A 98,945-nucleotide genomic window follows, 5' to 3' on the forward strand; every position below is an offset into this window, starting at 1 on the left:
GTGCCGATCTCCTTGTAGCCGCGGGCGTGCAGGTTGTCGTGGCCGTGGCGCTTGTAGGTGAGCCGATGGATCAGCCACGGATACCCGTGATAGGCGAAAATGATCGGCTTGTCGGGTGTGAAAACGGCGTCGAAGGCGCTGTCACTCAGGCCGTGCGGGTGGTCATCCGCCGACTGCAGCCGCATCAGGTCGACGACGTTCACGACCCGCACGCAGAGATCTGGCAGGTTCTCACGCAGAATCTTGGCGGCGGCGAGCACCTCGAGCGTCGGCACATCACCGGCGGCGGCGAGCACGACATCGGGCTCCTGACCGGCGATTTCGGTTCCGGCCCAGTCAAAGATTCCGAGGCCCCGGGTGCAGTGTGCAACGGCCTCCTCCATGGTGAGTAGGTTCGGCGCCGGCTGCTTGCCGGCCACGACGACGTTGACATAGTTGACGCTGCGCAAGCAGTGGTCGTAGGTGGAGAGCAGCGTGTTCGTGTCGAAGGGCAGGTAAACCCGCACGACGTCGGCGCTCTTGTTGACGACGTGGTCGATGAATCCGGGATCCTGGTGGCTGAACCCGTTGTGATCCTGCCGCCAGACGTGCGAGCTCAGCAGGTAGTTCAGGCTCGCGATCGGCGCCCGCCACGGGATCTCGGCAGTCACTTTGAGCCACTTGGCGTGCTGGTTGAACATCGAATCGACGATGTGAATGAACGCCTCGTAGCAGTTGAACAGCCCGTGCCGCCCGGTCAACAAGTAGCCCTCAAGCCAGCCCTGGCACTGGTGTTCGCTCAGCATCTCCATGACGCGGCCGGCCCGGGCGAGGTTGGTGTCGCCGGGCCGAAGCTCGGCGTTCCACTGCTTGTCCGTCGCCGCGTAGACCGCCGGAGCTAGTCGGTTCGAGGCGGTTTCATCCGGCCCGAAGATGCGAAAGTTGTCCGGGTTTAAGCGGATGACCTCAGCCAGGTAGCCGCCCAGCACGCGCGTCGCCTCATTGAGCGTTGCGCCCGGCTCCGGCACGTCCACGGCGAAATCGCGAAAGTCGGGCAGGCGCAGATCCTTGCGGAGGAGTCCGCCGTTGGCGACCGGGTTGGCGCTCATGCGCAGGTCGCCTTGAGGGGCCAGGGCGCGAATCTGTTCCACGGGAGCACCGTTTTGGTCAAACAGTTCTGCGGGACGGTAGGACAGCATCCACTCTTCGAGCAGGGCCGTGTGCGCCGGGGTGTCGCGGGCGTTGGCCAGTGGAACCTGGTGCGCGCGCCAGGTGTTTTCGACCTGCACGCCATCGATGACGGCGGGGCAAGTCCAGCCCTTGGGGGTGCGGAGGATGATCATGGGCCAGCGCGGACGGGCGAAATCCTCGTTGTTTTGGTCGGCCTGAGCAGCTGCTGCCTTGATCTCGGCGATCTGGTTGAGCACCAGGTCGAGGGTCGCGGCCATGCGCGCGTGCACGAGCATCGGGTCTTCGCCGTCAAAGCCACCGGAGACGATGTAAGGAGTGTGACCGTAGCCGCGCATGAGGTCGAGAAGCTCGTCCTCGGGAATGCGGGCGAGCACGGTGGGGTTGGCGATCTTGTAACCGTTGAGGTGCAAAATAGGCAGCACGACGCCGTCCTGCAGCGGATCGAGGAACTTGTTGGAGTGCCAGCTGGTCGCGAGCGGGCCAGTTTCAGCCTCGCCGTCGCCGACCACCGCCGCCACGAGCAGATTGGGGTTGTCGAACGCGGCCCCGTAGGCGTGGCTGAGGGCGTAGCCGAGTTCACCGCCTTCGTGGATGGACCCGGGCAGCTCGGGCGAGGCGTGGCTGGGGATTCCGCCGGGAAAGGAGAACTGGCGAAACAGCTTCTGCACACCGGTGGCGTTCTGCTCGATGTCGGCGTAGACCTCGGTGTAGGTGCCGTCAAGATAGGCGTTGGCGACCATTCCGGGGCCACCGTGACCGGGGCCGGTGATGTAGATGGTGCTCTGGCTGCGCTCCTGGATGGCGCGGTTCAGGTGCGCGTAGAGAAAGTTGAGGCCGGGCGTTGTGCCCCAATGGCCAAGCAGGCGCGGCTTGACATGCTCGAGGGTGAGCGGCTCGGTGAGCAGGGCGTCGTCGAGCAGGTAGATCTGGCCGACGGTGAGGTAGTTCGCGGCCCGCCACCAGGCGTCGATACTGCTCAGCGCCTCAGCGCTGAGCAGTACAGGCGCGCGCGAGGGCCAGGTCATGGTGCCGGATTCGTTGATCATCGGTCCTCCGCATCGTGGCACGGCGACATAGCCGCGCTACTTCAATCCTATGGAGCCATAAAGGCAAAGCTCAGTGCCAAAGGTCCCGCTTTTTGCATGATCGGCCCAATGGGGGCCAAGAATTCATACGATCTGCGCGCGAAAGAGGTTGCCACGCAGGTACCGAAGCAACCGTTTACCCGCTTTCGCGGCCGTGTGGGCATAGAAAAGACTCCTCGCGCACCCGCCAGAGCCCGGTTACCCTTGCTACGTTTCCGTCCTGGGGGAATTGGCCGAGATGGCGCCACGCGAGGAGCCGACCCTTAGTTTAGGGCACGCGACGAGACTGCACCAACCGAAGGTGGCGGCAGCATCTGCTAGGAACAGGTAAGATTCTGTGGTGCCGTTGCTTTATTGAAACGGCGGCCAGGAGAATTCGCCTAGTGGCCTATGGCGCACGCTTGGAAAGCGTGTTGGGTGAAAGCCCTCGGGGGTTCGAATCCCCCATTCTCCGCAAGTACCAACGCAGCGTGTCGGGTGACGCACGACACCCATTCGCGGGGTTCGAATCCCCCATTCTCCGCCAAGGTTCCCTGATTCACGGGGCCGGCTTTCTCAGACAGCCAGCAAACGCTAACCGGCAGCGCGGTCGGCCAGGCCTCGCACGAAGGCGGCCTGGCCGGCGTGCTGCAGGTCGTCGGAGAGCACGCTCGCGAGGCGCACGCCGACGGTGACCGCGGGGGTCCAGGAATCGTCGATGACCCGGTCGAGATCGGCCTCGGCGAGGGTGCCCAGGTATGCCACGGTCGCGGTGTGCACGGCGTCGTAGTAGCCGCCGAGCAGCTCGGCGTCGGCGCGAACGGCCGCGACATCGGCCGAGGTGTGTCCATAGCCGGTGGCCGTCGGCCCGAACGGAAGGTCGAATCGTTCGACCCAGCCCTGGCCGGTGTACACCTGCGCGGTGCCCGCGAGGTCGGCGAGGTGGTCGTCCTGCACGCGGGACAGGTGCCAGGTGAGCCAGGCGATGGTGTTGGTGTCAGCATCCGCTCGAAAAGTCAGTGTGGCGACGGACGCACCCTTGAGGGTCTTGCGCACGGTGCCCTGGATGCGGGTGAATTCTTCGATCAGCAATTCAGACGGGGTCATAAATCTCCTTGGTCGGTTCTGCCACCGTACTCCCGCGCTACGCCGTGATGCTGTTGTAATAAGTATTTAGCCGACGGATACCGCCTGTCTTCCAGCTCGAAACACTGCGGGAATAAGCTGACATTTCACTAGTCATTTCCTCCCTGCAGGCCCTTGTTGGAGTTGGCTCCTGCTCAGTACTTCATGCCGGGCTTCGTACCGCCCTCCAACTCAAAACACGGCGAAAACGAGTCGATTTTCAGTTCGGTGCCGGGAGCCCAGATCGCCGCGCTGTAGGAGTCTCCCTGAGTGCCGGTCATATCCACACGCGGCGCCCCCTGCCTGGTCGTGAGCCTCTTCACGACAACACCGTCTTTCTGCTCCCAGGCAGAGGCGATGACTTCGATCAGGGCCTCCGCATCAACATCACCGGTCAGAGTGACCGTCGTTAGACCAGGCCACGACAACCGGCCATCCGCGCAGCCGAACAAATACGTCATCTGCAACTGGGACTGGTCGCCCACATTCTCGGGAGGAACGAGTGCAGCCGTCTCGTCCTCCATCGCCATCGCGATTCCCTTAGCTGTTTGTAGATCCATGGTCGTCTCACTTCCCTGATTCGGCGCACATGCTGCAAGCCCAACAGAGAGAGCGATCATTCCGATAAAAGCCGCCATTTTTCCCTGCGCAATCATTCGTAGATCAGCTCCTGAAGATCTCTGAGGACCTCTCGATTGTTCACGTCGTCGGTTGCGACGAGGTTGTGGTTATCCATCGGCACGCTCGGGTTCACTGTAAAGGTCCCGTTCCCATCCACCGAATACAAGGGCTTCGGTCCCTGATAGTAGGGCTCGGCGTGAAAGGCTTCACTCGAGCGAGGGTTGTTCCCGTCGCCGACGACACCAAGGTCTTGTGCCGACTGCAAAATATCCTGATACGAAAAATCGGTGTAAGTGGTCCTGGGGCTAGGCGTCCAGTCTTTGGGCATCCATGCTCCGGACAACGAGACAACCGAGTCGTAGTGGGCTCCGGCGACTTCTGCCGAGGTGATGTTGGCAAGCCCCCAGCTATGACCGATGGCTGTCGATGTGGCGTCAGCGAGCAAGTGGTCGAAGTTCAGACCCGTCTCGAAATCAGCAAGAATCGGGCCGGTCCGTTCGGTGAAAGCTGCGGAATTCGCATCCGCTATTCCCACCGGCGTCCGCAATGCCGACTCACCGAAGTAGCCGATTTTGCCTCCCAAGGGGCCGTCCGAGTCTCCTGGAAAAAGCCCGTCCTTGTAGACGAACGCGACGGTGTCAGGATGACTGACGACGAACCACTGAGACAGTCGTTGAACCGAGCCGTCGTAAAACATGCCCATATTGCTCATGGTACCGGGGACATAGGTGATGCGGTGGCGTGTCTCGAACGACGGCGTTCCCAGCATTTCCACGATCCGCGACCCGTCACGGTCGTAGAGGTACAGCTGGATCAGCCCGTGCTCCGCAGCCTGCAAGTACTCGCGCTCCAGCTCAAGTTCTTTCAGCTTGGCCATGGCCTCGAAATACCCCTCAACGGACTTCAGCGAGTTCAGGACCGTGGCGGATTCGGCGTCGATCTGGGCAATACGAGTACCGGCATTGAGCCGGTTGGCGGCAATACGGGCGAGCGCCGGCAGGCCGTTCAACGATCCAAGCAGCGCTGGAGCGCCGGCGATGAGGGCGAGCCGGGCCGGTTCGGCCAGCTGCTCCCAGCGTTCGGAAACGGTCTCGGGGGTGGTGCCCAGCATCCGCTTGAGCAGACCCGGATCTGTGGCGATCAACACGGCCAGATCGGTCGCCGACAAGGCATTCACTCGGGCGATCAGGTCGTCGACAGACGCCCGGGTCGCCGCGTTCGAGCCGAACCAGGCGGTCGCGCCGAGCACCTGCTCGGACCCGAGGTCGCTCACACAGGCGGCATCGGCGGCACTGCGCCGCGTCGACAACTCCTGCCACAACGAATCGATGGCGGCGATCCGCGCCGTGACCTTCTCGAACGCTTCCTCCCGGCGTGCATCTCGATCAGCAGTGGATATTGCGAAAAGGTTGCTCTGCATCGTGAAGTCGGTGCGCCTCCACTGCAGGTCGTAGAGGTCGCCGTCCGCGGTGGTCCGCTGCGCTTCGAGCAGGCGCTGGTCGCCCTGAATCTCGTCAACTGTGACGGAGTACGTCTCCAGGGCTGCTGCCTGCGCGTCCAGCCCGCGAATCAGTAGATCGATCTCGGGGACCAGGGCCTCGAGGCGCAAAACGAAGGCGTCGCGGGAGACCGCAGTCCACTCGGTGGATTGAGCCTGGGATTGCGCGCCGGTCAGCTGTATTTGCAGGGTGCGGAGGGCATCCGCTTTGCCGGAGCGCAGCCTGGCCTCGGACAGAATTTCGTTCGGCTCGCCCAACCCCGGATTGGCGGCGGTCCACATGGTCAGTTCAGCTTTCGGCCGAGGGTGGAATCGGTCGCGCGGAATTTTTCGGCCACGGTACTGGGAAATTCGCCGAGGGCGGTCAGGACCAGCCCGGCCAGGTCGGCTCGTTCGGTCTGTTGCGAGGTCGCATCGCGCAAGGCTGCCGCGACCGAATCGCTCTGCACTGCGCCCTCTGGCCAGCGAAAAGTCCAGTCAGAAAAACTTAGCTGTGCCGTCGCTCCGGACAGCGTTGCAGTCAGGCCCTCGAGCACGGAATCGGTCACCCGTAGTGCCGGCATCAGCATCCCCCTGCCCCCATCGACGTGCCCCGCATCCGAGCTTAGCGGCGGTAGGCGCTCACTTCGGTGGCTTTGACCGAAAGCCAAACGGTCGAGCCGAGCTGCAGCCCGAGGTCGGCGACCGCGGCGGGGGTGAGTTCGGCGATGACCTCGGGATCGCCGCTCGTGCGCAGGCGCACGCCGCCGCTGCCCGGCTCGATGCCGGTCACGCGGGCGGACCAGACGTTGCGTGGGCTCGCGTGTCGCGGGCGATCCATCTGCACGACAACGGATGCCGGTCGAAAGACGGCCGCGGCGGGCGCGTTCTGCGGACTCGGCGCCCGGGCGGCGGCTGAGGCCTGGGTGCCGAAGGTGGCAGTAGCTTGGATTGGGACGACCGGGGCTTCGGAGTCGAGACCGGCGGGGGCATCGACGGCCAGCGGTGTGGCGGGTGAAGCGGGCGTGGGGCCGACCGAGGCGAGGTCGCCGGCATCCGCTGGCCGCACCCAGAAGACGCGGCCGTCGGGGGCGACGACCGCCCCGTTCTGCGTGGTGCCGACGACAAGGTTGACGCCGGCGAGGGCTGCGACGAACGGGTTGCGCGGGGCGGCGAGCACCGCGGCGGTCGTGCCCTCGTCGATGAGAGCGCCGTCGTGCAGCACGGCGACGCGATTCGCGAGCACGACCGCGTCGACGATGTCGTGGGTGACGATGATGGCGCTCGTGCTGGTGTCGGCAAGCTGCTCGCGGATGAGTTGGCGCATGAGCGGCGCGGTTTCGGCGTCGAGGGTGGCCATCGGCTCATCGAGCAATAGCAGGCGTGGGCCGGCAGCGAGCGCGCGGGCGAGGGCCACGCGCTGCTGCTGCCCGCCGGAGAGGGAACCGGGTTTGCTCTCGCCGAAGCTGTGCAGACCGACGCGGTCGAGCCAGCGGTCGGCCTGTTTTCGGGACTCGGCGGCGTTCAGGTGCGCTTCGCCGACGCGCAGGGCGAAAGCAATATTGTTGCGAGCGCTGAGGTGCGGAAAGAGCAGAGGCTCCTGCCCGAGGAGCCCGATGGCCCTGTTTTCCGCCGTCACGAATCGGCCGGGCGCGGTGAGGACTGCACCGTCGATCGTGACGGTTCCGGAGTCGGGTGTGGCGAGGCCGGCGAGCAGTTCGAGTACGGTCGACTTGCCTGCGCCATTCGGGCCAAGCAGGGCGAGCACGTCGCCCGGTGCGAGGGCGAGCTGAACGTCGAGCGTGAACGAGCCGCGGGTGAGCTGAAGGTTGGCAGCGAGGAGGTCGTTGGCGGCGGATTTCCAGAGGGCGGGGGTCATGAGAGCGGGCTCCGGGTCGGGGCGTTGGCGAGGCCCGGTAGCCACGGGCAGGTGAACCCGCGCACGGAGTCCGCCGGTCTGCTCGCGGTAGAAGAGTGGATCGCGCTCTGCGGGACGGTGGCGTTGGCGCGACAGCGGGCATCCGTTTTTAGGATGGTCATGAGAGCACGCTCGCGCGGCGGGTGCCAACCAGCACAAGAATAATCACGGCGACCGCGATCAGCAGCAGCGACAGGGCGACGGCCTGGTCAGTCGTCACGCCCGAGCCGTTAAAGGCGGTGTAGATGGCGAGGGGCATGGTACGGGTGACTCCGGCCTGGTTGCCGGCGAACAGGGCCGTCGCGCCGAACTCGCCGAGCGCGCGGGCAAAGCTCAAAACGGTGCCTGCAAGCAGCCCGGGGCCCACGAGCGGCAGGGTGATGCGGGCGAAGACGGTGCCACGATGGGCGCCGAGGGTTGCAGCGACCCGTTCGAAGCGGGTGCCGGCGGTGCGCAACGCGCCCTCGACGGCGATCACGAGGAAAGGCAGGGCCACGAAGGTCTGCGCCAGGACGACGGCCGCGGTCGTGAACGGAATGCGCAGCCCGACCAGTTCGAGGGTGCTGCCGAGCACACCCCCACGTCCGAGCAGGGAAAGCAGCGCGATGCCGCCGACCAGCGGCGGCAGCACGAGCGGCACGGTCACAAGCGCGCGCAGCAGGCCCGCCACGCGCGGCTGCGATCGGGCGATGACGACGGCGAGCGGCACGCCGAACAGTAGACAAAGCAGCGTCGAAACGGATGCCGTCGCGAGCGACAGCCCCAGCGGCTGCAGCGCTTCCGGCGAGAGGAGCAGAGCCGGGAGGCCTGGCCAGTCGACCCTGAGCAGCAAGCCGGCGAGCGGCAGCACCAGCAGTCCGAGGCCGATGCTCGCGGGCAGGTAGAGAACGCGCGGGATCATGCCGACCGCCGCCTGTGCGCCGAGCACGGACACCGGTGCGTGACGTGTCGGAGCATTACTTTCCGGGCCCGGGCCCGGAAACTGGGCCCATGATCTGGCGTGGGCCTGGTTGCGTGGGGTTGGCTCGGGCCCGGTCGAAAGAGGAGGCTCACGGAGCGAGAAATCCGTGGGCGGCGAGCACAGACTGCCCCGCAGGCGAGAGCACAAGGTCGACGAAAGCCTGAGCCTCCTCGATGTGTGCGCTGCCTTCCACGACCGCGATCGGATAGCGCCCGATGACCGCATCGGCTCCGGCCGGGGTCAGGCCGTCGATGCGCCCGGGGTTGGCGGCGACATCCGTCGCGTAGACGAGGCCGGCATCCGCTTCGCCGCTGGCGATTTTGGTGACGACAGCCGTCACATTTTGCTCTTCGCTCGCGGGCGTGAGCGTGACTCCGGCGTTGGCGAGCAGGGCAGCGGATGCCGCGCCGCACGGCACCTGCGCCGCGCACAGCACGGTGATCACGCCGGAGCGGGCCAGATCTTCTAAAGTCTCGATCTGCAGCGGGTTGCCGGGGGCGACCGCAATGCGGAGGGTGTTGCCAGCGAACACGGTGGCCGCGCCGGTGAGCCCGGCGTCGGCGAGCGGCTGAAGGTTCTGCTGGTCGGCGCTCGCAAACACGTCGGCGGGGGCGCCGGCGGCAATTTGAGTGGCGAGAGTGGAAGACCCGTCGTAGGTGACGTGCACATCAACGAAGGAGTTCGCGTCTTCGAGCAGGGTGGCGATCTCGTCAAATGCGGGGCCCAGCGAGGCGGCCGCGTAGACGTTGAGGGGCAGCGGCACGGGCCCGGTGTCCGTGACACAGCCGGTGAGAGTGAGCACGGCGAGCGCGGCGAGGACCTGCGGGAGGCGGGTCACGGCATCCGTCCCGGAGTTTCAACAATCACATTGGTAGCCTTGATCACGGCGACACTGAGCGAGCCGACCTCGAGCGCCAGTTCGCGCACGGCCTCACTCGACATGAGCGAGACTATGCGGTGCGGGCCACACTGCAGCTCGACCTGGGCCATGACCGTATCCATGGTGATGGCGGTGACGATACCGACGAAGCGGTTGCGGGCGCTGCGGCCTACGCTTGACGGGTCTGCCGGGGTGCTTGCCTGGTCGACGGCGAAGGCGGCGAGCGCAGCTCCGTTGACCACGAGGCGACCGGATGCGTCGGCGTCGGCCGCGAGACGGCCACCGTCGACCCAACGGCGCACAGTGTCGTCGCTGACGCCGAGCAGCTCGGCGGCCTCACTGATCCGATATTGCGTCATGAATTGCACGATAGCACCGCATCTGCGGTTTTGACCCACTGCTTTGTTCTCTGTCATCGCGATCGGCCGTGGCCAATTCAGGAAATCCACGTCTCGTGGGTCGAAAACAGCCCGTTCTGGGTCCGATAGCCGACAATTTCCTGAATTAGCCACCGAGTGGCTGTGAGGCATGCGGCGTGCCTGGCGGTTTCGCAAGCCGGCTTGCGGCAAACCGGTGGCCGTGACGTCGCGCAGCGCCTAGCGTTAAGCCATGGCCATTCCTCCCCTCGTTGAGCCCGTTGACCGCCTCAGCGCATCCGAATCCGTGCGGACCGCTCGCCAGCGCCGCCTCCCCCAGCTGAGCGAACTCGGCCAGCGCCGCCTCGCCAACGCCCGGGTGCTCGTGCTCGGCGCCGGTGGACTCGGCTCCCCCGCGCTGCTCTACCTCGCGGCAGCGGGCGTCGGCACCATTGGCATCGTCGACGGCGACGACGTGGAACCGAGCAACCTCCAGCGCCAGATCGTCCACGGTCAAACGGATGTCGGCCGCCCCAAGGTGGACAGCGCCGCGGAACGCATCGCCGAGATCGCCCCGGAAACCACCGTCGTTCGGCACGCCCAGCGCCTGGTAACGGGTAACGCGGCCGAGATCATCGGCGGCTATGACGTGGTCATCGACGGCACCGACAACTTTCCGACCCGGTTCCTCGTGAACGACACCTGCGCGCGGCTCGGGCTGCCGCTGGTGTGGGCATCCGTTTTGCGATTCGATGCTCAGCTCTCGGTGTTCTGGGCCACGCCTCCGGCGGGCTCGGGCATCACCGGAGTGCACCTGCGCGACCTGTTTCCAACGCCGCCGGCCGACGGCGAGGTTCCCAACTGCGCCGATGCCGGAGTGCTCGGCGCTCTCTGTGGCCAGGTCGGATCGCTCATGGCGACCGAAACTATCAAGCTAATCACCGGAATCGGCTCCCCACTGATCGGCCGGGTGCTCGTGATCGATGCCCTGTCAGGCCGCTTCAGTGAGATTCCGCTGGTCGGAACCGGCATTGCCGCCGAACCGACCGCTGCCGAGCGCGCGACAGAGAATACCGCCCGCGTCGCCGCAGAGAACACCGCCGAGGTTTCCGGTGCCGAACTCGTCGAACGCCTCGAAGCCCAACGCGACGGAATCGACAACTTTCTCGTGCTGGACGTTCGCGAGCCGAACGAGAACGCCGAAAGTTCCATTCCGACGGCCCAGCTCCTGCCACTCGGCGAGCTCCTGACCGACGGAGTACTCTCCGACACCGGCCGGGCGGCCCTCCCGGAGGACACCCCGCTGATCGTGCACTGCCACGCCGGTGGGCGAGCCGCCCGCGCTGCTGCCGCGCTGCGCGAGGCCGGATTCACCGACGTCTCCGTGCTCACCGGTGGGATCGTGGCCTGGGACGACCTCGTCACGGCCGGACGCGCGACCGGCATCGGCAGCCGATGGCCGTCCCTCGAGCCGACTCCGACCGGGAGGCACGCGTCGGCCCGGGACGACACCGGCAGCGCGGGCCAGACCGACAGTCTCGCCTAGCCGATGACCGAGACGAATCTGCCTGACGGTTCCGCACGCGACGCATCGCCCTTGTCAGACGAACACGATGTGCTCGGCGGGGAACCGTCCGAGGTTCGATGTGCGCACGCCGGCGGCGCACACGAAGATGAACATGGGCATACGCATGATGCTCACCGCGACGACACCGCCGATGCGACCGTGAACGAAAATGGGCACAGGCACGACCACGTCCACGCGCATTCCGAAAGAACGGATGCCTGTGCGCCGGCCGCATCCGCTCGCACCGTTACCGATCAACTCGCGGTCATTCTGGCCGACGTGAAGCCGATGGTGCCGGTGCGCGTGTCGCTCGACGCCGCGCGCGGCCTGGTGCTCGCCGAAGACGTGCTTTCAGCGACCGATACTCCTCCCTTCGACAACTCCGCCATGGACGGCTACGCCGTGATCCGCGCGGATCTGCTCGGCGCCTCCGCGCAGAACCCGATTATGCTGCCCGTCGTCGCCGATTTGGCCGCCGGCACCGCCGAGAATCCGCGCCTGGTGCCCGGGCAGGTCGCGCGCATCATGACGGGCGCGCCCATTCCCGACGGAGCGGATGCCGTCGTCCCGATCGAAGACACCGATCAGGGCACCGATCTGGTCACTGTCGTGCGCGCCCCCGAAACCGCGGCGCACGTACGCCGCGCCGGCGAAGACGCCCACGCTGGGGACCGGGTTCTGAGCGCGGGCAGCGTGCTCTGGCCCACCCGGGTCGCCGCAGCGGCGAGCGCCGGAACCGGCTCGGTGCTGGTGCACCCGGCGCCGCGCGTCGCGGTCATTTCCACCGGCAGCGAACTCGTCACCCCCGGCAGCCCGACCCATCGCGGTCAAATTCCCGACTCCAACTCCTTTCTACTGGCGGCGGCCGTCACCGAAGCCGGCGGCGTTGCCATCCGGGTGGGCGCCGTGCCCGACAACAACGACACGTTGGGCGCGCTGCTCACCGACCTGGCTGGCACGGTCGACGTGATCGTGCTCTCCGGCGGTGTCAGCGTCGGAGCGTACGACGTGGTCAAAGCCGTGCTTCAGCCGCTCGGAACCGTGCACTTCGGACCGGTCAAGATGCAACCCGGCAAGCCACAAGGGTTCGGACGCTGGCCCGCCACAGGAAACGTGCCCGGACCGCTCATCTTCGCCCTGCCCGGCAACCCGGTCAGCGCCTTTGTGTCTTTTGAGGTGTTCGTGCGCCCCGCGCTGCGCCGCCTGCTCGGCCACCCGGAGCTGCACCGCCGCACCATCACGGCGACCGTCGCCGACGGTTGGAAGTCCCCGCCTGGACGCGCCCAGTACATGCCCGTCATCGTCACGCACCGTACCGATTCCGGCACCGCGACCGGTGCTGGCACCGGCACCGGCGGCACCCGAGACGGCGCCCAGATCGAGGTGCGCCCGGCCTCCCGCGGCGGGTCGGGTTCACACCTCGTCGCCGGCCTGGCGCAGGCAACTGGTCTTGCCGTCGTGTCCGAAGACACGACTCACGTTCGCGGAGGCGACCTCATCACTGTCATGCTGACATCATGACGCACACCACCGACATGCCCGACGCGGCAGTGCCCGCCCAGCCATTCACCCACCTCGACTCGGCCGGACAAGCCCGGATGGTCGACGTCACCAACAAGGTTCCGACCGTGCGCAGCGCCACCGCGGCGGGCTTCGTGCGCTGCAGTGCCAGGGTGATCGCGGCGCTCCGCGATGGCACTGCGCCCAAGGGCGATGTGCTCGCCGTGGCCCGCATCGCCGGAATCCAGGGCGCTAAAAAGACTGCCGACCTGCTACCCCTCGCACACGTGATCGGCGTGCACGGTGCCGTCGTCGATTTGACGGTCGAGGATGACGGCGTCAGCATCACCGCGACCGTGCGCACCGCCGACCGCACCGGCGTCGAGATGGAGGCGTTCACCGCCGTCTCTGTTGCCGCCCTCGCCGTCGTCGACATGGTCAAGGGCCTCGACAAATCCGTCACAATCGAGAACGTGCGCCTGCTCGCCAAGAGCGGCGGCAAGTCCGGCGACTGGCTGCGCCGCCAAGGCTAAGCGGATGCTCCCTCCCCTGACCGTGCCCGCTACGGATAGCCGCTACGCCGGTTACTGTCGTGCGCAGCCATATTGGACGCGCTCCTGCCAAGGGCACGCCTCATGAATCCACCTCCGTCACTCACCATTGACCTCATCGTGCTCGCGGGCGGGCGCGGCAGCCGTCTCGGTGGCGTGCTCAAACCCGCCGTCGAGGTGGCCGGGCGCACTCTGCTCTCCAGAGTGCTCGACGCCCGACCGGTCGCGCGGTACACCGTCGTCGTCGGCCCGCCCGCCGCACAGCCCGCCGCCGGCACACCTCCGTTCGCGGCACAGCCCGCCGCCGGCACACCTCCGTTCGCCGCGCACCCCGCACCCTCGACATCTGCACCCGCATCTGAACCCGTATCTGAACCCGCACCTGATCTCGGGTCGCCCGCGACCGTGGCTGCAGCGGCCGCACTGCCCGCCGCCGGCTCCGCCACACCCTCCGCGCTGATCTGGGCCCTCGAAGACCCACCCTTCGGCGGACCGGTAGCCGGAATCGCGGCCGGTCTCGCCGCGCTCGCGACCCATAGCGCGGCCCAAGGTGCGACACACGGCGATATGAATATCGAAGCGAACGGAGAGGCGAACGTTGACGAACCGGCCACCTGGCTGCTCGTGCTCGCCTGCGATCTGCCGTGGGGAGCGGATGCTGCGCGCCTGCTGGTCACCGCGGCATCCGCTCTCGAGAAAATCGGTGAACAAACCGACGGCGTGCATCTCACCGACTACACCGGCCACGCCCAGTGGCTCGCCGGAATCTACCGGGCGCCCGCCCTGCGCGCGGCCGTAGACCGCCTCGGCGATCGCGTCAACGGCGCCAGCATGCGCGACCTGCTGTCGGGGCTGAAGCTCATGGGGTTGATGGACGAATCCGAAACCGGGGTCGACGTCGACACGTGGCAGGATGTTGATAGCAGCACCGCGCGTTTGACCGGTGTACCCGAAGTACGACCCGAGGAGTGACACGAATGAGTTCAGCACCGCTGCCTCCCGAAGCGCTCGACGACTGGCTGACCGCCCTCGCCGACCGGCTCCAGCTCGACCCGGCCGACGTGCCCGTCGGCGACCTGCTCGACGTGGCCCGCGACGTGGCCCACAATGTGGCCCGGCCGGCTGCTCCGCTCAGCACTTTTCTGATCGGCCTCGCCGCCGCGAAAAATGGTGGTACCAGTGCCGCCATTGAGGCCGCCTGCGCCGCAGCGAGCAAACTCGCCCGCGACTGGGCTCCCGAGACACTGTGATGGCGAACCTGCGGTTCTTCGCCGGAGCGGCCGAAGCCGCCCAGACCGAAACGGCCACGCTCAATGCTGACACGATCGGCGAACTGCGCACTGAACTCGGCCAACGCTACGGCAGCGAGTTCGTGCGTGTGCTCGGTCTCTGCTCGCTGCTGGTGAACGGCGCCCGTGCCGCCGATGACACCGTCACACTCGCGCCGACCGACACCGTAGACGTACTCCCGCCCTTCGCCGGCGGCTAAACACCAGGGGCTCCGCGCACAGCTGCGGAGAATCACGTCAAGTGACCCGCACCGCAAGCAGCGATTTTCGCAGTTCTGAACGACGCCCGCGAAACAGCGCTGTCGGCGAGGCTATAAACCGACCCAGGAATGGGTTCCGTCGACCTCATACTGCTTCTTCCAGATCGGGACCTCGGCCTTCACTGCCTCGACGAGAGCCTCGCAGGCCGCGAATGCAACGCCCCGGTGTGCGCTCGCGACCGCAGCCACGAGGGCGAGGTCGCCGACCTCGAGGTGTCCGATGCGATGACTGACGGCCAAGACGACAAGCGGATGTTGCGCCCGTACCCTCGCGGCCACCTCGCCAATAACGCGCCCAGCGTCGGGATGCGCGCTGTAGTCGAGGCCTGTGACGCGCCCGACAGCATCGGGATCGTGGTCACGCACCTGTCCGATGAACGTCACCACGGCGCCGTGGGAAACGCCCGAAACGGCCAAAACGTGCTCGGTGACGTCGAGCAGCGCCTCGGTGACCCGAGCAAACCCGAGCGAAGAAGGCCTAAAATCCGGCAGCAATTCCTCGCCGTCGGCTGAAATACCCGCACCCATCAGTGGTCGCCGCCATCGAGCTGGTCGATGACGTGCCGCACCAGCGGCGCCAGAATTGCCACGCCGTCAAGCACCCCGCCCACCGAACCGGGCAGGTTCACGACCAGGGCGCCGTTATTGCCAACCGAATCGGCGATACCGGCGATACCGCGGGAGAGCGCAGCGGTGGGGATCGTCGCAACGCTGATCGCGCGCATCCGCTCGGAAATACCCGGCAGAATCGTGTGCAGCACCGTCGCAGTGCCCTCCGGCGTCAGGTCCCGCGCCGACACACCGGTGCCACCGGTCGTCACGACGAGGCGAGCGCCGTCACCGAGCGCGGCCGAAATGGCACCGGCCACACTCTCGATGCCGTCGGGTACCACGCGAGGCGGCCCGCACGGAATGCCGACTTCGCCGAGCGCATCGACGACGGCCGCGCCGGACCTGTCCTCGCGTTCGCCGCGCGAACAACGATCAGACACGGTTATCACGACGGCCCCGAGTTCGGCCCCAAGTTTGAGGTGAGTTTTCACCGTTCCACAGTACCGCCCTCCGCCCGAGAAGAAACGGATGCCGGCAGCCCCGGACACGGTTCCGACCGGGCCGCCGGCATCCGCTTCAGGACGAATCATTTTTCACGGCGTTTGTGCGATGCGTTGGCACAGGCAAACGAACAAGCTGGCTACTAAGCGAGCCTGCTGCCCGACCAACCAGCCGAGGAAACCATGTCAACCGTCTCACCACCACGCGTCACGTCCACGCTGAAGCCGGACCTCTCGAACTGGGATCCGGAAAACGAAGAGACCTGGGATTCACACCTCGCCTGGCGCACGCTGTGGATCACCACGTTCAGCATGACCCTCGGCTTCGCGGCCTGGTATCTGGTCAGCGCGATCGCTCCGCGGCTGAACGACATCGGTTTCGACCTGAGCACCAGCCAGCTCTACTGGCTCGTCGCGCTGCCCGGCCTGGCCGGTGGCCTGCTGCGCCTCATCTTCATGTTCTTGCCGCCGATTCTCGGCACCCGCATTCTCGTCGCCCTTTCCAGCGCGCTGCTGCTCCTGCCGATGATCGGCTGGACCTTGGTCGCCCGCGACACCTCGACGCCGTACTGGGTACTGCTCGCGCTGTCCTTCGCGGCCGGCATTGGTGGCGGCAGCTTCTCCGGCTTCATGGCTTCGACCAGCTACTTCTTTCCCAAGCGCCTTGCCGGGACAGCACTCGGGCTGCAGGCGGGGCTCGGTAACTTTGGCATCGGACTAATTCAGCTGCTCACCCCATGGGTCGTCGGCTTCGGCCTGCTCGGCACCGCTGTGCTCACCCCGGAGAGCGACTCGAACGGTGAACTGGTCTGGCTGCACAACGGTGGTCTCGTACTCATCCCCTGGGTGCTGCTCGCGGTCGCGCTGGCGCTGGCCTTTTTACGTAAAGTGCCGATCAAAGCCAACTTTCGGCAGCAGATGGACATTTTCAAGGTCAAGCACACCTGGATCATGACGCTCATCTACCTCATGAGTTTCGGCGCGTTCAGCGGGCTGGCCGCCCAAATGGGCCTCATCATCCTCAACGTCTACGGTGATTTTCCCGATGCGCCCAACCCGCTCGCCTTCGCCTTCATCGGCCCGGTCGTTGGCGCCCTGGTGCGTGCGGCCTCCGGTCCGCTCTGCGACCGGTTCGGCGGTGCGATCTTCACCTTCATCGGCGGCGCGGGCATGGCCGTGGGCACCCTGATCACAGTGTTTTTCCTCACCCCTACCAGCGTCGATGAGTTCAAGGGCTTTCTCACCGGCATGATCATCATCTTCTTTTTCTCCGGCCTGGCCAACGCCGGAACGTTCAAGCAGATGCCGATGATCTTCCCCAAGCGCCAGGCCGGCGGCGCGATCGGCTGGACAGCCGCGATCGCCGCCTTCGGCCCCTTCATCGTGGGAATGGCCCTCACAGCCATGAGCCCGACCACCTTCTTCATCGGCTGCACGGTATTCTGCGTGCTGTGCACGGGCCTGACCTGGTTCTACTACGCCCGCCCGGGTGCTCCCAACCCGAGCTGACGCTCATCTTCGCCCGAAGCCTCCTTCTCCTCCAGCGGGGGGCTTCGGGTTTTTTCCTGTCGCAGGTCATACTGAAACGATGACAACACACGACGAAACCGACGAATCAATCGGCGGCGACCCGGCCTGCTGGCTCGAACAGGTTTGCCCGGAGTGCGGCGCCTTCGTGCCGGGAGAGCTGCCCGCCCGCTGCTGGCGCTGCGATACCGTCGTCGCGCCGTCGTGACCGCTTGAGCGGGGCATCCACTCTGAAACGGATGCTGCCCCGCCGCCCGCGCAAACCGGCTCCCGTTCTCTCGGAACGGTGCCGCCGGCGGCGAAATCGTGCCAGCCGACATCGTTCTGCTGGCATCGTTCTGAGAGCATCGGCGCGGTTCCAAACGTCGAACTCGCCGAGAAGACCGGGCTCGCGGTCGACAATGGAATCCTGGTCACCGCGAGCCTGCAAACCAGCGATCCCCTACTTCAACACCGACCAGTTCGACCTCGGCATGGAGTGCTCCGGCTTCGGCCCGCTCACTCGCGGCGCCGACCTGATCTACCGGGGCGGCTGGGGCGACTGGGCGGCCGGTGAGTTCATCGTGTTCTGGCAGCAGGCAGGCCGCGTCGTAGCCGGCACGAACGTCAACGTCTGGGATGTCAGCGACGCCGTACAGGCTCTGATTCGTCGAGCTGAGCCGGTCGATCCTGCTCGCCTCTTGGATGAGTCGATCCCACTCAACCAGGTCTAACGCCCCGGCTCCCCCGCCCCCCGACGGTCGACGCACGGGGAACGAGCGATCGAGACCCGCCCAGGATCTCGATCGCTCGCAAGCTCGCGCCTCGACCAACAATCCGCGCCAACGAGCCGCGCCAGCGAGCTAGGCCCGCATGTCTGCCAGTTCGCTTGGCGCTGATTCCGCGGGGTCGTCCGTGAACGGCTGCGCTGTGCGCGGGGCGTTGTAAAGCTTCTCGTTCAACATGCCCTGGCGCTTGGCCACGATTGTCGGCACGAGGGCCTGACCAGCGACGTTGACGGCGGTGCGGCCCATATCGATGATCGGGTCGATGGCCAGCAGCAGGCCAACGCCGGCGAGCGGCAGCCCCAGGGTGGAGAGGGTCAGCGTCAGCATGACGACGGCGCCCGTGGTACCGGCGGTCGCTGCGCTACCCAGCACGGAGACGAGCACGATCAGCAGATACTGGGTGAGGTCCAGCTGGATACCGAAGAACTGGGCGACGAAAATTGCGGCAACGGCCGGATAGATGGCCGCGCAGCCATCCATTTTGGTGGTGGCGCCGAGCGGAACCGCGAAGGATGCATAGGCACGGGGCACACCGAGGTTGCGCTCGGTCACTCGCTGAGTCAGCGGCAGTGTGCCGATCGACGAGCGTGACACGAAGCCGAGCTGAACGGCCGGCCACACGCCGGAGTAGTACTGCTTCACGGACAGCCCGTGAGATTTGATCAGCACAGGATAGACCACGAACAAGACCAGGATGAGACCGATATAAATGGTGACCGCGAACTTACCCAGCGATCCCATGGTGTCCCACCCGTAGACCGCGACGGCGTTACCGATCAGGCCGATCGTGCCGAGCGGCGCGATCCGAATGATCCACCACAGCACCTTTTGAATGACTGCAAGAGCAGATGCGTTCAGATTGAGAAAAGGTTCGGCCGCCTTGCCCACTTTCAACGCCGCGATGCCCACGACAATGGCAATGACCAAAATCTGCAACACGTTGAAGCTGATGTTGGTGGTCGCGCTTGCGTCGACGACGCTCGTGCTTGCACCGAGACCGAGAAAGTTCTTCGGGAACAGCCCGGTCAGGAACGCCCACCAGTCACCGGTCTTTCCGGAGTATTCGGCATCCACTGCCATGCCGGTACCAGCTCCCGGCCGAATCAGCACGCCGAGGCCTATGCCGATCAGAACGGCGATCAGTGCCGTGATGGCGAACCAGAGCAGTGTGTTCCAGGCCAGCTTCGCAGCGTTGGACACCTGGCGGAGATTGGCAATAGAACTGACGACGGCCGTGAAGATGAGCGGGACGACAGCCGCCTGCAGCAGCGAGACATAGCTGGACCCGATGATCTTCAGTGTGACTCCGAGGCCATTCGGGTTTGCTTCTGTGCTACCGGTGTATTTTGCAAGCAGTCCGAGACCGAGGCCGATGATGAGCGCGGCGATGATTTGAACGCCGAAGGACTTGACCCACTTGGGGATTCTGCTGGTACTGACGCGAACTGTTGAAGTCACAAGTACGACACTTTCTGTTGTCATGCGGTGTACCGCGCACGCTCGGCCCCCCGGTGCCCCAGGAGCGGGCCGGACCTTGTCAAGAATGGTGTCCGCGTGCGAGCGGCTCTAGGTGCAAGCCAGACCAACGACGCGCTATTCCCCCCTCGCAAGTCGACGCGTGAGCCCCCGTTGGTCGGGGCACGAAGCACGAGCGATCGAAACCCGCCCAGGGATCTCGATCACTCGCCAGGTCGTGCTTCGATCAACGAGCCGGCTACTCCTCGAGGTACCCCGCGAGCACCCGGGCGTGGTTCACGTGCGAGTCCTTAGGCCCCGTAGATCAGGGTTGTGATTCAGGGTTGTGATTCAGGGTTGTGATTCAGGGTTGTGACCCCGCACGGCCACAGCCGATCGACCAACACCCGGCATCCGTCGTCAGTGGATGCCTCCTAGTACACCTGCTTAGTGCGCTTTATTTTCTCGAACGCTCCAGCGGGCGCTCGCTCTTCTCCCAACCGCGACGCGGCGGGCGGGCCCCGGCACCACGGGGGTCGTCGCGCGAACGGTAGACGACGTAGGGACGAACGAGGTAGCCGAGCGGCGCCGAGAACACATGCACCAGCCGGGTGAACGGCCAGAGTAGAAACAGTGCCGTCGCCGTGAGCACGTGCAGCTGAAAGAAGAACGGCACGTCGCTCATGAGCGAGGGATCAGGCTGAAAACTATAGAGCGAGCGGATCCACGGCGAAATCGACCCACGATAGTCGTAGCCGCCGCCGAAGATTTGGTACAGCACCGTCGCCGTTGTGCCGAACACGATCGTGCTTGCCAGGAACACATACATGACCTTGTCCATGACCGTCGTGACGAGCAGCACCCGCTTGGTCAGACGCCGGCGGTAGATCAAAATAGCCAGCCCGGCCACCGTGAGTGCCGCCGCGAAGGTTCCCAGCCAGGTCGCCCCGAGGTGGTATAGATGCTCGGTCACCCCGAAGTACTCGAGCCACGACTTCGGGATGAACAGGCCGACGACGTGCCCGCCGATGACCATGAGCATGCCGTAGTGAAACATCGGCGAACCCCAGCGCAGCAGCCGGTTCTCGTAGGTCTGGCTCGATCGCGAAGTCCAGCCGAACTGGTCGTAGCGGTAGCGCAGCAGGTGCCCGACTACAAACACGCCGGAAGCGGCGTAGGGAAAGGCGACCCAGAGCAGGTAATCCCAGGCGGTCATACTCTCAGTACCCATTTCTATCTGGCTTCATTTGCGTGCGCGGAGAACGGCTTCAAATTGCCGAGATAGGTCATGCCGACCGTCTCGGTCGGCGGCCCCTCGTTTACAAGGTCCAGGTAGCGTTCGCGGGTTTCGTCATCGATCTCGGGAAGCGACAGCGACACGGCCTTCACAAGGTGGGCGTAGGGGCTGTCGAACTTCTCCAGCGCCGTGCGCAACACCTCGATGCCGTCCCGGTGTGCGGCAAGCAGCTCCTGCGCGATCGGTGAATCCGACAGCGCCGAGAACTCGAGCACCATCGGCAAGTAGTCGGGCAGTTCGTCGGCATCAACCTGCCAGCCAGCCGCCCGGTACGCCTCGACGAAACGCACGAGCGCCATGCCGCGGCGACGAGTATCGCCGGCCGCGTAGTAGGTGAGGTAGGGGCAGCATTTGCGCTTCAGATCGAAGGTCGCGGTGAAATGGGTGGCGAGGTCCTGCTCGCTCCAGCCGTCGATCGCCGTGAAGAATGCGTCGAACGCCTTTTGCAGCGGGTCAGGCAGTTGAGTAACGGACGCCCGCACCAGCGAAAACTGCCGCTGCCGCTCCGGTGTGGGGTAGTCCAGCAGAATCGACGCCGCCATGTGTGCGATGACCCCTTGCTCCGGCATCAACGGCACGGCAGCAATCGCCCGCAGAGCCACCTTCGGCGCCCGAAAACCAAAATTCAGGCGAGGCGGGCGGATGCTCATGCCGGACTCCCGGCATCTGCTATCGGCGGGAACATGCCCTGAGGTACGCCGGAGCCGTTCCAGTTGAGCAGGTTGACCCGCCCGGGTGTGGTCGGCGCGGTGGCGCTCGACCGCCCGGTCATCTCGTTGTAGTTGTCGACCGTGGCACCGAGCGGCATGCCGACGGTATTGCCGTAGGGGCCGCTGTGCCCGGCCGAGGCGGGCCCGCCCATGCCGGGTCCGCCGTCGTTGTCGAGCGAGCAGCCGAGTTCTTCGAGCTCTCGCGCGGTCTCGACGTGGGCCTTGGGAATGACGTAGCGGTCTTCATACTTGGCGATCGCGAGCAGCCGGTACATGGCGGTGATGGTCTCGCCAGTCATTCCGACCGCGTTCGGGATGCGCTCATCGGGCTCGTTGCCGAGGTTGATGTCGCGCATGTAGGCGCGCATCGCGGCGAGCTTGCGCAGCGAGAGCTCGACCGGAACGACGTCGCCCGCCGAGAACAGTCCGGCGAGGTATTCCACCGGAATGCGCAGTTTGTCGATCGCGGTGAACAGGGTGCGTGCGTCTTCGCCGTCGCTGCCGGAGTTGCTGACCACGTCGACCACGGGCGAGAGCGGGGGGATGTACCAGACCATGGGCATGGTGCGGTATTCCGGGTGCAGCGGCAGTGCGACCTCGTACTCGGAGATGAGCTGGTAGATGGGGCTGTTCTGGGCGGCTTCGATCCAGTCGTCGGCCATGCCCTCCGCCTTGGCGGCGGCGATGACCTCGGGATCGAACGGGTCGAGAAAGCAAGCACGCTGGGCGTCGAGCAGGTCCTGATCGTTTTCGATCGAGGCTGCGGCGAGGACCGCATCGGCGTCGTAGAGCATGAGGCCAAGGTAACGCAGACGTCCGACACAGGTTTCGGAGCAGATGGTGGGCTTACCCTGCTCGATCAATGGGTAGCAGAGCGTGCACTTCTCGGCCTTGCCCGTTTTGTGGTTGAAGTAGACCTTCTTATAGGGGCAGGCGGAGACGCACATGCGCCAGCCACGGCATCCATCTTCATCGACGAGCACGATGCCGTCTTCTTCGCGCTTGTACATGGCGCCGGAGGGGCAGGCGGCCACGCAGGCGGGGTTCAGGCAGTGCTCGCAGATGCGCGGCAGGTAGAACATGAAGGTCTTTTCGAACTCCATTTTCACGTGCTCGCTCATCGTTGCGAGAATCGGGTCTTGCGCGGCGGTCTCCTGCGATCCGCCGAGGTCGTCGTCCCAGTTGCCCGACCACTTGATGTCGATGTCCTGGCCGGTCAAGAGCGATTTCGGGCGTGCGACCGGGCTTTGCGTGCCGGCCGGAGCGGTGGTCAGCATGTCGTAGTCGTAGGTCCACGGCTCGTAGTAGTCGTCGATCTGCGGCAGGTTGGGGTTGTTGAAGATCTGCGAGAGCTTCTTCAGTCGTCCGCCGGCCGCAAGCTGCAGGCGGCCGCGCTTGTTGCGCACCCAGCCGCCCTTCCACTTCTCTTGGTTTTCGTATTCCCGCGGGTAGCCCAGGCCTGGCCGCGTCTCAACGTTGTTGAACCAGGCGTATTCCACGCCGGTGCGGTTGGTCCACACCTGCTTGCAGGTGACCGAGCAGGTGTGACACCCGATGCACTTGTCGAGGTTCATGATCATCGACATCTGGGCCATGACACGCATTAGTAATCCACTTTCTGGCTGCGGCGACGAATCACGGTGACCTCGTCGCGTTGGTTCCCGGTCGGGCCGAGGTAGTTGAAGGCGAAGGACAGCTGGGCATAGCCGCCGATCAGATGGCTGGGTTTCAGCAAAATGCGGGTGAGCGAGTTGTTGGTGCCGCCGCGCATACCGCTGGTTTCGGCGACCGGCACGTTGATGGTGCGGTCCTTCGCGTGATACATGTACACCGTGCCCTCCGGCATGCGGTGCGACACGATCGCGCGGGCCACGACGACGCCGTTGCGGTTGTAGGACTCGATCCACTCGTTGTCGATCACGCCGATCTTGTCGGCGTCCTGCGGGCTCATCCAGATGGTCGGACCGCCGCGGGAGAGCGAGAGCATGAGCAGGTTGTCCTGGTATTCGGAGTGGATCGACCACTTTGAGTGCGGCGTCAGGTAGCGCACAGCCACCTCGGCGTGACCGGTCGGGGTCTTACTCGTGGCGCCGACGATCGAGTCGTCGAACAGGCGGTACATGTCCAGCGGCGGCCGAAAGATTGGCAGTTGCTCGCCCAGTTCGATCATCCAGTCGTGGTCGAGGTAGAAGTGTTGACGACCGGTGAGAGTGTGCCAGGGCTTCAAGTGCTCGACGTTGATGGTGAAGGCGCTGTAGCGGCGACCACCGTGCTCTGAACCAGACCATTCCGGGGAGGTGAGTACCGGGATCGGCGCACCCTGGACATCCGGATAGGAAAAACGTCGACCCTCGTTGTCGCTGGCCAGCTGGGCGAGCTTGACGCCGGTGCGTTCCTCGAGCTGCCGAAAACCCTGCGTGCCAAGGCGGCCGTTGGTCGTGCCCGAGAGCGCGAGCACCATTTCGCAAGCGTGAATAGCGGTCGACAGGCGCGGGCGGCCGGCGGCGGGACCGCCGGGAACGAGCCCGTTTTTCTTGCCGAGATAGGCGACCTCGACGTCGGGGTTGAATTTCACACCCTTGGTGACCATGCCGAGCTTCGCGGTGAGCGGCCCAAGCGCGCCGAGCTGCGCGGCGAAGGCCGGGTAGTCGCGTTCGACCACGACGAGCCTCGGCATGGTGACGCCAGGGATGAGCGGCTGGTCGTTCAACACGGTGCCGTGCGGGGTGGCCATGCCGTCGGGGGTGTCGTGTTGCAGCGGAGCGGCGACGATGTCCTTGCGCACCCCGAGGTGCGTGACCGACATTTCGGAAATCTTCGCGGCGAGCACGTGAAAGATGTCGAAGTCGGTCTTCGCCTGCCACGGCGGCGCGATCGCGGGGTTGAATGAGTGAATAAACGGATGCATATCCGTCGTCGAGAGGTCATTCTTCTCATACCAGGTGGCCGGCGGCAAGACTACGTCACTGTAAATGGTTGTCGAGGTCATGCGGAAGTCGCTCGTGACCATGAGGTCGAGCTTGCCTTCCGGGGCGCTCTCGTGCCATTTCATGGTCTTTGGGCGGCGAGCCGGCATGGATTCCACTCCGCGTACGGCGGAGTCGGCGCCGAGTAGGTGCTTGAGAAAATACTCGTTGCCCTTGCCTGAGGAGCCGAGAACGTTGGCCCGCCAGACCACGAGCACCCGCGGAAAGTTCTCGGGGGCATCGGGGTCTTCGCAGGCGAACTCGAGCGAGCCGTCCTTCAGGGAATCGACGACGTATTCGGCGGGTTCCTGCCCCACGGCAACCGCGTCGTCGACCAGGTCGAGCGAGTTGCGGTTGAAGGTCGGGTAGCTCGGCATCCAGCCGCGCTTGGCCGATTCGACCATGGTGTCCGCGGTGGTGCGTCCCTTGAATATCCCGGTACCGAGCGGGCTGGCGAGGGTGTCGGCGCTCAGGCCGTCGTAGCGCCACTGGTCGGTGGCGAGGTAGAAGAAGCCGGTGCCGATCATCTGGCGCGGCGGGCGCACCCAGTCCAGGCCGAAGGCGTACTGGCCATAGCCGGTGAGCGGACGCACCTTTTCCTGGCCGACGTAATGGGCCCAGCCGCCACCGTTCACGCCCTGGCAGCCGGTCATGGTGGTCAGTGCGAGAAAGGTGCGGTAGATGGTGTCGGAGTGGAACCAGTGGTTGGTACCGGCTCCCATCAGAATCATCGAGCGACCCTGCGAGTCTTCGGCGTTCTGCGCGAATTCCCGGCCGATGCGTGCGGCGGCCTGCCACGGAACCGAGGTGATCTCCTCTTGCCAGGCTGGAGTTCCGGGGGTGGAGGCGTCATCGTAGCCGGTGGGCCATTCGCCCGGCAGACCGTCGCGGCCGACGCCGTACTGGGCGAGCAGCAGGTCGAACACGGTCGTCACGAGCACTCCGGCAACCTCGCGTACGGGTACGCCGCGGCGCACGATGCCGGCGGCACCGGCGTGGCGCTCACCGACGCTGTCAGCACTCGGCGTGATGTCGAAGCGGGGCAGGTCGATCGCGACAGAGGCACCGTCGTAATCCGGGGCATCCGCGATAGAGAGGAGTGGGTCGCGACCCTCGAGGTCGAGGTTCCATTTGCCCTTGTCGGCCTCGCTGAACCGGTGCCCGATCGACCCGTTCGGCACGAAGGCCTCACCGTTCTCGTCGAGCATGACTGTCTTGAAGGCTGCACTTGAAACGGATGCGTCGATGCCAGGCAGCGCATCGGCCGTCAGAAACTTGCCGGGCACCCACGCATCCTGACGCGGGGTGAGCGCGATCAGGTAGGCCGAGTCGCTGAACTTCTTCATGTATTCGACGAAGCGCGGGGTACGGCGGTCGACCAGGAATTCCTTGAGCACGACGTGGCCCATGGCAAGGGCGAGGGCGGCGTCGGTGCCGGGGTGCACAGCAAGCCACTCGTCGGCGAACTTGGAGTTGTCGGCGTAGTCGGGCGCGACGGTGATGACCTTCTGGCCACGGTAGCGGGCCTCGACCATGAAGTGCGCGTCGGGGGTACGGGTGACGGGAACGTTCGAACCCCACATGATGAGGTAGCTGGAGTTCCACCAGTCGGCCGATTCTGGCACGTCGGTCTGGTCGCCGAACACCTGCGGGCTGGCGACCGGCAGGTCGGCATACCAATCGTAGAACGAGAGCATGGTGCCGCCGAGCAGCGAGATGAACCGGTTGCCGACGCCCTGCGACACGATCGACATGGCCGGAATCGGGCTAAAGCCGGCGATCCGGTCTGGGCCGTACTTCTTGATGGTGTGCACGTGGGCGGCGGCGACGATCTCGGCGGCTTCGTCCCAGGTCGCACGAACCAGGCCGCCCTGGCCACGGGCACTCTTGTACTGGCGGGAAGTTTCGGGATTGCCGGTAATCTCGGCCCAGGCCAGCACGGGGTCACCGAGGCGAGCCTTCGCTTCGCGGAAGAGGTTCAGCAGCACACCGCGCACGTAGGGGTACCGCACCCGGGTGGGCGAATAGGTGTACCAGCTGAACGCGGCGCCGCGGGGGCAGCCGCGGGGCTCGTATTCGGGGCTGTCCGGGCCGACACTGGGATAGTCGGTCTGCTGGGTTTCCCAGGTGATAATGCCGTCCTTGACGTACACCTTCCAGGAACAGCTGCCGGTACAGTTCACGCCGTGGGTGCTTCGCACCTCTTTGTCGTGGGTCCAGCGGTCACGGTAGAACGCGTCGGCGGCGCGGCCGCCGGTCTTGAACACGCTGCGCAGGTCCTCGCTGGTTTCGCCGCGGCGTAGAAAGCGGCCGAGCTTGAGCAGCGAATCGGCGACCGGACCGTCGGTGCCGGGCTTGCTGGTGGTGCTGGTCGTACCTGTGCGTGTTTTCACGGCTGCCCCTTGCGTGCCGGGGAATGCCGTAGTGGCACTCACCCTCAGAACGAGCTTCGCCGCTCACGTCGAGGCCTACAACCGCAAACCACCGTGAATAATGTTTTGCCCGGCCGGCGGCGCTTTCAGCGGACCAATCACAGGCTCTGGACAGTTGGGGGCGACGTACGAGACGACACAAACGACCCTCGGGGCTTCGCGATGGGGCGTTTCGAAGCATCTCAGGTGGACGCCCGCGGCGAATTCGGCACCCCGATCAGGTTAGGCACCAAGATCGGGGTTCCCGTTTTAGTTTCAGAAATTTACCGCAAAGTCACGATCGATCCGCTCGATTTCTCCAGCGCCGCAGCCTGTTCTTGTGTCGTCACCTTATTGGCCATGATCATTCCCCATGTTGCCGTTCTGATCGGTTCGATGACGAATCTTCGATCAAGTTCGGCGCAAATCCCGCGTATTCAGCGGCTTGGTGTCGCCGGTCGCCACCGCCGTTGCGACGACGTCGATCACGCACAGGTGCGGGGCGTTGATGATGTTCAGTCCAACCGCGCGCAGCGGGCCATCGGCCTGCTCCAGCACTCCTTGAATCAACCGGTAGTGCACACCACAGACCTCGGGGTGGTCCTTGACCATCTCCGAGTATGGGCAGTCGTGCAGGTTGACCTGTTCACCATTGGCGGCGACGCTCGCGTCGAAGCCGGCCTGATCCAGGTGGTCGTCGAGGGCGTCGAGCTGACGCCGGGCTGCGGGGCCGGTGCAGCCGGCCAGGGCGGGCTGGCCTGCGGAAAGAAGCGGCAGCATCCGTCTCAACTGCTCGGCACGCTCCTGCGCGGCCGCGATCTTGCGGGCGCGAATCGAACCGAGTTCGGCACTAACCCCGCTGGCAGCGCTGTAGAGCATCTTCGGCCGCCCCTTGCTGTCGCGCGGCTCGGGAGCACAGGTGACGAAACCGTCATTGATCAGGCGATCGAGATGTTCGCGGGCGGTATTGGGGTGCAGACCAGCGGCTTCGGCGAGGTCGTTGACCGTCATCGTTCCGCGACTTTGCAGCTGGTAGAGCAGGTTCATGCGGCTCAGACTGGCGAGCGTTTTGTAACTCGGGGGTTGGGCGGCCATAACTCCATTATGACCTCCCGCAATGGGCGGCAGCAGAATAAATTATATTTCAACCCTTCCACCGCAGATTCTCCCGCTGAACGGTTGGAAAGCAAATCATTGCTCGCAAAGTAATAGTCTTAATAGACGAAATACGCAGGAAGTGGGACCACATGGCGGCAAAAGCCCGCACGCGACCGAAAGCAGGAGTCGAGTCCACTGGCGGTGAACCCGCCGAAACCCTCCGTGACTATTATGAGCGGATGTCGCTGGTGCGGGCCTTCGAACTGCGCTCCAGCGAGATGTATGCCCGCGCCAAAATCGGCGGCTACTGCCACCTAAACCTCGGTGAAGAGGCCACCGTGGTCGGCCTGACGGCCGCGATCGAAACCCGCGACTACCTGTTCACCGGCTACCGCGACCACGGCTACGCCCTTCTGCGTGGCCTGTCGCCTGAACGCGTGATGGCCGAGCTGTTCGGCAAGGTCACCGGCGTCTCCGGCGGACGCGGCGGTTCGATGCACATGTTCGACTCCGAAGCGCGCCTGCTCGGCGGCTACGGCATCGTCGGCGGGCAGATTCCCCCGGCCACCGGCGCCGCCCTCGCTCTGAAAAATCAGGAAACGGCTGGCCCAGACGCGGCCGCCGTGATGTGTCTGCTCGGTGACGGCACCACCAACATCGGCGCTTTCCATGAATCGCTCAACCTGGCCGGTTTGTGGAAGCTTCCCATCGTCTATGTGATCGTCAACAACGGGCTCGGCATGGGCACGACTGTGGAGATGGCATCCGCTGAGCCCGATCTGTACAAGCGCGCCGCGTCGTACCGCATGCCCGGCGTGCGGGTTGACGGGGACGACGTTCTCGCCGTGCGCGACGCCGCCCGGGACGCCCTCAAGCAGGCCCGCGAGTCGCGTCAACCGGTGCTGCTCGAGGTTATGTGCTATCGACTGCGCGGCCACTCAGTGGTCGACCCGGCCCGCTACCGCTCACCCGAAGAGACCACGATCGCCCAGCAGTCCGATCCGGTGCCGAGCTTTCGCGCCGAACTGATCGCCTCCGGTGTGCTCAGTGAAGCGGATGCCGCCGCCATCGACGAGGCCGCCGACGTGCGCGTCTCTGAGGCGGTCGTGTTCGCCGAGGAGAGCCCGGAGCCCGCTCGAGAAGACCTGTTCAAGTATGTATACGCAACCCCGGTGGCGAATGCGCCATCCGCTTTGCCCGGAGAACCCGTTATGGACGCACTGTGATGACTACCGAAGTAGCAACAACCCGCACGATCACGTATCGCCAGGCACTCAATGAGACCCTGCGCGCCGAGCTCGAGCGCGACGAGAAGGTCTTTCTGATCGGCGAAGAGATCGGAGTGTTCGAGGGGTCATACAAGATCACCGCCGGACTACTCGAAGACTTCGGCCCAGAGCGGGTGCTCGACGCCCCAATCGCCGAGGAAGGTTTCGTGGGCGCAGCCCTCGGCGCCGCGATGCTCGGCATGCGGCCCGTGGTCGAGATCATGACGATCAACTTCAGCCTTATCGCGATCGACCAGATCGTGAACCACGCCGCCAAAATGCGGTCGATGTTCGCCGGTCAGGTCTCCATTCCGCTGGTCATTCGCATGCCCGGCGGCGGTGGCCAGCAGCTCGCCGCGACCCACTCGCAGAACCTCGAGGTGTGGTATGCGCACATTCCCGGGCTCAAGGTTGTCGCCCCGTCGACCCCGGCCGACGCGAAAGCGCTGCTGACCGCGGCGATTCGCGACGACGACCCGGTGATCTTTCTTGAGAACCTCTCGCTGTACAGCGCCAAGGGCGAGGTTCCCGACGGCGAACAGGTCGCCGAAATCGGCAAGGCCGCGGTTGTCAAGACCGGCACCGACCTCACCATCGTCAGCTATTCGCGCGGTACCACGACCGCCCTCGAGGTAGCCCATCAGCTCGAAGCCGAGGGTCTGTCAATCGAGGTCGTCGACTTGCGCAGCCTGCGTCCGCTCGACCGCGACACCATCTGCGCCTCGGTGAAGAAGACCGGCCACGCCGTTGTCTTCGAAGACGACTGGCTCAGCTACGGTATCGGCGCCGAGATTTCGGCGACCATCGGCGAGGGCGTGTTCGACTTTCTTGACGCCCCCGTGCGCCGCGTCGCCGCCGCCGAGGTGCCGCTGCCCTACGCCAAGGCCCTCGAGAAGGCTGCGCTGCCCAATGCCGCCGACCTCGCCAAGGTCGTGCGCGAAGTACTCAACATCTCAACTACCGCGAACGACAAGTAGGAGCCGGCCATGCCCGACGTCATCATGCCCCGCCTCTCCGACACCATGGAGGAGGGCGAACTCAGCCGCTGGATGAAGCAGGTCGGCGACGAGATCCACAAGGGCGATGTGCTCGCCGAGATCGAAACCGACAAGGCCACGATGGACCTCGAGGCCTTCGACAACGGCGTTCTCGAACAGCTGCTCGTCGTCGCCGGCGCGCTCGTACCGATCGGCGCGCCGGTCGCCCGCATCGGCGACGGCAGCAACATCGTCAAGGAGGACGCGCCCGCCACTCCTGCCGCCACTCCCAAAGCGGATGCCGCAGCTCCGGCAGCAGCACCCGCCGCGTCAGCTCCGACCGCCGTCACGGTGGCCCCGGCTGCGGCGCCTGCCGCATCAGCTCCAACCGCCGCCGCGGTCGCTCCGGCCGCTCCGGCCGCAGCGTCGACGCCGAGCGGCGAGCTCCGCACCTCGCCGCTGGCCCGCAAGATCGGCCGCGAGCACGGAATCGACCTGCACACGATCGCGGGCACCGGGCCGCAGGGCCGCATCACCCGCACCGACGTTGACACGGCGATCCTGGCTCAGGAATCCGCAGCATCCGCTTCGGTGCCGGTAGCAGCTCAGGCAGCCCCGGCCGCCGTTTCGACCGACTCGGTCTCCGTGCCGGTCAGTCGCATTCGGGCTGTCACAGCCCGCCGACTCACCGAGAGCCAGGCTGTGCCGCACTTCTTCCTCACCAGCGTCGTCAACGTCGAGCAACTCGTCTCGTTCCGTGCCAGCGTCAACGCTTCGCTCGAAACGGTCGGCAGCAAGGTCAGCCTGAACGACCTGTTCGTGCGCGCCTGCGCTGTCGTGCTGCGCGCCCACCCCGAGGTAAATGCTTCCTGGGGTGATGGCGTCATTCTGCGCCACAACCGAGTCAACGTCGGCGTGGCCGTCGCCACCGACGATGGACTGCTCGTTCCGGTGGTGGCCGACGCCGATCAGAAGTCGCTCGCCGCCATCGCCACCGAGACGCGCACCCTGGCCGGACTCGCCCGTACGGGCAGTCTGTCCCTGGCGCAGATGTCTGGTGGAACGTTCACCATCAGCAACCTCGGCATGTTCGGCATCGACTCGTTCACCGCCGTGCTCAACCCGCCGGAGGCCGGAATTCTGGCGATCGGCGCGGCCACCGAGGTTCCCCAGGTGCGCGACGGCGAGCTCGTGAGCGTGCCCATGGTCAAGATCACCCTGACCGTCGACCACCGAGTGCTCGACGGGGCAGTCGCGGCCGCGTTCCTGCACGACCTGACCCAGCTGCTCGAGGAGCCGCTGCGCATCGTTCTCTAACCCGGGATCCCCCGCCGCCGGCGCGGCTCGGGCGCCGGCGGCACCTCTTTCGCGGCCACGACGTCGACCATCGCGAGAGTCACCAGTCCGCGCTTGGTTTGCACCGAAACAAATGCCGCGCTGCGGCTGCGCAAAAAACCGAGCGCGTCCGTATAGCCACCGGGGATTCGCGTGCGCACGACAACCCGGGTGCCGAGCGGGGCATCCGCTAGAAAAGTGAAGGGACCGCTCATCGCATCAGGCTGTACTTTTCGACGCGCGCCGACTCCCCGGCGACAAGGATGATGTCGCCATCTTCGATCACCGTGTCGAGCGAGGTGGAGCTCCAGCCCACGCCGGGCCGGTGAAACGCCGTCACGGTCACGCCGTAGCGGGCACGCACCTTGGCTTCGCCGAGCGGAACGCCGATCAGTGCGCCCGGCGGCGCCGTCTTTACGAGCGCGAAGTTCTCGCCGATCTCGATGTAGTCCTGCATGGCACCGCGTACGAGGTGCGCGACCCGTTTACCCATGTCCTTCTCAGGGTAGATGACGTGGTTGACGCCGAGTTGGGTGAGAATCTCACCGTGCGGGTCACTGACGGCCTTGGCCCAGATGTTCGGAATACCGAGCTTGAGCAGCAGCGACGCGGTCAGGATGTTCGCCTGAATATCACCGCCGATAGCCACCACCACGCTTGAGAACTCGGGCACCGAGAGCTCGCGCAGCGTCGCTTCCTTGGTCGAGTCGGCGCGCACGACGTGCGTGAGTAGTCCGTTGTGGGCCTGCACGATCTCTTCGTCACCGTCGATGCCGAGTACCTCGGTGCCGCTCTTCATGAGTTCGAGGGCCAAGGAGCTGCCGAACCGGCCGAGGCCGATGACGACGACCGATTCGGCTTCGGCCAGGCGAGCCGGGTCACGATGCCCGAACAGCGAATATTTAGCCAATGATCGGCCTTTCCTTGGGGAGTTCATAGGTGGTGTGCCGTTCGCGCAGGGCGATAGCAGAGCCGATGGTGATCGGACCGAGGCGGCCGATAAACATGAGCAAGATGAGAATGATCTGGCCGCCCCAGGGCAGCCCCGCAGTGATTCCGGTCGACAGCCCCACGGTTGCGAAGGCGCTGATCGCCTCGAATAGCAGGGCGTCCATCGAGATTTCCGTCATGAGCATGAGGGCCGCCGTTGCGGCGATGATCACGGCCACCGCGAGCAGGGCAATCGTGATCGCCTCCCGGTGCACCGCCCGGGAGAGGCGCTTGCCAAAAACGTTGACGGCAACCGCACCGCGCAGCTCGGTCCAGAGGATGAAGAACAAGACGGCGAAGGTCGTGATCTTGATGCCACCAGCGGTTCCGGCCGGGCCGCCACCGATCAGCATGAGTACATCCATTCCGAGCAGGCTCGCCGAGTCCATTTGGCCGATATCGATGCTGTTGAAACCCGCGGTGCGGGTCTGCACCGACTGAAAGAAACCGGTCAGCAACTTTCCGGGCCAGTCCAGCGGCCCGAGCGTATTCGGATTCGACCATTCAACCGCGGTGATATATGCCGTTCCGAGAATGAGTAGTGCGATCGTGCCGGCCACGACGATGCGGGTATTCATGGTCCAGGTGCGAATCGACCAGCCGCGCCTTGGATTCCGCACCTGCGCTCGCAGCTGCCGTCGCAACTGCACGATCACCGGAAAGCCCAACCCGCCGAGGATCACGGCGGCACTGATCGGAAGGCAGATCCAGGCATCCGTTGCGAAACTCATCAAGTTGTCGCTGAACAGGGCGAAACCGGCGTTATTGAAGCTTGACACGGAGTGGAACACGCCGAGCCAGATAGCCCGGCCAACCGGCTCGCCGTAGCCGATCATGAACCGTAAGGCCAGCATGACAGCGATGGTCACCTCGATGGCGAGGGAGATGCGCACGACACCGAGCACGAGTCCCTTGACGTCTTCGAGGCCGACACTCTTGGTCTCGGCGACGGCCGTGACGCGCGAGCGCAGCGAGAGTTTGCGGGCGATCGCCAAACCGACCACCGAGGCGAACGACATGATGCCGAAGCCGCCGATCTGGATCAGCACCAGAATCACGATCTGGCCGAACGGCGTCCAGTAAACCGCCGTGTCGACGACGGTCAGCCCGGTGACGCAGACGGCGCTCGTGGCGGTGAACAGCGCTTCCAAGAAGGACGCCCCGCCGGGGCCGACGCGGGAGTTCGGCAGCATGAGCAGGGCGGTACCGACGAGGATGGTCAGGGCGAAGCCGGAGACCACGACTTGCGCTGGATGCAGGCGGTAGCGCTTCGTTGTGTTGCCGCGTTCGCGGACTGCCCGTGAGTGCACGGTCCAACTCTACGCTGGGAGCGCCCGCTGGCCCGGACGGGCAGGAATGTGGGGTACACCCGGCTCCTCGTTCCTGAGCGTGGGCGGACACAAACTCCCCGAGCCCGCCTTATGAACCTGGGCCCAGTTTATTGACTTGGCCCACGTTCCGGGCCCCATGCAAGCACGTGCTGGCCGGGTTTGTTCGGCAGTCATTTATAGTCGGTTCGACGAGCTTCGTCTAGCCCCTTTTTTCGGTACGCGGCGACCACAACAGGTACGCAATACTCGACATTGGGGGAAAATAATGATAAAGCGCGAAGGACTAGAACCGGTACGAATACGCGTGCTGCGGCCACAGGAACGGATCCTGTCGCACGCGATGATCGCGGCGCTCGCCCTGTTCATCCCGCTCTTTCTCGTGTTCTACTGGTTGTCTATTCCACGCCAGACCTGGCCGTTTGTGCTCGAAATTCAGTGTGGGGTTACCGCCCTCGGCGTGATCTTCGCGCTCGGAGTCAGCAAAATGACGCTGCGCGTCGCCCCCGATCGTCTGTCGGTACGGAGTCTGCTCGGCCGCAAAACGCGCGTCGCCACCGCCGATATCGACAGTCTCGTGCTGGTCGAGCTCTATCAGAGCGAATCTATCGATTGTCTGCCGTACCTGTACCTGCTTGATTCCGGCGGCGATGTGCTCGTGCGGTTGAACGGACACGTCTGGTCGCGGCAATCGCTTGAAACCGTGATCGACGAGCTCGGCGTTACCGTGCTGCGCCCACCCGATCCGTTCACGGCGGCCGAACTCGGCCGCCTGCGGCCCCAGCTGGTTGGCCGCTTGACGCGACACACCGCAAAACTGATCGGTTAGTGCCCGCGTCCCGACACCACATCGGCCACCCGCGCGAGCGGAGACGTCGTGTGGCGACCGGTCAACTCAGTGCGGTCGGCGAACGAATAAGCGCGATACAGCGCCGTGACCGCGAGCCAGCGGAGCGGTTCCGGCTCCCACGGGCGTACCCGATGGTTCACCCAAGGCAGTTCGGTGAGCGCACTATCGCGGCCGAGAATCAGGTCAGTCAGGGTGCGTCCGGCCAGGTTCGTGGTCGCCACCCCGGTGCCCACATAGCCGCCGGCCCAGGCCAGTCCGGTCTGCGGGTCAAGACCGACGGTCGCGGCCCAATCCCTGGGCACACCGAGCACGCCCGACCACGCATGATCGATATTGGCGTCCTTAGTCGCAGGAAAGAAGCGCACCAAAATCTCGCGCAGGGCGTCGATGGTGGTTTGCGGGGTCTCGCCGTCGGCATCCGTTTTCGAACCGAATCGGTAGGGAACCCCGCGCCCGCCGATAGCGATGCGGTCGTCGCACGTGCGCTGCGCGTACATATAGGCGTGCGCCATGTCCCCCAACGTTTCCCGACCCGACCAGCCAATCTTTTCCCAAATGGATGCATCGAGCGGCTCGGTCGCGATCAGCGACGAATTCATGGGAAGCCAGGTACGGTGCAACCCCTTGAGCGCGGCCGTGAACCCCTCGGTCGCGCGCACGACGAACGCGGCGTCGACGGTACCGTATTCGGTCACTGCCCGGTTGGCCGCGATCTCGCTCACCGGGGTGTTTTCGTAGAGCTCAACGCCGAGCGCTTCGATCGCGCGGGCCAGCCCGGCCACGAGCGCCGCCGGATTAATGCGCGCGCAGTGCGGATGCCACATGCCCCCGGTGGTTCCCGTCACGTTGATGCGGTTTTGCGCTTGGGCCCGCGAGAGCAACTCGACGTCGGTGTGCTCCCAGGACTGCTCGGCCCGCGCGGCATTTTCGAGTCGCCGCTGCTGCGGGGCATCGTAGGCGATGGTGAATTCGCCGCCCTTGACAATGCCGGCATCGATGCCCTCCGCTGCGGCCACCCGGATAACCTCGTCGACCGTGTTGTTCATCGCGGCTTGAAAGTTTTCGACCGCCGGTCGGCCGTGTTTTTTCAGATACTGGTCACGACCGCCGGTGATCGAGTTCGTGAGCCAGCCGCCGTTACGTCCGGAGGCGCCGAACCCGGCGAAGCGGGCTTCGAGCACCACGATACGCAGCTGCGGCGCCGCCTTCTTGAGGTAGTACGCGGTCCACAGGCCGGTATAGCCGGCGCCGACAATGACGACGTCGGCCCGGGTCGACCCGGGCAGGGCTGGCCGAGGTACTGGCTGCCCGAGCTGGTTCCACCAGAAGGAGACGTCGCCATTGCGCCGGGGGGTCACTCGAGTCACGATTGGGCTGCCTTCTTTCGGTCTCGTTCGAGCCGCAGCCGGGCAGCGAGTGCACGTTCGCCATCGAGCTTTGCCGCCACCGGAGCCCAAAGCACAACCGCAACTCCGGCACCGATCAGCAGCCCGCCGATGGTATCGGTCAACCAGTGCACGCCGAGGTAGGTGCGGCTGAGCAGCATGACAATCGTGTACGCGGCACCGGCCAGGGCAATCCATAGACGCGGAAAAATGATGGCGAAGCACACCGCCATGGTGGCCGCATTGGCGACGTGGCCAGACGGAAACGAGCCAAAATCGGAGGTGACCAGCATGTCTTCCGGCCGGGCCCGACCAAAGACCTGCTTCAGGACTTGCACAGCGCCAGCACTGACCACGGTAGCCGCGAGATAGTAGCCGGCCGCCCACGGACGTTTGATAAACACGATGACCAGGGTGATGACGATCGGCACGATCAGCACGCCAAACAGACCGCCACCGAAGGCGTTCATGAACAGCGACGGAATCTCCCAGATCGGAGAGCGGTGTTCGATCACCTCGCCCATCCACTCGGTGTCGACCTCGAGGACGAGTCCGTTGGCACGCACGACGACGACCAGACCAAGCAGGGCGGCCAGTGCGACGGCAGACATCCCGCTGATCACGGGCCAGCGGCGGGAGATGCGGCGCGCTGCGGGGTCGGCGGCGCGCTCCGGAGACTTCGGGTTCATCATCCCGCCATCGTAGAACAGCCGCTCCCGATTCGGCCATCGGCGGGCCGAACCCGCACCATCCGCTCCCCGGCGTTTGCACCGGGCCTAGGTCCGAAAACTGGGCCCATCGTAGATCATGGGCCACGACCCTTAGGTGCGCCCAGAGCTGCGAGCGGGCTTAGCGCTCGAGCGCCGGCACGGTGCGCGGCCGCACGATCAGCCAGAGCGAGAGGAGCGACACCACCGCGGTGACTCCCATAACGGATGCCATCGGTATCGACGTTCCTACTCCCAGCAGTCCCACAACCGGCGAGATCAGGCCGGCCACACCGAAGTTCGCCGCGCCGAGCAAGGACGCCGCGGTTCCGGCCTCATGCCCGTGCGCGTTCAGGGCGATGACCTGAACGCTCGGCAGAGTGAAGCCGCAGGCGGCGATGAAGAACCACAGCGGAACCAGCGTGCCCCACAGCCCCATGCCGGCAAAGTCCAGGAGCACGATCGCCCCGGCAGTGAGCAGCAGCACGATCGTGGAGACCGACAGAATCCACTGCGGGCCGATGTTGAATCGGTGCATCAGCCGCGAGCTCAACTGCACACCGGTGACGACACCGAGCGAGTTCACGGCAAAGAGCAGGCCGTATTCCTGCGGACTGAACCCGTAGACATCCTGAAAGAGAAACGGCGAGGCCGAGAGGTAAGAGAACAGCCCGGTGAACGTCATCGCGCCGATGATCGCGACGCCGACAAAGGTGCGGTCGCTCAGCACAGCTTTGTAGCGCTGCGCCAGGGTGTTGTGCCCCTTCACGTGGAGCTCGCTCTCGGGCAGGGTCTCCACGATCCAGAACGCAACGGCCAGAATCACGATGACGCCGTAGGCGGCGAGCACCCAGAAGATGCCGCGCCAGTTCATCACGAGCAGAAGCTGCGAACCGATTACCGGCGCAAGTACCGGCGCAAGGCCGCTGACCAGGGCCAGCCGGGAGAGCATACGCACGAGCGGCTTGCCGCCGAACAGGTCGCGCACCATGGCCATCGCCACGACCGCACCGGCCGCAGCGCCAAAGCCCTGCAGCACGCGAAACACCGCGAGCACAATAATGTCGTTCGACATCGCGGCACCGACGCAAGCGAGAATGTGCAGGCCGGCCGCCAGCATGATCGGCAGCCGTCGGCCCACCTTGTCGCTCCACGGACCTACGACGAGCTGCCCGAACCCGAAACCGATCATGGTTCCGGTCAGGGTGAGCTGAATGACCGACGGCAAGACACCGAATTCGCTCTCGAGTGTCGGGAAGGCGGGCAGGTAGAGGTCGATCGTGAACGGGCCCAGGGCGGTGAGGGCTCCGAGAATGAGAATGTAGACGATGCGCTGTCGCCGGCTCAGCTTGTCCCCGGGATGCACGGCAGTCGAGGAGAGTTGCTCGGCACTGATGACGGGGATGCTGGCGGTAATCACGTAGCGGATGTCCTTGGTTGGTTTAGCGAGGATGGCTGGCGGGCGACACGGCCGCCCTTGCGCCAAGCGCGGAGAGCGCGAAAGTATTCCCACGATCCAGCTGCGGGTCGAGCAGCAGCGCCTCGAAGGCCAGCTCGGCCGCCCCGATCAACAGCAGATTCGAGCCGAGTAGCGCTGGCGCGATCCGCACCCCGTCGAACGCGGTCCCCAGTGACAGAGCGGCGACCGCGCGGCTGAGCCGGTCGGGGTCGACGGCATGCAGCGCGGAGAGAAAGCCGCCGAGCACGATCACCTGCGGGTTGAGCACGTTGACCGCGCCAGCCAGGGCGACGGCCAGAAAATCGAGCTGCCGGGCGACCTCGGCGTGCACCACCGGGGAGTCGGAGGCGAGCAGCGCGCGTTCGAGGGTATCGGCATCCGTTTCGCTCGCGCGGAGGCCCAGCGCCTCGAGCAGGGCGTCGCGGGTCACCTCGGCTTCGAGGGTGCCCGCGATGCCAGCTGAGTCTTTCTGCCCACTCGCACTGACCCGGACGTGCCCGAATTCTCCGGCATAGCCCGCTCGGCCACCGGCCGCGACGCCCCCGACTACGAGGCCGCCGCCGATTCCGCTCGACCCTCCGTTGAGGTAGATCAGGTCGGTCATGCCTTGCCCGGCGCCAAAGTAGCGTTCAGCGGTGACGCCGAGGCTCGCGTCGTTCGCCGCAACGACGGGCAGGCCCGTTGCCGCCGCGAGCAGGTCACCGAGCGGCTCGTCCACCCAGCCGAGGTGTGGGGCGTGGCGCACCAGACCGTCGGACGCACGCACCAGGCCGGGCACGGCAACGCCTATTCCGATTATGGAATATTCGCTCAGCTCGGACCGAAGCTTGTCAACGATGCTCACAGTGATCGCCACGGCCTCGGCGGCCGTCGGCGACGATCTTGTTGCGAAGCGGATTCGGCGGTGCACGACGCCGCTCAGAGCGACCACTCCCACGGTGATCGCGTCGATCTCGGGGTTCAGCGCGAGGGCCACCACTCGGTCGCTCGCCGCGACGATCGGACTCGGCCGACCAGCCAACCGGGTCGGGTCGGGCATGCGCTCCTCAACCAACCCGCGCTCGACGAGTTCGGCAACCAATGCGCCAATCGTCGACCGATTCAGGCCGGTCAGTCGGGTGAGCTGCGCCCGCGACGCTGCCCCGCCCCGGTGCACCAGGCGCAGAATGATCGACAGGTTGCGGCGACGCAGATCGTCATGGTTGGTGCCCTGCATGGCGTGCACTGCTCTCGACTCTCACTCGTGGGTCAGAATTCAGGTTACCGCCCCGGATGGACTCCGTAGAGTGATACGTTGCCAGAGTCAACAAATCATCGACGGCGCTAACAGTCAAGAGGTGCCAGACAGGGACACCATGGAATTTCGTTATCTCGGCAACAGCGGATTAAAAGTTTCTGAAATCACCTACGGCAATTGGCTCACCCACGGTTCGCAGATTGCGAATGACACCGCGACGGCCTGCGTGCGCGCGGCGCTCGACGCGGGAATCAGCTCCTTCGACACCGCGGATGTGTACGCCAACACCGTGGCAGAGCAGGTACTCGGCAACGCACTCAAGGGCGAACGCCGCCAATCTCTTGAGATCTTCACCAAGGTTTTCGGCCCAACTGGCCCCAAAGGTCACAACGACACCGGGCTATCCCGTAAGCACATCCTCGAATCCATTGATGGCTCGCTCACTCGGCTGCAGACCGACTACGTCGACCTGTACCAGGCACACCGCTACGACGTGGAGACTCCGCTCGAAGAGACCATGCAGGCCTTCGCCGACGTTGTGCGCCAGGGTAAGGCCCTATATATCGGAGTGAGCGAGTGGAACGCCGAGCAGTTGCGGGCCGGCCACAAGTTCGCCGCCGACCTGGGTGTTCAGCTCATCTCCAACCAGCCGCAGTATTCGATGCTCTGGCGCGTGATCGAGTCCGAGGTGGTTCCGGCCGCCGAGGAACTCGGCGTCTCCCAGATCGTCTGGTCCCCGATTGCACAGGGCGTGCTTACCGGCAAGTATCTGCCGGGGCAGGCGCTCCTTGAAGGCAGCCGGGCAACGGATGCCAAGGGTGGCGCCAACACGATCCAGCGCTGGATGAGCACCGAGGTTCTCACGGCCGTGCAGAAGCTGCGCCCGATCGCCGACGACCTCGGGCTCACCATGGCGCAGCTTGCGCTCGCCTGGGTGCTCGCGAATAAGAACGTCGCCTCCGCCATCATGGGTGCCTCCCGCCCAGAGCAGGTCGCCGACAATGTGAAGGCTGCCGGAGTGCAGCTCGACGCCGACGTGCTCACGAGAATCGATGCCGCCGTGCGCGCCCTGGCCGAGTTTGACCCGCGCAAAACCGTCTCGCCGGAGCAGCGCGAAGCGTAAGCCAGCGGCATCCGCTTTATAAAATTTAGGAGTACGCAATGAGAATCGCCGTTACCGGTGGCAGTGGCAAGCTCGGACGCAGCGTCGTCGCGCGCCTGGCGGGCGAGGGCCACAAAGTCACCAACCTCGACCAGTCGGGAACTCGCGATTTCGGATTCACGAAAATCGACCTCACCGACTACGGCCAGGTGAGTGACGTGATGTTCGGCATCAACGACCGCACCGACGGGTTCGATGCCGTTGTGCATCTCGGAGCTATTCCGGCACCGGGAATCGCGCCAGACGTGGCTACCTTCCACAACAATATGCTCGCGACCTACAACGTGTTTCAGGCGGCGCGGCGGGCCGGCATCAAGACGATCGTCTACGCCTCAAGCGAGACGACCCTGGGCCTGCCGTTCGATATCGACCCGCCATACATTCCCGTTGACGAAGAGTACCCGGCACGGCCCGAGAGCACGTATTCGCTGGTCAAGCACCTCGAAGAGCAGATGGCCATTCAGCTGGTGCGCTGGGACCCGCTGCTCAGCATCACGGCGTTGCGCTTCTCCAACGTGATGAATCCGGACGACTACGCGGCCTTCCCCGGCTACGACGCTGACGCCACCCTGCGCAAGTGGAACCTCTGGGGCTACATCGACGGTCGCGACGGCGCCCAAGCCGTGCTCCGGGCGCTCGAGCAGGCACAGCCGGGCTTCGAGACGTTCATCATTGCGGCCGCCGACACCGTGATGAGCCGGTCGAGCGCGAGCTTGGCCGCCGAGGTCTTTCCAAACGTCACCGTCACTAAAGAGGTCGGCGAACACGAGACTCTGCTGTCGATCGACAAGGCGAAGCGGATGCTCGGCTTCGCCCCCGAGCACAGCTGGCGCGACCACGTGTAGTTCGCCACCGCAACCGCAGGCCTAACGACTGACGCGCTCGCTTGCCCCCAGGACGGCGAGCTCACTGCGGCGCGGCATGCCCTCCCAGTCCCCCGGAACCAGGCAGGCGTAGGCACCCACCGTGACGGCGGTGGTCAGCCGGGTGGCCACGTCGCGGCCCAGCAGGTATTCGGCGAGGTAGCCGGCCACGAAACCGTCCCCGGCGCCCACGGTGTCAAGCGGCGTGGTGGGAATGGCCGCCCGCTCGTATTCCAGGCTCTGAACGACGGCAACCGCACCACGCTCGCCGAGTTTCACAACGGCCTCGCCGGCCCCAGCCTCGATCAAATGATGCGCCAGCAGCAACGGCGTCGCCGCATCGCCGACCGCGATGGCCGCCTCGTCGTCGCCGGCGAAGACGACGTCAACGAACGGCAGGATGCGGCGGTACATGGCGCCGGCCTCAGCGGGCGACCAGAGCTTGCCTCGAAAATTGAGGTCGAATGACACGGTGACGTCGGCATCGCGAGCCACCCGGATTGCCTCGAATACGGCGTCAGCAGCGGTGTCAGAGAGAGCGGGCGTGATGCCCGTGAGGTGCAGCAGCGACGCAGTGCGAATGAGCTCGGGGTCAATGTCGCCTGGCGTCAGTCGCGACCCGGCATTGCCGCGACGGTAGTACCAGACGCGGGTATCCCGGCTCGTGCGACGCTCCTTGACCATGAGCCCCGTCGGTGCCTCCGAATCGCGGATTCCCACCACCCGCACGCCCTCCGCGCTGATTTCGCGCAGCACGAGGTCACCGAGGGAGTCCTCGCCCACCCGACCGATCCAGGTGACCGGCGTGCCAAGGCGTCGCAGCGCGATGGCTACGTTGCTCTCGGAACCGCCAATGCCCAGGGTCATGGCCCGGGTATGCTGCAGCGGCCCAAAGGTGTCTGCGCTCATCAGGGCCATCGTTTCGCCCAGGGTCACAACCGAGGGAGCGACGGATGCGGCGCTCATCGCTGCGCCAGGGCATCCGCTGCGAGGCTGGTCACTCGCTGCGCCCGTTCGGCGAGCGCCGCGAGCGACCCACCTTTCAGCGCGTCGCCCACGAGCGGGCCGCCGAGACTCACGGCGAGGGCACCGGCGTTCAGCCAGCGCGGAATGTCTTCGAGGCCGATCCCGCCGGAGGGAACGAACTCCAGGTCGGGAAACGGCCCGCGCAGGTGCGAACCGTACTGCGGCCCCACGGTTTCGGCCGGGAAAATCTTCACGGCGGTGGCACCGGCGGCCCAGGCGCCGTAGAGCTCAGTGGGCGTCAGCCCGCCCGGGAACACGGGAATGCCCTCGCGCACGGCGAGCGCGATCACATCGAGGTTTACGATCGGGGTCACGAGATAGTGCGCCCCGGCCGCGATGGCGAATTCGGCCTGCCGCACGGTCACGATGGTTCCAATCCCCACTTCGACGTCGTCGCCCACCCGCGTGAGCAGGGCGGGCAAATGCTCGAAGGTGCCGGATGTGCTGAGTGTGAGTTCGATCGAGCGCACGCCATTCTCGGCGAGCGCGTCGACCACGGGATCGTAGTCGGTCGCGGCGCTCGCGCGCAACACGGCGATGATCGGGTGCTGGCGCAGTCGAGCGGATGCCGGCACGCGGGCCGGCGAGGGGGCGAGGGTCACGGTGACTCCTGGGTTTGTTCTACACGGGGGTTGAAACTTGGGACGGCACTGGCCGTCGACCGACGAACGATGAGTCGGGTGGGGACACTGCCGGTCTGGTGCGTTTTGGGGTTGAGCACAGCGGCCGCAGCAAGGGCGCCAAGGACTCGGCTGGAGCTGTCGACGGTGGTCAGCGCTGGCCAGGCGAGCCCGTCTGGGAGGGAATCGTCACAGCCGATCACGCTGATTCGGCCCGGAACATCGATGCCGCGAGCGCGGAGCGCCGCGAGCACTCCGAGCGCGACCTGGTCGTTGAAGGCGAGCACGGCAGTGGCCCGGTCGGTGTCGAGGTCGGTGCCCGCCGCGAGCCCGGCCGCGAAGTCGGGCCGCTCGATCCCCACGATGGTTAGGTTCAACCCGAGTTCGCCGCAGACTCGGATAAGTGCGGCTCGTTTCTGGCGCGCCGACCAGGAACGGGCGGGTCCGTCGAGATAGGTGAGCCTGCGGTGGCCGAGCGCGTGCAGATGGGTGACGGCCGACGTGAAGCCAGCGTCCACGTCAATGACCACCTGGCTCAGCCGAGGTGGCACGTCCACGCCGACATCGAGCCGTCGGTTGGCGAGCACGACCGGCAGCCGGCCGGCCGCGGCCACGATCTGTTCGTCGGTCAGCCGGCTGGAGGTGAGCACGAGGCGATCAACCTGGGTGGACATCTGACGCACCAGGGCGTACTCGCGGTCGGGATTCTCATGGGAATCGCCGATCACAATGCCCATATCGTAAGCGCCAACGAGCGATTCGAGTTCGGCCAGGAACGAGGTATAGAAGGGGTTGGTGATGTCGGGAAAGATCACACCGATGTTGCCGGTCGTACCGGTCACGAGGCCGCGCGCCAGTCGGCTCGGGGTGTAGTCCAGTGCAGCGGCTACTCGCACGACGCGGTCTTTGGTCGCGGCTACAACGGCATCGGATCCGCTCAGCGCGCGCGACGCGGTAGCGATCGACACGCCGGCGGCCTCAGCAACCTGTCGAATCGTTGTCGCCACTTGACCCGCCCGCCGGAAAGAATGAGAATAGGGAATGAAATCGTTTACATTTATCCTATAACAGCCACAAGGATCCCGCCAGATGCCCACCAGAGTCTTGCTCCGCGACGTTGCCCTGCACTTGAACGACCGGGATGAGGTGGCCGTCGCGCTGCGTTCGCTACCCGCCGGCACCCTGATTGATCTCGGCATGGGAGGCGCGGAACTAACCCTCCCAGCCGATATCCCGCGCAGCCACAAGTTCGCCCTCGTCGCCATCGCCACGGGCGCACAGGTACACAAATATGGGCAGTCCATCGGTCGCGCGACCGCGGCGATCGCCGCCGGCGAGCACGTGCACAGCCAGAACCTCGGCATGGACGACACCGGGCGCACCCACGAGTTCGGCACCAGTCGCACCGACCTCGCGGTACCGAGCGAGCCCATGCCCACGTTTCTCGGCTACCCGCGCGCCGACGGTCGAGTGGGCACCCGCAACTATGTGGGCATTCTCACCTCGGTGAACTGCTCGGCCACGGCCGCCAACCTCATCGCCGAGGCCTTTCGCGGCTTCGCCCTCGACGAGTTCGAGAACGTCGACGGCGTGATGGCTCTCACGCACCAGAGTGGATGCGGCCTGATCCCCACCAGCGAAGGTGGCCAGGTTCTGCTGCGCACCCTCCGCGGCTACGCGGCGCACCCCAACTTCGGCGGCCTGCTCGTCGTGGGCCTTGGCTGCGAAATGGTCCCGGTCGAGTCGCTCGTGCAGGGCTACGATTTGCCGAGCGACACCCTCGTGTCTTCCATGAACATCCAGGGCGAGGGCGGCGTGCGCGCTACCGTCAAGGAGGGCATCGCCCGCATCCGCGCCATGCTGCCCGAGCTCAACGCGCGCTCGAGGGTTCCGGTTCCGGTATCCGAACTCGTGCTGGGCCTGAACTGCGGCGGCTCCGACGGCTTCTCCGGCATCACCGCGAACCCGGCCCTGGGTGTGGCGTCGGACTTGCTCGTGGCGTATGGGGCGACATCCGTTCTGGCAGAAACACCGGAGGTGTTCGGCGCTGAGCATTTGCTCACCAGCCGCGCAGTCTCGCCCGCGGTCGGGCAACGACTGCTCGACCGCATCGAGTGGTGGCAGGGCTACGCGCGGCAGGGCGGCGGTAGCCTCGATAACAACCCGTCCCCCGGCAACAAGGCCGGCGGGCTGACCACCATTCTGGAAAAGTCACTCGGCGCCGTCGCGAAGGCCGGGCAAGCGAACCTCTCCGCAGTATATGAGTACGCCGAGCGCATCACCGAACGCGGTCTCGTCTTCATGGACACCCCCGGCTACGATCCGGTGTCGGTGACCGGCATCATCGCCGGCGGCGCAACTGTCGTGTGCTTCACCACCGGTCGCGGCTCGGTGTTCGGCTCCAAGCCCACGCCGTCGATCAAGCTCGCCACCAACTCGGAGACTTTCAACCGGATGCCCGATGACATGGACCTCAACGCGGGCCGCATCGTCGACGGCACGGCCACCCTCGCCGAAGTCGGGGCAGAGATCTTCGCCCTCATCATTCGAGTGGCATCGGGCGAACAGACCGTGAGCGAAGAGCTCGGCGTTGGCCAGGAGGAGTTCATCCCCTGGCAGTTCGGCACCGTCACCTGAGCACCCCGGCCGCAAGTTCTCCGCGCATAACTCCTGCAAATCGAGACGACCGAGCCGGACTGCCGCGTGATTCCGGGGCCGACTTGTGGTCTGCCCCGGAATCTGCAGGAGTTACACGCCGGGGCCGGCGGACCGGTCCGCCGACACTCGGCGAGCGGATTCCTCTGGTTTACCAGTCGTGCATGGTCCCGTCGCGCTGCAGCCGGTTCACCGGCAGGTACGCCGGCGTGTAGTCGAAGGTAGCGGCGAGCGCCTCGTCGTACTCGACACCGAGGCCGGGGTTGTTGCCCGGGTGCAGCAGGCCGTCCTTAAAGGTGTAGCTCGTCTGAAACACCGACAGGGTGTCTTCGGAGTGCTTCATATACTCCTGGATGCCGAAGTTGTGAATGGCGAGGTCGAGGTGCAGGGCGGCTGCCTGGCCGACCGGCGAGATATCGGTTGGTCCGTGGAAACCAGACTTGATCTGGTAGATCGCCGCGAAGTCGATGATCTTTTTGAGCGCGCTGATGCCGCCGGTGTGGGTGACGGCACTGCGCACGTAATCGATGAGCTGCTCGGTGATCAGGGTCTGATAGTCGAAAACCGTGTTGAAGACCTCGCCGATGGCCAGTGGCGTCGTCGTCTGCGCGCGCACCCGGCGCAGGCTCTCCTGGTTTTCGCCGGGGGTGCAGTCCTCGAGCCAGAACAAGTCGTAGGGCTCGAGCGATTTACCGAGGATGGCAGCCTCGTTCGGCGTAAGCCGGTGATGGCCGTCATGCAGCAGCGGCAGGTCATAGCCGAATTCCTCGCGCACGGCCGCGAAGATCGTCGGGATGTGCCGGAGGTACGCGCGGCTGTCCCACTGCTCCTCGGTAGGAACCGAAGTGCGCTTGGCTGGTTCGTAGTCGTAGCGCTCGCCGGGCTTCTGGTTCGTGGCCACACCGTAGACCTGGCCGAGGCCGGGCACGCCCGTTTGCACGCGGATGGCCTTGAACCCCTGGTCGAGGTGGTTCTGAATGGAGTTGAACAGCGACGGCAGGTCCGATCCGGACGCGTGCCCGTAGGCGAGGGCCCCCGTGCGGGAGGCCCCACCGAGCAGTTGATACACCGGCTGGCCGGTAACCTTGCCCTTGATATCCCAAAGGGCAACGTCCACCGCTGCGATCGCCGCCATCGTGACGGGACCGCGACGCCAATATGCCCCGCGGTACAGGTACTGCCAGGTGTCTTCGATCGCCTGCGGGTCGCGGCCGATCAGCAACGGCACGATGTGCTCCTGCAGGTAGGCGACCACTGAAAGCTCACGCCCGTTGAGAGTCGCATCGCCGAGGCCCGTCACGCCGTCCGACGTGGTGATCTTCAGAGTGACGAAGTTCCGGCCGGGGCTCGTAACGAAGACTTCTGCATGTTCAATGACGCTCATAGTGCGGCTCCTTCTGGTGTTACAGAGACTGGTGCGATGCCAGCGGATGCGTCGTCGCGCCGCGCATATGCCGCCAGCGGCAGGGTGTAGGCGAGGTCGATGGCTGTCTCCGTCGCCTCGTCCAGGGTGAGTCGGTGTTCGGCCACGAGCTTGGAGAGGTAGCCGGCGTCGATGCGTCGGGCGAGGTCGTGTCTGGCCGGAATCGACGCGAACGCACGGGTGTCGTCGACGAAACCGCTCGTGTTGTAAAAGCCAGCGGTCTCGGTGACGAGCTCACGGAACCTCGCCATGCCTCCAGGCGAATCGAGGAACCACCAGGGTGCACCGAGCCGCACCGAGGGGTAGGCCCCCGCGATCGGGGCAAGTTCCCGCGAATACACGTTCTCGTCGGTCGTGAACAGGATGATGCGAAACCGCGGGTCAAGACCGAAGGCGTTGAGCAGCGGCTGCAGCCCGCGGGTGTAATCCACCTGGCGAGGAATGTCGAACCCGTTGTCCGGTCCGAAGGCGGCAAAGATCTGGTCGGAATGGTCGCGCTGCACTCCCGGGTGCAGCTGCATGACGAGCCCGTCTTCGACCGACATGCGAGCGCTCTCGAACAGCATGTTGGCTGCGAAGGCCGCGCCGGTGGCCGCATCGACCGGCCCGGCGAGCGCCTGGTCAAAGATGCGCTGGGCATCCGCTGCGGAAAGTGGGGTGGTATCGGCGGAGAGGTGGCCATGGTCGGTGGCCCGGGCGCCGGCCGCCACGAATGCGAGCCGTCGTTCCTGCACGGCCACCAGGAAACTCGCGTAGTCCGTGATCTCGGTGCCGTTGCGGGCGGCGAGCGCGCGCACGGAGGCCCGCCATGCTGCGCGATCGGGGTAAAAAATTCCGTCGGGCCGGAAGGTGGGAACGACGCGCTCGCCCCAGCCGTCTGCGGCGAGCGCTGCATGGTCGGCCAGGTCGGAATCCGGCGCATCCGTCGTGCTGAGAATCTCGATATTGAAACGATCAAAGAGTGAGCGGATGCGCCACGACGGCGCGGCCAGTGCGGCTGACAGCTGGTCGTAAATCGCATCAGCCGTGGCTGCGGAGGGTTCTTCGGCAATGCCGAAGACCTCTACCAGCTCGTGTTCCATCCAGTACCGGGTGGGGGTTCCCCGAAACAGCTTCCACATGGAGCAGAAGCGCCGCCAGACGAGGCGGTGGTCGGTCTCGTACGCGTCGCCGTTCAGGGGCCGAACGCCGAGATCTTGTTGACGGTAGCCCTGGGACACGAGCATTCGCACGAGGTAGTGGTCTGGAATGATGAACAGTTCGGCCGGGTCGCCGAAGGCATCGTTGCGCCGGATGGCCCCGGCATCAATGTGCCCGTGCATCGAGACGATCGGCAGTGCGGCGACGCTCTGGTAGAGCTCACGGGCGATCGAGCGCTGGGTCGGTTCGGCCGGGAGCGCCCGGTCAGGGTGAAGTTTCCATGGCGTCTTGGCCATTTTCTGCCTCCTCGTTGAAACAAAATGAGTGTTGTTGCAGTCGGTCGAGCCCGATGAACGCGTCATTGCCGGGTCCGTTGAGACCACTATATGCACGTAAGTAGGAGTAACGGAACGGTCATGGTCGCCAATAATGCAAACTTTCTCTCGTTATAAAACTGAGACTTGACGAAACGCTGCAAACGTTTGCAGACTGTAGCCACGGTCCGCAAACGCTCGGACCATTACACAGGGTGGTGGTGAGCATGGTCGTGACCATTCGCGATGTGGCCCGCGCCACCGGAGTATCGATTTCCACGGTCTCCCGGGCGCTGGCCAACCCGGAGCAGGTTGCCGAGGCCACCCGCGTGCACGTGCAGGAGACGGCCCGAACCATGGGCTACCGGCCTAACCGCGCTGCCCGGGGACTCGTCACCGGCCGCACCGGCAGCATCGGCCTCGTCGTACCCGACCTCGAAAACCCATTTTTCGGATCAATTTGCAAGGGAGTGCAGGCCCGTGCCCGCGCCGCTGGCTACGCAGTGTTCATCGCCGACACCGACGAAGATCCGCTCCTCGAAGACGAGGTCGTGCGCGGCCTGACCAAGCAGGTCGACGGCGTCATTCTCTGCTCCCCCCGCGGCTCCGACGAAGCCGTCGGCCGCGTCGCCGAGGACAGCTCGCTCGTGCTCGTCAACCGCACCCTGGCCGGCGTCCCGTCGATCACATTCGACAATGGCGGCGGCGCCCGAGCAGTGATGCGGCACCTGGTGGCGCTCGGTCACCGCACGATCGCCTACGCGGCCGGCCCGATCACCTCGTGGTCAAACCGGGAACGCGACACGGCCCTGCGCGACTTCGCCGAACAGTCCAACGATGTTGAACTGATCGAACTCGGCAGTTTTCCGCCGGTGTTCTCCGGAGGAACCCAGGCGGCGGACCTTGCACTCGCGAGCGGCGCCACGGCTATCGTGGCCTTCAACGACCTCGTCGCTGCCGGGCTCGTCGACCGGCTGCGCCACCGCGGCATCACCGTGCCGACCGACATCAGCGTGACCGGCTTCGACAACGTGCCGATGTCCACCCTCGTCTGGCCCAACCTCACGACGGTGGACTTTCCCCGCATCCAGATGGGCCGTGCGAGCGTCGATGCTCTGCTCGACACAGTGCTGGGCCGGCGCAAGGAGCCACGCCCCAACCTCGAGATCCCGGTGGAACTCGTCGTGCGGCAGTCCACGGGCGTTTTACCCGCCAGCCGCGCAGCATCCGCTTAATCAGCGGTCCCCACAGCTTCCAGACACAGCCGTTTGGTCAGAACAGAAGGAAAAAATCGAAATGAGAGCTTTCACCCGCACTTATGTCACAGCGGCAGTCGCCGTGGCAGCCCTCGTTCTCACGGGGTGTACCGCACCGAATTCCGGCACCGCACCGGCCACTCCAGCGACCAACGCCTCCGATGTGCCCGACAAGCCGTCCGCCCCGGTCACCCTGAACATCCTCGACGTGGCCGGCAACCAGAAGCTCACCGGACCCATGGTCGACGCCTTCGTGGCTGCGAACCCCGACGTTATCTCTTCCGTCACCTGGGAGAGCGCCGGCGCGCCCGACCTCGTCGGGTCGATCAAGCCCCAGGTCGACAGCGGAAGTCTCTCGATCGACGTCGTGATGACCGGAACCGACGGCCTTTCCGCCGGAATCGGCCAGAACCTGTGGATTCCGCTCGTCACCGATTACGGCGGCCGGCTATCAAATCAGGACGACTACATCGAGCCCGCCGCTAACATGCAAAAGCTCGCAGAGGGCTTCGGCGTCGTCACGACCTACTACCCTTCCGGCCCGCTGCTGCAGTACGACCCCGCCGTAGTAACTGACGTTCCAACCACCCCGGAAGAGGTACTCGCCTGGGCGGAGGCCAACCCCGGCAAGTTCGGTTATGCGCGTCCGGCTAACTCCGGACCCGGCCGAACCTTTCTGCAGGGCCTGCCGTACATCCTCGGCGACTCCGACCCGACCGATCCCGTGAACGGCTGGGACAAGACCTGGGCTTACCTGAAGGAACTCGGCCTCACCATCAACAACTACCCCACCGGCACCGGTCAGGTCATTACTAACATGGCCGACGGAACCTGGGCAATGATTCCCACCACGACCGGCTGGGACATCGAACCCCGCGCCACGGCCAAGATGCCCGCGAGCATTGAAGCTGCCCCGTTCGACGACTTCACCTGGGTAACGGATGCCCACTACGCCGTGGTTCCCCAGGGCCAGACCGCTGACAAAATGTCAGCCATCCTGCTGCTTCTGCAGGACATCCTCACCCCGGAGACCAACGCCATGGCGTACGACACTGGCTATTTCTACCCCGGTCCGGCCATCGAGGGCGCAACGATCGACAAGGCGCCCCAAGCCAGCCAGGACGTCATTGCCGAGTTCGGCCGCGATTGGTACGACGACCTGATCGAGGAGATGCCCAAAGCAGCTCCGCTCGAGCCTGGCGCCCTCGTGCAGGCATTTGACATCTGGGACCGCGAAGTCGGCTCGGGAAAATTTGAGGCGAAGTAGCTCATGACACGGTCGACCAATACATTTGACACCCTCGAATTGAAGAACGTCGGTCGCAGCTTCGGCGGCCAGAATGCGTTGGTCGACCTAAATCTCAGGGTTCGGGCGGGCGAATTCATCGCCCTGCTCGGACCGTCGGGATGCGGCAAGTCCACCGCACTCAACTGCCTCGCTGGCCTTCTCCCGCTCACCCACGGTGAGATCCTGATCGATGGCAAGCGGATCGACGTGCTGCCCTCCGAAAAGCGCGACTTCGGAATGGTCTTTCAGAACTATGCGCTCTTCCCCCACCTGTCCGTGGAGAAGAACATCGCGTTCGGTCTGCAAATGCGCAACCTACCCAAAGCGGAGGTCACCCGGCGAGTCGCCGACGGCCTCGCCCTCGTGAAGCTGCAAGATCAGGCGAAAAAGCGGCCGGGCCAGTTGTCGGGTGGCCAGCAGCAACGCGTCGCCATCGCTCGCGCCGTCGTGCTCGAACCACGCCTCGTGCTGATGGACGAGCCGCTCTCCAATCTCGATGCAAAGCTTCGTCTGGAGATGCGCACCGAGATCCGTCGCCTGCACCAGTCCCTCGGGCTCACCACAATCTACGTTACCCACGATCAGGAAGAAGCCCTTTCCCTCGCCGACCGGCTCGTGGTGCTGCGCGAGGGCCGCGTGCAACAGATCGGCACGCCCGAGCAGCTGCACAACAATCCCACCAACTGGCACGTTGCCGACTTCATGGGTTACCGCAACATTGTCGACCTCGAGGTCGAATCGGTCGTGGGAGACCTCGCCCGGGTAACAGGGCGTGGCATATCGATCATGGCGACCCTGGCCCAAACGGCGGCCGTCGGGGACACCGTTCGCTTAGCCATCCGTCCCTCCGATCTTGTCGTTACCGGGCCCGACACGCCATCCGGTCGGGACGCCATACAGGCCACCGTGAACGTCGTTGAGTACCAGGGGCGCGAATTTGCGGTCGAAGTCACGACCACCGAAGGCCAAAACCTGTACGTACACGCCTACACGGCGCTCCTCCCCGGCTCTACCGTGCGGCTCGCCGTCGATCCCTCCCGTGCCCTCGTCTACCGCTCGAGCCTCGACGGAGTCGCCGCGCCCCGGGAACTCTCGGCGGTGCGATGATGACATCAGCCACCCATACGGGCTCCCGCGCGCGTGGTTCGGCCAGCCTCAGGCACCGGCTGGCCGAACGCGGAGTCGACACGAAACTACTGTTGCTCGTGCCGGCCATCGTGTTCGCGCTGCTGCTGTTCGTGTACCCCTTCGCCTACGGCATCGGGCTCACCTTTCAGCCACTCGCGGCCACCCAAGAGCAGTGGGGCGGCGGATTCTTTGCCAACTATGTGGCGTTCTTCAAGGACGCGTTCATCTTTGACTCTGTCTGGATAACGCTGCGGCTCGCCCTCCCCGCCGCGCTGTTCAACGTGCTCGTGTCTATTCCGATCGCGTTCAAGCTCCGCAGTAAATTCCGCGGCAAGCGGATGCTGCAGACCCTGCTCGTGCTGCCCATCACGCTGGGCACCGTGCTCACCGCCCAGGGCCTGCTGATCTTCGCCGGGCGTCAGGGCTGGCTCAACCGGTTTTTGCTGGAAAACGGCATCATCGATCAGCCGCTCCAGCTCGTTAACAATTACCTGGGCGTTATGCTGTCACTGATTATCTCCGGCTTTCCCTTCGCGTATCTGCTGATCTCGTCGTATCTCTCCGGAATCGATCCCTCGCTCGAAGCGGCCGCGAAGACCCTCGGCGCCAACTGGAAGCAGCGCTTCCGGCGCATCACGCTGCCGCTGCTCGCGCCCGGACTGGCCACGACCTTCATTCTCACGTTCGTGCTCGCCTTCAGCGTGTTCCCGTCGGCGCGGCTCGTCGGTGACGCCTCGGGTGAAACCCGCGTGCTAGCGCTGATGGCCTACCGAGCGTTCTCGGAACAGCTGGACTACAGCATGGCCTCCACGATCGCCATCATGATGGGGGTGGTGGAGCTCATCGTGATCGCGTTCGTGTTCCTGGGCCGCTCCTTCCTTTATAAGGGTTCAACGGGAGGGAAGGGCTGATGTCCAACTCAAAGCTCACGGCCGCTCCACCCACCGAGGTGGTCAACATCGTCAAGAACCGCAGCCGAGGCAAGCTGGCGCCCGGCGAGAAATCCCTCGCCGCTTCGCCCGGAACCTGGTTTGTCTGGTTCGGTATCGCCGCGTTCTTCATCTTTTTATTTGGCATCGTGCTCAGTGTGCTCGTGGACTCGCTCGGCAAGCCTTGGTTCAACACCTGGCTGCCGGAGACCTTTACCCTGGGCTGGTACCAGGAGTCCTGGGCCCGCTTCGACCTGACACATATCATCGGGGTGACGCTTCTGGTCGCCTTCTCTGTGATCATCATCTCGGTGATCATCGGCGTGCCGGCCTCCTATGTGCTCGCCCGCAGCAACTTTCCGGGTAAAAAGCTCGTGATGCTGCTGTTTCTGTTGCCCATTCTGATTCCGCCGATCACCTTCGGCATCCCGCTCGCGACCGTGATGTACAACTTCGGCCTCGGCCGCACGGTGCTCGCCGTCATTCTGGTGAACCTCGTGCCGTCGGTGCCGTTTGTGATCATCACGATGACGCCGTTCATCGAGCAGATCAACCCGGCCATCGAAAATGCCGCTCGCATGTGCGGGGCCAGCATGTTTCGGGTTTTCACCAGGATTCTGGCTCCGCTGCTGATTCCAGGAATCCTCGCCGCGAGCATCCTCGTTCTCGTTCGAACGGTCGGCATGTTCGACCTCACTTTTCTGGTGTCGGGACCCCGCTCGGACACCCTGGTCGTCGCCATTTACCGGGCCATGACGAGTGCCGGCGGTGGAGAGGCCCGACAGCTCATCTCCTCGATGGGCGTGATTTACACCGCGATGATGCTTCTGATTCTGATCATCGCCCTTCGTTTCATCAATCCCACTCAACTGGTGGCCCAAGTCAAGGACTCCCGTGAAGACTGACACGATACGTACGACTGACCGACTATCGCTTGAGACAATTTCCAGCGGATACCCGGGGGGAGCCATCGGGCCGCACGTCGACCCTGAAGTGCTCACGATCGGAATCGTGCACTTCGGAATTGGGGCCTTCCACCGGGCACACCAGGCAGTATTCACCGAAGATGCAGCTGCGGCAGCCGGTGACACTTGCTGGGGAATCCTCGGCGTCACCGGGCGCACCGATTCCGTGGTTCAGCAGCTGAAACCGCAGGACTGCCTCTACGGCGTGCTGCAGAAGGGGGCCTCCGAAACCTCGCTTCGCATCGTGGGTTCGGTTCGCGATGTGGCCTGGCCGGCGCGAGATTCGGAAAAAGTCGCCGCCTCGCTCGCGAGCGCCTCGACCCATATCGCGACGCTGACGATCACCGAAAAGGGCTACCTGAGCGCTGGCGACGGTATCGACCTGAACCTTCCGATCGTGCAACAGGACCTGGCCCTGATCGAGCGAGAGCTCCTCGACGAGGGCGACCTGCCGGCCTCCGGCAGTCCAATCGGGCTGCTCGTTCGCGGCCTGACCCGGCGTTTCCGCGCGGGTGGCCGACCGTTTACCGTGCTCTCCTGCGACAACCTCGTGAACAATGGCGCCTTGACCCGCACGTTGGTCTTCTCGCTGGTGGAAGCGCTCAAGCCGAGCGTCCGGCGAGACGAACTGCTCGCCTGGCTCGGGACATCCGTTTCTTTTCCCTCGAGCATGGTCGACCGCATCGCCCCCGCCACAACGCCAGCCGACCGCGCAGAGGCGCTCGGGCTGCTCGGACTGCTCGACGAAGCACTCGTGGTGGCCGAGCCCTTCACCCAATGGGTCATCGAAGACGACTTCGCCGGGCCGAGACCTGCCTGGGAGTTGGCCGGAGCGATCCTCACTGCGGACGTAACCCCCTATGAGCGCGCCAAACTGCGCATCCTCAACGCCACGCATACCCAACTCGCCTACCTCGGAGCCCTCAAGGGGCATGCAACCATCGCCCAGGCGATCGCCGACCCGGCGCTCCGGGCGGCAGCGCGCCGCACGATTGACGCGGATATCCTGCCGACCCTGGATGTACCCTTCGGGCTCAACCTCGACGATTACCGCGACAGCGTTCTTGACCGGTTCACGAACCCGAATCTGCCGCACACCACAATGCAGGTCGGCATGGACGGTTCGCAGAAGCTGCCTACGCGCATCCTCGGCACCGTCACCGACCGTCTCGTCGCCGGCCGCACGCCCGAGGGGCTCGCTCTAACGGTAGCCGCCTGGATCTCGTTCGTCGCGTCGACCCTGGCAGCGGATGGCCCTACCCTCGACGACCCGCTCGCTGACCTGCTGCGGGAGGCCGCGGGGTCCGTCGACGCAGCGGTCACGGAGCCGACCGCCCTCGTGGACCGCTTCTTCGCCCTGGCCGAGGTTTTCCCGCCCGCCGTCAGCGCGTCTGCTGTGTTCCATGCTGCCGTCGTGGACCAGCTCGGTGAAGTGCAACGGCTCGTGCGCAGCATGGCCTGAGCCGCGGCCGAGTGTAACGCTGCGCGAGACGTCACACTCGGCCGTTAAACTCAACCTAGTTATTCTCGGCCGGATTGCCACCCATACGACGATTCTCGTCCAGCGCGTCGATCACGGCCATCTCATCCAAGTTGAGTTCGAAACCGAAGACATCGAGATTCTGGGCCATGCGCTCTCGCGAGTTTGACTTCGGGATCACGATGGTGCCAGTCTGCAGGTGCCAGCGCAGCACGACCTGCGCCGGCTGCACGTCATGCGCCTTCGCGGCGGCCTGAATTGTCGGCATTCCGAACAGGTCATATTTGCCCTGGCCGAGCGGTCCCCACGCCTCGGTGCGGATTCCGTGCTTCGCGTGGAATTCCCTCAGCTTGCGTTGTTGGAAGATCGGGTGCAACTCCACCTGATTCACCACGGGCACAATGTCCGTCTCGGCGAGCAGCTTCTCCAGGTGCGGGACGAGAAAGTTACTGACGCCGATCGACTTCGCCCGACCATCCGCTAGGAATGTCTCGAAGGCACGCCAGGTCTCGACGTAGAAACCGTTGGCCGGCATGGGCCAGTGGATCAAGTACAAGTCAAGGTAGTCGAGCTCTAGGGCGTCCAGGCTACGGGAGAACGCACCCTCCACGTCGCGCGCCTTATGGTGATCGTTTCGCAGCTTCGTCGTCAGGAAGATGTCCTCACGCGGTACACCAGACGCCCTGATCGCCGCACCGACTTCAGCTTCGTTGTTGTATCCCGTCGCGGTGTCGAGATGGCGGTACCCGACCGCCAGAGCGTCTTCGACAACACGTTGCGTGTCCGCAGGATCGACGAGAAACACACCGAAACCCAGCTGCGGGATACTCACCGAGGAGTTGAGCTCAATCTGCGAAACTGCACTAGTCATATCGCGCTGTGTCTTCATACTCGGACTTTATCGGCCCACGACATTGGCGCCCAACAACTGAAATCGTAGACATTGAGCTATTTGACTACTGAATAGCCGTTCAACGGGCGACAGGTCGGCGCCGCTCGCCGAGGTGAAGCAGCTCGTGAGCCCCTCTGCCTGAGCCGCGGCGCGGGCTGCCGGAGAGGCCTGCACCGAGCGCGCACAGCCAGCTGCCCCTACTTACAAGACTCGGCAGCCGGAGTGCGCCAGCTCGATGGCGCGGTCGCCTTCGGCCTGGCCGTCGGCGATCACAGCGGCATGGGAGACGACAATCTCTCCCCGTCGCGATGTCGTATTCCTCACTGAAGAACGGCGCGGGATTTAGAAGGCCGAAGTTCTCGCTGCGGACGAACCACTTCGGCGCATGGGAGCCCTCATCCAAGTGGCCGAGCAATATCACCTGGAGCCGATGCTGAGCAGCCAGATCGCGGTCGCCCGGTCTGGAATCCTGGGAACCGTACGGGAGGCATCCGTTTCGGTGTGTCATGACTATCACGGCATGAGCGTGCTGAGACGGATGCTCGGAATCGGCTTCGAGAACGCCACTATCACGGCGTAGGAGCGCGTTGCCCCGCTCGTGGCCGGCCCCACGAGGGCGGGCGACCCGCAGGGAGAACACCTGCTGACCGAGACCCACTCGAGCGCGCGGCTCGATTTCGGCGACCGTCTGGGGTGCTACGACTTCAGCTCCGACCAGTATCGGTCGTAGATTTGCTCCCACAGCGTGCTGGTTCGCGGCGAACGCGGCGAACTGCGCGACGAACGCGGCGAACACGTGCGCACGCTGAATCAGGGCGATTCGCCGTTGCATCGAAGGTTCGCCCGGGTAGCCGCCGGCGGCGCCGGCAACCACGAGGGGTAGTTTCTGCGCGGGCTCACTCTGGGCGACGAGTGGGCCTACGTGAACAAGTTTACCCCGGCCCGGCTGGCCGACGACGAGCTCTCGATCGCTGCCCTGCTCGCCGGCATGAGCGACTTTGTGAACGGTGGCCCCGAGATATATAGTCTCGCCGAGGCCGCGCAAGATCACTACCTTCAGCTCGCGATCAAGCACGCCATCGCCTCCGGGAAGCGTGTGCGCACCGAAACTCAGCCCTGGGCGACTAGCGCGTCGGGCCGGTCGCCACGACAAGTTCGTCATACGATCCGTTCAGTACGTCCGTGAAATCTACAGCGCGGCCCACCGTGGCCGAGACGTAGATGGCACGAACCAGGGCGAGAGCGGATGCCGCCTCCCGCACGCCAACGACCGGGTCCACTCCACTTCTGATGGCAGTAACTACATCGGCGTATTGGCGCTCGTGAGCCGACAGGAGATCATCGGCGCCACTGGTGTTTTCGGCAGACTCCCGCTCCCCTACCTCCTCTGCGGCCTGGTTGCCCCGCCCGGCCAGCCCATACGACGAGCCAGATTCCGGGTGATCCCCTGCGGCATGAAAGTAGGAGAGGCGATCGTTGTCAAGAACGGCAGAACCCCGATCGCCGTGCACCTGCAGCCTCGCGGTGAGGCCCGGGTAGGCGGCCGTAGTGCAGTGGATGACGGCGAGGGCACCGGATTCGAAGCGCACGGTGGCCACGGCGGTGTCCTCAACTTCGATGCGTTCGTGCGCCGAGAGCGCGGTGTAGGCGTGTACCTCGACCGGCGTGCCAAGAAACCACAGCAGCAGGTCGACGGTGTGCACGCCCTGGTTCATCACGGCACCACCACCGTCGAGGTCCCAGGTTCCGCGCCAGTCTCCTGAATCGTAGTAATCCTGGGCGCGCCACCACGCCAGCGACACCATCGCCGATGTGACCCGGCCGAACCGACCGCTCTCGATGGCGCGCGATACCGCTACGCTGCCAGCGTCGAACCGGTGCTGGCTGATCACGGAGGTGACCTGACCGCGCAACCGGGCAGCATCCGCCGCACTCATCACAGCACGGGCACTGGCGAGGTCAACGTCAATCGGTTTCTCGATGACAACGTGCGCGCCGGCCTCGAGGGCTTGCACGGCGAGCGTGGCATGCAGCCCGCTGGGTGTGCAGATGGCCACGAGGTCGATCGTCTCGTGCACCAGGGCAGCAGCCAGATCGGTGTAGACCTCTGGCCGCGGATGCCCGGCGACCTGCGCCGAATCGGCGAGCGCAGTGCCCACCATTGGCAGCGGATCGACGACGACGACGAGTTCCAGGCCGGGATTGGCGGCGACGACGGTGGCGTGTTGTCGCCCGATGACGCCGCAGCCCACGATGGCCACGCGCAGAATCGGCGTGCTCACTTTGTGCCCACTCCGGCTTCCAACAGTATTCGATCGAAGGCCCGTCCGGCCACGCCGAACGCCACCGGTCCGGAAAATCCGCCGAGCTGGTGAGTGTCGGCGAGGTGCGGTTCGAGGGACGCGAACCCCTGGAAGCCGTCATCGCGAAGCGCATTGATCGTCTGCTGGACCTCGCCGTCGCCCTCGCCAGCCGGGGTGACCCGCTGGTCGTCCATGCGGGCGTCCTTCACCTGCAGGTACTCGAGGTACGGCCGGAGTTTGGCATAACCCTCGGTGAACGGCTTGATGCCGACCTGCACGAAGTTGGCGGCGTCCCACGCGAGCCGGAGGGCCGGGGAGTTCACGCTTTGCACGATATCGAGCACCCGGTCAGGAATGTCACCGAAGATGTCCTTCTCGTTTTCGTGCAGCAGGATTACCCCGCTCTTCTCTGCCTCGTGCGCAAGGGCGCGCATATGCACCATCACGGCGTCGCGGATGGATTCTGGCGTGGCTCCCCTGGAACGATAGAAGGAGAAGATGCGGATGTAACGGGTGCCAAGTACCTGCGCGGCGCGGATGGCACGTTTCAGCCGAGCTACCTCGACGGCCACGGGCTCGGTCACGTCGACTTTGCCGATGGGAGACGCAATGGCCGAGACGCCCATTCCGCTGTCACGCAGAATCGTGTCCAGGCGCGCAAGGTCCGCCTCGCTCAGGTCCACGATGTTGGTGCCCCAGGCGCTCCGCACCTCGATATGGCGGGCTCCAAGCGCCTGCAGCACGGCGATTTGCACGACCGGATCCGGGCTGATCTCATCGCCGAATCCGGAAAGAGTCCACTGCGTTGTCTCTGCAGTCACGGTCAAGCCTCACTTAAATGTTGGGTTGAGCAAGAAAAACGGTAGGCGGACGCCAGCCGAACAAGTCATCAACGATCTCCGCCGTGCTGAATCACTCACGACTCTTCAACGATTCGTCGTCCAGGGCGCGCCGAGCTCGGCGAAGGTGCGGTGCTCGTTCCCGGCCCGTCCCACCCACTGTTCGATATCGCGCACCACAGCGTGGGCGTCGCCCCCCTCGCCGACCCAGACAACGGATGCCTCCGGCATCCGTTTCGGATCCGGCGCACGACGCACGGCGTCGAGCACCACGGTGAAGCCTTCCGTATCCGCGAAATCGCAAACGAGCGATCCCCCGGCGCCTCGCCGGTGCGCTACGAGGTCATCGAGCAGCCTCGCACGGTCATGCGCGGTGGTGGTCGGGTCGCGATCGTCGAGGAAAACCTGAACCAGGTCGAGCGTATAGTAAAACACGATGCGACCCGCCGTGCCCTGCACCGTCACAGAAGGCTCGGAGCGTTCGGCTGCACAGAGTGTCAGTGCGAGCGTCACAGGTAGTCCTGACGTGGTGCGGATACGCACGACGGAGGTGTCGTCGGCGTCGATGTCATTGGCCCGGTATTGGTCGAGGTCGACGGATGCGACCTGGCTGGCCCGAGTCGCCCCAGCGAGCGCGAGGGCGGTCGCCACTGCATGGGCCAGTGGGTTGGTCACGACTCCGTCGACGACCTCGATGCCGTTCAGCACGCGCTTGCCGGCCCAGGCCGCGCGCCGCCAGTAGTCCCGGGTTCGCACCCAGCATCCGCTCGCGCTGACGCCAACGACCTCGCCGATTTCGCCAGCCGCGATCCGCTCACGAATGGCGGCTATCGCGTGCGAGCCGAGGCTTTGAAAGCCAACCTGGCAGAGTCGGCCGGTCGAGCGGATCAGCTCGGCAAGCTCGCTGAATTCCTGCAGTGAGCGCACGGGTGGTTTCTCGAGGAGAACGTCCGCACCGGATTCGAGGGCGAGTGCGGTGAGCTCAAAGTGGGTGTGGATGGGCGTGCAGAGCACGACGACATCAACGCTGACCTCGGCCAAAAGGTCGGCGAGGGAGGTGAACTCGCGCACGCTCGCGTCGAAGGTGCCGGGCTGTGCCGGACGCAGATCAGCGACCGCGACCAGCACGGCCTCGCCCGTGCCCTGCAGGTGTTGGGCACGCACCACGTGGGAGTGGCCGTGGCCATGAATGCCCACGATCGCCAGACGCACGGGATTGGTGCTGCCTGGCTCACTCATGCGCGCCGCCCTTCGCCAAGGCCAGCAACGCCGCGGCATCCGATTCATCTTCGACCCATCGATCGAGCACGATGCCGCGCAGGCTCGTGGTCAGGGCGCCGCCATACTCAATCACCAGGCGCTCGTTTGGCGCGAGCATGGGGCCGCCGCCCACATATTCGGTGGCTCGCAGAAACCAGGGCCGAATTGTTGTCGCCGGCTGGCTCAGCAGCAGGCCGATTCGCTGCCCGGCATCATTCTGGTTGATGGCGATCCAGGGTGACTGGGATTGGTGTGCTCGGTCTTCGCCGGCGCCGTCGATGCTCAGGATGTGGTTCTGCTCGCGCGTGGGCAGTCGCCAGAAGATTCCGCCATAGCCGGCGCCGAGCCGGCCGTTGGTGGCCGGTGAACCGAGGGAGACGGTGCGTTCCGTGGCCCGCAGCACACTGGTCCAGGTGAGGGCCCACGCGTCGCCGCACGGGAGCAGTCGCGCGTCAATCGTGCGTGATTCGGTGAGCTGTCGACCTCCTCGTTCATTGCGCCAGAGCAGCTCCTCCGTCAGCACCCCGCCGACTGCGGCGAGGGACAGACCCTCTTGCTTTCCGTGGTTCGCGAGCAGAGTCGACCCGTGGTCGCGCACGAAAGTGCTTCCGCCCCAGTACGACGTTCCATCCACGTCGGGCACCGCGAGGGAGACGCCGAAGTGGTGTCGATGATCTGCAGGGGCCGTCTCGGACATCAGACGGCCACCTAACGTACCGACCGGGTGAAGGAACGGGCGAGGTGAATCTTGCGGTGCCATCCCGGCGGCGGTTCGGTATTCAGCGACGGGCCGGCCGAGGAGGCTGAGGCAGTGCCCGCCGAGCTCGAGTGACCAGAGGGGTGCCGGAGCGGCAGCGTCGCGAGTCTGGGCGTCCGTTGCCTGCGTGTTAGACAAGGACTCGACCGAATTCAAGTTCCTGAATGCTCACGGGCAGGCCGGTCTCAAGGGACTTGTTGCCTGCGATTCCCACCGACACCGCGCGTACTCCATCGAGAAAGCCGGCCGGTCGGTCGAGGGCGTCGCTCGTAACCCGGCCAAACACGTCGGAGAGCATCTGTTCGTCACCCCCACCGTGAGCGCCGGCACCCTCGGGGATGGGCACGATGACGGCCGATTCCCAGTGCCGCTGCACCGTCAGCGTCTCAGACACCGGACGCACATCGTTGTCAATGCTCGCACCCGGCTGCGCGCTCGGATCGAGAATCACGGCACCATCCGCATCGATCAGGGCCGCGCCGCGTTCGACCACCGAAAGCTCGGCCCGCCCCTGAGTACCGTTGACGACGACCCGATACCCCTCCCAGGGGCTGTGGGCATTGAGCGAGTAACTCATGGTCGCCCCCGAGTCATAATCAACCACGAGGGCGAGGTTGTCTTCGATCGTGATTCCGCTGTCGAAGACAGAACGGTCGCGCAGGTACCCGTCCACATGTTCGGCGTCGAGGTAGAGCGCCTTGAGCCGCTCGTCTCGGGTCAGGTCGAGGGCGAACGGGTCGTGCTCGGCATGCCCGGTGCCGCGCTCGGGTGACGCCGCCAGCCCTCGCGCCGCGGCATTATCCGCACCGTAGAACCGCAGCCCGCCGCTCGCGTAGACGCGGGTAGGGACGGCCGCGATCCACCAGTTCACCAGATCGAAATGATGGCTCGCCTTGTGGATGAGCAGGCCGCCCGATTTGGTCTTGTCCCGGTGCCAGCGACGGAAATAGTCAGCGCCGTGCACGGTGTCGAGCACCCATTCGAAGTGCACCGACGTGACGTCGCCGATCCGCCCTGCCGCGATGACCTCTTTCAGTGCGCTGTTACGTGGGCTGTAGCGATAGTTGAACGTCGTCAGTACCTGCTGGCCTCTCTCGGCGAGCGCGGACTCGATCTGGCGAACGCCGACCGCGTTGATCGTGAGCGGTTTCTCGACGACCACGTCGACACCGGCCAGGAGACACCGCGAGACGATCTCGGCGTGGGTGAAGTCGGGCGTCGTGACAATGACCCGGTCGAGTTTCTCGTGGGAAATCATCCGCTCGATCTCGTCGGCACCATATCGAGTGGGCAGCGGATGCCCAGCCGCACGCAGCCGCTCCTCGTAATAGTCGACGCGCACCGAGTTCGTGTCACTCCAGGCCACGAGCTGGCCAGCCAGGGAATGAGTGCCGGCGAGCGCATCAATGTACATCTGGGCGCGGTGGCCGGTTCCGATGAGGCCGTATCGTTCGGTGCGTGCTGCGTGAGGCATGTGCTTCTTCCTTGGGTATCGATCAGGATTGGTCGAACCCGGACTATCCGGCAGCGACCGCACTCTTGAGAGCTGCGACGAAGCCTTCGGCGGCCTGGGCGGGGGTGGCCTGCCCGAACAGAACCTGTTCGGTGAATGGCGATAGCAATCCCTCCATGGCGCTGGCCCCGGCGGGAGTGACGGATTCAACCTCACCGATGTCGTCGGCCAGATTGTCTAAGAACTCCACCACGGCAACGTCGTTCGGGGAGAGATTCGCCTTGATGTGCTCCCGGATCTTCTCATTGGCCGGTACGCCACGCTCGGTGAGCATGATGTCTCCCGCGGTTTCGCTGTTGGCGAGGTAGTCAAGAAAGAGCGCAGCTTCGGCGGGATGTTCGGTGCGGCTCGACACCGACCAGAACATGCTCGTCTTGTAATATGCGGAACCGTCGGCGCCGCCATCCGGTGTCGGTACGCGCATGATCTGAAGCGGCGCGCCGCTCGAATCCGCGAGGGCGGTCAATTGGCTATTCCACCATGTGCCCATGCCTGCGCGATTGGTCGCCGTCATCGATTCGGCCTGACCCGCAGTGAGCTTCTCTACGACAGTTGAAGCCGGAGGCATGACACCTTCGTCGACCATGGCGAGCATGTACTCGTACCAGTCCTGTACGGCTTCCGTCTTAATGGAAACTTCACCGTCCGTGTAGAGCGAGTCTCCGGCCTGGCGCGCCCAGGTGCGCAGGCTCCCGTCCTCGAAGCCCCAGGTCTGCACTCCGAAAACATCTCCACCGCCGCCCGCTGAGATTTGGGCGCCAAGCTGTTTGAAGTCGTCCCAGGTCCAATTTTCATCGTCCGGCAGAGGGACACCGGCCTGTTCGAATAGGTCAGGATTCACCATGATGGCCTGGCTGTTGAGTGCAGTCGGGATGCCATAGCGCCCGCCGTCGATCTCCCCAGTTGCGAGGGCAGACTCCGGAAACTCCGACAGGTCAATCGCGTCGCCCGTGGTGTCCAAGTCGAGAAGCGCGCCGCGTTCCCCGTAGGTCGCGATGTACTTCTCATCCATCTGCATAATGTCCGGCGTGTCGTTCGCGGCTGTAGCGGTCGCGAGTTTGTCCCAGTATCCTGCCCAGTCACTGAACTGGCCCTCGATAGTGATGTTGGGGCATTCCGCTTCAAAGGCCGCGATTACCTCATTTGTTGCTGCGGTACGCAGGTCATTGCCCCACCAAGTGAAGCTCAGTGTGACCGGCTCATCCGACAGCGTCGCTGCGTCAGACCCGACTCCGCTGCTGGCGCACGCCGACAGCAGCAGGGCAGTTGTGGCGGCGAGGGCGACGAACACGGTGGTCTTCGCGGTACAACGGTTGACTCTCAAGGTGAAACCTTTCAATGCGAATCGGGAGCGGTTGTTGCTAGGCAGCTGCGATGGACGCTGACAGATCCTTAATGAAGCCCTCGGCCGCCTGGGCGGGAGTTGCCTGACCGAACAGGACCTGCTCGGTGTACTGCTTGAGCAAGGAGTCGACTGCGCTTCCGCCGGGCGGGGTCAGCGCCGGTGCGTCTCCGACGACGTCGGCCAGGTCGTCGAGGAACGCCACGACGGCTTTGTCGGTTTCGGAGAGGTTCGGCTCAATGTAGGCGCGGATCTTCTCGTTCGCCGACACGCCGCGGTCAGTGCCCAGAAGGTCGGCTGCTTCCTCGGTGTTCAGCATGTAGTCGAGGAACAATGCCGCCTCGGCTGGGTACTCCGTGCGGCTCGACACCGACCAGTACATGGACGGCTTGTAGTATGCCGATCCCTCTTCCGCATCGGCCGTTGTCGGAATGCGCAGGAGTTCCATGGGCGTCCCGCTGGCATCCGTCAGAGCCGTGAGCTGGCTGTTCCACCACGGACCGAAGGCTGCGGTGTTCGTTGCCGTGAAAGACTCGGCGAGACCAGCGTTCTGCTTTTCAACCGTGCTCGACGGCGGCGGCGTCACGCCCGATGTCGTCATGCCCTTTAAGTACGTCCACCACTCCGTCAAAGTTTCGACCGAGACGCTGACCTCGCCTTCATCGTTGTAGAGGTCTTCGCCGTGCTGTCGTGCGAAGTTCTTCAGGTCGCCGTCGCTGAATCCCCAGGACTGCACTCCGAACACGTTTCCGCCACCCGATGCTGACACAGCAGCGCCGGCCTCAGAGAGGTCATCCCAGGTCCACGACTCGTCGTCGGGCATCGCCACACCGGCGGCCGCCAATAACACCGGGTTCGCCATCATGGAGTAACTCGTGAGGCCGACGGGAATGCCGTACAGGGCCCCATCCATCGTTCCTGTGGAAATTGCCGAGTCGGGAAATTCGGACAGGTCGATGGCATCGCCAAGTTCGTTCAGGGCGAGGAGTGCGCCGCGCCCCCCGTAGGTGCTAATGTACTTTTCGTCCATCTGGATGATGTCCGGGGAATCGTTAGCGGCCGTCTCTGTCGCCAGCTTGTCCCAGTACCCGCCGAAGTCGGTGAACTGCGGCTGAATGGTGATGTTGGGATACTCCGCTTCGAAAGCCGCGATGACGTCTTCAGTCGCAGCCGTGCGCACATCGTTGCCCCACCACGTGAAGCGGAGGGTGACTGGGTCTTCGGAAAGCTCGGCCGTGGGTGGCGTGCTCCCTCCGCCTGCGCAGGCGGACAGCGCCAATGCTGCCGCAGCGGCGATCCCTATCAGACCGGTCGCCTTGCGTCCGACTCGAGTGCCTCTCATTGTGTTTCCTTTCATGGGATTACTTGCCCCCGGTTGTTGAAATACCGGCAATCAGGAATCGCTGGCCAAACAGGAAGATCAGGAAGATGGGAATTAGCGACACCACGCTCATCGCGAAGAGCGGACCCCAGGACGTGGCCGACGTCGCGTCCATGAACGCGCGCAGCGCGAGCGGAACGGTGTACATCTCCGGTTTCGTCAGATACAGAAGCTGGCTGAAGAAGTCGTTCCAGGTCCAGATGAAGGTGAAGATAGCCGTTGTGGCCAACGCCGGCGTCATGAGCGGCAGCATGATCTGCGCAAAGATACGCGGATGCCCACAGCCATCCAATCGTGCCGCCTCATCGAGTTCTCGAGGGATGCCTCGAATGAACTGCACCATCAGAAAGACAAAGAATGCGTCCGTCGCCAGGATTTTCGGCAGAATTAGCGGGATGAAGGTATTTACCCAGCCCAGCTGGCTGAACATGATGTACTGCGGCACGATAATCACGTGAATCGGAAGCATGATCGTGGTGAGCATCACGACGAACCACCCCCGCTTACCGGAGAATTTCAGCCGGGCGAAGGCGTACGCCGCCATCGAGCACGAGACCAGATTTCCCACGATGCAGCCCACCACGACTAGGGTGGAATTCAGTAGGAAGACGCTGAACGGGCTCGAGAGTGTCGTCCAGCCGTCGGAATAGTTGCTGAACTCGAGGTTGCTGATCACGAGGCCCGGATTGCGGAAGATCTCGTCGGTCGGTCGCAGGGAACTGACCACCAGCCACAGCACCGGATAGAGCATGACTAGACCGGTCAGCGTGAGCATGATGTGCTTGAGCACCGCCTTGCGGGTGCTTCGGCCGCTCGCCCGCTTGAGCGCCTTCCGATTGCCGCGGGCAACTGGCCCCGAGCGAACGTCCGGGAGATGCTTGGCCTGGTCTGCGGCGGGACGGGTCTGTGTGTCAGTCATCGTAGAACACCCAATACTTTGAGGCCCAAAAATTGATCGCGGTGAACACACCGATGATCAGGAGCAGGAACCAGGCCATCGCCGAGGCGTAACCCATGTCGAAATTCGCGAATCCCCTGTTATAGAGGTACAGGGTGTAGAAGAGCGTCGAATCAGCGGGGCCGCCGTTACCCCCGGAAATGATGAACGCCTGCGTGAATGATTGGAACGCGTGGATAATCTGCAGGACGAGATTGAAAAAGATGATGGGCGTGAGCAGCGGCAAGGTGATCCGAAGGAATCGCTGCCATTTGCTCGCGCCGTCGACCTCAGCGGCCTCAAGGTACATTTGCGGCACTTGGCGCAGACCGGCGAGGAAGATGACCATCGGTGCTCCGAAAGTCCAAACGTTGAGGATGATCAGAGTAGACAGCGCCGTGGACGGGTCGGAGATCCACCCGTGCCCCTCTGCCCCAAAGAGCCCGATGAACACGTTCACGAGTCCTTGCGTACCGAATACCTGTTTCCAGAGCACGGCAATTGCCACGCTGGAGCCGAGCAGTGACGGCAGGTAGAACACGGAACGATAGAACGACAGACCTCGAAGACCACGGTTCAGGACGACGGCAAGCGCCAGGGCCAGCCCCAGCTGCACGGGCACTGAAACGAACACATAGACGAACGTGACGCCGAGGGAGTTATGGAGTCGTTCGTCTCCCAGCATCCGCTCGAAATTGCCGAAGCCGATGATTTCCGGCGGCTGCAACAAGTTGTATTTGGTGAAGGAGAGATAAAGCGAGGCGAGCATGGGACCCACAGTGATAATCGCGAGTCCTAGAAACCAGGGCAGCAGAAACAGGTACGCAGCCTTGTTCTCGTTCTTCTCCTTCGAACTACCAGCGACCTTCCTGTGGCCGATCGTGCGCAGCTCACCCAGGGCGCTCATGCGGAGCTTCCTCGGGAAAGCCGTTGTGTGTACCCGCGGATGTCGTGGGTCGTAATGCGATGCACCGGCGCACCTCCTTGGCAATCGTCTTTGATGTCCGAATTGGGAAAGCGTTATCCGTCTCCTGCTACTTGTTTATCATCAGTTCCCGCTTGGCGCAAACAAATTGCCGAACCCCGGCCCATTTTTCTCGCAGAACGGGCAATAATTCTCCCTACCGAGTTGGCCAAGGCTAGCGAGCCGCGCGACAATTTCGGAATAGGCTTTCCATAACATCCGCACGCTGCGGGGGAGACCGGAGGACGAACCAATGAATAGTCGACCCAGCGCATCACCCGCCACACTGCAGGACGTCGCTCGCGAGGCTGGCGTGTCTCTCGCGACAGCATCCCGCTCTCTCAACGGCAGCGTGCGCAAAGTGCACGACGATTACCGGCAGCGCGTGCTCGAGGCCGCAGCGCGCCTGAACTACAGTCCCAACCTTTCCGCACAGGCCGTGGCAAAGGGTGCTTCTTCCACCGTTGCCCTCCTGGTCAGCGACATTGCGGACCCCTACTTTTCCTCCATCGCTGCGGGGGTGATCCGCGCCGCGGAGGCGAAGGGCCTCATCGTCACCATGGCGGCAACGGCACGCAGCAGCGTACGGGAACTGGAGTTGGTGCGAGCCTTGCGCGGGCAACGTCCTCAGGTGATCATTTTGACCGGCAGCCGACTGGAGGGGCCGCCTGCGCACGATGCTCTGGTCGCGGAATTGCAGGCATTCATCAACACGGGTGGGCGCGTCGTGTTGATCAGTCAGCGCGAACTGCCCTTCAGTACCGTCGTCGTCGACAACTACCTGGGCGCTCGAGCGTTGGCCAACAGCCTCGTTGAGCAGGGATATCGCCGATTCGCTGCCATCGGTGGGGCGCGCGCCCTCATGACATCGACCGATCGGTTGTCGGGATTTGCCGACGGCCTCGCCGAACACGGAATTGCCATTCACCCCAACCACGTCGCCAGGGCCGAGTTCACGCGCGACGGCGGCTACACTGCGGGCCAGCACCTTCTGGCCACCGGAATCACAGGCGTTCAGTTGGTCTTCGCCGTAAACGATGTTATGGCTATCGGGGCGATGTCAGCTTTTCGGGACGGCGGTTTGGCCGTTCCTGAATCAATCGCAGTGGCTGGATTTGACGACATCTCCACGGCACGAGACGTCACGCCAGCACTGACCACCGTTCGCGTCCCCTTGGAGGAACTGGGCTCCCGCGCCGTCGAGCTTGCCTTTTCCGAGTCAGATTCGCCGGCTAACGACGTCGTCACCGTGGGCACGACGGTCGTTCTGCGCGAAAGCTCGCCCGCGATCTGACGACGGCCGGCGCACCACCCTCGTCTCTTGACATCCTCCGCTAGCACTTCTAGGCTCGGGAAAACGCTTTCTCAGAAAGCGTTTTCTCAACGAAGAGGAGCTTGTTACAGATGCATAAGGCAGGAATAACAGCATTACTCGCGGTCGGTTTGACCGCCGTATCGATCACTGGCCCGACCTACGCCGGACCGTCAGAAGAGCCGGGCGACCGCGCACCAGCACCCGCCGCCGCGCACCATGACCTCGGCCAGCAGGTCCTGGGTGCGAACGACGGCTGGGCCTCCGCCGAAGGCGGAACAACAGGAGGCTCCGCCGCCACCGCAGAAAATGTCTACCGAGTAAGCACCTGGCAGGGCCTGCGCGAGGCTCTCGGTGGCAACGACGCACGCGGCGACACGACGCCTCGCATCGTCTACCTCGACGGCACGGTAAACGCCAACGAAGCGGCCGACGGCACGCTACTCACGTGCGCCGACTACTCCGACCCCGCCTACAGCCTCGATGCCTACCTCGACCAGTACGACCCGACCAGATGGGGCGCCAATGACCCGATGGGGCCGCTCGAAGAGGCCAGGGACCGATCCAACGGTGTCCAGGACGACCAGGTGCGCCAGTACATCGGCAGTAACGTCACCCTCGTGGGCGTTGGAGACACCTCGGGCATCGTGAACGCTTCAATGACCATCCGCGGTTCCGACAACGTCATCGTGCGCAATCTGGAAATAGCGGATGCCTACGACTGCTTCCCAGCGTGGGACCCGAACGACTCTGGCGGAAATTGGAACTCGGAATTCGACAACATCTCCATCCTGGAGTCGACCCATGTGTGGATCGACCATGTCTCCCTCAATGACGGCGAACACCTTCCAGAATTCCTGCCGACCTACTTCGGCAAGAAGTACGAGGCGCACGACGGCCTGCTCGACATCACCAACGGATCCGACCTCGTTACGTTGTCCTGGAACACTTTCACCGACCACGACAAGGTCATGCTGATCGGAAGCTCCGACAGCCGAACGACCGACCGCGGGGCACTACGGGTCACCCTGCACCACAACCTCTTTGAAAACACCGGCCAGCGCACGCCCCGAGTGCGCTTCGGCCAGGTGCACATCTACAACAACTACTACAACGAAACAAACGAGGGCGGCTACTACCAGTACGGCTGGGGCGCCGGCAAGGAGTCTGAAATTCTGGCCGAGAACAACTTTTTTGAACTCGGAGATGGGATAGATGCATCCGCTGTCATCCATAATTGGGGCGGCACCATGCTCGAAGAAAGCGGCTCCTTCGTGAATGGTGCGTCACTGCACCACCAGGTCGACCTGCTCGCCGCATACAACGCCGACGCTGACACCATTCTGGGCGACTCGGTCACTTGGGACGCCACGCATCACGAGCGCATCGAGCCCACCCAGACCGTTCCGCAGCGGGTCCTGAAGAACGCTGGCTCCGGCACCCTCCAGTAATTTTCACTCGCCCGAATTTGTCGGCCGATGGACGGGTCGCGGCCGTGACTTCCCTGAAGAATCACGACTGCGACCCCCCGCAGAGTTGCAGTACCTTCGAAAACTACGTTCTCGATTACCCGCAGGCTCCTCTCCACATTGCGGCAATCACAACCACGCTCTAGAGTATGGGTAATCGCTTTCCCACTCACCAGTGCGGCAGAGCAAACCTTCTCGGCCCCGTACACTCCCCAAAAGAAAGAGCTTTCCCGTGTCAGAGACGACAATCGGCATCATCATGAACGGCGCCACCGGGCGCATGGGCTATCGCCAGCACCTTGTGCGCTCAATCCTCGCCATCCGCGAGCAAGGCGGCGTACTGCTGGAGAGTGGCGACCGAGTGCAGGTCGAGCCGATCCTGGTGGGGCGCAACGAGAAGACCCTCAAAGAGCTCGCCGCCAAACACGGCATCGAGCACTACACCACCAACCTCGACGAGGCCCTCGTCGACCCGCGCTGGCAGATCTACGCCGACTTTTTGGTGACCAAAGCCCGAGCCTCCGCACTCCGCCGGGCCATCGCGGCCGGCAAGGCGATTTACACCGAAAAACCCACCGCCGAGACCTTTGAAGAGGCCCTCGAATTGGCTGCCCTCGCCCAGGCCGCCGGAGTGAAGAACGGCGTCGTGCACGACAAGCTCTACCTGCCCGGCCTGCAGAAACTCAAGCGCCTCATCGACTCCGGCTACTTCGGCCGCATTCTGAGCGTGCGTGGCGAATTCGGCTATTGGGTGTTTGAGGGCGACTGGCAGCCGTCCCAGCGGCCCAGCTGGAACTACCGCAAACAAGACGGCGGCGGAATCATCGTGGACATGTTCCCGCACTGGAACTACGTGCTGGAAAACCTGTTCGGCCGCGTCGAGTCGGTCTATACGCAGGCATCCACTCATATTCCGCTGCGTATCGACGAGAGCGGCGACCCCTACGAGGCCACGAGCGACGACTCCGCGTATGCCATCTTCGAAATCGAGGGCGGCATCGTCGCCCAGCTCAACTCGAGTTGGACCGTGCGCGTCAACCGCGACGAGCTCGTCGAATTTCAGGTCGATGGCACGCTCGGCAGCGCCGTCGTTGGCCTGTTCGGCTGCAAAATCCAGCCGCGCAACGCCACTCCCAAGCCGGTGTGGAACCCCGACCTCGCCGAAACCCACGACTACTCGACCGACTGGCTCGAGGTGCCAGACAACGACGTCTTTGAGAACGGCTTCAAGACCCAGTGGGAGCAATTCATCCGCTACGTTGTCGAGGACGGCCCCAACGAATTCGACCTGCTCTCCGGCGCCCGCGGCGTGCAGCTCGCCGAGCAGGGTCTGGTGAGTTCCGCGACCGGTCGCCGCATCGATCTGCCGCTCGTCACCCTGCCCGTCGTCGCAGCGAGCCTCGTCCAGTCATGACCGAGGTCGTTTTGCTCGACAGGCAGGGGACCACCCGGCGCACACCGCTGCATCCGTCCCTCGCGTTTGCGAAACCGCGAGCGCCGCTCACCTCGCGCGTGGCTTACGCCGCCGCCCATGTCATTCCACAGAACTGGGCCGACAACGTTCCTGGCTCCCCCGCCGACATCGATTGGGACGCCACCCTGGCGTTTCGTCACCATGTCTGGTCGTGGGGCCTCGGCGTCGCCGACGCCATGGACACCGCGCAACGCAACATGGGTCTCGATCCGGCCGCGACCCGTGAACTGATCACGCGCAGCGCCACCGAGGCCCGTTCGGTGGGCGGCAAGCTCGTGGTCGGCGTCAACACCGACCACGTGGAGGAAGAGCAAATCTCCATCGACGCGGTCATCGACGCGTACAAGCAGCAGCTGCACTTCACAGAGGATGCCGGTGCCGGCGTGGTCTTGATGGCCAGCCGCCACCTGGCCCGCGCCGCAACATCCGCTGACGACTATCGCCGCGTGTATCGCGAGGTGCTGACGGCGGCGAGCACGCCCGTCACCCTGCACTGGCTCGGCGCGGCTTTCGATCCGCTGCTCGCCACGTATTTCGGTTCGACCGACAGCGCCGTGGCCTCCGACACCATGGTCAACATCATCGAGGAAAACCGGGAACACGTGGCGGGAATCAAGATGAGCCTGCTCGACGCCGACGCCGAGATCGCCGTCCGCTCACGGCTGCCCGAGTCGGCACGCATGTTCACCGGCGACGACTTCAACTACGTTGGCCTGATTGCCGGCGATGGCACTGTCCATTCCGATGCCCTGCTCGGCGCCTTCGCTGCGGTCGCCCCGAACGCGTCGGCCGCCATCCAGGCGCTCGATGCGAACGACCCCGCCGAATACGCCCGCATCCTCGGCCCGACCGAGGAGCTGTCCCGGCAGATTTTCGCGGCACCGACCTTCTATTACAAGACCGGCGTGGCTTTTTTGTCCTGGCTGAACGGCCACCAGGCCGCTTTCAGCATGGTCGGTGGTCTGCACGCCACGCGCAGCCTGCCGCACCTGTCCGAAATCGTGCGCCTCGCCAACGACTCCGGCGCCCTGGAACGCCCCGAACTCGCTGCCGCCCGCTGGCGCGGCATGCTGACCCTGAACGGAATCGACGCATGAATCTCGTGATCGCGTCCCCTCACCCCCGATTCTCCCTCAATCAGGCCACCATCAGATACGCCTCGCTGGCCGAGGCCGTGAACCTCAGCAGCGAGGCCGGCGCGGAGAGCATCGGCCTCTGGCGCGAGCCTGTGGCCAAGGCTGGTCTCGACGAGGCCGTTCGCCTCGTGACTGACGCTGGCCTGCGCGTATCGAGCCTCTGCCGCGGCGGGTTCTTCACCATGCCGGAAGGTCCTGCACGCCGAGCCGCCATCGACGACAACCGCCGAGCCCTGGCCGAGGCCGCAGCCCTCGGCGCCCCAACACTCGTGCTCGTAGCCGGCGGGTTGCCGGAAGGCTCCCGCGACATCGCTGGAGCCCGAGAACGCGTGCGCGATGCCCTCGGCGAGCTCGCCCCCGACGCACGCGCTGCCGGGGTCACCCTCGCCATCGAGCCCCTGCACCCGATGTATGCCTCCGATCGCGCCGTTATCTCCACGCTCGGGCAGGCGCTCGACATGGCCGAGCAGTTCGGAGCGGATGCCGTGGGTGTCGTCGTCGACACCTTCCACGTCTGGTGGGACCCGCAGCTCTTCGCCCAGATCGCGCGTGCCGGGGCCGGCGGCTACATCGCGAGCTATCAGGTCTGCGACTGGGCCACCCCACTGCCCGCCGACGTGCTGCTCGCGCGCCAATTCCCCGGCGACGGAGTGATCGACTTCGAGCCGATCACCCGCGCCGTGCTTGCTGCCGGCTACAGGGGCGACATCGAGGTGGAAATCTTCAACCAAGGTATCTGGGATTCCCCCGCTGCAGACGTTATCACCCGAACCATTGCATCGTTCGGTGCGAACGTTGGCGTACACCTGAAACGGTGAAGGTAGGCTCAGTTCGCGCCGACCCGACCCGCCCGAACACCAACAGTCGTCATTTGAGGGCGATCGCTGACCAAGACACCGGGGCAGCGTCACGGTCAGCACTCCGTCCGTAAGAACAACCCCGGCGAGCGACTTCAGGCCGACCCTCGTCTGATCTGCCAGCGTGTTCTTGGCGTAGACGTCAGAATCGTGCAGACTGACCGCCTCGTCGACGACGGATGCGCCCAGCTCGGCCACATCGATGATCACCTGCAGCGACTCGGTCTGGCTGCGATTCACCAGGAACACCGCAGATTTTCCGCTGTCCTGGTCATAGGTCGCCACTGAATCCACCAGCGGAGCCGCGCCGTAGACGGCAGCCTCATAGGTTCCCACGTCGATCCGCGCCTATGAGGACCTCATCGAGGAGGTTTTGGAGGCCGGCATCGAGATCGATGCCCTCGGGCTGCAGACCCATATGCATCAGGGGTACTGGGGCGAGGACGTCATGCTCGAGATGGTCGACCGCTTCGCCCGGTTCGGCCTGCCGCTGCACCTGACCGAGTCATCGCTTGTCTCAGGCCATCTCATGCCGGCCGACATCGTGGACCTGAATGACTACAAGATTCCCAAGTGGCCATCCACTCCCGAGGGCGAGGCGCGTCAAGCGGACGAGCTCGTGTGACACTACCGCTCGCTCGTGTCGCACCCCTCCGTCGAGGCCATTACCTACTGGGGCATCACCGACGCAGGCGCCTGGCTGGGCGCACCGATCGGGCTGGTGCGTGCCGATGGCACTCCGAAGCCGTCCTGCCAAGCGTTGCACGGGCTGGTCAAGGGCGAGTGATGGCTGGCACCTACGACCGTGGTGACCGACGCGGATGGCAGGATTACGGTCAAGGGATTCTCCGGCGAATACCAGCTCAGTTCTGGTGCCAGCTTCGCCGCTGGGGCACAGCCCACCCGATTCACTCTCCGTTCACAGGAACAGCAAATTCGCGTCACCCGCCCATCGATCGGCTGATCTCTCGGCGCTGGTCAGGCTGCGATCGGGTCAATCACTTGCTAAACCATGAGGGGTGCCGAGTGCGTGGATCCGAGAATTCTGCAGAATCGAGGTTTCGTGAATTGGCCACGCTCGCAGACGCACGATCAGCGCCCGAACACCGTTCGCTCCAGAAAGTCGTTACGAAACTTGCCCGCCGGGTCGAGCCGATCAGCAAGGGCTCGAAAATCGTCGAGCCAGGGAAAGCTGGTCGCAAGTGTCACGGCATCCGTTTGAAAGAGCTTGCTCCAATGCGGCCGGACCGCAAACGGGGCCAGTGCCGCTTCGAGCGCCGGCAGCAACGCCTCTACGGCGGCCTGCTCGGGCTTCCAGGTGAAGTGCAGTGCCACGCCGGCCCGTTCGGAGTTCGGGCTGAGCCAGAGGTCGTCGGCCGCGATGCTGCGAACCTCGCTGACCAGCAGCAGCGCGATCCGAGCGGAGAGAGTGCGCATCGCCTCTATTGCCGCGACGGCATGCTCGCGCGGCACGTGGTATTCGCTCTGCAACTCCTCGCCGTTGCTAGGGGTGAAGGCCAGGCGAAAGTGCGCGAGTCGCTCAGACCACGGCCCGGCGACGCCGAGCTGCTCCGTACAGTTGATTGCTGAAATACCGGGTAGCGGCTGCCGCCCCACGGTCGCCGCCGTCCCCCCGAAGAACTCGCCCGCGCCAGTAAATTCCCCGCCCCGGCTTTTCACCCAGGCCTGATCCACGTTTTCCCAAGCCAGTTGGTGAACAGGCTCACGCTGTAGGCGCTGCCCATCACGGCGTCGAAATGCTGCAGCACTGCGCTCCACGGCAGGTTCTCGTAGACGAACTGCTGCACCTCAAACGTCGGCTGAATATCGAGCGTGACCCGGGTGACGATGCCGAGCGCGCCGAGCGCCACTACCATGCCGGCGAAATCGGGAGTCGACCGATCAACCTGCTGCAGCTCCCCGGAGCCCGTGACGATCTCGAGGGCGGACACCGCGGTCGCGAGGCTTCCGTTGCAGTCGCCAGAGCCGTGCGTGCCGGTAGCGATAGCACCGGCTACGCTGATGTGTGGCAGCGACGCGAGGTTGTGCAGGGCGTAGGTCGTGCCGCCGGAAACCCCGACGCTCAGTGCGGTCGGGTCGATGACAATGGCATCGTCGACGCGGTCGAGCGCGACCAGCATGCCGGGGGAATCCGCGATCGCATTGAAGGAGTGGCGGGAGCCGAGGGCCCGCACCTGAGTGGCGGCGGCAACGAGCTGATGCACCTCCTCGATGGTTCTCGGGTGCGCGACGGGTGCCGCATAGCGGTAGTTGCCAGCCCAATTGCGTTCGCTCGTCTGATTCATTCGGACCGCCTCACAGCATTTGGCGATTAGGACAACATATCAAGGCCGGGTCGGCCCCGCACACACCCGGCCGGGTCGTCGACAATGCCCAAAATGACCCGGTGTGGGCAGTTATTCGTTATTAAATCGAACGGTCAGCCCCTGAGCGAGGGGTGGCACGCTGCACAATAGTTGTGGCCGCAGGTAGATTGCGACAATCCCTGCAGACCGTGCTCTTTCATCCGCTCCTGATATATGTTTGAGTAATCAACAAATCACCAACGAAGCTGAATCGGAAGTAGTGACATGACCGTGAGCCTGACTCCCACCCGCGACGACAAGTTCTCCTTCGGCCTCTGGACCGTCGGTTATAACGGCAGCGACCCATTTGGCGGCCCGACCAGGCCGAAGCTCGACGTCGTCGACGCCGTCACCAACCTGGCCGAGCTCGGCGCCTACGGCCTCACCTTTCACGACGATGATCTGTTTGACTTCGGTTCAACGGATTCCGCCCGCCAGTCGCAGATCGACCGCCTCAAGCAAGCGCTCGCCGACACCGGCCTCATCGTGCCGATGGTCACCACTAACCTGTTCAGTGCTCCGGTGTTCAAGGACGGTGGATTCACCTCAAACGACCGCGCCGTTCGCCGGTTCGCGCTGCGTAAGGTGCTGCGCAATATCGACCTTGCTGCCGAGCTCGGCGCCAAGACCTTCGTCATGTGGGGCGGCCGCGAGGGCGCCGAGTATGACGCGGCCAAGGACATCCGTTCGGCGCTCGAGCGCTACCGCGAGGCCGTGAACTTGCTCGGGGACTATGTCACCGACAAGGGCTACGACATTCGCTTCGCCATTGAGCCCAAGCCCAACGAACCGCGCGGCGATATTCTGCTGCCGACCGTCGGCCACGCGATGGCCTTCATCGAAACCCTCGAGCGCCCCGAAATGGTCGGTGTGAACCCCGAAGTCGGGCACGAGCAGATGGCCGGCCTCAACTTCGCCGCCGGCATCGCGCAGGCGTTGTACCAGGGCAAGCTATTCCACGTCGACCTCAACGGTCAGCGCGGCATCAAGTACGACCAGGACCTGGTCTTCGGCCACGGCGACCTGCAGAACGCCTTCGCGCTGGTTGACCTGCTCGAAAACGGCGGCCCGAACGGTGGCCAGACCTACACCGGACCGCGGCACTTCGACTACAAGCCGAGCCGCACCGAAGACGTCGCCGGAGTGTGGACCTCGGCCGCGGCGAACATGCGCACCTACCTGCTGCTCAAGCAGCGGGCTGCGGCGTTCCGCGCCGACCCCGAGGTGCAGGCGGCCCTCGCCGCGTCGAAGGTGCCGGACCTGGCGAACAACACCCTGGCAGCGGGTGAAAGCTACGACGACCTGCTCGCCGACCGTGGCTCCTACGAGGACTTCGACACCGACGCGTACTTCGGCGGCAAGGGCTTTGGCTTCGTGCACCTGCAGCAGCTCGCACTCGAGCACCTGCTCGGCGCCCGCTAGCCTGCTCCCGCCCCACCCCGCCCCACCCCACCCGCACACCACGGTGGCTAATTCAGGACACTTGCCCGCGAACACCCTGCCCGCCCCGTCAATTCAGGGTCGAGGTTGAGCTGCACGCGCAATCTCCTGAATTAGCCACCGCACACCCCCGCGCATAACTCATGCAAGTTGTCGACCGGCCGCACCGGCACCCGCGACTTCTCGTCAAAGCCACACGCCGGCCGCGCAAACTGCAGGAGTTATGCCGCTCCCATTTACGAACGGACATGTCATGACGCTGGTTGCCGGGGTCGATTCGTCGACACAGAGTTGCAAGGTGGTCATTCGTAACGCTGACACGGGAGTGCTCGTGCGTTCCGGCCGGGCCAGCCACCCCGAAGGAACCGAAGTCGACCCCGCCGCCTGGTGGGACGCCCTGCAGGAGGCGGTCGCTGACGCTGGAGGACTCGGCGACGTCGCCGCCATTTCCATTGCCGCCCAGCAGCACGGCATGGTCGTGCTCGATATCGACGGCGAGGTTATTCGCCGGGCGCTGCTCTGGAATGACACCCGCAGCGCCCCGGCCGCCCTCGATTTGCTCACCGAAGTGGGCGCCGACGAGTACGCCGCCCGCACCGGAATCGTTCCAGTCGCGTCCTTCACCGCCACCAAGCTCCGTTGGCTGCGGGATGCCGAGCCGGCCAACGCGGCACGCGTCGCGGCCGTCGCCCTACCGCACGACTGGCTCAGTTGGCGGCTGCGCGGTTTCGGCCCGGCCGCCACGACCCCCCTCGGCCCCGTGCTGACCGAGCTCACCACCGACCGCTCAGACGCGAGCGGTACTGCGTACTGGTCGCCGAGCACCGGCGATTACGACCTGGACCTGTTCGAACTCGCCCTCGGCCACGCTGCCGTCCTCCCCCGCGTGCTCGGTGCCGCCGAACAGGCCGGCGTCACATCGCAACTCGGTGGCACCCATGACTCCTGGCTGCCAGCTGGCATCGTTGTCGCCGCGGGTGCCGGCGACAACGCGGGCGCCGCCCTTGGCCTCGGCGCGAGCGCTGGCGACGTCATCGTGTCGATCGGCACGAGCGGCACCGTGTTCGCTGTCACCGATCAGCCCACAACGGATGCCTCCGGCTCCGTCGCCGGGTTCGCCTCGGCTTCCGCAGACTTTCTGCCCTTGGTCGCGACCCTCAATGCCGCACGGGTGCTCGACTCCATCGCGGCCCTGCTCGGCGTCGACTATGACGAGTTGGGCCGGCTCGCCCTCGAAGCCGAGCCCGGAGCCCGCGGCCTCGTGCTGCAGCCATACTTCGCCGGGGAACGCACGCCGAACCTGCCGGAGGCGACGGCATCCGTTTTCGGAATGACTCTTGCGTCGACGACCCGGCCGAACCTGGCACGCGCCGCGATCGAGGGCATGCTGTGTGGGCTGGCCGACGGCCTTGACGCCGTAGAGGCGCTGGGCGTGAGCGTCACGCGCATTCTGCTGATCGGCGGGGCCGCGCAGAACCCGGCCGTGCGGGCCATTGCCGCTCAGGTGTTCGGGGCACCCGTCGTGGTGCCGGCGCCGGGCGAGTATGTCGCCGACGGCGGGGCGGTGCAGGCGGCGTGGGCGCTCACCGGTATCCGCCCGACCTGGGGCGCGGCCATTGTGGCCGAGCCGGCGCCCGACTTTCACCCGGTCATCCGCGCCCAGTACGCGGCACACGCGACCGCCTATGCCGCTGCGCCACGGTCGCGGTAATCAACATTGCCTCGGGCGCCAGCGCGGCCTAACTCCCCCGAGCGCCGAGAACCGCTGACCCAGGGCGCAAACCCAATGCTAGACAAGCATCCGTTTGACCCGACCCACGGGGCACCGCGGTTTGGCACGTTCCGGAGGGTTCTCACAGCCGCCTTACAGCCTCTCGGAACCGGACCGTGAGGCAGGGCCGCTAACGTCGTAGGCAACAGCAGCGACGAACGAATGGTGAACTCCCGTATGAGCACTTCCGGCCAGGCCCGCCCGCCCAAGAAAGACCGACGCGAGGAGGCCCGTGAAACCGCCCGGCTCATGCGCGCCGAACAAGTCAAGCGGGACAAGCGCCGTCGACTCTTCCTGCGCGGAGGCATCGGCATTGGCCTGCTCGCCGTGGTCGCCATTGTCGCCGTGGTCATCGTGAACAACGTCACCGCCCCGGCCGCGGCGAGCCCGGCCAACATGGCCAGCGACGGAATTCTGCTCGGCAGCGACGGTACCACGGTCTCCGCTGCCACGGCCGCCGCCCTCGACGCCGATGCCACCCCGATCGCCACCGACCAGAGCGCCCTTGCAGATACGGCCAACATCGTGATGTACGTCGACTACCTCTGCCCGATCTGCGGTGATTTTGAGGCCACCAACGGTGAGCAGATCACCGAATGGGTCACCGCCGGAAATGCCACGGTCGAGGTGCACCCGATCTCGATTCTCGACCGGTTGTCGTCGGGCACCGAGTACGCCACCCGCGCCGCAAATGCGGCTGCCTGCGTGGCCAACGACGATCCCAACAACTTTCTCGACTTCAACGCGGCGATGTTCGCCGGTCAGCCCGCTGAGAACACGACCGGCTTGACCGATGCCGAGCTGACCAGCCTAGTTGAAGGAGCCGGGGTGACCTCCAGCGAGGTCGCCAGCTGCATCGCCGACCAGACCTACTCCGACTGGGTCGACGCCTCGACGCAGCGCGCGCTCGATGGCCCGATTCCCAACTCCGACATTGACGCAGTCAAGGGAACCCCGACGGTCCTGGTAAATGGCGTGAAGTACTCGGGCTCCAATAGCGATGCCGCCGCCTTCGAAGCTTTCGTCACTGAGCAGATGACCGCTGCAGGAACAGCAGAATAGCGACACTGGGGATGCCTGCAGACAGCTCAGCGCCTGGACCGTTCGGGCGTGCGATGAGTGCGGCCGCCGGTAGGGCGACCCCGACGAATGGCGGCGCGGCGCCCACGGGAACGGATGCTGCGCCGCCAACGGCGCATAACGGCCTTGCGCCCTCGGGACGAAATGGCGCGCTCACGGCGATTGCCTTGCCGCCGACGAATGGCGACGTGATACAGACGGGAACGGATACGCCGCCCTCGCAAACGAATGGTGCGCCGCCCGTGTTCGGGGCGGTTCTCGATTCGGCGACCCGGTGCATCCACTTTCATTCGGAGCTGGACATCGTGGCGATCAAGTTCGCCTGCTGCCGGCGCTACTACCCGTGCTTTCAGTGCCACGATGAGGCCGTGCAGCTTGAGTCTGTTCCGCATACGGCCCGGCGGTGGCCGCAATCCGAGTGGTCAGAGCTCGCCATTCTGTGCGGAGCCTGCCACCGCGAGCTCAGCATCACGGAGTATCGCCAGGTCGAACGCTGCCCGCACTGCGCCGCCGAATTCAACCCCGGCTGCCGCCTACACGCCCACCTCTATTTCAAGGAGTCCGCCGGGTGACCGGCCCGAGCGCTGCGCGATCACGGCAGACGTCGACGGTACGCGGGAGTTGCGCCGCTGCACAGTAGTCCCGCGCAACTGGGGGCGTAGCGGCGCAGGTCCCGCGCGACGCGTGGCGCGGTCGATCGGGACCGGAAAGCGGGCGCATGATCGGTCATGGGCCCACCTCTATAACATGGGCCCGTGGTCGCAGCCTGGCCGCCGCGCCCTCAGCCCAGCGCGAGTCCCGCCCACAGACCGAGCGCAGCGCCGCTAACGGATGCCACGAGCATGCCGATCCCGTTGGCCAGCGCGGCCAGATACCGCCGTTGTTGGGCCAGCCGAACGGTCTCGAAGCTCGCCGTGCTGAAAGTCGTGTACCCGCCCAGCAGGCCGACACCGAGCAAGAGGCTCCACTCCGGCGCGAGCAGATAGTTCAGGGCGAGGCCGGTGACGAGGCCGAGCAGCAGCGAGCCGCTCACATTGATGATGATCGTGCCGAACGGAAACGCACCGCCGAGGCGGGAACGCACCAGGCCGTCGAGGTAGAAGCGGGCGGCCGCGCCCACGCCGCCAGCGCAGGCGATCCCCAGAAACAGGAGCGGGGTCATCCGTTCGCCCCTGGATGCCGGTGCAGAGCGGCACCGAGCACGATGCCGAGCCATGTCACCGCACCACCGAGCAGAACCGTGCCGAGGGCGTAACCGACTGCGACGCCGATCTCGCCGCCGTGTAGTAGCAGTGCGCTGTCGGTCGCGAGCGCGCTGTAGGTCGTGAAGCCGCCGAGCAGGCCGGTGCCGAGCAGGAGTCGCAGGGTACGGCGACCGCCGGCATCGTGTCCGCTGCGCACGAGGGCCTCAAGCAGCAGGCCGAGCGACAGGGCGCCGAGCAGGTTGATTCCAAACGTGGTCATCGGTAGGCGACCGTCAGGAAGTGTCAGCGAGAGCGCTTCGCGCAGGGCGGTACCCGCCGTTCCGCCGAGAAAGACCAGGCCGAGGTAGCGCCAGCGCAGATGCACGGCGCGCGGCGTGATTCTCTCGATGATGCACCTACCTCTTTGTCGCGGTGGTTCTGTCGCAACCAGAGCAGGAACCATCAGCGAAGGCGGTTTGAGCGACTGCTCCGGCGGGATCCATCGCCGAAGCCAGAATACACTTTTTCGGCAGGACACGGCTGAAGCGCGAGGCGGCAGTACGACCGGGCGGCAGCGAAGCGACATACCCGCGCGGATGGGCGGCTACCGCTCCGACTCCCCGGCAGCTCGTCGCGGACGATTACGGGGGCGAGCGGAATGAAGATGACCGGCCGGTGCTGCCGGTGGGCGAGATGTACAGCCACGGAGCCGTCGAAGACCTGCTGCACGCCGGTTTCGCGAGTGCCGACCACGATCATCGCGGCGTCGAGCGCGTCGGCGAGGCGGGGGTCGACCGGCAGGGCGATAACGCTTCTATCGGCGAACTCATCCACCAAATATCGGCTGGCCGGGTCAGACGGCAGCCAGCACGCCCGCGACGGAATCGAGCGAGCCGGGAACCAGACTGTAGTACGACCAGGTCCCCCGCTTGGCCCGGGTCAGAAACCCCGCATCGACGAGCACCTTCAGGTGGTGCGAGATCGTCGGCTGGCTCAGCGTGAGCTGGTCGGTCAGGTCGCAGACGCAGGCCTCGGCGTCGGCGTGGGCCGCCACGATCGAGATGATGCGCAGCCGAGCCGGGTCGGCGAGGGCTTTGAGCGAGCGGGCCAGGGAGTCCGCGTGGTCGGGCGCGATGGCCGAGCGAGCGAGCGAGGAGGAACAGGCATCCGCTTGAGAAATATCGGTCAGGGGCAGGGTCCGGGTAAACGTCATCTGAACAGATCCTCCTTAGATTGACATTGGTCAATGTATTGATCTAGCGTGGATATCGACAACGATCAATGCTACCGCGAATCGCTGTCGTCAAGACTTGGAGATTTGTGAGCATTACGGCACCTGCCCCCACCCGACTCGGCGCGATGGACCGGCTACTGCCAGTCTGGATCCTCGCCGCCATGAGCCTCGGCCTGCTGCTCGCAGTGTTCGTTCCGGTCGTCGGCGATCTGCTACACGCGTTCACGATCGGCTCGATCAGTGTGCCGATCGCCATTGGGCTACTGATCATGATGTACCCGGTGCTCGCCAAGGTGCGTTACACGGATGCCCGTGCTGTCGCCGGCGACAAGCGCCTGCTGATCTCCTCTTTGCTGCTGAACTGGCTGGTCGGCCCCGCGCTCATGTTCGCCCTGGCTTGGATCTTTCTGCCTGACCTGCCCGAGTACCGCACCGGACTGATCATCGTCGGCCTTGCCCGCTGCATCGCCATGGTGCTGATCTGGAACGACCTCGCCTGCGGTGACCGCGAAGCCGCCGCGTTTCTCGTCGCCGTGAACTCGGTCTTTCAGGTCGTCGCGTTTGGCGCGCTCGGCTGGTTCTACCTGCAGGTTCTTCCGGGCTGGCTCGGCCTGTCGACCACGAGCGCTGAATTCTCAATCTGGGCGATCACCGCGAGCGTGCTCGTCTTCCTCGGCATTCCGCTGCTGGCCGGGTATTTGTCTCGTCGCATCGGTGAGGCCCGCCGTGGCCGAGACTGGTACGAGGCTCGCTTTCTGCCCCGGGTCGGCCCATTCGCGCTCTGGGGTCTGCTGTTCACGATCGTCATGCTGTTCGCTCTGCAGGGCCAGCAGGTCATCGATCACCCCGGCGATGTCGCCCGTATCGCGCTGCCGATGCTGGTCTATTTCGCGGTGATGTTTCTGATCGGTTTCCTCACGGGACGGCTCTTGCGTATGAGCTACGAGCGCACCACGACGCTCGCCTTCACCGCCGCCGGCAACAACTTCGAGCTCGCTATCGCCGTCGCGATCGGAACATTCGGTGCCCTCAGTGGCCAGGCCCTCGCCGGCATCGTCGGCCCACTGATCGAAGTACCCGCGCTCGTCGCGCTCGTTTACGTCGCGCTCTGGCTGAAACCGCGACTCTTTCCCGAATGGAAGCCGGCGGCCGACTCTGCGCCGGCCGCAGCATCCACTCGTACCCTCGTCTAACTGAAGGAACTTAGAAATGAAACCCTCCGTACTGTTTGTCTGCGTACACAACGCCGGACGCTCGCAGATGGCCGCTGGCTTTCTGACCGCACTGTCGCAGGGCCGCGTCGAGGTGCTCTCGGCCGGCTCGGAGCCGAAGGATCAGATCAACCCGGTCGCGATCGCCGCGATGGCCGAAGAGGGCATCGACATCGCCGGCAACGTGCCGAAGATCCTCACGACCGAGGCCGTCAAGCAGTCCGACGTCGTCATCACAATGGGCTGCGGCGACGCCTGCCCAATCTTTCCAGGCAAGCGCTACGAGGACTGGAAGCTGGACGACCCGGCCGGCCAGGGCATCGAAAGCGTGCGCCCCATTCGCGATGAGATCAAGGCGCGCATCCAGGCGCTGCTCGCCGAGATTCTGCCGGTCGAGGCTTAGGCATGCTTCCCGGCCTGACCTACCCGGAAGAGTCGCTCAAGCGCCTCGCCGGTGAGCTCGCCGAGCAGTTTCACGGCATCTTCGCCGCCGAGACCGTCGAACGTTACGTGCTCGAGTCCTATACCGGGCTGCTGCGCACGTCGAGCGTGAAGGCTCATTTGACGACCCGCACGGCACGCTTTGCTCGCGAACGCCTGAATGCACTGGGCCAGGCCAAGGGTGCGATCGAGCGCCCGGTGCCCGAAGTTCTGTTCGTCTGCGAGCAGAATGCCGGCCGATCGCAGATGGCCGCGGTGTTCACCAATGCCCTGTCGGGCGGTGCCGTGCACGTGCGTTCGGCCGGATCGATGCCCCTGCCCGAGCTGAACCCGACCATGGTCGCGGTCATGGTCGAACTCGGCCTGTCGCTCGACGAGTCATTTCCGAAGCCGCTCACCGACGACGTGGTGCAGGCGGCGGACGTCGTGATCACCATGGGCTGCGGCGATGCCTGCCCGATCTACCCTGGCAAACGCTACGTCGATTGGGAGCTCGTCGATCCGGCCGGCCGGCCGATCGAGGAGGTGCGGCGCATCCGCGACCAGATCCGGGCGAACGTCACGGAGATGCTGGCCGGTCTCGGAGTGACTCCGGCCGCCTGAGTTTTTCTTGTTTCCGAACCCGGGCCCGAAAACGGGTCAATGATAGATCATGGGCCCCGTCGCCTAAGGTGCGCCCGGCGAGCAGAACCCCGCCCGCAAGTGTTAAGCGAGCGTCAAGAACAACTTCTCGAGCTCGGCGACCGTCAGCGAATTCTCATTGTCGGGGTTCGCGATGCAATCGCGCATCGCGGTCGACACGATGACGAAGCCGGCCTTGTCCAGGGCACTCGACACGGCAGCCAGTTGAGTCACGACATCGCGGCAATTGCCGCCGCCCTCGACCGCGGCGATGACGGCGGTTAGCTGCCCCTGCGCCCGGCGCAACCGGTTCAGGATCTTTTTCTGCTCGGCAGCCCGGGTATCTTCGGTCGTCATCTCAGACCCCCTGCTCGGTCGCCAGACCGGCCTGCTGCCAGGCGGTGGTGCCGCCGGCAATGTTCACAGCGTCGTGGCCGTGCGCGGCCAGATACTCCGCCACCTGCGCGCTGCGTCCACCGAGGGCACAGATGACGTGCACCGGAACATCCGCTGGAATCTCGCCGATTCGCCCGACGACCTCGCCCATCGGAATGTGGATCACGCCGGGAACGTGGGCGGCTTCGTACTCCCACGGTTCGCGCACGTCGATGACAACGGGTTCGGTGAGCGCGGACAGCTCGGTGACGGTGATTTCTTTCATATCAGGGCTCTTTCCAAAATGGGTGAAGTGACGGTTCCGGCCAGCCAGGTGCGGTAGCCGCCGTCGAGGTTGCGCACGTCGAATCCGTGCTGGGTGAGAATGCGCGCAGCGGTGTGGCCGCGCTGACCGACCTGGCAATGCACGATCAGCGGCACCGGCGGAAGGTCAGCGAGTCGGGCTCGCAACTCGTCGAGTGACACGTTGAGCGCGCCCGGAATGCTGCCGGCGGCAAATTCGCCCGCAGACCGCACGTCCACGAGCACAGCGCCGGCCGCGCGCGCCGCCTCCAGCTCGTGCCACTGCAGGTTCACACTCGTACCCTTGGCCAGGTTGTCGGCGACATACCCGAGCTGGTTGATCGGGTCCTTCGCCGAGGCATACTGCGGCGCATAGGCGAGTTCCAGACGCGTCAAAGCGGATGCGCTCAGCCCGGCCGCCATCGCGACCGCGAGCACATCGATGCGCTTGTCCACCCCCGCACCGCCCACGATCTGCGCGCCAAGAATGGCGTCGGATTCGGTATCGATGAGCAGTTTGATCGACATCCCCTCCGCGCCCGGAAAGTATCCGGCATGGTTAGCAGGGTGCGTGTGCGCGATGCGGTGGGCGCGCCCGGCGGCGATCAGACGCTTTTCGCCCCAACCAACCGTGGCCACTGTGAGGCCGAAGATGCCGACGATTCCGGTGCCGACGGCCGGTTCAGCCTGCTCGGGAGTGCCAACGATACTGTCGGCGACGGAGCGTCCGTGGCGGTTCGCGAGTCCGGCCATGGTGACCAGCGTGCCGGAGCCGTCGACGGCATCCGTTTTCTCGACGCCGTCGCCGACGGCGAAGATGTGTGGATCGCTGGTGGCCTGGGTGCCGTCGACCCAGACTCCGCCGCTCTCGCCGATGCGCAGGCCGGCCTGCTCGGCGAGGGTCACGTCGGGGCGCACGCCGCTCGCGTCGATGACGAGGTCGGCGGGCACGGTGGTACCGTCGCTCAGCATGACGCTTTGCCCGGAAGCTCCAATGACGACGGTGCCCAGGCGCACGTCGACGCCGCGTTCGCGCAGCCGGTCGAGCACGGGCGCGGCCATTTCGGGGTCGAGGGGGGTGAAGATCTGATTGCCGCGCTGCACGAGGGTCACCTGCACGCCGCGGTGCACGAGGTTTTCGACGGCTTCGAGGCCGATGAATCCGCCGCCGATCACCACAGCGGATGCCGTTTCGACGCCCCCGAGCACCGCGGTAATGTGGTCGACGTCATCGACCGTACGCAGCGTGTGGGTGGGAATGGTGCTGTCGGTCGCGCCGGAACGCGCCGAGGCGCCGGCGGCGAGCACGAGGCGGTCGTAGCTCTCGAGGCTTTCTTCGCCGGTGAGCAGATTGCGCACCGAGACGGTCTGGGCCTGGCGGTCGATCTGCACGACCTCGGTGTCGATGCGCACGTCGAGCGCGAAGCGGGCTCCGAGCGATCCGGGGGTCTGCAGCAGCAGGTCACTGCGCGTACGGATGACTCCTCCGACGAAATACGGCAGCCCGCAGTTCGCGAATGACACGTAGTGTCCACGCTCGAACACGATGATCTCGGCCGTCTCGTCGAGCCGACGCAACCTGGTTGCCGCCGACATTCCGCCGGCGACCCCGCCCACAATGATGATTCTCACGTTTACCTCCGCGCCAAGTATACCCCGAGGGGTATTCTTCACGCAAGCCTGGGGACACAGCGGGGGCATCCGCTCGCCCCGGGCCCATCTTACGGAACCGAGCCCACGATAGATCATGGGCACTGCGACCGGGCCCGGGCCCGGGCACAAGAAGCCCGAACCCGGAACCAGGAATGCCCGACCCTGGAAGGAAATACCTAGTCGACCGGGAGCGCCCGGAAGCCGCGCAACCGCAGACTGTTGGTCACCACGAACACGGAGGACAGCGCCATCGCAGCGCCGGCGATCAGCGGATTCAGCAGCCCGGCCATCGCGAGCGGAATCGCCGCGACGTTGTAGGCAAAGGCCCAGAACAGGTTCGCCTTGATCGTCGTGAGGGTACGACGAGACAAACGGATGGCATCCGCTGCGGCGAGCAGATCGCTGCGCATGAGCGTGAGGTCACTTGCCTCGATCGCGACATCGGTGCCCGAACCCATCGCAATGCCAAGGTCAGCGGTCGCGAGGGCGACGGCGTCGTTCACGCCGTCACCGACCATCGCCACCACGTGCCCCTCCGCCTGCAACCGCGCAATGACCCGGGCTTTGTCGGCGGGCAGCACCCCGGCGGTGACGTCGGTAATGCCGACCGAGTCGGCGACGCTCTGCGCCGCCGCGAGATTGTCGCCGGTGACCAGCAGGGGCGTGAGGCCGAGCGCCCGAAAGCGTTCGACCGCGAAACCGCTGGTCGGCTTCACCGTGTCGTTGACAGTCAGCACCCCGCGCACCTGCCCTTCCCAGGCCACCATGACGGCGGTCTTGCCGAGCCTCTCCGCGGTGCCCAGCACGGCCTGCAGCTCGATCGGTACGCTGAGCCCCCACCGCTCAACCAACCAGGCGGGCCGGCCGACCAGCACAAGGCGTCCGTCCACCTCGGCCTGCACCCCGAGCCCCTGCTCCGACAGAAACGCCGACGAAGGCGGAACCGAGCCCAGCCGCGACACAGCACCCGCCGTGATGGCGCGGGCGATCGGATGCTCCGACCCACTTTCCGCTGCCCCCGCCAGCCCCAGCAGCTCATCGACAGGACCGCACTCGTGGGGCACAACGCTCGACAGCGTCATGCGCCCGGTCGTGATCGTGCCGGTCTTATCGAGAACAATAGTGTCGACCCGGCGCGTGGACTCCAGAACCTGCGGTCCCTTGATCAAAATGCCCAGTTGCGCCCCGCGCCCGGTTCCCACGAGCAGCGCGGTCGGCGTGGCCAGCCCGAGCGCGCACGGGCAGGCGATGATGAGCGTCGCGACGGCGGCGGTGAACGCCATCGTCGCACCGGCGCCGACCAGAAGCCAGCCGACCAGGGTCGCCAGGGCGAGCCCGATCACGATCGGCACGAATACGGCGGAGACCCGGTCGGCCAGGCGCTGCACCTCGGCCTTGCCAGTCTGTGCCTGTTCCACGAGTCGGCCAATATGCGACAGCTCGGTGTCAGCGCCGACCCGGACAGCCCGCACCACGAGGCGCCCGCCGGAGTTCAGGGTTGCCCCCACAACGTTGTCGCCCGGCCCGACTTCGATGGGCACCGATTCACCGGTGAGCAGGCTCGCATCAATCGCACTCGAACCGTCGACGATCAGGCCGTCGGTCGCGATTTTCTCCCCCGGCCGCACCACAAATTCATCACCAACCACGAGCAGCGCGGTGCTGATCCGGCTCTCCACGCCATCCTTCAGCAGCGTGGTTTCCTTCGCGCCGAGTTCGAGCAGCGCCTGCAGCGCCGCTCCGGAATTGCGCTTGGCTCGCGCCTCCGCGTAGCGCCCAGCCAGAATAAACACCGTGACAGCGGATGCCACCTCGAGATAGATCTCGTCGGCGCCGCCCCCAGGGGTGGCCGAGAAGGTAAAGCTCATGGTCATGCCGGCCATTCCGGCCATACCGAAGAAGAGGGCATAGAGCGACCAGCCGAGGGCGGCGAGCACGCCGACGCTGACCAGCGTATCCATGGTCGCGGCACCGTGGCGAGCATTCACCCAGGCGGCGCGGTGGAACGGCCACGCACCCCAGATCGCCACCGGGGCAGCGAGGACCAGGGCCAGCCACTGCCAGTTGGTGAACTGCAGCACCGGGATCATCGACAGGGCGGCGACCGGCAGGGTCAGCGCGGCCGAGACGAGCAGGCGCTGGCGCAGGGTGGCAAGCTCGGGGTTGCCGGTATCCGCCACGGGTGCGGCTGCGGGCCGCGCAGCCGAGTAGCCGGTGGCTTCAATCGTCTTGATGGCGTCGTCGATGCTCGTGCCGTCCGGCACGAAAACACTCGCCTTTTCGGTGGCGTAGTTGACCGTGGCGGCGACCCCGGGCATCCGATTGAGCTTCTTCTCGATACGGGCGGCACACGAGGTGCAGGTCATCCCACCGACGAGAAGGTCAATCTGCTGACCATCCGACATCAGGCCGCGGACACCAGCTGGTAGCCCGCCTCCTCAACGGCGGCGGCGACCACGGTACGGTCGAGCTCGGCGGTGCTCTTGACGGTCACCTGCGAGGTGCCACCCTTGACAAGCTCCACGGTGACGTTCTCGACCCCTTCGAGGAGCCCGATCTCTTCGGTTACGCTCGCGACGCAGTGGCCGCAGGTCATTCCGTCGACGCCGTAGGCGGTGGTCGTGCTGTTCATGTTCAGAACCTTTCTATTTCCCCGTGAAGGGGGGTCTCCTGCGAGCATACCCCTTGGGGGTACCATTCTGCTAATATACCCCAAGGGGGTACAGTAATGTGACGAGGGTTCATGAACGACGCAGAGGACATTTTTATGCACGAGTCACACCCGGCGGAGACCCACAACGGACCGCACGGCTACATTTCAAACAAAGATGCCTACCTCAAGCGCCTGCGTCGCATCGAGGGTCAGGCCCGCGGCCTGCAGGGCATGGTCACCGACGACAAGTACTGCATCGACATCCTCACGCAGATCTCCGCCATGACGAGCGCGCTCGAATCGGTCGCGCTCGCGCTGCTCGACGATCACCTGAACCACTGCGTGCTGCACGCGGCGGTCGCCGGCGGCGACGAAGCCGAGGCCAAGCTGCGCGAGGCATCCGCTGCCATCGCGCGGTTGGTGCGTTCCTGAAGGACCGGACCTTTGGCCCTAGTCCCCGGGTATAGCCCGGCGCGACACTGGTTAGACAGCGAAACGGAAGGACTCCCATGAACAGCAATGCCGCCACGGCCGCTCCCGTACGAGTCTTCATTCTCGACGATCACGAGCTGGTTCGGCGCGGACTGCGGGAGCTGCTCGAGGGCGAAGGATTCAATGTTGTGGCCGATTGCGGTCTGGCCGCCGAGGCAACCCCGCTCATTCTCGAGCTGCGCCCCGACGTGGCCATTCTCGATGCCCGTCTGCCCGACGGCACCGGCATTGAGGTCTGCCGGGACGTGCGTTCGGTTGACGACGCCCAGCAGTGCCTCATTCTCACCAGTTACGACGACGAGCAGGCGCTGCGCGGTGCGGTTCTGGCCGGCGCGGCCGGTTATCTGCTCAAGGAGATTCGCAGCACCGACCTGCTCGGTAAGATTCGGCGGGCGGCGGCGGGCGAATCCCTCTTCGACCCGGCGGTCAAGGCCGGCATCATCGCGGGCCTGGCCGACCCGCAGGATGCCCGGCTGGCAACGCTCACCGCGCAGGAGCGCAAGGTGCTCGACCTTATCGGTGCGGGCCTGACCAATCGCGAAATCGGCCAGACCATGTTTTTGGCCGAAAAGACTGTCAAGAACTACGTGTCGACGATGCTCGCAAAGCTGGATTTTCAGCGTCGAACCCAGGCTGCTGTTTTCGTTGCGAAACGTGGAGACGAACGCCGACCGTAATTTCCGGCACCGGCACAGACCAGCGCAGCCGAGTTCCCTCTCCGAGGGTGCTGCGCACCGAGAACTTACCATCGAGCAGCGCCGCGCGTTCCTTGAGGTTGTCCAGACCGCTGCGCCGCGCCGGCTTGCTGAAACCGATGCCGTTGTCGGCGATGACGAGCTTGATCCGCTCGCCCTGGGCGTCAACCGAAATGTCAATACTAGTCGCCTGCGCGTGGCGGGCAGCATTGCTCAGCCCCTCCGAGATCACAGCGAGCAGGTTGCTGCGCAGGTCGTCGGCGAGCGGTCCGTCGATCGGCCCGGACAAGCGGATGCGCGGAGCGAATGGCAGACCCTGCGCGCCCTCTTTGATCACGGCGAGAATGCGACTGCTCAGTGTCCCGGTGTCCTGAGCCATTCCGCGTAGGGAATAGATCGTGTCGCGCAGTTCACGAATAGTCTCATCGAGCTCGGTCGTCACCGCGTTGATGCGGTCAAGCGCGACCGGATCGTTGGTGAACCGGCGCAGGCTCTGCATGCTGAGCCCGGCGGCGAACAGTCGTTGAATGACGAGGTCGTGCAGGTCGCGCGCGATCCGGTCGCGGTCGCCGAGCACCGCCTGCTCCTCGCGCATCCGATGCACCGTGGCCAGCTCGAGAGCGAGCGATACCTGGGTACCGAAGACCGCGCTCATCTCCACATCGGTGAGACTGAATCCAGCGGATGACGGTGCTCGCGACAGCAAAATCACGCCCTGCCCGTCGCCGGCTGGCCCCAGTGCGGCCACCAGCGTGGGTCCCAGGAGTGACCACTGCGCGGCCGGGCCGGCTGCGGCATCCGCTGCCAGAATGGGCGATGAAGTGAGGGCTGAGGACGCACCGGTGTCGTGCAGCTCGTCCAGCGTGCCGGCGCGCAGCAGTACCGTGCTACCGACCAGGTGGGCGGCGACCGAAGCGGAAAGCTCCACTCCGGCGGCGGCCGCACAGTACAGGCTGTCGTCGGTGGGAAAGCCGATCACGGCCAGTTCGGCACCGGAGGCGACAAGCACGCGCTGCACCACCAGATCAAGGCCGTTGTCTTCGTCATTATCGTGCGGGCGCAGCAGGTCGCGGCCCATGGCGGCGACCGCCTCCAGCCAGCTTCCGCGGCGGCGGGCCTCGTCGTAGAGGCGGGCGTTCTCAATCGTGACGCCGGCGGCCGCGGCGAGCGCGACGGCCAGTTCCTGGTCTTGGTCGGTGAAGTCTCCGCCGCCCTCTTTTTCGGTGAGGTAGAGGTTGCCGAACACCGTGTCGCGCACCCGAACCGGAACGCCGAGGAACGACTTCATCGGCGGGTGATGGGCCGGAAACCCGAAGGAGTCGGCGTGATCGTGCAGATCGTGCAGGCGAATCGGATGCGGTTCGCGAATCAGCAGGCCGAGCACGCCGTGGCCGGTCGGCAGTGCCCCGATTCGGCGCACGGTTTCCTCATCGAGCCCGACGGTAACGAAGTGGCTCAATACCGGGCCGGTTCCGATCACGCCGAGGGCACCGTACCGGGCCTGCACCAGCCGACAGGCGGCGGTCACGACACGTTCGAGCACCGATTCGAGACTGAGGTCTTCAGCCACCGACACGACGGCATCGAGCAGGCCGCGCATTCGTTCCTGGGTAAGGGCAAGCTCAGCGGCAGTCTGATCCGTCATACTTCTCGTCCCCACCCATCAAGCCACTTTTTATCTAACCTAAGCACGCTTTGGCGGGTGGTAACCCTACTTGTGGGCGGTTCTGGTGACGATCGTCGGGCAGGAGATGTGCAACAGCACCTCGTGACTGACCGACCCCATCAGCAGGCGCTGCAGCGATCCGCGACCACGGCTGCCGACCACGAGCATTTGCGCCTGTCGGGCGGCGGCCACGAGCGCCCGTGCCGGCGACTCGTCGGTCTCGAGAACCTGGTGCACCACGAGGTCGGGGTAGCGTGCGCTGAGTCCCGCCACCGACTCGGCGAGCACGACGCGTTCCTCTTCCATGCGCTCGGTCACGGCCTCGGCCGGGATGCTGCGCAGCACCCGACGATTCGGCAGGTGCACCGCGTACAGGGCGAACAGCTCCTGGCTGGTGCGGTCGGCTTCGGCCGCGGCGAAGGCCACGGCGGTCACCGAGTCGACCGAGCCGTCGACGCCGACGTAGACGCCTGATCGCTCGGTCTCGGGCAACGACGGAATGACGGCGACCGGGCAGGTCGCCAGCGCGGCGATCTGCAGGCTGACGCTGCCGAACAGTTCACCCTCGACCCGGCCCTTGCGATCGGTACCGACGACAACGAGGTCGGCGTCCTTCGACAGCTCACTGAGCACGCGCGGTGCGCTGCCGGTGCGCAGCTCGGTGTGGGTGACGACAGTGGGGGCGAGGGCCGCCGCGCGGGCGCCAGCGTCGGTGAGAAGCTTCTTCTCGGCGTCGAGAATGGAATCGTAATAGCCGTAACCGTCGGCCAGCCAGGTTTCGTACACGGTGTGCACGAGCGTCACCGGGCTCTTGACGTGCTCGGCCCGGGCCATGGCCCACGCGAGGGCGGTCTCGCCGGCAGCCGAATCGTCGACACCGACCACAATCATCCGGTTCATTGCTCTACCTCGTTCTGCACTAGAAAGGGCGGGCCCAGAGCTGGTGCCCCATCGCCTTATTTCTATCCTGTCAGTCCGCGGGCCTCGCGAATAGGGCCGGAAGTCCCGATTAGCCGCCCATTCCCCGCGCCGACGCTACGGGACTTTCGGCCCTAGCCGCACCCGGGCCCCGGTCGTACCGTAGCTCTGACGGGTCGTTTGCCCGTCCCATTCGTCACAACTTATTCACCACAACTTATTCAGGACAACCCATTCACCACAACCCATTCACCACAACCCATTCACCACAACCCATTCACCACAGAGGAGATACCCCGTGAAGGCACTTGTCTATGGCGGCCCTGGCCTGAAGAGCTGGACCGACGTCCCGGACCCGACGCTACACAACCCGACCGATGCGATCGTGCGCGTGGAGACCACCACGATCTGCGGCACCGACCTGCACCTTCTCAAGGGAGACGTTCCCGCCGTCACTGTCGGCCGCATCCTCGGCCATGAGGGCGTCGGCACGATCACCGAGGTCGGTTCAGCCGTCAGCAACCTGAAGGTCGGCGACCGGGTCATCATCTCCTGCATCAAGAGCTGCGGCCACTGCAGCAACTGCAGCAACGGGCTCTACTCGCACTGCCTCGGCGACGAGGGTGCCTCCGGCATCGGCTGGGTCTTCGGCCACCTGATCGACGGCACCCAGGCCGAGTTCGTGCGCGTTCCCTACGCCGACAACTCCCTGCACAAGCTGCCGGAGGGCGTCAGCGACGACCAAGGCGCCATGCTCAGCGACATCCTGCCGACCGGTTTTGAAATCGGCGTGCAGTACGGCCGGGTCAAGCCCGGCGATGTCGTCGCCGTGATCGGCGCCGGCCCGGTCGGCCTGGCCGCCATCGCCACCGCAGGCCTCTACGGCGCTGCGAGCATCATCGCGATCGACCTCGACGAGAACCGCCTCGAACGGGCCTGCTCCTGTGGCGCGACCGACACCGTCGTTTCCGGTGCCGCCGACTGGAAAGAGCAGGTTCTGGCCCTGACCGACGGCGCCGGTGTTGACGTGGCCATCGAGGCTGTCGGCATCCCGCAGACCTTCACCATGGCAACTGAGATCGTGCGGCCTGGCGGCAACGTCGCCAACGGAGGCGTGCACGGCAAGCCGGTCGACCTGCACCTCGAGAACCTCTGGATTCAAAACATCAACATCAGCATGGGGCTGGTCAACGCCAACACCACGAAGATGCTGCTGAGGCTCGTCGCGAGCAAGAAACTGCCAGCCGAGAAACTGGCCACGCATCACTTCAACTTCGACCAGTTTCTGGAGGCCTACGACACCTTCAGTCGCGCCGCCGAAACGAAGGCACTCAAGGTCGTCATCACCCGCTAACAACGTTTCTCTTGGAGGTACCATGCGTGCCCTGATCGTCTACGAGTCGCTGTACGGCATCCGTCACTGACACGCTTCTGGTTCGTGAGACCGGCGGAAGACCGACCGGCCGAGCTGGCTGCGCCTCAATCACGGCGTGTCCCGAAATCTACCGGCGTTGCGCACCGTGCTGCGTGGATGCCGTCGCTGATCTCGTGACTTTCGGCCCTACTCGGGGGTAAGCGGTGTGGCTAACCTGAAAATCAGAAGTCGGCGACGGTCACCCGAGCATTCACTCGCGGCCCAGCACCGCAGAAAGGGTTGGGCTCATGACTGACACGCTCACTACCGCCAAAATGGTCGTTGCCTGGGATGGAACGGAGCCGGCTCGAGCCGCTCTGGATTGGTCTTTGGCCCGCGCGGTCGGCGGCGAGCTCACCCTGGTGCGGGTACTCGATCGCACCGTGTCATCGGCGGACTACTTCACCCTAGACTCTACGACGGCCCATGCCCGCGAGGTACTCATCGATGATGCGGATCGGGTCAGCGCGAAGTATCCGGCGCTGACGGTGTACTCCGAGCTCCTCTCCGGTGACCCGATCTCCGAACTGCGTGCACTGAGCGGAACGCACACCCTCGTCGTCGTCGGAACCCACAGTCGCCGCGGGTCGACCCTGCGCTACGAGTGGTCATTGGGAGCGCGGCTGGCCGGCTCGGCCAACGGGCCCGTTGCGATCATTCCGAAGAGCGACAGTACGTTCCACTCGGGCATCGTGGTCGGCATCGACGGGTCGGCCGCCTCCAACGCCGCGGTCGAATTCGCGGCGGCCGAAGCCGAACGCTCCGGCGAAGACCTGCTTGCGATCCACGCCTGGCAGGAACCACTGGTCTGGCGCGACACGACCGAGCCCGACGCCCGCTCTCTGGACACGCTGGAGACCCTGCACCGGCGCATCCTCGACGAGTCGTTGCGTACCGTCGCCGCGCGCTACCCGATGGTGCGCATCCGTCCGTCGCTCGTGCGCGGACCGGCCCAGTCGGTACTGCTTGACGCATCCCGCGGGGCGGCCCTCCTCGTCGTCGGCGACCACGGGTTCAAGGGCCTGTCCAAGTTGCTGCTCGGTTCGGTGAGCCACTCGATCGTGCTGAACATCCAGTCGCCCATGGTGGTCATCCCGGCCCCGACCGTCTGACCCGCGCACGCGCTGGACCTCTTTCTGGTCGACCGCGGGTCGCGGCACTCGTTCGAGACGCTGGCACCCCTCGGATCGAGTGCCCGCTTCCCGAAAGGGTGCCGCGAGCCGGCCTCTCGCGGTTAGGGTTTTGGTATGAGCACATTCGCGCTGCCCCGTCGCAGACTGCGCATTTTGGCGACCGGCGTCGCTTTGCTGGGGCTGCTGGCGACCCTGATCGCTTCGCCGATGCCACCGGTTGCCGCAGCGCCGCTACCGACCGCGGCGACGCTACCCGCCCCGTTCAACCCCGGCCTCATCATCAGCGACTACAACTTCTTCAACCCCGATGCCCTTACCGAGAGCGAGATTCAGAATTTTCTCGAGGAGCGCTCCTGCCGGCCGAGCGACGGCGTGCCGTGCCTGTGGGAATACCGCGAGACCACGACGAGTCAGCCGGCCCAGGGTGCCGGGCATTGCTGGCCCTATTTTGGCGGCGAGAACGAAACCGCCGCCCGCATCATTGCGAAGATCGCGGCGGCCTGCACCATTAGCCCCGAAGTTCTGCTGGTGTTGCTGCAAAAGGAACAGTCGCTGCTGACCCGACCGAGCGAATCGGGCTATCTGCGCGCGACCGGGTATGGCTGCCCCGACACCGCGGATTGCGATGCCCAGTACTTCGGCTTCTTCAACCAGGTCTACAACGCTGCCTGGCAATTTCGGCAGTACACCCAGGAACCCGACCGGGCCTTCAAGGTCGGCACGATCGACGTGGGTTTCAACCCCAACGCCGAGTGCGGTTCGACCCCGGTCGCCCTCGAAAACCAGGCCACGGCCAACCTATACAACTACACGCCCTACCAGCCCAATCCGGTGGCCGTGCAGAACGCTGGTGATCAGGGCGACGAATGCTCGACCTACGGTAACCTCAACTTTTGGCTGTTCTTCAATGACTGGTTCGGTGAGTCCACGTTCGAACCGTTCTCACTCGTGTTCGACGAGTGCTTAAACTTCGTCAGCGGCCAGAACTGCCGCGTGCCGTCGTTGATCCCCGTCGGCCCAGCCGCCTGACCCGGCCGCCCAAGCGGCCCACCGAGCGAACGGCCCACTGAGCAAGCGCCAAATCGGGCGGCCAGATGAGCGACTGAGGCGTTACGCTCGATCGCTCGCCGTGTACACCCACGGCACCTGGCCGATCTCCAGCCGGTGCCGGCCCCCTTTCTGCTCGATATCGGCCTGGTCGTCGTAAGCTACATCGCCCGCCCAGAACAGCACTTGCCCACGCTCGCTCGCTCCGAGTCGGGTCTCGTAGTGCGCCAACCCGCGCTCGATGAAGTGCGCCACGATCTCGGCCACCGACTCGAACCCTTGCAGCCCGTGCAGCGTCACCCAGGTTGGTGCCACGAGCGTCATCACATCGGATGCGTGCCGCTCCAGCGCGATCGCCGGCCGAAGCCAGGCGTAGTCGATGACCTCATCTGCGGCGAGCACAATGGTGCCGGCTGGCGCCGTCGTGAGGTAGAACCAGGTGCGCATGCGTTTCGGCGCGCTCAGGGGCGGTATCCACAGCGCGGTCGAGGTGAGTGCATCCGGCGACACCTCGAGTCCGGTCTCTTCTCGCACCTCGCGCACGGCGGCCCGGCGGGCGGCGAGTTGTTCGGCGGCCTCGCCTGCGGCCGCTGCACTACCACGCGAGGCCGCGGCATCCGCTGATGAGTGGTCCTCTGGATCAACGCCACCACCGGGAAACACCCAGGCACCGGCGAACGAGCCGCGATGGTGCGGACGTTCGAGCAGCAATACCTCGGGCCCGTCTGCGCCGTCACGCAGCAACACCACAGTCGCGGCCACGCCGAGAGGCGTGGCCTGGCTCACACCATCCCCGATCGGAACCGGGCCGGTCTGTGCATCTCGCGTCATCGCGTCGTCCTCATCGATCGGGTTTCCCCCACCCTAACGCCGACCCCCGACACCGACACCGCCCTCGACGCCGACACCGACACCGACACCGACACTAAGCCTCGATCCACCGGTCCGCCTTGAGTGTGCGGAGTCGGTGAAATCTGAGTGGGAGTTTGGTTGCGGGCGTGGCGA

General features: G+C 65.0%; 98 protein-coding genes, 1 tRNA gene, 1 other RNA gene, 1 pseudogene and 1 riboswitch (1 of these 102 only partly in view). Of the genes and pseudogenes, 45 read left to right on the forward strand and 56 right to left on the reverse strand.

Annotated features, from left to right (window positions below):
- Both CXY73_RS15895 and ffs read right to left on the reverse strand, forming a co-directional pair.
- On the reverse strand, positions 1 to 2,216 hold the 5' portion of the coding sequence (locus CXY73_RS15895; RefSeq protein ID WP_104178246.1) for a phosphoketolase family protein. It extends 256 nt beyond the left edge of the window; the window shows 2,216 of its 2,472 coding nt (coding positions 1-2,216); the start codon lies at positions 2,214 to 2,216; its stop codon lies beyond the left edge, outside the window.
- A gap of 203 nt (positions 2,217 to 2,419) precedes the next feature.
- Positions 2,420 to 2,516: signal recognition particle sRNA small type (gene ffs, locus CXY73_RS15900), an RNA gene on the reverse strand.
- A gap of 108 nt (positions 2,517 to 2,624) precedes the next feature.
- On the opposite strand from ffs, the gene CXY73_RS15905 reads away from it, so the two are divergent.
- A tRNA-Ser gene (locus tag CXY73_RS15905) sits at positions 2,625 to 2,709 on the forward strand.
- Positions 2,710 to 2,828: 119 nt separating this feature from the next.
- Here the strand turns inward: CXY73_RS15905 and CXY73_RS15910 are convergent.
- The 9 genes from CXY73_RS15910 to CXY73_RS15945 all read right to left on the reverse strand — a co-directional run bounded on the left by CXY73_RS15910 (position 2,829) and on the right by CXY73_RS15945 (position 9,575).
- A complete protein-coding gene (locus CXY73_RS15910; RefSeq protein WP_104134289.1) occupies positions 2,829 to 3,341 on the reverse strand; it encodes a DinB family protein in 513 nt (170 codons plus the stop codon).
- 173 nt (positions 3,342 to 3,514) lie between these two features.
- Entirely contained in the window at positions 3,515 to 4,015 is a 501-nt protein-coding gene (locus CXY73_RS15915; RefSeq protein WP_104134288.1) for a hypothetical protein, read from the reverse strand.
- Complete coding sequence (locus tag CXY73_RS15920) at positions 4,012 to 5,760, reverse strand: hypothetical protein (RefSeq protein WP_104178247.1); 1,749 nt, start codon at positions 5,758 to 5,760, stop codon at positions 4,012 to 4,014. Before CXY73_RS15920 ends, CXY73_RS15915 begins: the two co-directional genes overlap by 4 nt.
- A 2-nt stretch (positions 5,761 to 5,762) precedes the next feature.
- Positions 5,763 to 6,041, reverse strand: a complete 279-nt coding sequence (locus tag CXY73_RS15925) for a hypothetical protein (protein WP_146071785.1) — start codon at positions 6,039 to 6,041, stop codon at positions 5,763 to 5,765.
- A 41-nt stretch (positions 6,042 to 6,082) separates the two neighbouring features.
- Positions 6,083 to 7,336, reverse strand: coding sequence for a sulfate/molybdate ABC transporter ATP-binding protein (locus CXY73_RS15930; RefSeq protein WP_104178248.1), 1,254 nt, complete (start codon positions 7,334 to 7,336; stop codon positions 6,083 to 6,085).
- Positions 7,333 to 7,497 (reverse strand): hypothetical protein, encoded by a 165-nt coding sequence (locus CXY73_RS22060; protein WP_158254147.1) that lies wholly within the window; start codon positions 7,495 to 7,497, stop codon positions 7,333 to 7,335. The genes CXY73_RS15930 and CXY73_RS22060 overlap by 4 nt, the downstream gene beginning before the upstream one ends.
- Positions 7,494 to 8,276 carry an ABC transporter permease gene (locus CXY73_RS15935; protein WP_104134300.1) on the reverse strand — a complete coding sequence of 261 codons (783 nt, stop codon included), beginning with the start codon at positions 8,274 to 8,276 and terminating at the stop codon, positions 7,494 to 7,496. The genes CXY73_RS22060 and CXY73_RS15935 overlap by 4 nt, the downstream gene beginning before the upstream one ends.
- A gap of 148 nt (positions 8,277 to 8,424) precedes the next feature.
- Positions 8,425 to 9,174 carry a molybdate ABC transporter substrate-binding protein gene (gene modA / locus CXY73_RS15940; RefSeq protein ID WP_104134284.1) on the reverse strand — a complete coding sequence of 250 codons (750 nt, stop codon included), beginning with the start codon at positions 9,172 to 9,174 and terminating at the stop codon, positions 8,425 to 8,427.
- The gene (locus CXY73_RS15945) at positions 9,171 to 9,575 is read right to left on the reverse strand and encodes a molybdopterin-binding protein (RefSeq protein WP_104178249.1); all 405 of its coding nucleotides are present in this window, start codon (positions 9,573 to 9,575) and stop codon (positions 9,171 to 9,173) included. Before CXY73_RS15945 ends, modA begins: the two co-directional genes overlap by 4 nt.
- A 250-nt stretch (positions 9,576 to 9,825) precedes the next feature.
- Between CXY73_RS15945 and CXY73_RS15950 the strand changes: the two genes are divergently transcribed.
- On the forward strand, positions 9,826 to 11,118 hold the full coding sequence (locus CXY73_RS15950; protein ID WP_104178250.1) for a ThiF family adenylyltransferase: 1,293 nt from the start codon (positions 9,826 to 9,828) through the stop codon (positions 11,116 to 11,118).
- Between the two features lie 54 nt (positions 11,119 to 11,172).
- Here the strand turns inward: CXY73_RS15950 and CXY73_RS22935 are convergent, their stop codons facing one another.
- Entirely contained in the window at positions 11,173 to 11,316 is a 144-nt protein-coding gene (locus tag CXY73_RS22935) for a hypothetical protein (RefSeq protein ID WP_233198388.1), read from the reverse strand.
- Here CXY73_RS22935 and glp point away from each other — a divergent pair.
- From glp to CXY73_RS15975, 5 genes are all read left to right on the forward strand, one after another.
- Entirely contained in the window at positions 11,299 to 12,660 is a 1,362-nt protein-coding gene (gene glp, locus CXY73_RS15955) for a gephyrin-like molybdotransferase Glp (RefSeq protein ID WP_233198389.1), read from the forward strand. The two genes, CXY73_RS22935 and glp, sit on opposite strands and share 18 nt — an antisense overlap.
- Positions 12,657 to 13,172 (forward strand): cyclic pyranopterin monophosphate synthase MoaC, encoded by a 516-nt coding sequence (moaC, locus tag CXY73_RS15960; protein ID WP_233198390.1) that lies wholly within the window; start codon positions 12,657 to 12,659, stop codon positions 13,170 to 13,172. The genes glp and moaC overlap by 4 nt, the downstream gene beginning before the upstream one ends.
- A gap of 102 nt (positions 13,173 to 13,274) precedes the next feature.
- Positions 13,275 to 14,162, forward strand: a complete 888-nt coding sequence (locus CXY73_RS15965) for a molybdenum cofactor guanylyltransferase (RefSeq protein ID WP_104178252.1) — start codon at positions 13,275 to 13,277, stop codon at positions 14,160 to 14,162.
- 5 nt (positions 14,163 to 14,167) lie between these two features.
- Positions 14,168 to 14,440, forward strand: coding sequence for a DUF6457 domain-containing protein (locus CXY73_RS15970; RefSeq protein WP_104134279.1), 273 nt, complete (start codon positions 14,168 to 14,170; stop codon positions 14,438 to 14,440).
- Positions 14,440 to 14,679, forward strand: a complete 240-nt coding sequence (locus CXY73_RS15975; protein ID WP_104134278.1) for a MoaD/ThiS family protein — start codon at positions 14,440 to 14,442, stop codon at positions 14,677 to 14,679. The genes CXY73_RS15970 and CXY73_RS15975 overlap by 1 nt, the downstream gene beginning before the upstream one ends.
- 111 nt (positions 14,680 to 14,790) lie before the next feature.
- Here CXY73_RS15975 and CXY73_RS15980 read toward each other — a convergent pair whose 3' ends face one another.
- A complete protein-coding gene (locus CXY73_RS15980) occupies positions 14,791 to 15,267 on the reverse strand; it encodes a molybdenum cofactor biosynthesis protein MoaE (RefSeq protein WP_104134277.1) in 477 nt (158 codons plus the stop codon).
- The gene (locus tag CXY73_RS15985; RefSeq protein ID WP_104178253.1) at positions 15,267 to 15,881 is read right to left on the reverse strand and encodes a MogA/MoaB family molybdenum cofactor biosynthesis protein; all 615 of its coding nucleotides are present in this window, start codon (positions 15,879 to 15,881) and stop codon (positions 15,267 to 15,269) included. Before CXY73_RS15985 ends, CXY73_RS15980 begins: the two co-directional genes overlap by 1 nt.
- Positions 15,882 to 15,974: 93 nt before the next feature.
- Here CXY73_RS15985 and CXY73_RS15990 point away from each other — a divergent pair, with 93 nt between their 5' ends.
- The 3 genes from CXY73_RS15990 (at position 15,975) to CXY73_RS15995 (ending at position 18,031) form a co-directional block, all read left to right on the forward strand.
- Positions 15,975 to 17,300 carry an MFS transporter gene (locus CXY73_RS15990; protein ID WP_104178254.1) on the forward strand — a complete coding sequence of 442 codons (1,326 nt, stop codon included), beginning with the start codon at positions 15,975 to 15,977 and terminating at the stop codon, positions 17,298 to 17,300.
- A 79-nt stretch (positions 17,301 to 17,379) separates the two neighbouring features.
- On the forward strand, positions 17,380 to 17,526 hold the full coding sequence (locus tag CXY73_RS22380) for a hypothetical protein (RefSeq protein WP_199185404.1): 147 nt from the start codon (positions 17,380 to 17,382) through the stop codon (positions 17,524 to 17,526).
- 193 nt (positions 17,527 to 17,719) lie between these two features.
- The gene (locus CXY73_RS15995) at positions 17,720 to 18,031 is read left to right on the forward strand and encodes an oxidoreductase C-terminal domain-containing protein (RefSeq protein ID WP_233198391.1); all 312 of its coding nucleotides are present in this window, start codon (positions 17,720 to 17,722) and stop codon (positions 18,029 to 18,031) included.
- Positions 18,032 to 18,160: 129 nt separating this feature from the next.
- Here CXY73_RS15995 and CXY73_RS16000 read toward each other — a convergent pair whose 3' ends face one another.
- From CXY73_RS16000 to CXY73_RS16030, 6 genes are all read right to left on the reverse strand, one after another.
- Positions 18,161 to 19,567 (reverse strand): dicarboxylate/amino acid:cation symporter, encoded by a 1,407-nt coding sequence (locus tag CXY73_RS16000; protein WP_104178255.1) that lies wholly within the window; start codon positions 19,565 to 19,567, stop codon positions 18,161 to 18,163.
- Positions 19,568 to 19,997: 430 nt separating this feature from the next.
- Positions 19,998 to 20,756 carry a respiratory nitrate reductase subunit gamma gene (gene narI / locus CXY73_RS16010; RefSeq protein ID WP_104137884.1) on the reverse strand — a complete coding sequence of 253 codons (759 nt, stop codon included), beginning with the start codon at positions 20,754 to 20,756 and terminating at the stop codon, positions 19,998 to 20,000.
- Between the two features lie 17 nt (positions 20,757 to 20,773).
- Entirely contained in the window at positions 20,774 to 21,487 is a 714-nt protein-coding gene (gene narJ / locus CXY73_RS16015; RefSeq protein ID WP_233198392.1) for a nitrate reductase molybdenum cofactor assembly chaperone, read from the reverse strand.
- Positions 21,484 to 23,151, reverse strand: a complete 1,668-nt coding sequence (gene narH / locus CXY73_RS16020; protein ID WP_104178256.1) for a nitrate reductase subunit beta — start codon at positions 23,149 to 23,151, stop codon at positions 21,484 to 21,486. Before narH ends, narJ begins: the two co-directional genes overlap by 4 nt.
- Positions 23,151 to 26,906: a nitrate reductase subunit alpha gene (locus tag CXY73_RS16025; RefSeq protein WP_104178257.1), complete on the reverse strand. Its 3,756-nt coding sequence runs from the start codon at positions 26,904 to 26,906 to the stop codon at positions 23,151 to 23,153. Before CXY73_RS16025 ends, narH begins: the two co-directional genes overlap by 1 nt.
- A 429-nt stretch (positions 26,907 to 27,335) precedes the next feature.
- Positions 27,336 to 28,019: a metalloregulator ArsR/SmtB family transcription factor gene (locus CXY73_RS16030; protein ID WP_104178258.1), complete on the reverse strand. Its 684-nt coding sequence runs from the start codon at positions 28,017 to 28,019 to the stop codon at positions 27,336 to 27,338.
- Positions 28,020 to 28,171: 152 nt separating this feature from the next.
- Here CXY73_RS16030 and pdhA point away from each other — a divergent pair, with 152 nt between their 5' ends.
- From pdhA to CXY73_RS16045, 3 genes are read left to right on the forward strand one after another with little or no spacing between them, the layout of a single operon-like run.
- Positions 28,172 to 29,248 carry a pyruvate dehydrogenase (acetyl-transferring) E1 component subunit alpha gene (gene pdhA / locus CXY73_RS16035; protein WP_104137504.1) on the forward strand — a complete coding sequence of 359 codons (1,077 nt, stop codon included), beginning with the start codon at positions 28,172 to 28,174 and terminating at the stop codon, positions 29,246 to 29,248.
- A complete protein-coding gene (locus tag CXY73_RS16040) occupies positions 29,248 to 30,267 on the forward strand; it encodes an alpha-ketoacid dehydrogenase subunit beta (protein ID WP_104178259.1) in 1,020 nt (339 codons plus the stop codon). The genes pdhA and CXY73_RS16040 overlap by 1 nt, the downstream gene beginning before the upstream one ends.
- Before the next feature lie 9 nt (positions 30,268 to 30,276).
- A complete protein-coding gene (locus CXY73_RS16045; RefSeq protein ID WP_199185405.1) occupies positions 30,277 to 31,584 on the forward strand; it encodes a dihydrolipoamide acetyltransferase family protein in 1,308 nt (435 codons plus the stop codon).
- Here CXY73_RS16045 and CXY73_RS16050 read toward each other — a convergent pair.
- Genes CXY73_RS16050 through CXY73_RS16060 form a run of 3 tightly spaced genes read right to left on the reverse strand, consistent with a single transcriptional unit; the run spans position 31,581 to position 33,902 of the window.
- Positions 31,581 to 31,817, reverse strand: a complete 237-nt coding sequence (locus tag CXY73_RS16050) for a ferrous iron transport protein A (RefSeq protein WP_104137512.1) — start codon at positions 31,815 to 31,817, stop codon at positions 31,581 to 31,583. The genes CXY73_RS16045 and CXY73_RS16050 overlap by 4 nt on opposite strands.
- On the reverse strand, positions 31,814 to 32,512 hold the full coding sequence (locus CXY73_RS16055; RefSeq protein WP_233198393.1) for a TrkA family potassium uptake protein: 699 nt from the start codon (positions 32,510 to 32,512) through the stop codon (positions 31,814 to 31,816). The genes CXY73_RS16050 and CXY73_RS16055 overlap by 4 nt, the downstream gene beginning before the upstream one ends.
- Positions 32,505 to 33,902, reverse strand: coding sequence for a TrkH family potassium uptake protein (locus tag CXY73_RS16060; RefSeq protein WP_104137515.1), 1,398 nt, complete (start codon positions 33,900 to 33,902; stop codon positions 32,505 to 32,507). The genes CXY73_RS16055 and CXY73_RS16060 overlap by 8 nt, the downstream gene beginning before the upstream one ends.
- Positions 33,903 to 34,188: 286 nt before the next feature.
- On the opposite strand from CXY73_RS16060, the gene CXY73_RS16065 reads away from it, so the two are divergent.
- Positions 34,189 to 34,749: a hypothetical protein gene (locus CXY73_RS16065; protein WP_146071786.1), complete on the forward strand. Its 561-nt coding sequence runs from the start codon at positions 34,189 to 34,191 to the stop codon at positions 34,747 to 34,749.
- Here CXY73_RS16065 and CXY73_RS16070 read toward each other — a convergent pair.
- From CXY73_RS16070 to CXY73_RS16085, 4 genes are all read right to left on the reverse strand, one after another.
- Positions 34,746 to 36,137 (reverse strand): FAD-binding oxidoreductase, encoded by a 1,392-nt coding sequence (locus CXY73_RS16070; RefSeq protein ID WP_233198394.1) that lies wholly within the window; start codon positions 36,135 to 36,137, stop codon positions 34,746 to 34,748. The two genes, CXY73_RS16065 and CXY73_RS16070, sit on opposite strands and share 4 nt — an antisense overlap.
- Entirely contained in the window at positions 36,134 to 36,847 is a 714-nt protein-coding gene (locus tag CXY73_RS16075) for a phosphatase PAP2 family protein (protein ID WP_104137524.1), read from the reverse strand. Before CXY73_RS16075 ends, CXY73_RS16070 begins: the two co-directional genes overlap by 4 nt.
- Before the next feature lie 157 nt (positions 36,848 to 37,004).
- Positions 37,005 to 38,282 (reverse strand): multidrug effflux MFS transporter, encoded by a 1,278-nt coding sequence (locus CXY73_RS16080; RefSeq protein WP_233198395.1) that lies wholly within the window; start codon positions 38,280 to 38,282, stop codon positions 37,005 to 37,007.
- 22 nt (positions 38,283 to 38,304) lie between these two features.
- The gene (locus CXY73_RS16085) at positions 38,305 to 39,537 is read right to left on the reverse strand and encodes an ROK family transcriptional regulator (RefSeq protein WP_104178293.1); all 1,233 of its coding nucleotides are present in this window, start codon (positions 39,535 to 39,537) and stop codon (positions 38,305 to 38,307) included.
- 139 nt (positions 39,538 to 39,676) lie between these two features.
- Here CXY73_RS16085 and CXY73_RS16090 point away from each other — a divergent pair, with 139 nt between their 5' ends.
- Together CXY73_RS16090 and CXY73_RS16095 are read left to right on the forward strand one after the other, a co-directional pair.
- Positions 39,677 to 40,681 carry an aldo/keto reductase family protein gene (locus tag CXY73_RS16090; protein ID WP_104178261.1) on the forward strand — a complete coding sequence of 335 codons (1,005 nt, stop codon included), beginning with the start codon at positions 39,677 to 39,679 and terminating at the stop codon, positions 40,679 to 40,681.
- A 38-nt stretch (positions 40,682 to 40,719) separates the two neighbouring features.
- The gene (locus CXY73_RS16095) at positions 40,720 to 41,565 is read left to right on the forward strand and encodes an NAD(P)-dependent oxidoreductase (RefSeq protein WP_104178262.1); all 846 of its coding nucleotides are present in this window, start codon (positions 40,720 to 40,722) and stop codon (positions 41,563 to 41,565) included.
- A gap of 21 nt (positions 41,566 to 41,586) precedes the next feature.
- Here the strand turns inward: CXY73_RS16095 and CXY73_RS16100 are convergent, their stop codons facing one another.
- From CXY73_RS16100 to CXY73_RS21635, 3 genes are read right to left on the reverse strand one after another with little or no spacing between them, the layout of a single operon-like run.
- Positions 41,587 to 42,549 carry a sugar kinase gene (locus CXY73_RS16100; RefSeq protein ID WP_104178263.1) on the reverse strand — a complete coding sequence of 321 codons (963 nt, stop codon included), beginning with the start codon at positions 42,547 to 42,549 and terminating at the stop codon, positions 41,587 to 41,589.
- Positions 42,546 to 43,211: a bifunctional 4-hydroxy-2-oxoglutarate aldolase/2-dehydro-3-deoxy-phosphogluconate aldolase gene (locus CXY73_RS16105; protein WP_233198396.1), complete on the reverse strand. Its 666-nt coding sequence runs from the start codon at positions 43,209 to 43,211 to the stop codon at positions 42,546 to 42,548. Before CXY73_RS16105 ends, CXY73_RS16100 begins: the two co-directional genes overlap by 4 nt.
- Positions 43,208 to 44,236, reverse strand: a complete 1,029-nt coding sequence (locus tag CXY73_RS21635; protein WP_158253132.1) for a LacI family DNA-binding transcriptional regulator — start codon at positions 44,234 to 44,236, stop codon at positions 43,208 to 43,210. The genes CXY73_RS16105 and CXY73_RS21635 overlap by 4 nt, the downstream gene beginning before the upstream one ends.
- A gap of 82 nt (positions 44,237 to 44,318) precedes the next feature.
- Between CXY73_RS21635 and CXY73_RS16120 the strand changes: the two genes are divergently transcribed.
- The gene (locus tag CXY73_RS16120) at positions 44,319 to 45,866 is read left to right on the forward strand and encodes a UxaA family hydrolase (RefSeq protein ID WP_104178265.1); all 1,548 of its coding nucleotides are present in this window, start codon (positions 44,319 to 44,321) and stop codon (positions 45,864 to 45,866) included.
- Between the two features lie 169 nt (positions 45,867 to 46,035).
- On the opposite strand, the gene manD is transcribed toward CXY73_RS16120, so the two are convergent.
- A complete protein-coding gene (gene manD, locus CXY73_RS16125) occupies positions 46,036 to 47,268 on the reverse strand; it encodes a D-mannonate dehydratase ManD (protein WP_104178266.1) in 1,233 nt (410 codons plus the stop codon).
- A complete protein-coding gene (gene uxaC / locus CXY73_RS16130; protein WP_104178267.1) occupies positions 47,265 to 48,743 on the reverse strand; it encodes a glucuronate isomerase in 1,479 nt (492 codons plus the stop codon). The genes manD and uxaC overlap by 4 nt, the downstream gene beginning before the upstream one ends.
- 245 nt (positions 48,744 to 48,988) lie before the next feature.
- Here uxaC and CXY73_RS16135 point away from each other — a divergent pair, with 245 nt between their 5' ends.
- The 6 genes from CXY73_RS16135 (at position 48,989) to CXY73_RS16160 (ending at position 55,789) form a co-directional block, all read left to right on the forward strand.
- Positions 48,989 to 49,996, forward strand: coding sequence for a LacI family DNA-binding transcriptional regulator (locus CXY73_RS16135; RefSeq protein WP_104137900.1), 1,008 nt, complete (start codon positions 48,989 to 48,991; stop codon positions 49,994 to 49,996).
- Between the two features lie 61 nt (positions 49,997 to 50,057).
- Positions 50,058 to 51,284, forward strand: coding sequence for an extracellular solute-binding protein (locus tag CXY73_RS16140; protein ID WP_104178268.1), 1,227 nt, complete (start codon positions 50,058 to 50,060; stop codon positions 51,282 to 51,284).
- Between the two features lie 3 nt (positions 51,285 to 51,287).
- Positions 51,288 to 52,412, forward strand: coding sequence for an ABC transporter ATP-binding protein (locus CXY73_RS16145; RefSeq protein WP_104178269.1), 1,125 nt, complete (start codon positions 51,288 to 51,290; stop codon positions 52,410 to 52,412).
- Entirely contained in the window at positions 52,412 to 53,344 is a 933-nt protein-coding gene (locus tag CXY73_RS16150) for an ABC transporter permease (RefSeq protein WP_104178295.1), read from the forward strand. Before CXY73_RS16145 ends, CXY73_RS16150 begins: the two co-directional genes overlap by 1 nt.
- Complete coding sequence (locus CXY73_RS16155) at positions 53,344 to 54,267, forward strand: ABC transporter permease (RefSeq protein ID WP_104178270.1); 924 nt, start codon at positions 53,344 to 53,346, stop codon at positions 54,265 to 54,267. The genes CXY73_RS16150 and CXY73_RS16155 overlap by 1 nt, the downstream gene beginning before the upstream one ends.
- Positions 54,257 to 55,789 (forward strand): mannitol dehydrogenase family protein, encoded by a 1,533-nt coding sequence (locus CXY73_RS16160; protein ID WP_233198397.1) that lies wholly within the window; start codon positions 54,257 to 54,259, stop codon positions 55,787 to 55,789. The genes CXY73_RS16155 and CXY73_RS16160 overlap by 11 nt, the downstream gene beginning before the upstream one ends.
- Before the next feature lie 55 nt (positions 55,790 to 55,844).
- On the opposite strand, the gene CXY73_RS16165 is transcribed toward CXY73_RS16160, so the two are convergent.
- The gene (locus CXY73_RS16165; protein WP_233198398.1) at positions 55,845 to 56,696 is read right to left on the reverse strand and encodes an aldo/keto reductase; all 852 of its coding nucleotides are present in this window, start codon (positions 56,694 to 56,696) and stop codon (positions 55,845 to 55,847) included.
- A gap of 388 nt (positions 56,697 to 57,084) precedes the next feature.
- On the opposite strand from CXY73_RS16165, the gene CXY73_RS16170 reads away from it, so the two are divergent.
- Complete coding sequence (locus tag CXY73_RS16170) at positions 57,085 to 57,279, forward strand: hypothetical protein (RefSeq protein WP_104178272.1); 195 nt, start codon at positions 57,085 to 57,087, stop codon at positions 57,277 to 57,279.
- A gap of 342 nt (positions 57,280 to 57,621) precedes the next feature.
- On the forward strand, positions 57,622 to 57,885 hold the full coding sequence (locus CXY73_RS21640) for a hypothetical protein (RefSeq protein WP_146071788.1): 264 nt from the start codon (positions 57,622 to 57,624) through the stop codon (positions 57,883 to 57,885).
- Here the strand turns inward: CXY73_RS21640 and CXY73_RS16175 are convergent.
- From CXY73_RS16175 to CXY73_RS16215, 9 genes are all read right to left on the reverse strand, one after another.
- Entirely contained in the window at positions 57,824 to 58,981 is a 1,158-nt protein-coding gene (locus CXY73_RS16175) for a Gfo/Idh/MocA family protein (protein WP_104178273.1), read from the reverse strand. The two genes, CXY73_RS21640 and CXY73_RS16175, sit on opposite strands and share 62 nt — an antisense overlap.
- Positions 58,978 to 59,823, reverse strand: coding sequence for a sugar phosphate isomerase/epimerase family protein (locus tag CXY73_RS16180; protein WP_369831252.1), 846 nt, complete (start codon positions 59,821 to 59,823; stop codon positions 58,978 to 58,980). The genes CXY73_RS16175 and CXY73_RS16180 overlap by 4 nt, the downstream gene beginning before the upstream one ends.
- Before the next feature lie 105 nt (positions 59,824 to 59,928).
- Positions 59,929 to 61,080, reverse strand: a complete 1,152-nt coding sequence (locus CXY73_RS16185; RefSeq protein WP_104137565.1) for a Gfo/Idh/MocA family protein — start codon at positions 61,078 to 61,080, stop codon at positions 59,929 to 59,931.
- The gene (locus CXY73_RS16190; protein WP_104178274.1) at positions 61,073 to 61,996 is read right to left on the reverse strand and encodes a PmoA family protein; all 924 of its coding nucleotides are present in this window, start codon (positions 61,994 to 61,996) and stop codon (positions 61,073 to 61,075) included. Before CXY73_RS16190 ends, CXY73_RS16185 begins: the two co-directional genes overlap by 8 nt.
- On the reverse strand, positions 61,989 to 63,332 hold the full coding sequence (locus tag CXY73_RS16195; protein ID WP_104178275.1) for a Gfo/Idh/MocA family protein: 1,344 nt from the start codon (positions 63,330 to 63,332) through the stop codon (positions 61,989 to 61,991). Before CXY73_RS16195 ends, CXY73_RS16190 begins: the two co-directional genes overlap by 8 nt.
- 43 nt (positions 63,333 to 63,375) lie before the next feature.
- Complete coding sequence (locus CXY73_RS16200) at positions 63,376 to 64,695, reverse strand: ABC transporter substrate-binding protein (protein WP_233198399.1); 1,320 nt, start codon at positions 64,693 to 64,695, stop codon at positions 63,376 to 63,378.
- Between the two features lie 37 nt (positions 64,696 to 64,732).
- The gene (locus tag CXY73_RS16205; protein WP_104137577.1) at positions 64,733 to 66,055 is read right to left on the reverse strand and encodes an ABC transporter substrate-binding protein; all 1,323 of its coding nucleotides are present in this window, start codon (positions 66,053 to 66,055) and stop codon (positions 64,733 to 64,735) included.
- Between the two features lie 19 nt (positions 66,056 to 66,074).
- Positions 66,075 to 67,013 (reverse strand): carbohydrate ABC transporter permease, encoded by a 939-nt coding sequence (locus tag CXY73_RS16210; protein ID WP_104137580.1) that lies wholly within the window; start codon positions 67,011 to 67,013, stop codon positions 66,075 to 66,077.
- Positions 67,006 to 67,938, reverse strand: coding sequence for a carbohydrate ABC transporter permease (locus CXY73_RS16215; protein ID WP_104137583.1), 933 nt, complete (start codon positions 67,936 to 67,938; stop codon positions 67,006 to 67,008). The genes CXY73_RS16210 and CXY73_RS16215 overlap by 8 nt, the downstream gene beginning before the upstream one ends.
- Before the next feature lie 310 nt (positions 67,939 to 68,248).
- On the opposite strand from CXY73_RS16215, the gene CXY73_RS16220 reads away from it, so the two are divergent.
- The 8 genes from CXY73_RS16220 (at position 68,249) to CXY73_RS23630 (ending at position 75,030) form a co-directional block, all read left to right on the forward strand.
- Entirely contained in the window at positions 68,249 to 69,289 is a 1,041-nt protein-coding gene (locus CXY73_RS16220) for a LacI family DNA-binding transcriptional regulator (RefSeq protein ID WP_104137586.1), read from the forward strand.
- Positions 69,290 to 69,399: 110 nt separating this feature from the next.
- Complete coding sequence (locus tag CXY73_RS16225; RefSeq protein WP_104137588.1) at positions 69,400 to 70,758, forward strand: polysaccharide lyase family 1 protein; 1,359 nt, start codon at positions 69,400 to 69,402, stop codon at positions 70,756 to 70,758.
- 277 nt (positions 70,759 to 71,035) lie between these two features.
- Positions 71,036 to 72,190, forward strand: coding sequence for a Gfo/Idh/MocA family protein (locus tag CXY73_RS16230; protein ID WP_104137911.1), 1,155 nt, complete (start codon positions 71,036 to 71,038; stop codon positions 72,188 to 72,190).
- Positions 72,187 to 73,347, forward strand: coding sequence for a dihydrodipicolinate synthase family protein (locus CXY73_RS16235; protein WP_104137592.1), 1,161 nt, complete (start codon positions 72,187 to 72,189; stop codon positions 73,345 to 73,347). Before CXY73_RS16230 ends, CXY73_RS16235 begins: the two co-directional genes overlap by 4 nt.
- Positions 73,344 to 74,204 carry a sugar phosphate isomerase/epimerase gene (locus tag CXY73_RS16240; protein ID WP_104137595.1) on the forward strand — a complete coding sequence of 287 codons (861 nt, stop codon included), beginning with the start codon at positions 73,344 to 73,346 and terminating at the stop codon, positions 74,202 to 74,204. The genes CXY73_RS16235 and CXY73_RS16240 overlap by 4 nt, the downstream gene beginning before the upstream one ends.
- A 189-nt stretch (positions 74,205 to 74,393) precedes the next feature.
- Complete coding sequence (locus CXY73_RS22070; RefSeq protein WP_158254149.1) at positions 74,394 to 74,531, forward strand: hypothetical protein; 138 nt, start codon at positions 74,394 to 74,396, stop codon at positions 74,529 to 74,531.
- A 73-nt stretch (positions 74,532 to 74,604) separates the two neighbouring features.
- Entirely contained in the window at positions 74,605 to 74,868 is a 264-nt protein-coding gene (locus CXY73_RS23625) for an endo-1,4-beta-xylanase (RefSeq protein ID WP_368665903.1), read from the forward strand.
- Positions 74,869 to 74,883: 15 nt separating this feature from the next.
- On the forward strand, positions 74,884 to 75,030 hold the full coding sequence (locus CXY73_RS23630) for a hypothetical protein (protein WP_369831253.1): 147 nt from the start codon (positions 74,884 to 74,886) through the stop codon (positions 75,028 to 75,030).
- A gap of 305 nt (positions 75,031 to 75,335) precedes the next feature.
- On the opposite strand, the gene CXY73_RS23635 is transcribed toward CXY73_RS23630, so the two are convergent.
- Together CXY73_RS23635 and CXY73_RS23640 are read right to left on the reverse strand one after the other, a co-directional pair.
- On the reverse strand, positions 75,336 to 75,938 hold the full coding sequence (locus CXY73_RS23635; RefSeq protein WP_369831254.1) for a D-arabinono-1,4-lactone oxidase: 603 nt from the start codon (positions 75,936 to 75,938) through the stop codon (positions 75,336 to 75,338).
- Complete coding sequence (locus CXY73_RS23640) at positions 75,920 to 76,549, reverse strand: FAD-binding protein (protein ID WP_368665900.1); 630 nt, start codon at positions 76,547 to 76,549, stop codon at positions 75,920 to 75,922. Before CXY73_RS23640 ends, CXY73_RS23635 begins: the two co-directional genes overlap by 19 nt.
- 285 nt (positions 76,550 to 76,834) lie before the next feature.
- Here CXY73_RS23640 and xylA point away from each other — a divergent pair, with 285 nt between their 5' ends.
- The 4 genes from xylA (at position 76,835) to CXY73_RS16275 (ending at position 81,472) form a co-directional block, all read left to right on the forward strand.
- Positions 76,835 to 78,031 (forward strand): xylose isomerase, encoded by a 1,197-nt coding sequence (gene xylA / locus CXY73_RS16260; RefSeq protein ID WP_104178276.1) that lies wholly within the window; start codon positions 76,835 to 76,837, stop codon positions 78,029 to 78,031.
- A gap of 271 nt (positions 78,032 to 78,302) precedes the next feature.
- Positions 78,303 to 79,760, forward strand: a complete 1,458-nt coding sequence (xylB, locus tag CXY73_RS16265) for a xylulokinase (protein WP_104178277.1) — start codon at positions 78,303 to 78,305, stop codon at positions 79,758 to 79,760.
- A gap of 237 nt (positions 79,761 to 79,997) precedes the next feature.
- Positions 79,998 to 80,882: a thioredoxin domain-containing protein gene (locus CXY73_RS16270; RefSeq protein ID WP_104178298.1), complete on the forward strand. Its 885-nt coding sequence runs from the start codon at positions 79,998 to 80,000 to the stop codon at positions 80,880 to 80,882.
- Between the two features lie 53 nt (positions 80,883 to 80,935).
- A complete protein-coding gene (locus CXY73_RS16275; protein WP_104178278.1) occupies positions 80,936 to 81,472 on the forward strand; it encodes a CHY zinc finger protein in 537 nt (178 codons plus the stop codon).
- Between the two features lie 209 nt (positions 81,473 to 81,681).
- Here CXY73_RS16275 and crcB read toward each other — a convergent pair whose 3' ends face one another.
- The 4 genes and pseudogenes from crcB to CXY73_RS16295 form a co-directional block, all read right to left on the reverse strand.
- Positions 81,682 to 82,062 carry a fluoride efflux transporter CrcB gene (gene crcB, locus CXY73_RS16280; RefSeq protein ID WP_104137607.1) on the reverse strand — a complete coding sequence of 127 codons (381 nt, stop codon included), beginning with the start codon at positions 82,060 to 82,062 and terminating at the stop codon, positions 81,682 to 81,684.
- Positions 82,059 to 82,469 carry a CrcB family protein gene (locus CXY73_RS16285; RefSeq protein ID WP_104178279.1) on the reverse strand — a complete coding sequence of 137 codons (411 nt, stop codon included), beginning with the start codon at positions 82,467 to 82,469 and terminating at the stop codon, positions 82,059 to 82,061. Before CXY73_RS16285 ends, crcB begins: the two co-directional genes overlap by 4 nt.
- Before the next feature lie 61 nt (positions 82,470 to 82,530).
- A riboswitch (Fluoride riboswitch) is annotated at positions 82,531 to 82,600 on the reverse strand.
- Positions 82,601 to 82,753: 153 nt separating this feature from the next.
- A pseudogene (locus CXY73_RS23255) lies at positions 82,754 to 82,918 on the reverse strand (universal stress protein); the annotation flags it as partial.
- A 19-nt stretch (positions 82,919 to 82,937) separates the two neighbouring features.
- Positions 82,938 to 83,297, reverse strand: coding sequence for a helix-turn-helix transcriptional regulator (locus tag CXY73_RS16295; RefSeq protein WP_104137616.1), 360 nt, complete (start codon positions 83,295 to 83,297; stop codon positions 82,938 to 82,940).
- 146 nt (positions 83,298 to 83,443) lie between these two features.
- On the opposite strand from CXY73_RS16295, the gene arsB reads away from it, so the two are divergent.
- From arsB to CXY73_RS16310, 3 genes are read left to right on the forward strand one after another with little or no spacing between them, the layout of a single operon-like run.
- Positions 83,444 to 84,511: an ACR3 family arsenite efflux transporter gene (arsB, locus tag CXY73_RS16300; protein ID WP_233198405.1), complete on the forward strand. Its 1,068-nt coding sequence runs from the start codon at positions 83,444 to 83,446 to the stop codon at positions 84,509 to 84,511.
- 16 nt (positions 84,512 to 84,527) lie between these two features.
- Positions 84,528 to 84,932, forward strand: a complete 405-nt coding sequence (locus CXY73_RS16305; protein ID WP_104178281.1) for an arsenate reductase ArsC — start codon at positions 84,528 to 84,530, stop codon at positions 84,930 to 84,932.
- A 2-nt stretch (positions 84,933 to 84,934) separates the two neighbouring features.
- Positions 84,935 to 85,573: an arsenate reductase ArsC gene (locus CXY73_RS16310; protein WP_104137625.1), complete on the forward strand. Its 639-nt coding sequence runs from the start codon at positions 84,935 to 84,937 to the stop codon at positions 85,571 to 85,573.
- Between the two features lie 102 nt (positions 85,574 to 85,675).
- Here CXY73_RS16310 and CXY73_RS16315 read toward each other — a convergent pair whose 3' ends face one another.
- From CXY73_RS16315 to CXY73_RS16335, 5 genes are all read right to left on the reverse strand, one after another.
- Positions 85,676 to 85,948 carry a metal-sensitive transcriptional regulator gene (locus CXY73_RS16315; protein ID WP_104178282.1) on the reverse strand — a complete coding sequence of 91 codons (273 nt, stop codon included), beginning with the start codon at positions 85,946 to 85,948 and terminating at the stop codon, positions 85,676 to 85,678.
- Between the two features lies 1 nt (position 85,949).
- Positions 85,950 to 86,252 (reverse strand): rhodanese-like domain-containing protein, encoded by a 303-nt coding sequence (locus tag CXY73_RS16320; RefSeq protein WP_104137631.1) that lies wholly within the window; start codon positions 86,250 to 86,252, stop codon positions 85,950 to 85,952.
- Positions 86,249 to 87,901, reverse strand: a complete 1,653-nt coding sequence (locus CXY73_RS16325) for an FAD-dependent oxidoreductase (RefSeq protein WP_104137634.1) — start codon at positions 87,899 to 87,901, stop codon at positions 86,249 to 86,251. Before CXY73_RS16325 ends, CXY73_RS16320 begins: the two co-directional genes overlap by 4 nt.
- Before the next feature lie 197 nt (positions 87,902 to 88,098).
- Positions 88,099 to 90,327 (reverse strand): cation-translocating P-type ATPase, encoded by a 2,229-nt coding sequence (locus CXY73_RS16330; protein WP_104178283.1) that lies wholly within the window; start codon positions 90,325 to 90,327, stop codon positions 88,099 to 88,101.
- A complete protein-coding gene (locus CXY73_RS16335; RefSeq protein ID WP_104137641.1) occupies positions 90,327 to 90,554 on the reverse strand; it encodes a heavy-metal-associated domain-containing protein in 228 nt (75 codons plus the stop codon). The genes CXY73_RS16330 and CXY73_RS16335 overlap by 1 nt, the downstream gene beginning before the upstream one ends.
- Positions 90,555 to 90,665: 111 nt before the next feature.
- Here CXY73_RS16335 and CXY73_RS16340 point away from each other — a divergent pair, with 111 nt between their 5' ends.
- Both CXY73_RS16340 and CXY73_RS16345 read left to right on the forward strand, forming a co-directional pair.
- The gene (locus tag CXY73_RS16340) at positions 90,666 to 91,007 is read left to right on the forward strand and encodes a metal-sensitive transcriptional regulator (protein ID WP_233198401.1); all 342 of its coding nucleotides are present in this window, start codon (positions 90,666 to 90,668) and stop codon (positions 91,005 to 91,007) included.
- A gap of 77 nt (positions 91,008 to 91,084) precedes the next feature.
- Positions 91,085 to 91,744: a response regulator transcription factor gene (locus CXY73_RS16345; protein ID WP_104137644.1), complete on the forward strand. Its 660-nt coding sequence runs from the start codon at positions 91,085 to 91,087 to the stop codon at positions 91,742 to 91,744.
- On the opposite strand, the gene CXY73_RS16350 is transcribed toward CXY73_RS16345, so the two are convergent.
- Both CXY73_RS16350 and CXY73_RS16355 read right to left on the reverse strand, forming a co-directional pair.
- Positions 91,644 to 93,407 (reverse strand): GAF domain-containing sensor histidine kinase, encoded by a 1,764-nt coding sequence (locus tag CXY73_RS16350; protein WP_104137647.1) that lies wholly within the window; start codon positions 93,405 to 93,407, stop codon positions 91,644 to 91,646. The genes CXY73_RS16345 and CXY73_RS16350 overlap by 101 nt on opposite strands.
- A gap of 66 nt (positions 93,408 to 93,473) precedes the next feature.
- Positions 93,474 to 94,328, reverse strand: a complete 855-nt coding sequence (locus CXY73_RS16355) for a universal stress protein (RefSeq protein ID WP_104137650.1) — start codon at positions 94,326 to 94,328, stop codon at positions 93,474 to 93,476.
- A gap of 316 nt (positions 94,329 to 94,644) precedes the next feature.
- On the opposite strand from CXY73_RS16355, the gene CXY73_RS16360 reads away from it, so the two are divergent.
- From CXY73_RS16360 to CXY73_RS16370, 3 genes are all read left to right on the forward strand, one after another.
- Positions 94,645 to 95,700 (forward strand): zinc-dependent alcohol dehydrogenase family protein, encoded by a 1,056-nt coding sequence (locus tag CXY73_RS16360; protein ID WP_104178284.1) that lies wholly within the window; start codon positions 94,645 to 94,647, stop codon positions 95,698 to 95,700.
- 308 nt (positions 95,701 to 96,008) lie between these two features.
- Positions 96,009 to 96,872 (forward strand): universal stress protein, encoded by an 864-nt coding sequence (locus CXY73_RS16365; RefSeq protein WP_104137657.1) that lies wholly within the window; start codon positions 96,009 to 96,011, stop codon positions 96,870 to 96,872.
- Between the two features lie 135 nt (positions 96,873 to 97,007).
- On the forward strand, positions 97,008 to 97,922 hold the full coding sequence (locus CXY73_RS16370; RefSeq protein WP_104178285.1) for a hypothetical protein: 915 nt from the start codon (positions 97,008 to 97,010) through the stop codon (positions 97,920 to 97,922).
- An 81-nt stretch (positions 97,923 to 98,003) separates the two neighbouring features.
- Here CXY73_RS16370 and CXY73_RS16375 read toward each other — a convergent pair whose 3' ends face one another.
- Positions 98,004 to 98,771 carry an NUDIX domain-containing protein gene (locus CXY73_RS16375; protein ID WP_104178286.1) on the reverse strand — a complete coding sequence of 256 codons (768 nt, stop codon included), beginning with the start codon at positions 98,769 to 98,771 and terminating at the stop codon, positions 98,004 to 98,006.
- Between the last annotated feature and the right edge of the window lie 174 nt (positions 98,772 to 98,945).

The organism is Cryobacterium sp. Y50 (assembly GCF_002929805.1).
Lineage (GTDB): Bacteria > Actinomycetota > Actinomycetes > Actinomycetales > Microbacteriaceae > Cryobacterium.

What these genes read in the sequence shown, in the direction of transcription:
- CXY73_RS16320 (WP_104137631.1), bottom strand. Translation starts at nt 86,252, where the DNA reads ATGAAAGAAATCACCGTCACCGAGCTGTCCGCGCTCACCGAACCCGTT.
- CXY73_RS16230 (WP_104137911.1), top strand. Translation starts at nt 71,036, where the DNA reads ATGAACGGCGCCACCGGGCGCATGGGCTATCGCCAGCACCTTGTGCGC.
- CXY73_RS16065 (WP_146071786.1), top strand. Translation starts at nt 34,189, where the DNA reads ATGATAAAGCGCGAAGGACTAGAACCGGTACGAATACGCGTGCTGCGG.
- CXY73_RS16155 (WP_104178270.1), top strand. Translation starts at nt 53,344, where the DNA reads ATGTCCAACTCAAAGCTCACGGCCGCTCCACCCACCGAGGTGGTCAAC.
- CXY73_RS16315 (WP_104178282.1), bottom strand. Translation starts at nt 85,948, where the DNA reads ATGACGACCGAAGATACCCGGGCTGCCGAGCAGAAAAAGATCCTGAAC.
- CXY73_RS16145 (WP_104178269.1), top strand. Translation starts at nt 51,288, where the DNA reads ATGACACGGTCGACCAATACATTTGACACCCTCGAATTGAAGAACGTC.
- CXY73_RS15950 (WP_104178250.1), top strand. Translation starts at nt 9,826, where the DNA reads ATGGCCATTCCTCCCCTCGTTGAGCCCGTTGACCGCCTCAGCGCATCC.
- CXY73_RS16340 (WP_233198401.1), top strand. Translation starts at nt 90,666, where the DNA reads ATGAACGACGCAGAGGACATTTTTATGCACGAGTCACACCCGGCGGAG.
- moaC (WP_233198390.1), top strand. Translation starts at nt 12,657, where the DNA reads ATGACGCACACCACCGACATGCCCGACGCGGCAGTGCCCGCCCAGCCA.
- CXY73_RS16100 (WP_104178263.1), bottom strand. Translation starts at nt 42,549, where the DNA reads ATGAGCGCCGCATCCGTCGCTCCCTCGGTTGTGACCCTGGGCGAAACG.
- CXY73_RS16090 (WP_104178261.1), top strand. Translation starts at nt 39,677, where the DNA reads ATGGAATTTCGTTATCTCGGCAACAGCGGATTAAAAGTTTCTGAAATC.
- CXY73_RS16185 (WP_104137565.1), bottom strand. Translation starts at nt 61,080, where the DNA reads ATGAGTGAGCCAGGCAGCACCAATCCCGTGCGTCTGGCGATCGTGGGC.
- CXY73_RS15980 (WP_104134277.1), bottom strand. Translation starts at nt 15,267, where the DNA reads ATGGGTGCGGGTATTTCAGCCGACGGCGAGGAATTGCTGCCGGATTTT.
- CXY73_RS16195 (WP_104178275.1), bottom strand. Translation starts at nt 63,332, where the DNA reads ATGCCTCACGCAGCACGCACCGAACGATACGGCCTCATCGGAACCGGC.
- CXY73_RS16095 (WP_104178262.1), top strand. Translation starts at nt 40,720, where the DNA reads ATGAGAATCGCCGTTACCGGTGGCAGTGGCAAGCTCGGACGCAGCGTC.
- CXY73_RS22060 (WP_158254147.1), bottom strand. Translation starts at nt 7,497, where the DNA reads ATGACCATCCTAAAAACGGATGCCCGCTGTCGCGCCAACGCCACCGTC.
- narJ (WP_233198392.1), bottom strand. Translation starts at nt 21,487, where the DNA reads ATGAGCATCCGCCCGCCTCGCCTGAATTTTGGTTTTCGGGCGCCGAAG.
- CXY73_RS16135 (WP_104137900.1), top strand. Translation starts at nt 48,989, where the DNA reads ATGGTCGTGACCATTCGCGATGTGGCCCGCGCCACCGGAGTATCGATT.
- CXY73_RS15920 (WP_104178247.1), bottom strand. Translation starts at nt 5,760, where the DNA reads ATGTGGACCGCCGCCAATCCGGGGTTGGGCGAGCCGAACGAAATTCTG.
- CXY73_RS16235 (WP_104137592.1), top strand. Translation starts at nt 72,187, where the DNA reads ATGACCGAGGTCGTTTTGCTCGACAGGCAGGGGACCACCCGGCGCACA.
- CXY73_RS15985 (WP_104178253.1), bottom strand. Translation starts at nt 15,881, where the DNA reads ATGATTCGTCCTGAAGCGGATGCCGGCGGCCCGGTCGGAACCGTGTCC.
- CXY73_RS16370 (WP_104178285.1), top strand. Translation starts at nt 97,008, where the DNA reads ATGAGCACATTCGCGCTGCCCCGTCGCAGACTGCGCATTTTGGCGACC.
- CXY73_RS16275 (WP_104178278.1), top strand. Translation starts at nt 80,936, where the DNA reads ATGAGTGCGGCCGCCGGTAGGGCGACCCCGACGAATGGCGGCGCGGCG.
- CXY73_RS16365 (WP_104137657.1), top strand. Translation starts at nt 96,009, where the DNA reads ATGACTGACACGCTCACTACCGCCAAAATGGTCGTTGCCTGGGATGGA.
- xylA (WP_104178276.1), top strand. Translation starts at nt 76,835, where the DNA reads ATGACCGTGAGCCTGACTCCCACCCGCGACGACAAGTTCTCCTTCGGC.
- CXY73_RS16350 (WP_104137647.1), bottom strand. Translation starts at nt 93,407, where the DNA reads ATGACGGATCAGACTGCCGCTGAGCTTGCCCTTACCCAGGAACGAATG.
- CXY73_RS15945 (WP_104178249.1), bottom strand. Translation starts at nt 9,575, where the DNA reads ATGACGCAATATCGGATCAGTGAGGCCGCCGAGCTGCTCGGCGTCAGC.
- CXY73_RS16050 (WP_104137512.1), bottom strand. Translation starts at nt 31,817, where the DNA reads ATGAGCGGTCCCTTCACTTTTCTAGCGGATGCCCCGCTCGGCACCCGG.
- CXY73_RS16270 (WP_104178298.1), top strand. Translation starts at nt 79,998, where the DNA reads ATGAGCACTTCCGGCCAGGCCCGCCCGCCCAAGAAAGACCGACGCGAG.
- uxaC (WP_104178267.1), bottom strand. Translation starts at nt 48,743, where the DNA reads ATGGCCAAGACGCCATGGAAACTTCACCCTGACCGGGCGCTCCCGGCC.
- CXY73_RS16375 (WP_104178286.1), bottom strand. Translation starts at nt 98,771, where the DNA reads ATGACGCGAGATGCACAGACCGGCCCGGTTCCGATCGGGGATGGTGTG.
- CXY73_RS16075 (WP_104137524.1), bottom strand. Translation starts at nt 36,847, where the DNA reads ATGATGAACCCGAAGTCTCCGGAGCGCGCCGCCGACCCCGCAGCGCGC.
- CXY73_RS15975 (WP_104134278.1), top strand. Translation starts at nt 14,440, where the DNA reads ATGGCGAACCTGCGGTTCTTCGCCGGAGCGGCCGAAGCCGCCCAGACC.
- CXY73_RS16240 (WP_104137595.1), top strand. Translation starts at nt 73,344, where the DNA reads ATGAATCTCGTGATCGCGTCCCCTCACCCCCGATTCTCCCTCAATCAG.
- CXY73_RS16040 (WP_104178259.1), top strand. Translation starts at nt 29,248, where the DNA reads ATGACTACCGAAGTAGCAACAACCCGCACGATCACGTATCGCCAGGCA.
- CXY73_RS16225 (WP_104137588.1), top strand. Translation starts at nt 69,400, where the DNA reads ATGCATAAGGCAGGAATAACAGCATTACTCGCGGTCGGTTTGACCGCC.
- CXY73_RS15965 (WP_104178252.1), top strand. Translation starts at nt 13,275, where the DNA reads ATGAATCCACCTCCGTCACTCACCATTGACCTCATCGTGCTCGCGGGC.
- CXY73_RS15995 (WP_233198391.1), top strand. Translation starts at nt 17,720, where the DNA reads ATGGAATCCTGGTCACCGCGAGCCTGCAAACCAGCGATCCCCTACTTC.
- narI (WP_104137884.1), bottom strand. Translation starts at nt 20,756, where the DNA reads ATGACCGCCTGGGATTACCTGCTCTGGGTCGCCTTTCCCTACGCCGCT.
- crcB (WP_104137607.1), bottom strand. Translation starts at nt 82,062, where the DNA reads ATGACCCCGCTCCTGTTTCTGGGGATCGCCTGCGCTGGCGGCGTGGGC.
- CXY73_RS16295 (WP_104137616.1), bottom strand. Translation starts at nt 83,297, where the DNA reads ATGACGTTTACCCGGACCCTGCCCCTGACCGATATTTCTCAAGCGGAT.
- narH (WP_104178256.1), bottom strand. Translation starts at nt 23,151, where the DNA reads ATGCGTGTCATGGCCCAGATGTCGATGATCATGAACCTCGACAAGTGC.
- CXY73_RS15925 (WP_146071785.1), bottom strand. Translation starts at nt 6,041, where the DNA reads ATGCCGGCACTACGGGTGACCGATTCCGTGCTCGAGGGCCTGACTGCA.
- CXY73_RS16355 (WP_104137650.1), bottom strand. Translation starts at nt 94,328, where the DNA reads ATGAACCGGATGATTGTGGTCGGTGTCGACGATTCGGCTGCCGGCGAG.
- xylB (WP_104178277.1), top strand. Translation starts at nt 78,303, where the DNA reads ATGACGCTGGTTGCCGGGGTCGATTCGTCGACACAGAGTTGCAAGGTG.
- CXY73_RS16220 (WP_104137586.1), top strand. Translation starts at nt 68,249, where the DNA reads ATGAATAGTCGACCCAGCGCATCACCCGCCACACTGCAGGACGTCGCT.
- manD (WP_104178266.1), bottom strand. Translation starts at nt 47,268, where the DNA reads ATGAGCGTCATTGAACATGCAGAAGTCTTCGTTACGAGCCCCGGCCGG.
- CXY73_RS16165 (WP_233198398.1), bottom strand. Translation starts at nt 56,696, where the DNA reads ATGAAGACACAGCGCGATATGACTAGTGCAGTTTCGCAGATTGAGCTC.
- CXY73_RS16150 (WP_104178295.1), top strand. Translation starts at nt 52,412, where the DNA reads ATGACATCAGCCACCCATACGGGCTCCCGCGCGCGTGGTTCGGCCAGC.
- CXY73_RS16330 (WP_104178283.1), bottom strand. Translation starts at nt 90,327, where the DNA reads ATGTCGGATGGTCAGCAGATTGACCTTCTCGTCGGTGGGATGACCTGC.
- CXY73_RS16120 (WP_104178265.1), top strand. Translation starts at nt 44,319, where the DNA reads ATGCCCACCAGAGTCTTGCTCCGCGACGTTGCCCTGCACTTGAACGAC.
- CXY73_RS15915 (WP_104134288.1), bottom strand. Translation starts at nt 4,015, where the DNA reads ATGATTGCGCAGGGAAAAATGGCGGCTTTTATCGGAATGATCGCTCTC.
- CXY73_RS15930 (WP_104178248.1), bottom strand. Translation starts at nt 7,336, where the DNA reads ATGACCCCCGCCCTCTGGAAATCCGCCGCCAACGACCTCCTCGCTGCC.
- CXY73_RS16085 (WP_104178293.1), bottom strand. Translation starts at nt 39,537, where the DNA reads ATGCAGGGCACCAACCATGACGATCTGCGTCGCCGCAACCTGTCGATC.
- CXY73_RS16140 (WP_104178268.1), top strand. Translation starts at nt 50,058, where the DNA reads ATGAGAGCTTTCACCCGCACTTATGTCACAGCGGCAGTCGCCGTGGCA.
- CXY73_RS16215 (WP_104137583.1), bottom strand. Translation starts at nt 67,938, where the DNA reads ATGAGCGCCCTGGGTGAGCTGCGCACGATCGGCCACAGGAAGGTCGCT.
- CXY73_RS16000 (WP_104178255.1), bottom strand. Translation starts at nt 19,567, where the DNA reads ATGACAACAGAAAGTGTCGTACTTGTGACTTCAACAGTTCGCGTCAGT.
- CXY73_RS16045 (WP_199185405.1), top strand. Translation starts at nt 30,277, where the DNA reads ATGCCCGACGTCATCATGCCCCGCCTCTCCGACACCATGGAGGAGGGC.
- pdhA (WP_104137504.1), top strand. Translation starts at nt 28,172, where the DNA reads ATGGCGGCAAAAGCCCGCACGCGACCGAAAGCAGGAGTCGAGTCCACT.
- arsB (WP_233198405.1), top strand. Translation starts at nt 83,444, where the DNA reads ATGGACCGGCTACTGCCAGTCTGGATCCTCGCCGCCATGAGCCTCGGC.
- CXY73_RS16345 (WP_104137644.1), top strand. Translation starts at nt 91,085, where the DNA reads ATGAACAGCAATGCCGCCACGGCCGCTCCCGTACGAGTCTTCATTCTC.
- CXY73_RS15935 (WP_104134300.1), bottom strand. Translation starts at nt 8,276, where the DNA reads ATGATCCCGCGCGTTCTCTACCTGCCCGCGAGCATCGGCCTCGGACTG.
- CXY73_RS16335 (WP_104137641.1), bottom strand. Translation starts at nt 90,554, where the DNA reads ATGAACAGCACGACCACCGCCTACGGCGTCGACGGAATGACCTGCGGC.
- CXY73_RS15990 (WP_104178254.1), top strand. Translation starts at nt 15,975, where the DNA reads ATGTCAACCGTCTCACCACCACGCGTCACGTCCACGCTGAAGCCGGAC.
- CXY73_RS16170 (WP_104178272.1), top strand. Translation starts at nt 57,085, where the DNA reads ATGGGAGCCCTCATCCAAGTGGCCGAGCAATATCACCTGGAGCCGATG.
- CXY73_RS23640 (WP_368665900.1), bottom strand. Translation starts at nt 76,549, where the DNA reads ATGAATCAGACGAGCGAACGCAATTGGGCTGGCAACTACCGCTATGCG.
- CXY73_RS16210 (WP_104137580.1), bottom strand. Translation starts at nt 67,013, where the DNA reads ATGACTGACACACAGACCCGTCCCGCCGCAGACCAGGCCAAGCATCTC.
- CXY73_RS16030 (WP_104178258.1), bottom strand. Translation starts at nt 28,019, where the DNA reads ATGGCCGCCCAACCCCCGAGTTACAAAACGCTCGCCAGTCTGAGCCGC.
- CXY73_RS16310 (WP_104137625.1), top strand. Translation starts at nt 84,935, where the DNA reads ATGCTTCCCGGCCTGACCTACCCGGAAGAGTCGCTCAAGCGCCTCGCC.
- CXY73_RS15970 (WP_104134279.1), top strand. Translation starts at nt 14,168, where the DNA reads ATGAGTTCAGCACCGCTGCCTCCCGAAGCGCTCGACGACTGGCTGACC.
- CXY73_RS22380 (WP_199185404.1), top strand. Translation starts at nt 17,380, where the DNA reads ATGACAACACACGACGAAACCGACGAATCAATCGGCGGCGACCCGGCC.
- CXY73_RS16305 (WP_104178281.1), top strand. Translation starts at nt 84,528, where the DNA reads ATGAAACCCTCCGTACTGTTTGTCTGCGTACACAACGCCGGACGCTCG.
- CXY73_RS16205 (WP_104137577.1), bottom strand. Translation starts at nt 66,055, where the DNA reads ATGAGAGGCACTCGAGTCGGACGCAAGGCGACCGGTCTGATAGGGATC.
- CXY73_RS15910 (WP_104134289.1), bottom strand. Translation starts at nt 3,341, where the DNA reads ATGACCCCGTCTGAATTGCTGATCGAAGAATTCACCCGCATCCAGGGC.